102 protein-coding genes and 1 tRNA gene (1 of these 103 running past the window's edge) are annotated in these 115343 nt (G+C 56.9%); 68 read left to right on the top strand and 35 right to left on the bottom strand.

Annotated elements, in window-relative coordinates:
* Window positions 1–635 carry the 3' portion of a UDP-glucose--hexose-1-phosphate uridylyltransferase gene (locus IOB61_RS01105; RefSeq protein WP_290810914.1) on the top strand. Its footprint begins 382 nt before the window's first position, so the window shows 635 of its 1017 coding nt (coding positions 383–1017); its start codon lies beyond the left edge, outside the window; it ends in the stop codon at window positions 633–635.
* On the opposite strand, the gene gltB is transcribed toward IOB61_RS01105, so the two are convergent.
* Window positions 632–5188 (bottom strand): glutamate synthase large subunit, encoded by a 4557-nt coding sequence (gltB, locus tag IOB61_RS01100; RefSeq protein ID WP_290810911.1) that lies wholly within the window; start codon window positions 5186–5188, stop codon window positions 632–634. The two genes, IOB61_RS01105 and gltB, sit on opposite strands and share 4 nt — an antisense overlap.
* Before the next feature lie 56 nt (window positions 5189–5244).
* Window positions 5245–6702, bottom strand: coding sequence for an NAD(P)-dependent oxidoreductase (locus IOB61_RS01095; protein ID WP_290810908.1), 1458 nt, complete (start codon window positions 6700–6702; stop codon window positions 5245–5247).
* A 288-nt stretch (window positions 6703–6990) separates the two neighbouring features.
* On the opposite strand from IOB61_RS01095, the gene IOB61_RS01090 reads away from it, so the two are divergent.
* Window positions 6991–7791 (top strand): undecaprenyl-diphosphate phosphatase, encoded by an 801-nt coding sequence (locus IOB61_RS01090; RefSeq protein WP_290810905.1) that lies wholly within the window; start codon window positions 6991–6993, stop codon window positions 7789–7791.
* On the opposite strand, the gene coaBC is transcribed toward IOB61_RS01090, so the two are convergent.
* Window positions 7788–8999, bottom strand: a complete 1212-nt coding sequence (gene coaBC, locus IOB61_RS01085) for a bifunctional phosphopantothenoylcysteine decarboxylase/phosphopantothenate--cysteine ligase CoaBC (RefSeq protein ID WP_290810902.1) — start codon at window positions 8997–8999, stop codon at window positions 7788–7790. The genes IOB61_RS01090 and coaBC overlap by 4 nt on opposite strands.
* A gap of 36 nt (window positions 9000–9035) precedes the next feature.
* A complete protein-coding gene (locus tag IOB61_RS01080) occupies window positions 9036–9512 on the bottom strand; it encodes an Lrp/AsnC family transcriptional regulator (RefSeq protein ID WP_085340610.1) in 477 nt (158 codons plus the stop codon).
* 103 nt (window positions 9513–9615) lie between these two features.
* Between IOB61_RS01080 and IOB61_RS01075 the strand changes: the two genes are divergently transcribed.
* Both IOB61_RS01075 and IOB61_RS01070 read left to right on the top strand, forming a co-directional pair.
* Window positions 9616–9879: a DUF6356 family protein gene (locus IOB61_RS01075; RefSeq protein WP_290810898.1), complete on the top strand. Its 264-nt coding sequence runs from the start codon at window positions 9616–9618 to the stop codon at window positions 9877–9879.
* Between the two features lie 42 nt (window positions 9880–9921).
* Window positions 9922–10929, top strand: coding sequence for a putative sulfate exporter family transporter (locus IOB61_RS01070; RefSeq protein ID WP_290810895.1), 1008 nt, complete (start codon window positions 9922–9924; stop codon window positions 10927–10929).
* On the opposite strand, the gene IOB61_RS01065 is transcribed toward IOB61_RS01070, so the two are convergent.
* Together IOB61_RS01065 and IOB61_RS01060 are read right to left on the bottom strand one after the other, a co-directional pair.
* Complete coding sequence (locus IOB61_RS01065; protein ID WP_290810892.1) at window positions 10926–11642, bottom strand: GntR family transcriptional regulator; 717 nt, start codon at window positions 11640–11642, stop codon at window positions 10926–10928. The genes IOB61_RS01070 and IOB61_RS01065 overlap by 4 nt on opposite strands.
* Window positions 11639–12898 (bottom strand): acetyl-CoA hydrolase/transferase C-terminal domain-containing protein, encoded by a 1260-nt coding sequence (locus tag IOB61_RS01060; RefSeq protein WP_290810889.1) that lies wholly within the window; start codon window positions 12896–12898, stop codon window positions 11639–11641. The genes IOB61_RS01065 and IOB61_RS01060 overlap by 4 nt, the downstream gene beginning before the upstream one ends.
* Window positions 12899–13009: 111 nt before the next feature.
* Between IOB61_RS01060 and IOB61_RS01055 the strand changes: the two genes are divergently transcribed.
* From IOB61_RS01055 to IOB61_RS01040, 4 genes are all read left to right on the top strand, one after another.
* Window positions 13010–14416, top strand: coding sequence for an MmgE/PrpD family protein (locus tag IOB61_RS01055; RefSeq protein ID WP_290810886.1), 1407 nt, complete (start codon window positions 13010–13012; stop codon window positions 14414–14416).
* Entirely contained in the window at window positions 14413–15795 is a 1383-nt protein-coding gene (locus IOB61_RS01050; protein ID WP_290810882.1) for a hypothetical protein, read from the top strand. The genes IOB61_RS01055 and IOB61_RS01050 overlap by 4 nt, the downstream gene beginning before the upstream one ends.
* Window positions 15795–16991 carry an amidase gene (locus IOB61_RS01045; protein ID WP_290810879.1) on the top strand — a complete coding sequence of 399 codons (1197 nt, stop codon included), beginning with the start codon at window positions 15795–15797 and terminating at the stop codon, window positions 16989–16991. Before IOB61_RS01050 ends, IOB61_RS01045 begins: the two co-directional genes overlap by 1 nt.
* 288 nt (window positions 16992–17279) lie before the next feature.
* Window positions 17280–17705: a hypothetical protein gene (locus IOB61_RS01040; RefSeq protein WP_290810876.1), complete on the top strand. Its 426-nt coding sequence runs from the start codon at window positions 17280–17282 to the stop codon at window positions 17703–17705.
* A gap of 21 nt (window positions 17706–17726) precedes the next feature.
* On the opposite strand, the gene dapB is transcribed toward IOB61_RS01040, so the two are convergent.
* The gene (dapB, locus tag IOB61_RS01035; RefSeq protein ID WP_290810874.1) at window positions 17727–18533 is read right to left on the bottom strand and encodes a 4-hydroxy-tetrahydrodipicolinate reductase; all 807 of its coding nucleotides are present in this window, start codon (window positions 18531–18533) and stop codon (window positions 17727–17729) included.
* Window positions 18534–18617: 84 nt separating this feature from the next.
* The gene (locus IOB61_RS01030) at window positions 18618–19298 is read right to left on the bottom strand and encodes a zinc metallopeptidase (protein ID WP_290810871.1); all 681 of its coding nucleotides are present in this window, start codon (window positions 19296–19298) and stop codon (window positions 18618–18620) included.
* A gap of 148 nt (window positions 19299–19446) precedes the next feature.
* Here IOB61_RS01030 and IOB61_RS01025 point away from each other — a divergent pair, with 148 nt between their 5' ends.
* Window positions 19447–19950: a TspO/MBR family protein gene (locus tag IOB61_RS01025; protein WP_290810869.1), complete on the top strand. Its 504-nt coding sequence runs from the start codon at window positions 19447–19449 to the stop codon at window positions 19948–19950.
* Window positions 19951–19965: 15 nt separating this feature from the next.
* Here the strand turns inward: IOB61_RS01025 and IOB61_RS01020 are convergent, their stop codons facing one another.
* The 6 genes from IOB61_RS01020 to IOB61_RS00995 all read right to left on the bottom strand — a co-directional run bounded on the left by IOB61_RS01020 (window position 19966) and on the right by IOB61_RS00995 (window position 29152).
* Window positions 19966–21219: a DUF1343 domain-containing protein gene (locus IOB61_RS01020; protein ID WP_290810866.1), complete on the bottom strand. Its 1254-nt coding sequence runs from the start codon at window positions 21217–21219 to the stop codon at window positions 19966–19968.
* A 72-nt stretch (window positions 21220–21291) separates the two neighbouring features.
* Window positions 21292–22005: a ribonuclease activity regulator RraA gene (locus tag IOB61_RS01015; RefSeq protein ID WP_290810863.1), complete on the bottom strand. Its 714-nt coding sequence runs from the start codon at window positions 22003–22005 to the stop codon at window positions 21292–21294.
* A 28-nt stretch (window positions 22006–22033) separates the two neighbouring features.
* Entirely contained in the window at window positions 22034–23257 is a 1224-nt protein-coding gene (gene manD, locus IOB61_RS01010; protein ID WP_290810860.1) for a D-mannonate dehydratase ManD, read from the bottom strand.
* The gene (locus tag IOB61_RS01005) at window positions 23254–25080 is read right to left on the bottom strand and encodes a hypothetical protein (RefSeq protein WP_290810858.1); all 1827 of its coding nucleotides are present in this window, start codon (window positions 25078–25080) and stop codon (window positions 23254–23256) included. Before IOB61_RS01005 ends, manD begins: the two co-directional genes overlap by 4 nt.
* Window positions 25080–25877 carry a GntR family transcriptional regulator gene (locus IOB61_RS01000; protein WP_290810855.1) on the bottom strand — a complete coding sequence of 266 codons (798 nt, stop codon included), beginning with the start codon at window positions 25875–25877 and terminating at the stop codon, window positions 25080–25082. The genes IOB61_RS01005 and IOB61_RS01000 overlap by 1 nt, the downstream gene beginning before the upstream one ends.
* A gap of 224 nt (window positions 25878–26101) precedes the next feature.
* Complete coding sequence (locus IOB61_RS00995) at window positions 26102–29152, bottom strand: TonB-dependent receptor (RefSeq protein ID WP_290810852.1); 3051 nt, start codon at window positions 29150–29152, stop codon at window positions 26102–26104.
* Between the two features lie 423 nt (window positions 29153–29575).
* On the opposite strand from IOB61_RS00995, the gene IOB61_RS00990 reads away from it, so the two are divergent.
* The 6 genes from IOB61_RS00990 to IOB61_RS00965 all read left to right on the top strand — a co-directional run bounded on the left by IOB61_RS00990 (window position 29576) and on the right by IOB61_RS00965 (window position 38034).
* Window positions 29576–31771: a polysaccharide lyase 6 family protein gene (locus IOB61_RS00990; RefSeq protein ID WP_290810849.1), complete on the top strand. Its 2196-nt coding sequence runs from the start codon at window positions 29576–29578 to the stop codon at window positions 31769–31771.
* On the top strand, window positions 31768–33912 hold the full coding sequence (locus IOB61_RS00985; protein ID WP_290810847.1) for a heparinase II/III family protein: 2145 nt from the start codon (window positions 31768–31770) through the stop codon (window positions 33910–33912). Before IOB61_RS00990 ends, IOB61_RS00985 begins: the two co-directional genes overlap by 4 nt.
* A 97-nt stretch (window positions 33913–34009) precedes the next feature.
* The gene (locus IOB61_RS00980; protein WP_290810845.1) at window positions 34010–35287 is read left to right on the top strand and encodes an MFS transporter; all 1278 of its coding nucleotides are present in this window, start codon (window positions 34010–34012) and stop codon (window positions 35285–35287) included.
* Window positions 35288–35318: 31 nt separating this feature from the next.
* Complete coding sequence (locus IOB61_RS00975; RefSeq protein WP_290810842.1) at window positions 35319–36074, top strand: SDR family oxidoreductase; 756 nt, start codon at window positions 35319–35321, stop codon at window positions 36072–36074.
* 19 nt (window positions 36075–36093) lie between these two features.
* Entirely contained in the window at window positions 36094–37032 is a 939-nt protein-coding gene (locus IOB61_RS00970) for a sugar kinase (RefSeq protein ID WP_290810839.1), read from the top strand.
* Window positions 37033–37266: 234 nt separating this feature from the next.
* On the top strand, window positions 37267–38034 hold the full coding sequence (locus IOB61_RS00965) for a FadR/GntR family transcriptional regulator (RefSeq protein WP_290810836.1): 768 nt from the start codon (window positions 37267–37269) through the stop codon (window positions 38032–38034).
* Window positions 38035–38238: 204 nt separating this feature from the next.
* Here IOB61_RS00965 and IOB61_RS00960 read toward each other — a convergent pair.
* The 3 genes from IOB61_RS00960 to aroA all read right to left on the bottom strand — a co-directional run bounded on the left by IOB61_RS00960 (window position 38239) and on the right by aroA (window position 40518).
* Window positions 38239–38314 (bottom strand) — tRNA-Ala (locus IOB61_RS00960).
* A 266-nt stretch (window positions 38315–38580) separates the two neighbouring features.
* Window positions 38581–39099 carry a TIGR02300 family protein gene (locus IOB61_RS00955; RefSeq protein ID WP_157893589.1) on the bottom strand — a complete coding sequence of 173 codons (519 nt, stop codon included), beginning with the start codon at window positions 39097–39099 and terminating at the stop codon, window positions 38581–38583.
* 117 nt (window positions 39100–39216) lie between these two features.
* The gene (gene aroA / locus IOB61_RS00950; protein ID WP_290810830.1) at window positions 39217–40518 is read right to left on the bottom strand and encodes a 3-phosphoshikimate 1-carboxyvinyltransferase; all 1302 of its coding nucleotides are present in this window, start codon (window positions 40516–40518) and stop codon (window positions 39217–39219) included.
* A gap of 161 nt (window positions 40519–40679) precedes the next feature.
* Between aroA and cmk the strand changes: the two genes are divergently transcribed.
* The 13 genes from cmk to IOB61_RS00885 all read left to right on the top strand — a co-directional run bounded on the left by cmk (window position 40680) and on the right by IOB61_RS00885 (window position 53859).
* Window positions 40680–41327, top strand: coding sequence for a (d)CMP kinase (gene cmk, locus IOB61_RS00945; protein ID WP_290810827.1), 648 nt, complete (start codon window positions 40680–40682; stop codon window positions 41325–41327).
* A gap of 158 nt (window positions 41328–41485) precedes the next feature.
* Window positions 41486–43183 (top strand): 30S ribosomal protein S1, encoded by a 1698-nt coding sequence (rpsA, locus tag IOB61_RS00940; protein ID WP_085339523.1) that lies wholly within the window; start codon window positions 41486–41488, stop codon window positions 43181–43183.
* Window positions 43184–43361: 178 nt separating this feature from the next.
* Window positions 43362–43658 (top strand): integration host factor subunit beta, encoded by a 297-nt coding sequence (gene ihfB, locus IOB61_RS00935; RefSeq protein WP_085339522.1) that lies wholly within the window; start codon window positions 43362–43364, stop codon window positions 43656–43658.
* A gap of 127 nt (window positions 43659–43785) precedes the next feature.
* Entirely contained in the window at window positions 43786–44190 is a 405-nt protein-coding gene (gene mscL, locus IOB61_RS00930; protein WP_290810821.1) for a large-conductance mechanosensitive channel protein MscL, read from the top strand.
* Window positions 44191–44256: 66 nt separating this feature from the next.
* Window positions 44257–44895, top strand: a complete 639-nt coding sequence (locus tag IOB61_RS00925) for a phosphoribosylanthranilate isomerase (RefSeq protein WP_290810818.1) — start codon at window positions 44257–44259, stop codon at window positions 44893–44895.
* Between the two features lie 19 nt (window positions 44896–44914).
* Window positions 44915–46126, top strand: coding sequence for a tryptophan synthase subunit beta (gene trpB, locus IOB61_RS00920; RefSeq protein ID WP_085339519.1), 1212 nt, complete (start codon window positions 44915–44917; stop codon window positions 46124–46126).
* The gene (trpA, locus tag IOB61_RS00915) at window positions 46126–46941 is read left to right on the top strand and encodes a tryptophan synthase subunit alpha (protein ID WP_290810814.1); all 816 of its coding nucleotides are present in this window, start codon (window positions 46126–46128) and stop codon (window positions 46939–46941) included. Before trpB ends, trpA begins: the two co-directional genes overlap by 1 nt.
* Before the next feature lie 11 nt (window positions 46942–46952).
* Window positions 46953–47795, top strand: a complete 843-nt coding sequence (accD, locus tag IOB61_RS00910; protein ID WP_290810811.1) for an acetyl-CoA carboxylase, carboxyltransferase subunit beta — start codon at window positions 46953–46955, stop codon at window positions 47793–47795.
* A gap of 65 nt (window positions 47796–47860) precedes the next feature.
* Window positions 47861–48517 carry a hypothetical protein gene (locus IOB61_RS00905; protein ID WP_290810808.1) on the top strand — a complete coding sequence of 219 codons (657 nt, stop codon included), beginning with the start codon at window positions 47861–47863 and terminating at the stop codon, window positions 48515–48517.
* Between the two features lie 12 nt (window positions 48518–48529).
* Window positions 48530–50113, top strand: a complete 1584-nt coding sequence (locus IOB61_RS00900) for an FAD-binding oxidoreductase (protein WP_290810805.1) — start codon at window positions 48530–48532, stop codon at window positions 50111–50113.
* A complete protein-coding gene (locus IOB61_RS00895; RefSeq protein ID WP_290810802.1) occupies window positions 50110–51537 on the top strand; it encodes an aldehyde dehydrogenase family protein in 1428 nt (475 codons plus the stop codon). Before IOB61_RS00900 ends, IOB61_RS00895 begins: the two co-directional genes overlap by 4 nt.
* A 24-nt stretch (window positions 51538–51561) precedes the next feature.
* Window positions 51562–52746 carry a thiolase family protein gene (locus tag IOB61_RS00890; protein WP_290810932.1) on the top strand — a complete coding sequence of 395 codons (1185 nt, stop codon included), beginning with the start codon at window positions 51562–51564 and terminating at the stop codon, window positions 52744–52746.
* Between the two features lie 72 nt (window positions 52747–52818).
* On the top strand, window positions 52819–53859 hold the full coding sequence (locus IOB61_RS00885; RefSeq protein WP_290810798.1) for a C13 family peptidase: 1041 nt from the start codon (window positions 52819–52821) through the stop codon (window positions 53857–53859).
* On the opposite strand, the gene IOB61_RS00880 is transcribed toward IOB61_RS00885, so the two are convergent.
* Entirely contained in the window at window positions 53856–54308 is a 453-nt protein-coding gene (locus IOB61_RS00880; RefSeq protein ID WP_290810795.1) for a Rieske 2Fe-2S domain-containing protein, read from the bottom strand. The two genes, IOB61_RS00885 and IOB61_RS00880, sit on opposite strands and share 4 nt — an antisense overlap.
* Between IOB61_RS00880 and IOB61_RS00875 the strand changes: the two genes are divergently transcribed.
* A complete protein-coding gene (locus IOB61_RS00875) occupies window positions 54273–55127 on the top strand; it encodes a sterol desaturase family protein (protein WP_290810793.1) in 855 nt (284 codons plus the stop codon). The genes IOB61_RS00880 and IOB61_RS00875 overlap by 36 nt on opposite strands.
* Here the strand turns inward: IOB61_RS00875 and IOB61_RS00870 are convergent.
* A complete protein-coding gene (locus IOB61_RS00870) occupies window positions 55111–56157 on the bottom strand; it encodes a Glu/Leu/Phe/Val dehydrogenase dimerization domain-containing protein (protein WP_290810790.1) in 1047 nt (348 codons plus the stop codon). The two genes, IOB61_RS00875 and IOB61_RS00870, sit on opposite strands and share 17 nt — an antisense overlap.
* Before the next feature lie 188 nt (window positions 56158–56345).
* Here IOB61_RS00870 and IOB61_RS00865 point away from each other — a divergent pair, with 188 nt between their 5' ends.
* The 5 genes from IOB61_RS00865 to IOB61_RS00845 all read left to right on the top strand — a co-directional run bounded on the left by IOB61_RS00865 (window position 56346) and on the right by IOB61_RS00845 (window position 61781).
* A complete protein-coding gene (locus tag IOB61_RS00865) occupies window positions 56346–57629 on the top strand; it encodes a hydrolase (RefSeq protein WP_290810787.1) in 1284 nt (427 codons plus the stop codon).
* Window positions 57620–58642, top strand: coding sequence for an arginine N-succinyltransferase (locus IOB61_RS00860; protein WP_290810784.1), 1023 nt, complete (start codon window positions 57620–57622; stop codon window positions 58640–58642). Before IOB61_RS00865 ends, IOB61_RS00860 begins: the two co-directional genes overlap by 10 nt.
* A complete protein-coding gene (gene astD / locus IOB61_RS00855) occupies window positions 58635–60101 on the top strand; it encodes a succinylglutamate-semialdehyde dehydrogenase (RefSeq protein WP_290810781.1) in 1467 nt (488 codons plus the stop codon). The genes IOB61_RS00860 and astD overlap by 8 nt, the downstream gene beginning before the upstream one ends.
* An 18-nt stretch (window positions 60102–60119) precedes the next feature.
* The gene (locus IOB61_RS00850; protein ID WP_290810778.1) at window positions 60120–61013 is read left to right on the top strand and encodes a hypothetical protein; all 894 of its coding nucleotides are present in this window, start codon (window positions 60120–60122) and stop codon (window positions 61011–61013) included.
* Window positions 61014–61115: 102 nt separating this feature from the next.
* Window positions 61116–61781, top strand: coding sequence for a class I SAM-dependent methyltransferase (locus IOB61_RS00845; RefSeq protein ID WP_290810776.1), 666 nt, complete (start codon window positions 61116–61118; stop codon window positions 61779–61781).
* Here the strand turns inward: IOB61_RS00845 and IOB61_RS00840 are convergent.
* From IOB61_RS00840 to IOB61_RS00830, 3 genes are read right to left on the bottom strand one after another with little or no spacing between them, the layout of a single operon-like run.
* Entirely contained in the window at window positions 61778–62449 is a 672-nt protein-coding gene (locus tag IOB61_RS00840; RefSeq protein WP_290810773.1) for a class I SAM-dependent methyltransferase, read from the bottom strand. The two genes, IOB61_RS00845 and IOB61_RS00840, sit on opposite strands and share 4 nt — an antisense overlap.
* An 8-nt stretch (window positions 62450–62457) precedes the next feature.
* Window positions 62458–63273 (bottom strand): CPBP family intramembrane glutamic endopeptidase, encoded by an 816-nt coding sequence (locus tag IOB61_RS00835; RefSeq protein ID WP_290810770.1) that lies wholly within the window; start codon window positions 63271–63273, stop codon window positions 62458–62460.
* Window positions 63270–64481 (bottom strand): DNA cytosine methyltransferase, encoded by a 1212-nt coding sequence (locus IOB61_RS00830; protein ID WP_290810767.1) that lies wholly within the window; start codon window positions 64479–64481, stop codon window positions 63270–63272. The genes IOB61_RS00835 and IOB61_RS00830 overlap by 4 nt, the downstream gene beginning before the upstream one ends.
* 133 nt (window positions 64482–64614) lie before the next feature.
* Between IOB61_RS00830 and IOB61_RS00825 the strand changes: the two genes are divergently transcribed.
* From IOB61_RS00825 to IOB61_RS00810, 4 genes are all read left to right on the top strand, one after another.
* Window positions 64615–65817 (top strand): acetyl-CoA C-acyltransferase, encoded by a 1203-nt coding sequence (locus IOB61_RS00825; protein ID WP_290810762.1) that lies wholly within the window; start codon window positions 64615–64617, stop codon window positions 65815–65817.
* Between the two features lie 121 nt (window positions 65818–65938).
* Window positions 65939–66475, top strand: a complete 537-nt coding sequence (locus IOB61_RS00820; RefSeq protein WP_290810755.1) for a TlpA disulfide reductase family protein — start codon at window positions 65939–65941, stop codon at window positions 66473–66475.
* Window positions 66476–66519: 44 nt separating this feature from the next.
* Window positions 66520–67110, top strand: coding sequence for a TlpA disulfide reductase family protein (locus IOB61_RS00815; RefSeq protein ID WP_290810752.1), 591 nt, complete (start codon window positions 66520–66522; stop codon window positions 67108–67110).
* Between the two features lie 148 nt (window positions 67111–67258).
* Window positions 67259–67900 (top strand): exopolysaccharide biosynthesis protein, encoded by a 642-nt coding sequence (locus IOB61_RS00810; RefSeq protein WP_290810749.1) that lies wholly within the window; start codon window positions 67259–67261, stop codon window positions 67898–67900.
* Here the strand turns inward: IOB61_RS00810 and IOB61_RS00805 are convergent.
* Both IOB61_RS00805 and IOB61_RS00800 read right to left on the bottom strand, forming a co-directional pair.
* Window positions 67891–69216 (bottom strand): APC family permease, encoded by a 1326-nt coding sequence (locus IOB61_RS00805; protein ID WP_290810746.1) that lies wholly within the window; start codon window positions 69214–69216, stop codon window positions 67891–67893. The two genes, IOB61_RS00810 and IOB61_RS00805, sit on opposite strands and share 10 nt — an antisense overlap.
* A gap of 99 nt (window positions 69217–69315) precedes the next feature.
* Window positions 69316–70689: a serine hydrolase gene (locus IOB61_RS00800; RefSeq protein WP_290810743.1), complete on the bottom strand. Its 1374-nt coding sequence runs from the start codon at window positions 70687–70689 to the stop codon at window positions 69316–69318.
* A gap of 164 nt (window positions 70690–70853) precedes the next feature.
* On the opposite strand from IOB61_RS00800, the gene IOB61_RS00795 reads away from it, so the two are divergent.
* A complete protein-coding gene (locus IOB61_RS00795; RefSeq protein ID WP_290810740.1) occupies window positions 70854–72107 on the top strand; it encodes a DUF1343 domain-containing protein in 1254 nt (417 codons plus the stop codon).
* A gap of 67 nt (window positions 72108–72174) precedes the next feature.
* Here the strand turns inward: IOB61_RS00795 and IOB61_RS00790 are convergent, their stop codons facing one another.
* Window positions 72175–72663, bottom strand: a complete 489-nt coding sequence (locus tag IOB61_RS00790) for an Hsp20 family protein (protein WP_290810737.1) — start codon at window positions 72661–72663, stop codon at window positions 72175–72177.
* Window positions 72664–73004: 341 nt separating this feature from the next.
* Between IOB61_RS00790 and IOB61_RS00785 the strand changes: the two genes are divergently transcribed.
* The 5 genes from IOB61_RS00785 (at window position 73005) to IOB61_RS00765 (ending at window position 77994) form a co-directional block, all read left to right on the top strand.
* Entirely contained in the window at window positions 73005–74996 is a 1992-nt protein-coding gene (locus IOB61_RS00785; protein WP_290810734.1) for a hypothetical protein, read from the top strand.
* 143 nt (window positions 74997–75139) lie between these two features.
* A complete protein-coding gene (locus IOB61_RS00780) occupies window positions 75140–76024 on the top strand; it encodes a methyltransferase (protein ID WP_290810731.1) in 885 nt (294 codons plus the stop codon).
* A gap of 146 nt (window positions 76025–76170) precedes the next feature.
* Window positions 76171–76836, top strand: a complete 666-nt coding sequence (locus tag IOB61_RS00775) for a hypothetical protein (protein ID WP_290810729.1) — start codon at window positions 76171–76173, stop codon at window positions 76834–76836.
* Between the two features lie 145 nt (window positions 76837–76981).
* Entirely contained in the window at window positions 76982–77518 is a 537-nt protein-coding gene (locus IOB61_RS00770; protein ID WP_290810725.1) for a response regulator, read from the top strand.
* Complete coding sequence (locus IOB61_RS00765; RefSeq protein ID WP_290810722.1) at window positions 77515–77994, top strand: hypothetical protein; 480 nt, start codon at window positions 77515–77517, stop codon at window positions 77992–77994. Before IOB61_RS00770 ends, IOB61_RS00765 begins: the two co-directional genes overlap by 4 nt.
* A gap of 19 nt (window positions 77995–78013) precedes the next feature.
* On the opposite strand, the gene metZ is transcribed toward IOB61_RS00765, so the two are convergent.
* Together metZ and ftsY are read right to left on the bottom strand one after the other, a co-directional pair.
* The gene (gene metZ, locus IOB61_RS00760; protein WP_290810719.1) at window positions 78014–79225 is read right to left on the bottom strand and encodes an O-succinylhomoserine sulfhydrylase; all 1212 of its coding nucleotides are present in this window, start codon (window positions 79223–79225) and stop codon (window positions 78014–78016) included.
* A 1-nt stretch (window position 79226) separates the two neighbouring features.
* Window positions 79227–80573 carry a signal recognition particle-docking protein FtsY gene (gene ftsY / locus IOB61_RS00755; protein WP_367272780.1) on the bottom strand — a complete coding sequence of 449 codons (1347 nt, stop codon included), beginning with the start codon at window positions 80571–80573 and terminating at the stop codon, window positions 79227–79229.
* A gap of 207 nt (window positions 80574–80780) precedes the next feature.
* Here ftsY and IOB61_RS00750 point away from each other — a divergent pair, with 207 nt between their 5' ends.
* The 10 genes from IOB61_RS00750 (at window position 80781) to IOB61_RS00705 (ending at window position 88951) form a co-directional block, all read left to right on the top strand.
* Window positions 80781–82010, top strand: a complete 1230-nt coding sequence (locus IOB61_RS00750; RefSeq protein WP_290810716.1) for an FAD-dependent oxidoreductase — start codon at window positions 80781–80783, stop codon at window positions 82008–82010.
* Between the two features lie 42 nt (window positions 82011–82052).
* The gene (locus IOB61_RS00745) at window positions 82053–82373 is read left to right on the top strand and encodes a 2Fe-2S iron-sulfur cluster-binding protein (RefSeq protein WP_085339487.1); all 321 of its coding nucleotides are present in this window, start codon (window positions 82053–82055) and stop codon (window positions 82371–82373) included.
* Between the two features lie 180 nt (window positions 82374–82553).
* Window positions 82554–82955: a PTS sugar transporter subunit IIA gene (locus tag IOB61_RS00740; RefSeq protein ID WP_085339486.1), complete on the top strand. Its 402-nt coding sequence runs from the start codon at window positions 82554–82556 to the stop codon at window positions 82953–82955.
* 1 nt (window position 82956) lies between these two features.
* Window positions 82957–83238: an HPr family phosphocarrier protein gene (locus IOB61_RS00735; RefSeq protein WP_290802987.1), complete on the top strand. Its 282-nt coding sequence runs from the start codon at window positions 82957–82959 to the stop codon at window positions 83236–83238.
* A gap of 220 nt (window positions 83239–83458) precedes the next feature.
* A complete protein-coding gene (ffh, locus tag IOB61_RS00730; RefSeq protein WP_290810711.1) occupies window positions 83459–84988 on the top strand; it encodes a signal recognition particle protein in 1530 nt (509 codons plus the stop codon).
* A gap of 37 nt (window positions 84989–85025) precedes the next feature.
* Window positions 85026–85490 carry a 30S ribosomal protein S16 gene (gene rpsP, locus IOB61_RS00725; protein ID WP_085339483.1) on the top strand — a complete coding sequence of 155 codons (465 nt, stop codon included), beginning with the start codon at window positions 85026–85028 and terminating at the stop codon, window positions 85488–85490.
* 6 nt (window positions 85491–85496) lie between these two features.
* The gene (locus IOB61_RS00720; RefSeq protein WP_290810706.1) at window positions 85497–86693 is read left to right on the top strand and encodes a serine hydrolase; all 1197 of its coding nucleotides are present in this window, start codon (window positions 85497–85499) and stop codon (window positions 86691–86693) included.
* A 39-nt stretch (window positions 86694–86732) separates the two neighbouring features.
* On the top strand, window positions 86733–87113 hold the full coding sequence (locus IOB61_RS00715) for a VOC family protein (protein ID WP_290810703.1): 381 nt from the start codon (window positions 86733–86735) through the stop codon (window positions 87111–87113).
* Window positions 87114–87171: 58 nt separating this feature from the next.
* A complete protein-coding gene (gene hrcA, locus IOB61_RS00710; RefSeq protein WP_290810700.1) occupies window positions 87172–88260 on the top strand; it encodes a heat-inducible transcriptional repressor HrcA in 1089 nt (362 codons plus the stop codon).
* 10 nt (window positions 88261–88270) lie between these two features.
* Complete coding sequence (locus IOB61_RS00705) at window positions 88271–88951, top strand: nucleotide exchange factor GrpE (protein WP_290810697.1); 681 nt, start codon at window positions 88271–88273, stop codon at window positions 88949–88951.
* 13 nt (window positions 88952–88964) lie between these two features.
* Here the strand turns inward: IOB61_RS00705 and IOB61_RS00700 are convergent, their stop codons facing one another.
* From IOB61_RS00700 to IOB61_RS00690, 3 genes are all read right to left on the bottom strand, one after another.
* On the bottom strand, window positions 88965–89522 hold the full coding sequence (locus IOB61_RS00700) for a DUF2939 domain-containing protein (RefSeq protein ID WP_290810694.1): 558 nt from the start codon (window positions 89520–89522) through the stop codon (window positions 88965–88967).
* Between the two features lie 100 nt (window positions 89523–89622).
* A complete protein-coding gene (locus IOB61_RS00695; protein ID WP_290810690.1) occupies window positions 89623–90921 on the bottom strand; it encodes a DUF3667 domain-containing protein in 1299 nt (432 codons plus the stop codon).
* 2 nt (window positions 90922–90923) lie between these two features.
* On the bottom strand, window positions 90924–91376 hold the full coding sequence (locus IOB61_RS00690) for a DUF6196 family protein (RefSeq protein WP_290810687.1): 453 nt from the start codon (window positions 91374–91376) through the stop codon (window positions 90924–90926).
* 156 nt (window positions 91377–91532) lie between these two features.
* Here IOB61_RS00690 and IOB61_RS00685 point away from each other — a divergent pair, with 156 nt between their 5' ends.
* The 5 genes from IOB61_RS00685 to IOB61_RS00665 all read left to right on the top strand — a co-directional run bounded on the left by IOB61_RS00685 (window position 91533) and on the right by IOB61_RS00665 (window position 96563).
* Window positions 91533–92069, top strand: coding sequence for an NAD(P)H-dependent oxidoreductase (locus tag IOB61_RS00685; RefSeq protein ID WP_290810684.1), 537 nt, complete (start codon window positions 91533–91535; stop codon window positions 92067–92069).
* A complete protein-coding gene (locus IOB61_RS00680; protein ID WP_290810681.1) occupies window positions 92062–93966 on the top strand; it encodes a monovalent cation:proton antiporter-2 (CPA2) family protein in 1905 nt (634 codons plus the stop codon). The genes IOB61_RS00685 and IOB61_RS00680 overlap by 8 nt, the downstream gene beginning before the upstream one ends.
* A 73-nt stretch (window positions 93967–94039) precedes the next feature.
* A complete protein-coding gene (locus IOB61_RS00675; RefSeq protein WP_290810678.1) occupies window positions 94040–95248 on the top strand; it encodes a threonine ammonia-lyase in 1209 nt (402 codons plus the stop codon).
* A gap of 28 nt (window positions 95249–95276) precedes the next feature.
* Complete coding sequence (locus IOB61_RS00670) at window positions 95277–95948, top strand: glutathione S-transferase (RefSeq protein WP_290810675.1); 672 nt, start codon at window positions 95277–95279, stop codon at window positions 95946–95948.
* 9 nt (window positions 95949–95957) lie between these two features.
* Window positions 95958–96563: a hypothetical protein gene (locus tag IOB61_RS00665; RefSeq protein WP_290810672.1), complete on the top strand. Its 606-nt coding sequence runs from the start codon at window positions 95958–95960 to the stop codon at window positions 96561–96563.
* Here the strand turns inward: IOB61_RS00665 and IOB61_RS00660 are convergent.
* Window positions 96550–97434 carry a CoA ester lyase gene (locus IOB61_RS00660; RefSeq protein WP_290810669.1) on the bottom strand — a complete coding sequence of 295 codons (885 nt, stop codon included), beginning with the start codon at window positions 97432–97434 and terminating at the stop codon, window positions 96550–96552. The two genes, IOB61_RS00665 and IOB61_RS00660, sit on opposite strands and share 14 nt — an antisense overlap.
* 68 nt (window positions 97435–97502) lie before the next feature.
* On the opposite strand from IOB61_RS00660, the gene IOB61_RS00655 reads away from it, so the two are divergent.
* Together IOB61_RS00655 and IOB61_RS00650 are read left to right on the top strand one after the other, a co-directional pair.
* The gene (locus IOB61_RS00655) at window positions 97503–98336 is read left to right on the top strand and encodes a bifunctional hydroxymethylpyrimidine kinase/phosphomethylpyrimidine kinase (protein WP_290810666.1); all 834 of its coding nucleotides are present in this window, start codon (window positions 97503–97505) and stop codon (window positions 98334–98336) included.
* Window positions 98337–98353: 17 nt separating this feature from the next.
* On the top strand, window positions 98354–99487 hold the full coding sequence (locus IOB61_RS00650; protein WP_290810663.1) for a serine hydrolase: 1134 nt from the start codon (window positions 98354–98356) through the stop codon (window positions 99485–99487).
* On the opposite strand, the gene IOB61_RS00645 is transcribed toward IOB61_RS00650, so the two are convergent.
* From IOB61_RS00645 to tsaE, 3 genes are read right to left on the bottom strand one after another with little or no spacing between them, the layout of a single operon-like run.
* Window positions 99457–100200, bottom strand: coding sequence for a nucleotidyltransferase family protein (locus tag IOB61_RS00645; protein WP_290810660.1), 744 nt, complete (start codon window positions 100198–100200; stop codon window positions 99457–99459). The two genes, IOB61_RS00650 and IOB61_RS00645, sit on opposite strands and share 31 nt — an antisense overlap.
* On the bottom strand, window positions 100197–101324 hold the full coding sequence (locus IOB61_RS00640) for a phosphotransferase (RefSeq protein ID WP_290810656.1): 1128 nt from the start codon (window positions 101322–101324) through the stop codon (window positions 100197–100199). The genes IOB61_RS00645 and IOB61_RS00640 overlap by 4 nt, the downstream gene beginning before the upstream one ends.
* Complete coding sequence (gene tsaE / locus IOB61_RS00635) at window positions 101314–101793, bottom strand: tRNA (adenosine(37)-N6)-threonylcarbamoyltransferase complex ATPase subunit type 1 TsaE (protein ID WP_290810653.1); 480 nt, start codon at window positions 101791–101793, stop codon at window positions 101314–101316. Before tsaE ends, IOB61_RS00640 begins: the two co-directional genes overlap by 11 nt.
* Window positions 101794–101871: 78 nt before the next feature.
* On the opposite strand from tsaE, the gene IOB61_RS00630 reads away from it, so the two are divergent.
* Complete coding sequence (locus IOB61_RS00630; protein ID WP_290810650.1) at window positions 101872–103968, top strand: TonB-dependent receptor; 2097 nt, start codon at window positions 101872–101874, stop codon at window positions 103966–103968.
* On the opposite strand, the gene IOB61_RS00625 is transcribed toward IOB61_RS00630, so the two are convergent.
* A complete protein-coding gene (locus tag IOB61_RS00625) occupies window positions 103958–104803 on the bottom strand; it encodes a fumarylacetoacetate hydrolase family protein (protein ID WP_290810647.1) in 846 nt (281 codons plus the stop codon). The two genes, IOB61_RS00630 and IOB61_RS00625, sit on opposite strands and share 11 nt — an antisense overlap.
* 229 nt (window positions 104804–105032) lie before the next feature.
* Between IOB61_RS00625 and IOB61_RS00620 the strand changes: the two genes are divergently transcribed.
* The 6 genes from IOB61_RS00620 to aguB all read left to right on the top strand — a co-directional run bounded on the left by IOB61_RS00620 (window position 105033) and on the right by aguB (window position 115276).
* Window positions 105033–107666, top strand: a complete 2634-nt coding sequence (locus tag IOB61_RS00620; RefSeq protein WP_290810644.1) for a TonB-dependent receptor — start codon at window positions 105033–105035, stop codon at window positions 107664–107666.
* Window positions 107667–107783: 117 nt separating this feature from the next.
* Window positions 107784–108434 carry a peptide-methionine (S)-S-oxide reductase MsrA gene (gene msrA, locus IOB61_RS00615; protein WP_290810641.1) on the top strand — a complete coding sequence of 217 codons (651 nt, stop codon included), beginning with the start codon at window positions 107784–107786 and terminating at the stop codon, window positions 108432–108434.
* Between the two features lie 628 nt (window positions 108435–109062).
* The gene (locus IOB61_RS00610) at window positions 109063–111618 is read left to right on the top strand and encodes a TonB-dependent receptor (RefSeq protein ID WP_290810638.1); all 2556 of its coding nucleotides are present in this window, start codon (window positions 109063–109065) and stop codon (window positions 111616–111618) included.
* A 121-nt stretch (window positions 111619–111739) separates the two neighbouring features.
* Entirely contained in the window at window positions 111740–113323 is a 1584-nt protein-coding gene (locus tag IOB61_RS00605; RefSeq protein WP_290810635.1) for an alkaline phosphatase D family protein, read from the top strand.
* 83 nt (window positions 113324–113406) lie between these two features.
* Window positions 113407–114423: an agmatine deiminase family protein gene (locus tag IOB61_RS00600; protein WP_290810632.1), complete on the top strand. Its 1017-nt coding sequence runs from the start codon at window positions 113407–113409 to the stop codon at window positions 114421–114423.
* Window position 114424: 1 nt separating this feature from the next.
* Window positions 114425–115276: an N-carbamoylputrescine amidase gene (gene aguB / locus IOB61_RS00595; protein WP_290810629.1), complete on the top strand. Its 852-nt coding sequence runs from the start codon at window positions 114425–114427 to the stop codon at window positions 115274–115276.
* Window positions 115277–115343: the final 67 nt, after the last annotated feature.

Genomic DNA, 115343 nt, shown 5'->3' with positions numbered 1-115343 from the left:
AAGTCTGGACAGCGCAGTGGCAGGAGCTATCGGCGCGCCCGGACTTAGCCTCTGTGACCATTTTTGAAAATCGCGGCGCAATGATGGGGGCCAGCAACCCTCATCCCCATGGTCAAATATGGGCAACCTCTAGCGTTCCAAACGAGCTTGCGACCGAAACGGAGCGGCAGGCCGCTTGGCTTGAAAAGAATGGCTCGCCCCTTCTGATGGACTATTTGGATCGTGAGCTAAAGGATGGCAGCCGCATCCTGTCTGCCAATGCCCATTTTGTAGCTCTGGTGCCGTTTTGGGCGGCTTGGCCGTTTGAGACCTTAATTCTGCCGCGTCGTCCTATCGCGGCCTTGGATGAATTGAGCGGGGAAGAACAACACGATCTGGCTGATGTTTTGCGCCGCTTGACCGCCAGCTATGACCGCGTTTTCAACGCGCCCTTCCCCTATACGATGGGCCTGCACCAACGCCCGACACAAAGCCCAGCGCCGGGCTTTGTGTTCCACATGCACTTCTACCCGCCGCTGTTGCGCTCTGCCACGGTGCGGAAATTCATGGTGGGCTTTGAGATGCTGGCCATGGCCCAGCGCGACCTCACACCAGAGGCCGCCGCCGAGCGCTTACGGGCGGTTTGGGTCGACTAAGCGCTTGCCAAAGCAGCCTCTGCGTCCAAGGGTTCTGCCAGACGGCTAAGCATTTCCTTGGGCACGACTTGCCAAACATTGCCGAGTTCATTGGCCAGATCATCCAAGATACGCCGCCCCAAGGGTGAGCCAGTGGCTTGAACATGGCGTTCCAGCAGACTGGTGAATTGGCTTTCCCAATAAGGACTACCAATTCGGCGCCAAACGACGCTGTCGGGATTGATCAGTTTGGGCAAGCGGTTCGGTGGGTCCCAGACAAAGGCCATACCGCCTGTCATTCCTGCAGCGAAATTGTCACCAACAGGCCCAAGCGATATCACAAGGCCTCCGGTCATATACTCACAGCCATTGGCCTCCATACCTTCCACGACAGCAGAAGCGCCGGAATTGCGTACGGCAAAACGCTCCCCCGCTTGGCCGGATGCCAGCAAAGTTCCCGAGGTCGCGCCATACAGACACGTATTGCCGATGATGGCGTTTTCCTCTGGCTTCAAGCCAGAGCCTGGAGGGGGCCGCAGCACGATGGTTGCCCCCGATAGGCCCTTGCCGACATAATCATTGGCATCACCTACCACGTCCAAGGTCAGGCCTTGGACGCCAAAGGCACCGAGGGATTGCCCGCACGAGCCTTCCAGCCTTACCGTCAAGCGGCCTTCGGGTAGGGCACCCATGCCAAACTTGCGTACGATGGCGCTGGAAGAACGGGTGCCGATGGCGCGTTGCACGTTGCGAACGCCATAAGCCAACTGCATCTTCTCGCCACGCTCAAAAAAGGGCGCTGCGTCGCGCAGGATTTGCGCGTCCAGTGTATCGGGCACTTCGACGCGGGGCTTATCGGTGCCAAAGCGGGTTGGTTTTGCCCCTTCCACGCGCACCAAAAGTGGGTTCAAGTCTAGGTCGTCAAGGTTAGCAGCCCCGCGGCTGACTTGGCGCAATAGATCGGTGCGGCCTACGACTTCGTTCAGGGTCTTAAAGCCGAGGCTAGCAAGGATTTCGCGCACATCTTCCGCGATGAAGCTCATCAGATTGACGACTTTTTCCGGCGTGCCCGTAAAACGCTGGCGCAGCGCCTCGTCCTGCACACACACACCTACCGGGCAGGTGTTAGAGTGGCACTGGCGTACCATGATGCAACCCATGGCGACGAGAGAGGCAGTGCCGATGCCAAACTCTTCTGCGCCCAGCATCGCCGCCATCACGATATCGCGGCCGGTGCGCAGGCCACCGTCGGTGCGCAGCACCACATGGTCACGCAGATTATTGAGCGTCAACACCTGATGGGCTTCCGCAAGACCTAACTCCCACGGAATGCCGGCGAACTTGATTGAGGTTTGGGGTGAAGCACCTGTGCCGCCAACATTGCCAGCAATCAGAATGATGTCGGCCTTGGCTTTGGCCACACCTGCGGCCACCGCACCGATACCCGATTGAGCGACCAGCTTGACGCACACCTTCGCCTCGGGATTGATTTGCTTCAAATCATAGATCAGCTGGGCCAAATCTTCGATCGAATAAATATCATGATGAGGTGGGGGGCTGATCAGGGTCACACCGGGTGTGGCATGGCGCAGGCGCGCGATCATTTCGGTGACTTTAAAGCCGGGCAATTGCCCACCTTCACCGGGCTTGGCACCTTGTGCGACTTTGATTTCAATCTCGCGGCACTGGTTCAGATACTCCGCCGTCACGCCAAAGCGGCCAGACGCAACCTGCTTAACGGCGCTATTGGGATTATCGCCATTGGGAAGTGGCTTGTAACGCTCGCGGTCCTCTCCGCCTTCGCCGGAAACTGACTTTGCGCCGATCCGGTTCATCGCCACATTCAACGTGCCATGCGCCTCAGGGCTTAAAGCACCGAGGGACATGCCTGGCGTATTAAAGCGCTTGCGGATTTCATTGAGGCTCTCAACTTCCTCCAAGGCAACGGCTTTATTGGTCGATTGGAAGTCTAACAGGTCGCGTAATTGTATGGGCGCGCGCCCACTCAATAGGCTGACATATTTCTGATAGGCGGCATATGAGCCTGTGTTACAAGCTGTTTGTAGTTGGTGGATCTGGGCAGCTTCCAAAGCATGTGGCTCACCCGAGGCGCGGGCCTTGTACAAGCCACCAATCGGCAAACTCACGACTGCTTCTTCCCACGCTTTGGCGTGGATTGCCTGGGCCTTCAGGGCAATCCCCTGGAGACCGATGCCGGAAATGCGCGAACTCATGCCGGGGAAGAAGTCTGCCACTAAAGCGCGCGACAGGCCTAAGGCCTCAAAATTATAGCCGCCGCGATAGGATGAAATGACCGAAATCCCCATTTTGGACAGGATTTTTAGAAGGCCCGCTTCCACCGCTTTCTTATAATTCACCACCGCCTGGTTCAGGGTCAGATTTCCCAAAAGACCGCGTGCATGCCGGTCGGCAATCGCTTCTTGCGCCAGATAGGCATTGACACAGGTCGCACCCACGCCCACCAAAACCGCGAAATAATGCGTATCGACGCATTCAGCGGCGCGCACTGTGATCGAGCAATAAGACCGCAAGCCTTTGGCAACCAAATGGGCATGCACGCCACCCGTTGCCAAGATCATGGGCGCAGCAATTCGGCCGGGGCCTTGATGCTCATCGCTCAATACCAGTTGGCTTTGGCCCGCGCGCACCGCATCTTCAGCTTGCGCCTTGATCCGGTCCAGAGCGTCGCGCAAGGCAGCCCCTGCTAAGTCCGGGTCTTCTGGTAGATCATAGCTACAGTCGATGAAGGCGACGCCTGCGCCCAACATGGCAACCATGCGATCATACATGCCGGTGGTTAGCATCGGGCTATCCAGCACGAATACGTCTTGCTGGGTTTCGTCATGGGCCAAGATATTGCCGAGGTTCTTGAAGCGGGTCTTGAGGCTCATCACCCGCTCTTCACGAAGTGGGTCGATAGGCGGGTTGGTCACTTGGCTGAAATTCTGCTTGAAGAAGTGCGACAACGGCCGATAGCGCGAGGACAGAACCGCCAGCGGGGAATCATCGCCCATCGAGCCCAAGGCTTCTTTACCCTCTTCTGCCATTGGCGCGAGGACTACTTCCAATTCTTCCAAGGTCAGGCCCGCGGCCACTTGCCGGCGCAGTAATTCTTGGCGAGTATAAAGCTTGGGCTCTGGCCCTGGTCCGATGCGAGCTTCCAGATTCACAACATTGGAGTTCCACTTCACATAGGGGTGGGCACTGGCCAATTTGTCGATGATCGCTTCATGGGTGTAGAGCTTGCCCTTCTCCATATCGACGGCCAGCATTTCACCGCGCCCAACGCGGCCCTTTTTGGTGATAACACGCCCGTCGAGCGGGCACATACCCGTTTCGGAGCCGACAGCCAAAATGCCATCTTGTGTCACTGAATAGCGCATGGGGCGGAGGCCATTGCGGTCCATCCCGGCCACTGCCCAACGACCGTCATAAATCGCCAAAGCGGCCGGCCCATCCCATGGCTCCATTACCGCATTACAATAAGCATAAAGCGCCATGTGGCTCGGCTTCATGATGTTTTCTTGCTTGGCCCAAGCCTCTGGCACCAATAGCGCCTTGGCCATGGGGGCAGAGCGGCCCGCGCGAACCAAGACTTCGCACACATTGTCGAGCGCCGCGGAGTCTGATCCGCCAGCCTGCACAATCGGCTTCACGTCTTCCTGATAATCGCCAAAGGCTTCAGACGCCATGGGGATCTCATGGCTTTTCATCCAATTGATATTGCCCTTAACCGTATTGATCTCGCCATTATGCGCCAACATGCGGAAAGGCTGGGCCAAATGCCATTGCGGGAAAGTATTGGTCGAATAGCGCTGGTGATAAATCGCCACCGCCGATACGAACTTCTCATTCTGCAAGTCTGGAAAGAAGGTATCGATGCTTTCAGCTAAGAACATACCTTTGTAGATGACCGACTTTGACGAAAACGAGCAGACATAAAAGCCCGTTACGCTCGACGCCAAGGCGCGCTTTTCAATGCGGCGTCGACAGATGAACAAGGTGCGTTCCAGCTCCTCGGCGCTGCGACCACGTGGGTCGTAGAACAGAATCTGCTCAATCTCAGGCCGGGTTGCATTGGCCTTTTCGCCAATGACCGAGATATCGACCGGCACTTGCCGCCAGCCATAGATATAAAAGCCAAAGTTCAAGATTTCGCGTTCAACAATAGTCCGCGCAGTCTCCTGTGCCCCAAAGTCCGTGCGCGGCAAGAAGATCATGCCGACGCAGATTGGATCGTCCGTTGGGCTATGGCCCGTGCGTGCCACTTGCTCGCGGAAAAAGTCTTGCGGCACATCAACCCGCACGCCCGCCCCATCGCCCGTCTTGCCATCGGCATCAACGGCCCCACGGTGCCAGACATTCTTCAAAGCCTTCAGCGCCATCGCCACAATGTCGCGGCGCGGTTTGCCATCGAGAGCACAGACGAGACCGACCCCACACGAATCCTTTTCATCCTCTGGATTATAGGCATTTCCATCGGTCAGGATCTGCCGGTTCTTGAGATAGAGGTCGATATCGCTAGAGCCGGTGGGTGGGAAAGAAGTGGTCATGGTCTTGTGCCTTTGGCGAGCCGAAGCCCTGTTTTGTCTGCGAAGTGTGGGACGGCTTATTGGGCCGCAAATTTAGCTGCGGTGGCGCGCATCCGGGCCTGTTTGCGCATGGCTGTATGCATATGCTCCGCGGCCTCACGGCCATCCTTGATTGCCCAGACAACTAGCGAGGCCCCGCGAACAATATCGCCTGCGGCAAAGACGTTCGGGATGGAGGTCTCGCCCGTGATTGCATCCGCCCGAATCGTGCCCCAGCGGCTGACTTTCAGGGCAGGCTCATCAAACAAGGTCTGCACATTTTCGGGGTCAAAGCCCAGCGCCTTAATGACCATATCAGCAGGCACCTCAAACTCGCCACCTGCAACTTCTTCAGGGCTTTGTCGTCCCGAGGCATCAGCTTCGCCTAGGCGCATGCGTGCGGCCAGAACGGAGGTAACACCAGCTTCGTTCGAGTGGACCGCCTTTGGCGCAGCCAACCACTCAAATGTCACGCCTTCATCTTCGGCATTGCTGACCTCGCGGGCGCTGCCCGGCATATTGGCGCGGTCGCGACGATAGAGGCAGGTGACTTTTGCCGCCCCTTGCCGGATGGCGGTGCGAACGCAGTCCATTGCCGTATCGCCGCCGCCAATGACCACCACGCGCTTGCCCGCCGCATTAAGTGCGCCTGCCTCAAAGTCTGCGACCTGATCACCCAAACCCACGCGATTAGAAGCGGTCAGATAGTCCAAAGCCTCAACGACACCTGGGCCGCTCGAGCCGGGGCAAGGTAAAGCGCGGGCTTTATAGACGCCGATCGCAATCAAGACGCTGTCGTGAGTGGCGCGAAGATCGGCCAGCGTCCCATCTCGGCCTATTTCATAATTGAGCCTAAATTTCACGCCCGAAGCCTTTAAATGCTCCACTCGGCGGGTCACCACATCCTTTTCCAGCTTGAAGCCGGGAATTCCATACATCAAAAGACCACCTGCGCGGTCATAGCGGTCATAAATCGTGACCTGATAGCCCTTGTTGCGCAGCGCTTCTGCGGCAGCCAGGCCACCAGGGCCCGCACCAATGATACCAACATGCTCTGCCAGTTCCTTGGGCGGCACAATCGGCTCGATCCAGCCATTCTCCCATGCGGTCTCGGTGATATAGCGCTCCACAGCCCCAATCGTGACAGCGCCATGGCCAGATTGCTCAATCACGCAGGCACCTTCACACAGGCGGTCTTGCGGGCAGATGCGGCCACAGATTTCGGGCATTGAGTTTGTCGCAGAAGATAGCGCATAGGCCTCCTCAAGTCGGCCTTCCGCCGTCATTTTCAGCCAGTCAGGAATGTTGTTCTGCAGGGGGCAACCGGATTGGCAGAAGGGCACACCGCATTGTGAACAGCGCGAAGCCTGCTCATTGGCCTTTTGGGTGATGAACTCCCCATAAATCTCGTGGAAATCCGCCGTACGCGCAGAGGCAGGACGCTTCTCGGGCGTTTGGGGGTCAATACTGACGAATTTAAGGAGCCGTTCGGCCATAATTGTCTCGCAATTCCAAAGATCACCAGCGCAATCGCCACGCCAGCCTAGCTTCCGTTACCGTCAAAGCTCGGCTTTGCCAAGTTCAATCTGCATTATTAGGTAAGCTATGGTACCTATATAGGCTGGACGGACGAAGCTGACCACCAAATGGTCGCGATATGGTGAAGACTTAGGCGTGCTTATAGGTAATGAAGTATACCTATTACACAGATGCAAGCTCGGCTGGTTTTGCGCGTGAAGCCATGCCATGAGGCCTTTCACCACGCTTGCAGTTGAATGGATGAGATGAGCGATTACCTCGTAGCCGTTTTGTTGGGCATTATCGAAGGCCTGACAGAATTCTTGCCGATTTCGTCGACAGGCCACTTAATTCTGGCCGAGCAATTGCTGCCCGGTGATGTTCCCGACACGTTCGAGACTATGATTCAGCTCGGGGCGGTCCTTGCCGTCGTGGTACTTTATTTTGAAAAGCTCTGGGGGGCCTTCATCACGCTTCCTTCGAGCCCCGCATCGCGCCAATTTGCGGCAGCTGTCCTTCTTGCCTTTTTTCCGTCGATGATGCTCGGGGCCTTGCTACACGACTTCATCAAAGGCGTTTTGTTCAGTCCAGTCGTGGTATCGGTGACTTTGGTTATTGGGGGCATCTTGATCCTGCTGGCCGAGCGGTTCCGTCCGCAGCCGCAAGTACTCGATGTTGATGACATCTCGGTCGGCCTGGGTTTGAAGATTGGTTTGTGCCAATGTCTGGCGTTGATCCCGGGCATGTCGCGTTCGGGAGCCACCATTATTGGGGCCATGATGCTGGGTGTCGACCGCAAGCCTGCAGCAGAATTCAGCTTCTTCCTCTCTATCCCGACCATGGTGGGGGTGTTTGCCTATGAAGGCTGGAGCAATCGCGAGGCTCTTCTGGCGCAAGGTGGGCAAGACCTAATTTTGGTCGCCATCGGCTTTATCGTCTCGTTTATCACCGCGATTTTTGTGATAAAATTATTCATTGGCATCGTGCAGCGCATGGGTTTTGCGCCCTTTGCCTATTACCGGATTGTGGTCGGCCTCTTGATGTTAGGGATTTTCTGGCCGTTCTAGGCGGGTGAAGTCTTGAAATGCGCTGAAATTGCTTCAGCGAGGCGGACGGCGATTTGGGTTTTTGGCGCTTCGGGCCAACTTTGGTGCCCTTCTGCGGTGACCAGCAGAATTCGATTGCTCTCCCCACCCATCACATCGCCAGATACATCATTGGCCACTACCCAGTCACAACCTTTTTTTGTCCGTTTGGCCGTGGCATAGGCTAAGACTTCGTGCGTTTCGGCCGCAAAGCCAATGACCAGTTTCGGCCTTTTCGGCCCCGGTTGGGCAATGGTGGCCAGAATATCTGGGTTTTCAACCAAAGTCATAGCGGGTGCTTTGACGTCACCCTTCAACTTCAGCTTTACATCTGCCCGGGTCTCGGGCCGCCAATCAGCAACAGCCGCAACGGCAACAAAAATATCGGCGGGCAAAGCACTTTGACAGGCTGCCAACATCTCCCGCGCGCTTTCCACCCGCACCATGCTCACGCCCGGCACATCGTTCAGCGCTGTAGGGCCCGACACTAAGGTCACCACTGCGCCAGCTTCGGCGAGTGCGTGCGCAATGGCATAGCCTTGCTTACCGGAAGACCGGTTGGACAAAAAGCGGATGGGGTCAAACGCCTCTAAAGTTGGCCCGGCAGTCACAACGGCGCGCTTGCCTCGCAAGGGTTTATCGGCAGAGGCTTTGTACCAAAACGCTTCTAGGGCCGTGGCTATGGCTTCAGGCTCTGCCATACGGCCAAGCCCATATTCGCCACAGGCCATCGCCCCTTCATCGGGTCCAATGAAGTGAACACCATCTGCGCGCAACGTCGCCAGATTACGCTGCACCGCAGGATGTTCCCACATGCGGACATTCATAGCCGGGGCCATCAAGACGGGCTTATCAGTCGCCAGCAAAGCCGTTGAGGCCAAGTCATTGGCCAAGCCATTAGCAACTTTGCCAATCAAATCCGCCGTCGCCGGGGCCACCAAAACCAAGTCCGCACTGCGCGACAATTCAATATGGCCCATCTTGGCTTCATGGGTCAGATTGAACAGCTCTTGATGCACGTCATCCTTGGTTAGGCTCGCCAAAGTCAAAGGTGTCACGAATTGGCTGCCCGCTTGGGTCAGGATAACCCGACAGCCAATGCCATGCTTGTCCAGCGCCCGCACCAATTCGGGGGCCTTATAGGCAGAAATTCCGCCACCTACGATCAAAAGGACGCGCTTTAAGCTCATGCCTGCCCTTTAGACCATAAAAACTTGTACCAAAAGCTAAATTCGCAAAGGAACGGCGGTGGTGAATTTGATGGTCTCCATGGCAAAGCTGGAACTCACATCGCTCAGCTTCGCACTCCGGATCAATTTTTTGTAGACGCGGTCATAGTCGGCGATGGAAGCGACCAAGAGTTTGAGCAAATAATCGGTATCCCCGCTCATGCGGTAAAACTCCACCACCTCAGGGATTGCCGAGACCGAGCGCGCAAAGTTTTCCAGCCATTCATCAGAGTGGTCCGACGTTTTGATGGCGACAAAGACCGTCATGCCAAGACCAACCGTTTCGGGATCGATCAAGGCCACCCGCTTGGCGATAATGCCCGCTTCTTCCATCCGCCTAATTCGTCGCCAAGCTGTATTGGCCGACATCGCCGTGCGCGACGATATTTCCTCCAAAGATACAGAGGCATCGGTTTGAAGTATGGACAAAAGCTTAATGTCTGCTTCGTCGATTTTTTGATTTTCTGGCTTCATGATCGAAGAATTATATCAAAGCCTTGCTGATACTCAATAAGAAAGTGAAAATTTACCATAGAATCTGTGAGAACCTTTTCCAGTAAAGAGGGAGAGAGCAGACATGTTCAAAAAATTATTCGTCGAGCATCCAGAGAGCGTTGGCGAAACCTATTTTGAACATTTAGGCGTGGCCTTTAGCTTTGGTTTCCAAATGTTGGGGGCGGCTTTTGCCTGCATCATTCATGGCCTAATCCCTGGCCTTTTCAAATCTACAGGAAGCCAAACCATTTGTTGCCTGCACGACCGGATGGTTTTGCACCGTAACCGCAAACATAACGCCACACCGGCCCCAATTGCACAGTCCGGTGAAACAGCCCTAAGCTAATATAGTCAGCGCGTGGGGTGATGCGCATGAGTGTGGGGCCTAATGATTAAATCGCTTTCAAAGTTTGGCCCCGGTGTAGGCTTGGGCCTGTTTCTGGCCGCCATCGCTTATTTTCCGACCCAAGGCACGCGCGTTCCCACCCTGTTGATCGCTTTGCTTCTTGGCATGTTGGCAGCGATTGTGTTGACCAAGCCCGCCTTTAAGCCCGGCAATGATCTATTGGCGAAGCCTTTGTTGCGGGTTGGCGTTGCCCTGATGGGCTTTCGGATCACAATCTCAGACTTGCAGGCCCTGGGCTGGCAACCCGCCGTAATCGCAGTCTCTGCCGCTTTTGGCACCTTATGCTTAGGCTATCTCGCCGGACGCGCTTTGAAACTTCCGCGCGCCACGGCGTTCTTGACGGCGACCTCGGTTGCGATTTGCGGGGCTTCGGCCGCTTTGGCGATTGCCACAGTTTTGGCGCGCCGTCCCAATTCCAATGTGGAGCGCGACGTGGTCGCCACCGTGGCGAGCATTACCATTATCGGAACGATTGCTGTGGTGGCCTATCCGGCGTTGTGTCACTTCTTCAATATCCCAATGATTCCTTCAGCGGTGTTCCTCGGCGCATCCATCCATGAAGTTGCCCAAGTCGTTGCGGCGTCGGACGTCTATGGCGAAGCGGCAACCCCTGCAGCCACCACCGTTAAAATGATCCGCGTAGCCATGATGCCGGTCGTGATCTTTGGCCTGTTGATGATCTTGTCTTGGCGCGACCGGAAAGAAGGCGAACAGGAAGAAAATGAAGCCACCGTGCCGGTTTTCCTCTTGGGCTTTGTGGCCGCCATCGTGGTCGCCAATACAGGCTGGTTGACGCCTGAAGGCATTGCCGCCCTGACCAAGATTTCCAGCATCTGCTTGATCGTCTCGATGGTCGCTTTAGGGGCCAATACCTCAATCAAGGGCGTGATGCTGTTGGGCCCACGCGCGGTAGGAGCCCTTCTGATCCAGACCGCCATTATTGCCGCTATCTCCGCCACAGGCGTCGGCATTATGATGATGGCAAGTTAGCGACTAACCGACATCGAATAGGTGAAATGCTCGCCCGGATGGATGCTGATGCTGGCTTGATAAATATGGCCCGAAGCATCGCCATAGCGTCTCCGTGTGCGAAGTGCTGGATCGCCCGCATGCTCGTGCAGGCGCTTGGCTAGGTCGCGGCTTAACTTGATCGCGGAAATATCCTGCTCAATCGTGGCCGCCAGAACCCCAGAATGGCGAGCGATATATTCGGCAATGGCATGGGGCCAATCGTCCAAAGCGGCGCGCGGTGGCGCAAGGTCTGCCCGGACACAGATGCGGGTATGGGCGAGAGGTCTGCCGCCGCTTGCGCGCACCCGCAGACCATCAATCCCGATCCAATCCAACGTTGGGTCAAGGCCCATAGCCACCAAATCTGCGGGATCAGCGACGCCATAGCTTTGAATGACAAGGCGCGTATCGCGCGCATATTGAAGAATATCGCCAATCTCGCCCCAGCCTTGCGAGAAGGGGCCAACGGGTTTGGCGGCAATCACAACGGAACCTGCACCCCGCCGCCGCTCAATCAGGCCTTCATCGGTTAGGATACGCAAGGCGTCACGGGCGGTATGGCGTGAGACTTGATGGGTGGCACACAGGTCAGATTCAGTAGGAAGTAGGCTGCCGGTTGGATACTGGCCAGACGCAATCGCTTTGCGCAACTCATCTGCCAAACGGCGATAGAGGGAGTTGGGCGCACTCATAGTTTGCCACCTTTGTGTTGCGCCCAAGCGGCCAACAAGTCCGCACGATGCTGAGGGGCTGCGAGCGAGATGATTGCTTGGGCGCGCGCCTCGCTGTCGAGGGGTTCAAGATCAATTGCACCGTGCTCGGTCACCAAAATCGGCGCGTCAGAGCGGGCGATAGACACACTCGGTGCGCTAAGGCGCGGCACAATTCGGCTTTCTCCTTGCCTGCCGAGACTTTGCACCATCACGATGGGCTTGCCACCGGGGCTGAGACGCGCGCCACGCAAGAAATCGACCGCCCCGCCAACGCCTGCCAAGGTGCGCGATCCAGCGAACTCACAATTGATCTGGCCGAACAAATCTACCTCCAGCGCCGCATTGAGGCTGATAAAGCGCGCAATCGCGCCAAGATGGGCCGCGCCGTGGGTCTCGGCAATCGGGATCAGCTTTAAGCGCGGCTCTTGCGCCATACGGGTCTGCAGTGTGTGACTGCCAAGAATAGCGCCAGCCTTCAAACTTCCCTCGGCTTCTGCCAAGGCCCCAGCCTCCATTAGCGGCAGGACCCAGTCGCCAATCAAGCCCGAATGGATGGACAGCCCGCGGCGGTTGGTCAGCCCCGCCATAATCGCACCGGGCAATTTGCCAATCCCCGCCTGCAATGTCGCCCCATCCTCAATCAAGCCTGTCACGTGCTGAACCAAGGCATGCACATCACCCGAAGGCGCTGGCGTCGATAATTCCGCAGGCGGGGCATCGGCCTCCACCCACGCATCCAAAGCGCCTAAATGCAGCTTTGGCGCCCCCCGCACCACGGGCAAGCTGGGATTGATCAAGCCTAATTTAAAAACAGCGCGATCAAAAAAGGCTGGGCTTGCATCCGCCGATAAGGACAGCGAGCAAAAGCCATCGACATCTGGTGGGGAAAGGTGAAACACCGCCGCCTTGAACGGTGCCGTCTGGAAGAAGCGCCAAGCGGCTGAATAATGACTGGGGATCACGCGGGTCTGCCCCGTGGCGATGGTCGCCGCAAAGTCAGGGCTTGGCAGAAAAACCTCTGCTTGTGCTTCGGGCGATAGTGCAGCCCAATCCAAACGATTAAGCCCCGGAATGAACAGGCCACAAAAGCTCACCCCATCGGCCAGTCCGGGACTTTCCCGAAAAGCTTCTGCCAAGGTTAAAGGCTCCACTGGCCCTGCTGGAATGAAAACACGCCCGCCGCGCGCCCGTTCAGCCAATAGTCTCGCTGCCTCTGCCGGCGAAGGCAGTTTCAAGGATGGGGCATTGGGTGGCCTAGGCGTCATGGTCTGCAGGTTTTTCCAGTCTCGATCGGCAAAATGGGTCAGAGCGATTGCGCTTCCCTCATAGCATGCTATGTCCCCAATATGTCCGGACAAAGCTCAGAGTCTATACAGACGGATGCGCCACACACAGCGGCGCAAAAGCTCGCCCAACATGTGGCCTCAACCACTTTGGCCAATCTACCGCCCGAAGTGGTCCAAGCTGTCCGCAACTTTACCTTGGATTTGATTGGCGTTGGAATTGCGGGCACCCGTTCCCCCTATGCAGCAGGTGTCCGCCAAGCGGCAGCAGCATGGGGCGATGGGACCCATGCGAATGTTTTTGCCACCGGAGAAGCTTTGCCCGCCCCCCATGCCGCCTTCGTCAATGCGTTTCAGGCCCATGCGTTAGAGTTTGATTGTGTGCATGAGGGGGCGGTTTTGCACCCGTTCACCGTGGTAGTCCCGGTCTTACTGGCGGACGCACAACGGGTAGGCCTCAGTGGTGAACGCTATGTTTCTGCGGCGGCGATCGGGGTTGATGTTGCAGCAGGCCTCGGTGTCGCGGCAAAGTCCCAAATCCGCTTCTTTCGACCTGCCACCTGTGGCCTGTTCGGCGCGGTCGCGGCACTTTCTCATGCCAGAGGCTTAAGTGCGGACCAAACGGCCCACGCTTTTGGCTATGCGCTTGCCTTTGCATCCGGCACGATGCAGGCCCATGTTGAAGGCACGCCCGCTTTGGCGGCTAGTGTCGCCGGGGCCGCCCGCTCTGCCTTTGTCGCGGTTGATTTGGTCGAAGCAGGTCTGCCCGGACCCATGGGATCCATCGATGGGCCGTTCGGCTATCTCTCGCTGTTTGAACGCGACATAGCGTTAGAGCCTGTGATGGCAAGCCTTGGCCAAAATTGGCGCGCCGCAGAGGTCAGTTGGAAACCCTTCCCCAGTGGTCGCGCCTCCCACGGGGGGATCGACATGATCCAAGACTTGGCGCGCCAAGGTCTGACGGCCGACAATCTCGACCATCTGACGATTTCAGCCCCGCCCTTGATCCACCATCTGGTCGGTCGCCCCATCGCGCCCCCGCCATTGGAAGTCAATTATGCCCGTTTGTGTCTGCCCTATGTCGGCGCGATTGCTTTGACTAAGGGCGATGTCGGGCTGACAGACTTTACACCAGATCGCCTCAATGATCCGGCGATTCATGCGCTTGCGGCTCGCATCAAAGTTGTTGTCAATGAGGTGACAGAAGCCTCTGCCTTTGTGCCGCAATCGGCGCGCGCCGTTCTGAAGGATGGTCGGGTTCTGGACGTGGCAATCGACAAACTTTTGGGCACACCCCAACGCCCCTTGAGCCGGCAAGCCCATCTGGCAAAGTTCCGAGCCTGTTGCGCCTTTGGCTTTGGCCGGGCCAATCCTGAGCTGGAAGACGCCCTTATCGAGGCCACAGACCAGCTGACCGAACTCACTGATGTCGGCCTGTTGGGCCGCCTTGCCGCAGGGATCCTCTCGTGACGGATTTACACACCAGCTTCGCCCAAAGCCTCGATTATCCAGCCCTCCTCAAAGACCACCCGATTGGCGATGACTTTGTGAAGATGGCAACCAGCATCAGTCGCGACCAGTTACGCGCCCATCAAGAGCGCCTGTTTCAAAAGCTCATGGCGCGGGCGGCCAAGACCCACTTTTATCAACGCCTGTGGGGCAAGCATGGCATTGAAGCAGGCGACATCCGCTCGCTCGACGATTTGCCCAAATTGCCCACTTTCGGCAAGCAAGAAGTTGTCGAAAGTATTGCGCTCCACCCCCCGTTTGGTGACTTTGCGGGCTTGGATTCCTATCCCGATGGTGCCCGCCCGCCGATGATTTTTCACACGACCAGCGGTACAACGGGGCGACCCCAGCCGCTCTTCTTTGGGGCCAAAACCCGGGAGGTGCAGAACCTCTTGCTCGCCCGCCTGTTCCGCTGGCAGGGCATGCGCCCCAGCGATGTCGTCCATTCCGTCTATGGTCACGGCATGATCAATGGCGGGCATTATATCCGCGAGGCCGTCACCCGCTGGACCAGCGCAACCTTCATGTCGGCGGGCACCGGCATCGAAACACGCAGTGCGGCGCAGGTGGGCCTGATGCGCGACTTTGGCGCAACGGTGATTTTGGGCTTCACCGACTATATCAAAAAGCTGGCAGAAGTGGCCCGCGCTGAAGGGCTAGAGCCCGGGGTGGACATCCCCATTCGCATGATCTCGGGCCAATTTGGCCGGGAAGATAAGGATGCGGTCTCTGCCCTTTGGGGTGGGGCGGCCTGCTATGACTGGTATGGCGTCGGCGATACCGGCATGATCGCAGGCGAAGGCCCCGACCGGGATGGTCATTATGTGATGGAAGACGCGCACTGGGTGGAAATCTGCGATCTCGACACCGCACAACCCGTACCGGACGGCCAAACAGGCGATCTAGTCGTGACTTGTCTGTTCAAGGACGATGTCTATCCCATCATCCGCTTCAACACCCATGACGTCAGTGCCTTCCGCACCGACACAAGCGCGATTAGCGTGCAGTTCAAACGCATTGAAGGCTTCCTCGGTCGATCCGACAATATGGTGAAGCTGCGCGGCATCAATGTCTTCCCGCAAGCCGTCGGGCCGATACTGGCAGAGCTTCCAGCCTTTGCGGGCGAGTGGATCTGTAAAGTCGTGCGTGATGGGCAGGGCCGCGACGAGCTGATCGTGGTGTGTGAAGATCGCGGTGGTAATCCCGAAGCCTATCGCGAGACCTTGAAGCGCAAGCTGGGCATTGAAGCCCAGGTCGAATTGGTGCCGCCCGGCGGCACCGCTGCTTTGACCCAGATTGAGTCCAGACAAAAGCCCATTCGCCTGCTAGACCACCGCTGATGGATCACGCAAAACTTCTCGCCGCCAATCAAGCCCTCAAGGCCTTCATCGCCTTTGATGAGACCCCGCCAAACGAACAAGGATCGCTTGCAGGTCTTCGGCTGGGGGTAAAGGGCAATATTGCGGTTCAGGGCCTTGCCAATACGGCTGGCTCGCAAGCCCGCCGCCACGCAATTGCCACCCATGATGCTCCCGTTGTCGCGTTGTTGCGTGAGGCGGGGGCTGAGATTGTCGGCACCCTGAATATGCATGAAGGTGCCCTGGGGGCCACGACCGACAACAAGGCTTATGGCCGCTGTATCAACCCGTGGCGGCCCAATTTCTCACCCGGCGGCTCGTCGGGTGGATCGGGTGCGGCAATCGCTGCAGGTCTTGTCGATGCGGCTTTGGGGACCGACACGATGGGCTCCATCCGTCTGCCGGCTTCTTATTGTGGCGTGTATGGCTGGAAGCCCTCGGGCACTTTGGTGTCCCAGAGCGGTGTCGTGCCCTTGTCGACCACTTTGGATCAAGTTGGACCTTTGGCCAAAGATCCTGAAACACTTTGGGCTGTCGCGAAAGTCTTGGGCGCGCCTGCCCCACTGACCTCGCTGCAGGGCTTACGTTTTGCCGTGGCCCGCGACCGTGTAGCCCCACCAACGCTGATCCAGCCCAGCTTTGCAGCGGCATGCCAACGCTTGCGCGACGCGGGGGCAGAGGTCATCGAGATTGATCTGGCTTTGGGCTTCACCGACATTGACGTCGTGTTGGCTTGTCTGTTGGTGTGCGAAGTGGAAGGCGCGCGTGAATGGGCTGCTGAACTAGCCGACCCAGCATCAGGCTTAACGGCTGAATTTAGGGCCATGCTGCTCTATGGCCAAGGCGCGCCGCAAGCCCGGATTGAACAGGCTTATGAGACGATCGCGCTTACCAAGGAACGGTTGCGTCGCTGTTTTGCGCGCGAAGACTTGGCGGGCGTGATCAGCCCGACCGTTTCGCACCTTGCCTTTGATCACGATGTCGGCCCGCCCGTGGATCAGGCCTATGCCACCATGTATGCCAATGTCGGCGACCTGCCTGCGATCAGCGCGCCCATGGGCCTGATCGACGGCTTGCCCATCGGATTCCATGCCATGACGGCACCCGGCCGTGAAGACATCGCCCTCGGTCTCGCCAGCCTTTTCCCGGCCATGACCCTGCCAGTTTGGCAAGACTAAACGCGCCACCCCCACGATGTCATCCCCGTCGAAGCGTCAGCGAAGAGCGGGGACCTCAGCGAGTTTGCACCACAAGGTCTGGGACGCGGCTGACGCTGTTCGGGATGATAACGGCTCAGATTGTTTTCAACTTCAGCCATTTTGGCCATCTTGGGTCGGGTCGGGTCGCTGCTTCTTCCTGAAGCCAATTTAACCGAGGCGAAGATTGACCTTCTGCTGCGAGCTCCGGCAGATATTGCTCGCTTAAATGCACTATTGGATGGTCATTGAGAGCTTGTGAGGTGGCATATGCGTGCGTGTTCAAAGCGGACTTTGGGTTTGGGTTTAATGGCGGCGGTTGGCTTAGCATCTGTTTCGCCAAGTCAAGCGCACGCAGCCTCGCCTAAGGCCGCATCGTTTGAGTTGACGTTTCTGAAGGCCAGCGAGGGCAATGTTGCGTCACTTTGCCAATTCATCAAAGAAAATTGGTTCGAAATGGACAGGATTGCGGTCGAGCGAGGCTTGATGACAGACTATCGGCTCTTGTCATCGGATGGAACTGACGCGGACTGGGATGTTCTGGTGATGGTTGGCTACCCAAACCCAGATGGTTATGCGGGTATCACGAAAGAATTTGACGCCATAAGGGCTGCTCACACGATCGTGCCGGTGAACGGCAAAACCCTGCGTCAGTTAGGAACGATTGTCGCCAGTCGACGTTTGGTGCCGGGGTAGGCGGCGGCTTGTCAGCCGGCCCTACAACCCCAGCACGTCCGACATGTCATAAAGGCCGGGGCCGTGGCCTGCGGCCCAGCGGGCGGCGGCGAGGGCACCTTTGGCGAAGATGGTGCGATTGAGGGCTGAATGGCTGAAGCGGATGACTTCTTCATCGCTGGCAAACATCACTTCATGCTCGCCAATAATGCCGCCACCCCGGGCGACGGCATAGCCAATCTCTCCCGGCTTTCGGGCGGCTGTCGCGCCATGTCTGTCAAACGTGGCAACATCGGTGTGAGATACCCCGCGGCCCTTGGCTGTTGCCTGACCCAGCATCAAGGCTGTGCCCGACGGCGCATCGAGTTTCCGGCGGTGATGGGCTTCAAAAATCTCAATATCCCACTCGGGGCCCAGACGTTCGGCGGCTTGTTTGACAAGACCGAGTAAGAGATTGATGCCGAGCGAGAAATTGCCGCTGCGCACCAGGCAAAAGTGTTGGGCAGCTTCAGAAATCTGGGCTTCTTGAGCTGGCTCAAACCCCGTTGTGCCCAAAATGATGGCTTTTACGCCTGAAGCCTTCAGGGCAGCCAATGCTGCAAGCGAGGCCGCCGGCGTGGTGAAATCAATCCAGACGTCAGCGCTTTGGGCGGCTGCAAGCGGGCTTTCAACACATGCGACACCCAAGGCATCGCCACCGGCCACGATGCCAAGATCAGCACCTAGGGCGGCGCTGCCAGCGCGCTCACTCCCGCCAACGATGGTAAGGTCAGCTTCGCCGCTTGCCGCGGCAATCAATGCCCGACCCATGCGACCGGCAGCCCCGGCTATGGCTAGTTGAATGCTCATTCCCCTTCGATAGTCTGAGCGGGGTCTGGGATGCAAGGGTTTTGCCCTTTATTCCGTGCCAAGCAGGCCAGATCGGTCGCGGGCTTATCGTATCCAGCGGATCACATCGAGGAGCGTGGCCAAAGCGCTTGCGACATAGGTGCCCGCAGCGGCCTTCAGCACCTGACGGGCCTTGGTCAGATCTTCGCCTTGCAAAAAGCCGCCATGCTCCAACACCGGCAGGGCGCGCTTAAAGCTCGCATCGATTTCCATAGGCAGGGTCAACACATGCATGAGCACGCGCCCGCCCAAAAGTGCGATGATGGCCCCAACTTGCAGCATGGCGATTAGGGGTGATTTGATCAATAAGCCCACAATCGGAATAGAGATCAGCATCCAGAAGGCAATCTTGTCGACGCCTGCAAGCCCCGCCGCCCATTTGGTGCGGGTTACGAGGAAAGGGTCGCCATCGCGGTGTTGGATTGCATGGCCTACTTCATGGGCTGCCACCGCGACCGCCGTCACCGAGCGGCCGCTGAGATTGCCGGGCGAGAGCCGGACAACCCGGGCAATCGGGTCATAATGATCGGTGCCCTCCGGGGTTTGCTCCAAGCCGACATCAGCAAGACCTGCTTCGTCCAACAAATGGCGAGCAAGCTCTCCCCCCGTACCAGGAAAGTCCGGCCGGTCTGTGGCATGGCGCGCCATCACGCTCTTGACCCAGTATTGCGGGCCAAAGATCAAAGCCAAAAGGGCGAGAATTCCAAGGATGATCAGGATTGGCATAGCCCTTAGATAGGGCACCCAAGTCCATTTGGAAATGAGGGATGACGCTAAGCCATATCAGAAGGGGCCTCCAGCCGCCTGCCACCCTATGCCGTACCTCTAGACATTGTGTCTTGCTAGTTTAGGCCAACAGCCGCATAGAGCGCCCATGCCTGAACCACATATCCTTGCTGCGATACTTTGGGCGCTTTTGTTGGCGGGTGCGGGGGGCGCATTGACCACGATTGGGCCGTGGTATCGCAACCTTAAAAAGCCAAGTTGGCAACCGCCCGATTGGCTGTTCGGGCCTGCTTGGACCCTTATTCTATCGGCAGCGGCTTGGGCGGCAGTTCTTGCTTGGGAAGGGGCCGCCAGCCCGCGAGACCAGATGATTGTGATTGGGCTTTATGCGGCCAATTTCGTCTTTCACTTTTTGTGGTCGCCCTTGTTTTTCGCGCTTAAGCGACCCGATTGGGCTTTGGGGGAATCCTTCTTCCTCTGGACCTCAGTGGTGGCGCTTTGTGTGGGCATATTGCCCTATTCAACGCTCGCCAGCGCGCTTCTGGTACCCTATGTGCTCTGGGTCACGTTCGCGACCTATCTCAATTACGTCATCGTCCGTCTCAATGGACCGTTTGGGACCAAATCCCCACCCATGAGCGGCGGGGCGTGAGGGCGGCCTGCGCCTTTAGCGATATAAGAGCCAATCCAATCGTTTGCGCTTGAAAGCCTCAAGTTCAGGCTGCCAGCGTGCGTGGATGCTTTCGAGACTTTCCCCCGCCACAATTGCATCGCGCAGCCAGGACAATCCTGCCAGCCTGTCGAAAAACGGCGGATTGCCGGGCAAGAAGGAAAAATCTTGGCCATACAGGCTTGCGACCTCGAGCAGGAGTGTGAGGCCCACGTCCACGGGTGCCATGCTCGCGCGGTCCAACAGGTGGATTTGTACGCCCGCGCAAAGCTGGCCTTGATGCTTTGAGAAGGTCGGCGTGAAATATGCGGGGCGGAAATGTACCCCGGCCAATTTGCGCTGGTTTAGCCGCTCTGCCAGCGCAGGCGCATCGATGAAGGGCGCGCCAATCAGCTCAAATGGCTTGGCTGTGCCGCGCCCTTCCGACAGATTTGTCCCCTCGATCAGGCAGGTTCCCGGATACAGGAAGGCCGTATCCAAAGTGGGCATATTGGGCGAAGGCGGCACCCATGGCAGGCCTGTCTGACTAAAATCCTTCCCGCGTCGCCAGGTGGTGCACGTCACCACGGTCAAGTCACAGCCTATGGCGAAGTCCTTATTCATCATCAGGGCCAGCTCGCCCATCGTCAGGCCATGGCGCACCGGGATGGGATAGGCCCCAACAAAGCTTGCCAAAGCGGGGTCCAGCACGGGGCCTTCAACCTTGTCCCCACCAATTGGATTGGGCCGGTCGGCCACAATGACGCCAATCCCGGCTTCGCGAGCAGCTTGCATGACCAGGCCCAGCGTCCAAGGATAGGTGTAATAGCGGGCACCAATGTCTTGAATGTCAAAGACCAACACATCGAGACCTGCCAGCATGGCAGGCGTCGGCTTGCGGGTGGCACCATAAAGGCTATAGGCGGCCAAGCCCGTGCGCGCATCGAGGTGATCGGCAACAGCAGCGCCAGCTTGCGCATCGCCGCGCACCCCATGTTCGGGTCCAAACAGCGCGGCAAGCTTAAAGTCGGTCGCTTGCGCCATCAGATCAACCGCGCTTTCAAGCCCGCGCGTCACGCCCGTTGGATTGGTGATGAGACCCACCCGCTTGCCCGCCAACAGCGCCCGCTTTGGCCCTAACAGGACTTCAAGGCCCGGAACGACCCCTGATTCGGCCGTGGCGGCAGCGGTGGGTACTCCAAGACCAAGGGTACCGGCAGCTGCAACGCCCAGAGAGCCGCGTCGAGAGATAGCCATTATGCGGTCGACCACGCAAACCTCCAGCCAGCACATGTTTGATCTTTGCTGATGGCTCAGATGTTATCTGCCTTAGGGCCTGAAGCGCTAGCGTTTGTTTTCAGTTGGGTGTTCGGCCTCGTAACGCGCGCGGGTTTCTTCATTCATCGGGTAGAGGCCGATGATCGATGCGCCAGCCTTGACCTGCTCAACTACCCAAGCCTCATACGCCTCCATGCCTCGGGCTTCTGCGGCGATTTCTTCGGCTAAATGGGCCGGAATGATCACAACCCCGTCGCCATCTCCAACCGCAATATCGCCCGGAAAAACCGCAACCCCACCACAGCCAATGGGCACATTGATGTCGACGGCTTGGTGTTTGGTAAGATTGGTTGGCGCGGAAGGACGCGCACAAAAAGCGGGTATGGTGAGGTCAGAGATTTCATCGGCATCGCGCAGACCGCCATCAGTCACCACCCCGCCACACCCGCGCACCTGTAAGCGCGTGAGGAGGATTGATCCGGCTGAGGCGGCGCTTGCGTCTTGTCGGCAGTCCATGATCAGGATGTGGCCCGTCGGCACCTCCTCGACAGCCCGACGCTGGGGATGATTGGGGTCGCGAAACACCTCGATCGGGTTTAAGTCTTCGCGCGCGGGGATGTAGCGAAGCGTAAAGGCTGGGCCAACCATGCGCGGACGGCGGCCACCCAAGCGTTGCACACCTTGAATGAATTGGTTGCGCAGGCCCCGCTTAAACAGCATGGTCGCAAGGCTGGCGGTGCTGGTGCGTTCAAGGGTTGCTTTGGTTTCAGGGCTCAACATGGCGGCACCTCTCTGTCTTGCGGGCCTATCAATAATTCCACATCGTCCCGTCTGTCAGGCGCACGACGGGGTGATAGCCACGTGAATACGCATATTTCGCGGCCTCCTTTTCATCGAAATCGACACCTAGTCCCGGCGCGTCGCTGACATGGAACTCACCCTCCGCATAATGATGGTCGGAGGGGAATAGTGCGTCGCAAGCTTCCGTCCCCAGCACCAGATATTCCTGTATCCCGAAGTTCGGGGCCCAAGCATTGAGATGTGCTTGCGCCGCCATCGAGATTGGCGAATGGCTGGGCGCGCCGTGAAAGCCAGTTCGGACGTGATGGATCGCAGCCAGATCGACAATGCGTCGCACATGTGTGATGCCACCGCCATAGGTGGCTGCGATACGGATAAAGTCGATCAATTCTTCTTCGATCATCTGGCGGCAATCCCACAGCGAGTTGAACACCTCGCCTATGGCGATGGGAACCGTGCTGTGCTGGCGGATCAGGCGCAGGCTGGTCTGGTCGTCGGCTGGGGTTGGGTCCTCAAGCCAGTAGAGATCAAATGGTTCGACTTCTTTCGCGAAAGCTGCAGCCTCACGAGGCAGGAGGCGGTGATGGACATCATGCAGGATCTTTAGTTCGTCCCCAAACTCAGCACGAAGCCGCTCAAACACCTTGGGCATATAGCGCAGATATTTGCCTGTATCCCAAATCTCCAAGTCGGGCAGGGCGCCATATTTTGTGATATAATGGCGGGCATCTTCGTCCTTGCCAGCGATGCCATAACCAGGCGTTGGCATACCCGGAATGCCGCATTGAACGCGGATCGCCGTATAGCCCTGTTCTCGATAATAGGACATGGAATCAATAAGCTGATCAAGATCGCTGCCGGTAGCATGCGCATAGACAAGCGCGCCATCGCGTGACTTGCCGCCCAGCAAATCATAGACCGGAAGGCCCGCGATCTTTCCCTTAATGTCCCACAGAGCCATGTCGATGGCTCCAATGGCTGACATCGTAATGGGTCCGCGCCGGAAATAGGTACTGCGATAGAAATATTGCCAGATATCTTCGCTGCGCCGCGGGTCCATCCCGATCAGGCACGGGATCAAATAATCCTCTAAATATTTGGCGGGCAAAGTTTCCCGATTGTTGAGGGTAGCATCCCCTAGGCCATAAATGCCTTGGTCGGTGTATATTTTGAGGGTTACGTAGTTTTTGCCGGGGCCCCCGACAAAAACTTTGGCGTCGGTGATTTTCATCGCGCAGAATCCTGTGATGTGGCCGTGGCGGGTGTAGCTAGGTCCTTGTCATCGGCGGCATCAGCCTCTGGCCGATCTTGACCTTCAGGCACTGGCACCGTCGAGAGGACCAAGAGGGCCCCGACCCCAAGCACACCGGCACCGCAGATCAACAGGATCACCCGTCCCCATAGCTGGTTGGGCAGGGCCATCATGGCCATAACTAAGATACCCGCAATCCCGACCGTGCGGCCGATCAGGACGCGCTGGTGGTTGTCAAGGTGCACATGGTCCCCGTCTGCCTTGATCAGGGGTCGGTCCCGATTGGTGAAGAAGCGCGTGACGGCTTCCTCGCGCTCTGGCGGCAGACCTTTGTAGAAAAGGGTGGTTAGGCAGAAAAACCCGCCCGTGATGACGACATGGGCAATCAGGCTGATCGCGACGACCAGATCGGTCCACTCCCGATCTGTAAACGGTGTCGTCAGACCAAAGAGACGCTCAATATGGGCCGGCTCCATCAGGCCACCGACGACCCATGATACGATCGCACCAACCAGAATGGTTGCCCATGCGGCCCAGTCTGGCGTGCGGCGAATGAAGAAGCCGAGGAAGCTTGGGATGATTTGTGGAAAGCCCAGAAGCGCGCTGAGATAGAGCATCGCGTCGAAAAGGCTGAGCTCTTTCAGGGAGTTGATAAAGAGTGCCACCGAAACAATCAGCACCCCAAAAACAATGGATGCGGTTCTCGATACATGCATGAGAGCGGCTTCGCTCATCTTCGGAAAGAGTACGGGCTGGAGGAAGTTTTTGACGAAAATGCCCGCGTTGCGATTTAGCCCAGTGTCAATCGAACTCATGGTCGCTGAAAACATGGCCGCCAGCAAAAGCCCGACCATGCCAATGGGCATATAGAGTTTGACGAAGGCGAGATAGGAGGCTTCGGAATAGTTTGCCCCTTGTTCGGGGAACATCGTCTGCAAATCGACCCCCGCGCCAGCCATATACCAGGGCGGCAAAAACCACAGGAGCGGGCAGATCAACATCAGCACACAGGCAAGTATGGCCCCTTTGCGCGCGTGATTGGAATCCTTCGCCGTCAAATAGCGATAGGAATAGAGCAGATTATTGGTCAACCCAATCTGCTTTAAGAAGATACTGAAGCACCAGATGTAGAAGATGCTCATATAGTTGAGCTCGGTGCCACTGATGAAGTCGGTAGGGAATTTGTCGATGATTTGCTGCGGGCCGCCGCCCAGATAGAGCGCGACTGCCGCGCAAGAAACGGTCACGACCATCACAATCATCATCTGGAAGAAATCGGCCGCGATGGCGGCCCAAGCCCCACCCACAACCGACAAGACAATGATCACAAGCCCGGTTGTAATGATTGTCACTTCCATCCCAAATCCGCCCAAAGACGAAGCGATCACGGCGAGCGCATTGATGGCAATGCCGGCGGAGAGGACGGTGGTGACCATGCTCACCCAAGCGAAAACCTGCTCATTCGTCTTCCCAAAGCGCAAACGTAATGCATCGACCACGGTGACCACCCGCATTTGCCGGAAACGGGGGGCGAAATAGAGATAATTGAAGAAATAGCCGACCGCATTTGCCAAAAAGAGGAATACAATCGCAAAGCCGTCATTATAGGCTTTTGAGGCCGCCCCTGTGAACGTCCAAGCGGAAAACTGGGTCATGAAGGCACAAGCCCCCACCATCCACCACAACACATTGCCGCCGCCGCGGAAATAGTCGCTTGTGTTGCTGGTCATGCTCCGAAACATCCAGCCGATGGCCAGTAGGAACATAAAATAGACGCCAATAATGACGATGTTGAGATCCATCAGCTGGCCTTTCTAGAGGTTTTCCCGCCGCGTAGACGATGTTCGATGGCGACAAGGGCGTTCAGGTCTTCGATGGTGCGCAACAGTCCTGGATGACGTGCAAGCGCCGCAATTTCTTCTTCGACAGCACCAATATTGTCGAGCAACGCCCGTTCGGCGGCGGCAGGATCGCCTGCGATGATGGCTTCAATGAGGGCCTTGTGCTCCTCGATGACAAGTTGACGCTGACGATTGCCGAAGCGCCTTTTCAAATGGCGCACGCGGTCCAGCTCAGCCTTGGCGAGGTTCATCGTCCGCCAGACACCGGGCAAGCCTGCCAGTTCAAACAGGCCGTGGTGCATCGCCTCATCGGCGGCAAAAAATCGTGCATCATCATTGGCGGCAAAGGCAGCTTCTTGCTCAGCAATAAAGGCCCGCATCAACACTTGGTCGGCCGGGGATATCCGCCGCGACGCTAATCTGCGAACGCAGCCCACCTCCAACTGCATCCGCACAAAACAGGCTTCCAAATAGCGCTCAATACTGATGGGCGTCACATAGCTGCCACTCTTTGCCTTAACCTCGACCAGCCCCTCACGCGCTAAGCGGATAATTGCTTCGCGTACTGGCGTCTTGCTGGTCTGCAAGGCGGCAGCAACTTCTTGCTCGACAAGCGGCAGATCGGGCGGCAGCGACAGGTCAATAATGGCCCGGCGCAGGACGGCGTAAATTCGGTCAACAAGCGAACCCTCCGTGCCAAGCGTTTCGGCTTTCAGCACGTCGGACAGGGGTCGTACGGTAAAGGTCAGGGATTCCATGCTTTGCATTCTAATATATTAGATTTGAATTTGATATACTAAATTTTCGCGACGCGCAGTCGGTTGCACGGGTGTCACCCGCCTTGAAGTCTGGTGGGAAGGTGCCCCAGGCTTGATCCTCGTAGTCTGCGCCCTTGGATGTGGTGGGGTTGCGGGACGATGGGCACAAAAAAGCCGGGGGTTGCGGCTTGCTACCCCCGGCCAAAGCCCTGTTTGGTGCTGATCTAGAATTTCACATTGAGACCGGCAGTCAAGCGGCGATCGGTGAGGCCTTGGAAGCAAAGCAAAGCATTATTGTTGACGCAATACTGCCGTTGGTCCGACCGTAAGAGATTGATCCCTTCGATGCCGATATTGATGTTGTCGGTGATGTCGTAATTGATACTGGCATTCAGCTGGCCTCGGTCGCCATTGATGCGTGGAAGCCCGAAGAAGAAGGAATCATCCGTCGCATAGCTGGATCGCCACGTATAGCGGACGCGGGCGTTCAAGCCGTATTTGTCGTAAAACACCGTCGCATTATAGGCATAGTTCGACAGATTGGTGAGCGTGATTCGGTCTTTTGAGTTGGGGAAGCCCAAGAGGGTGAAGACGTTGCGTGGACCATCTGCGGCCCGATATTCCTTCGCTGAACCACCCGTCTTCTGATAGGTGAAATTGCCAATAAAGCCAAAGCCCGACGCAAAACCCAAGGTCTCTTCATAGGCGGAAAGGTCATGCTGGAACGCAATTTCGACCCCGGTCTGGGTGGTAGAGCCACTGACATTGAAGGTCGAAGAGAGGGGAACGCAGATGCCCGTGCCGGGGGTTGGGTTGTTGATGCCGCGTTGGGCAATCGGGTTGTAGATACCCCCGCCTTCGCAAGGAGGCGTGATATCGATATTCAGCTGCGATCCAACCAAGTTCGGTGCGGGATCTTCTTGGCGTTGCGCGAACAGATTGGTCCGGCTTTTGTGGAAGAAACCGACGCTGATCAAGCTGGAAGGCGCAAAATACCATTCTGCTGAGAGGTCATAGGACCAGACAGCTTCTGGAACCAGATCGGGATTGCCAACGGGAACGGGGGTATTGGGCGAGGTGCCAAACGAAACCGATGTCGACATTCTGTCAAAGTCGGGCCGCCGAATATCGCGAGCGATACCTGCGCGAATGAAGAAGCGGTCGGCTGCCTCTGTCACGACATTGAGGCGGGGCAGCCAGAAGCTGTAAGAGCTGTCGGCCACGATTTGGCCGCCAGAGGTATTGTTGGACACATTATTGCCGATCGAGGAAATCTTGGTGTCCAAATAACGAACCCCGGCATTCCCCGTCACCGATTTGCCCGCAATCTCGGTTTCGAAATTGGCCTGAAGATAGGCGGCATTGGTCGTTTCATTGATTGTGAAGAAGCCGGATGCGGACTCTGTCGGCACGGTCAAAGGCGCGATTGCGCCGCCGACGGTGCGCGCGGCATTGGCTGCAGTAATGGCCGTGTTGAGCGCATCCAACACTTGGGTGGGATTACTGAACGAAAGGGCTCCGTCGATGATCAAGAAGTTCGGGAAATAGAGACGGCGTCCGTCGGCATCATTAAAATTGCTGGGCCCTGGAACCAGGATGCTGGCAAAACGATCACCCGACGGACGGTTCCAATGGGTCGTTGGGTTCGTCAATGTGACATTGTTGGTGAAGACGTTGTTGATGGCCGTATTGCGGTTCCAACGATAGCCGAAGTCGACGGATTTGACGTATTTGATCCTGTCGGATGCGTCATAGCTCAGATCAAAGCGCGCTGCCTTTTCCTCATTATCGGTTTTATTGGCCCCTTGGGTGACTTGCTGAAGCCGATAATTGGCTGGATTAAGCATCATGGCCGATGTGGGTGAAATCGGGCTGGCCGCGTTCAGGCCAAATTGCAGGATACCGCCGCGCAAATCAAATTCTGTGGGAACCCCGTTATCAATCGAGCGACCGAAAGAAGGCTGTGGTCCCAGAGGGTTGATGAAATCCAGCGTGGTTGAAAAGTTTGGAAAGTCAGACTTTGACGTCGAAATCGACCCCTCTGCCCGAACTTTGAGCCGGTCTGTTGGCTCCCATTCGCTACCAAAGGCAAACACCCGGCTTTCGGTTAGGCGTGCACCGGTATTGCTTGAGGTGCGCAAGTTGGGGTCGATGGTGCCGTTGGTTTCAACACCAACGCCAATCGTGCCGGTCAACGCGGCTTGAACGGTGCCGAGATTAATCGGTCCATTCGGGCCATCGAGGGAACCCCAATTGACCGTCTCAAAAGATGTGTTGTTCGTGGCATTCACAACCGTACCCGACGCGGTACCAGAAATCTGGACGCGCGTACTTTCTTGGGTTCGCTGCTGGTCGTTGAGGGTGGCGTCAAAATAGAATTTGAGCCGATCATTGGGCTTCCATTCAAAAGCGCCGGTATAATTCTTGGTGTCATATTCGTAATTGATCAATTCCTGATCAAAGAACTGAATGCGAAGAAATGGGAAGGATTGGGCGCTTGGGCCTGATCCCGGCAGCACGATGGCGTCGCGATCCACGCGAGGGCTGAAAGAGGCAACATCTTGGCGAGCATGACTGCCGCTGATGACCAAACCGATTTCGCCAATATTGGTATCCCAGCGCCGGCCCAGGGTTGCAGAAACACGAGGCAGCGTTGATTTCGAAAGGTCGCTGGTTTCTGATTGGACTCGCGCCGAAATCAAAGGCTCTTTGAGCGAGAGTGGGCGAATGGTGCGCAGGTTAATCGTACCCCCGACCGATCCTTCGATGGTTTGAGCGGTTGGGACCTTGGTGACTTCAACCGAGGCAATGAGTGCGGCGGGTAAGTCTTCGAAACTAATGCCAGACCGACTGGCGCCGGACGACACCGTGGAAACACCATTAATCTCGGTCCGGTTTGCATCTGTACCGCGGATTTGGACCGCACTGCCAACACCGGCGGAGCGGGTGATTTGGATGCCCGTGACGTTTTCCAACACTTCGGCAAGGTTTTGGTCGGGCAGCTTTCCGATGTCTTCGGCTTTGATGACTTCGATCAGGCTGTCGGCATTGCGCTTTTCGCCCAAGGCGCTCTGCAACGATCTGCGGATACCAACCACGACGATTTGTTCAACTTCCTTAGCAGGAGCGGCATCTTGTGCCACCGGTGGTGTCGCAGGCCTGGTGGCATTTTGCGCAAACACGGGGCTCGCGATGGCGGCGGTTCCACTTAAAAGTGCGATGCTCAATCGGCTGTTTAAACGACTCCGATTGCCAAATTTGGCTCCGCTGTACATGAAATTGTCCTCCCCGTGAATTTTGCCTTTATCGCTCGTTGCCCACCTTACCGATTATTGTCAACCAATAATTCATGCCAATCTGCATAATTTATCGAGAATTTGGTATATAATTTAGGCCTGCAATTCCCCAATTCCCCACAGAAATGGAGATAATTCACGGCAAAATGGCAGATATCTATGGGTAAAATGACGAAAATCGTCTGTCTTGCTCTTTAAGGGGCGTCCATATGTCGGCCACCTTCAAAAGATTGGTATGAATAACTGGTTGACACATTGGACCGGATGCTTATTACATCTTCGTGAACTGGTGGGGGGCTTTCACATGCGGTCTATGATCATTCGGGGCGAGGTTGCCCGTGATCCATTGGATATGCGGAATGAGGCCTGCCCCAACACCCATTGCGTGAGCCAGGGATAGCCATGCGCCGCTATCCTGCCATTCTTGCTGCCTTTCTTATGGCTTTCGGGTCGCCGGTCCTCGCGCGGGATATCGTGGTGCGAAGTTCTGCAGAGATGCAGGCCGCGATCAAGGCAGCTCAGCCGGGCGATCAGATCATTCTCGCCAATGGGGATTGGCGCGATGTGGACATCCAGTTTGACGCGCAAGGAACGGCCGCCAAGCCAATCATCTTGAAGGCCATGACACCCGGTAAAGTCATCGTCTCTGGCGCGTCGGCACTCCGCCTTGCTGGGCGACATTTGGTTGTAAAGGATTTGGTCTTCCGTTCGGGCCAGCCTTTGGGCGAAGCCGCCATCGTGACCCGGATTGGCAATCGGTGGGCCGAGAATGCGCGCTTAACAGGCATTGTCATCGACGGCTTCAGCAATCCAGACCGTCGCAAAGAAGATCATTGGGTTGCGCTCTATGGTCGCAATATCCGGTTCGACCACTCCCATTTTGAAGGCAAGCAGAATCTGGGTGCGATGTTTGTGGTGATCCGCATGCCCGGCTGGCCGCTCGACAACAATATTCGCCTAGACCACAATTATTTTGGCCCGCGCCCGGTTCTTGGCTCCAATGGCGGCGAGACCCTAAGAATTGGCACGAGCGAGGAATCGCTCAGCCCCTCTGGCACCGTGATTGAAGACAATATCTTTGAGCGCTGTGATGGTGAGGTAGAGGTTATCTCGATCAAGTCAGGCGGCAATACGATCCGGCGCAATCTGTTTTTGCGTTCGCAAGGTGCTGTGGTTTTGCGCCATGGCAATGGCAATCTTGTGGAATCAAACATCTTCCTGGGCATGGGCGAGGCCAACACAGGCGGGATCCGGGTCATTAATCGCGATCAAACCGTGCGAAACAATTATTTGGAGGGATTGGCAGGCGGGAATTTCACCGCCGCGCTCTCCATCATGAATGGCGTGCCCAATTCGGTCATCAATCGCTATCATCAAGTTGTGGGTGGCGAAATTGCCAATAACACTCTCGTCAATCCGGTCTCCATTCTGTTTGGCGCCGGGGCAAGCGCTGAGCGTTCTGCCGCGCCCGAGGGGGTAAAGGTCACCAAAAATCTTGTGGTGACTGATTTGTCGCATGCGCCGTTTCGCGTCGATGCGCCCACAACGGGCATCCAGTTTGCGGGCAATGTTACCAATATAAGTGTGCCGGATGGTGTTGGGTTTGAGCAAAAGCCCGTTGCACTGCGGCGTGGGGCCAATGGGCTCCTTTATCCGCGCAACCAAGCAATGGCAGACCTTGGTGCGTCTCGCCAACTTGTGGCACCTAAGCGCAGCGCTGTTGGTCCTGCTTGGTACCGGCCTGCATCACAATCAGCGGTTCAGCCAAAGCCAAGTCGAACCGTCACGATTCAAACCTCCGGCGCGCTGGTTGCAGCGCTTGCCAACGCGCATGACGGCGATGTTTTGCAGCTTGGCAAAGGCACATTCACCCTTGATGAGCCTCTGCCCGTGCGCCGTGATGTGACGATCTCAGGGGCTGGCGCACACATCTCCTTTCGCGCGGCGACGCTATTTGTGATGGAAGAGGGTGGCAGCTTGACCCTTCGGGGCCTCACCATCTCTGGCAAGGAAGCGCCCTCTGCAGTCGGCAATGCTGTGATCCGATCTTCACCCCGCACCATGCTGACAAACTATGTCGTGGACATTGAAGACTGCCTTTTCCTCGATCTGGCGCATACAACGCAATTTGATTTGATCGCAACAACCCCGGCGACTTTTGCCGGAAAAGTCCGGATCGCCAAGACGCAGGTCACGGACTTAAGTGGGGCGGTTCTTGCGGCCACCTCTGAACGGGGCAATGCCGGGCTCTATCCTGTCGAAGAGATCGAGTTCGAACAGCTGTCACTCACCCGCGTTGGCATGATTGCCGATGTGCTGCGTCAAGGCACGGACGAGAGCACATTTGGCCCACGATTTAGCCTGCTGGACAGCCAGATCACAGAGAGCGGTGGTGTGCGTCTTTCTGGTGTTCAGGTGACGCGCATCTCTCAAAACCGCTTCCTCCGCAGCGCCAAACTAGAGGTGATCCACAGCGTGGGTGAGCCTTCAACACGCATCACAAACAATGAGTTTGCTGCATCGCCACCCCCCGTCGTGTCGGAACTTTATTTCAAAGGGCCATTGCGCGCCGAAATTCGGGACAACCGCCTCCAATGAGCAATCTAATCGCCATGGCATTTCTCGCCTCCGTCACCTTCGCCATACCCGGTGCAAGTGCCGCCCAGCCTGCGCCAGCGGGCCAAGCTGCGCCGGACTTGTTTGCGACAGAAGTGGCCAAATCTCGTGTCTTTCTTGAGGAGATGATGCAGGCGGGGATTTATGTACCCCAGCCAAAGGACCCGGGCGGCGGCGCAAGCCATGAGCAGCACAAGCGCAATTACCGCGCGCTCTATGAAGCAGGCCAGCTTTATAAACTTACAGGTGATCGCCGATATCGCGATTATGCGCGCGATATGTTGCTGGCCTATGCCGCACTTTATCCGACACTAGGGCCCCATCCAGCGCGGTCTAATGATCAGCGCTATGGCAAGCTATTCTGGCAGGTTTTGAACGATGCTGTTTGGCTGGTGAATGGCATTCAGGGCTATGAACTAATCCGCGCGGATCTGTCGGCACAGGACCGCGCGCGCATCGACCCCCTGTTCCGTCAGATGGCAACCTTTCTATCGGTCGAGAGCGTCAAAACCTTTGATATGATCCACAATCATGCAACTTGGGCAACGGCTGGCGTTGGCATGACGGGCTATGTGTTGGGCGATCGCGACCTTGTCGACCGCGCCCTAAAAGGATCGCGAAAAGATGGATCGGCTGGCTTTCTAAAACAGATCGACGATTTGTTGTCGCCCGACGGCTATTATGCCGAAGGGGGCTATTATCAGCGTTATGCGCTGTGGCCCTTCATGGTCTTTGCCAATTCCATCGAACGCTATGATCCCGCAGTTGGCATCTTCAAGCGGCGCGACGGCGTCCTTGTGAAGACGGTCCAAACTGCGGTTGATTTGACCTATCGCGGCCATTTTGTGCCCTTTAATGATGCCTTGAAAGAAAAGAGCCTCAATACAGAAGAGCTCTATCAGAGTGTTGCCATCGCTTATGCGCAATCGCGCGATCCCGCCCTTTTGTCCGTCGCACACTGGCAAGGACGGGTTGCCCTTTCGCCCGAAGGCAAGATGGTGGCAGCCGATCTCGCGGCCGGAAAGGCACGACCATTTCCTTTCGGCTCGCGTCTGTTGCGCGATGGAGCCGATGGCAAGTCAGGTGCAGTCGCCCTCATCCGGTCTGGCGATTCTGAAACGGGACAATTGCTGGTTACCAAAAGCGCGTCCCAAGGGATGGGCCATGGCCATTTTGACCGGCTCAACTGGCTTTATTTCGATGAAGGTCGCGAAATTGTCAGCGATTATGGCGCCGCGCGCTTCCATAATGTCGAGGCCAAATATGGCGGCCGTTACCTTCCTGAAAACGAAAGCTGGGCGAAACAATCGATTGCCCATAATGTGTTGGTGGTCGATGGGCGCAGCCATTTTGATGGCAAACTAGAGCCCGCAGAAGAGCATGCGGGCGAGCAGGTGCTGTTTAGCGCCTCGCAAGACTTCTCGATTTCGGTCGGACGGGAAGCCAATGCCTATCCGGGCGTAACCATGACCCGCGCCGTCGCCTTGGTCGCGGTTCCCGGATTAGACAAGCGGGTGGTGGTAGACCTTCTGCGTGTGCGGTCTACAAGCCAGCATCGCTATGATCTGCCGCTGCATTATCAGGGCCATATCGTGGAGCTTGGCCCCCAGTTTAAGGTCAATACAGAGGTAAGGCCAGTTCTCGGCCAAGGTGCTGGCTATCAGCACATATGGGTCGACGGTGTCGCCAGCACACCGCAGAAGCCCTTCATAACGTGGCAAAATCAAACCCGGTTTCATACGTGGCACTGGGTCCCGCAAACAGGCAGCAGCGTTATCCTGGCCGAAAGCGGTGCAGGCGATCCAAACTTTAATTTGCGCCGCGAGCCTATGATCATCCAACGCCTCGAAGGTGCGGCCGATAGCTTGTTTGCCGGAGTCCTTGAGGGCCATGGCAGCTATGACCCAGATAGCGAGCGGGTCACGGCCAGTCGCAGCCAAATCGCTTCCATCGAGGCTGCAACCATTGGCGAGGCAGATGTCGCCATTCTCACCACGCGGGCAGGGGTGAAAGTCGCGGTCGCTGTGGCGCACGCACCCGATCCGATGAAGCGCCACTCCATCCAATTTGCCGGGCATGAACTGTCTTGGGCCGGCCCAGTCGCAAGGATAGTTCTAAAATGAGCGAAACATACCCCTTTGTCGCGCGCCGCCGGAAACCCGGGCCCGGGAAGCCTCACGGCAGATCTTTGGGATCGGCTATTTCTGTGGCGGTGCAATCATGAAGACTGGCAAGCTACGTTGGTTGATTGTCAGCTTGGTCGCCTTGGCAACGGTCATCAATTACATTGATCGCGGTGCGCTTGGTTTCCTATGGCCCGAGATTTCTAAGGAATTGGGCCTGACCAAAGCCGATTATGCCATCATTCTGAACGTCTTCACCTTTGCCTATGCATTCGGCCAATCCATTTTTGGGCGTATCTTCGACCAGATTGGGACACGGCTTGGCTTTGTTCTCTCGATCGCGGTCTGGTCTTTAGCAACCATGCTCCATGCGGTTGCGAATGGTCTTGCCAGTTTTGCTATTTTCCGCGCGCTACTGGGTGTTTCTGAAGCAGGGAATTGGCCTGGTGCCACCAAGGCAAATGCTGAATGGTTCCCCATTAATGAGCGGGCTTTGGCCCAAGGCATCTTCAATTCTGGCGCTGCGGTCGGCGGTATCATTTCGGCACCCATCATCGCCTTTCTCTTTGTCTTTCTCGGCAGCTGGCAAGCCACCTTTATCGTAATCGGTGCCCTCGGATTTTTGTGGCTGGTGCCTTGGCTGATGATTTATAAGGCAGGCCCGGACGCCCATCCATGGATCAGCGCCGAGGAGCGCCGCTTCATTTTAGAGGGCCAACGCGATACCCAATCAAACACCGAGGCGAGCTATGCCCCGGGTTCGGCTGAAATCCTATCGCGCAAGGAAAGCTGGGGCGTTATCCTCGCATCGGCCTTTATTGATCCAATCTGGTGGCTGTTCATCGGTTGGCTGCCTCTCTATCTGGCGGAGACCTATGGCTTTGGTGTCAAGGACATCGGGCTTTATGCGTGGGTGCCTTATATTGGTGCCATGTTCGGCGCCTGGTTTGGCGGACTTTTGGCGCAAAACCGAATTAAGGCTGGCTGGTCGGTCGATAAGTCGCGCAAGTTTGTGATCGCGCTGGGTGGGGCCATCATGCTGGTCTCGCTATTGGCAACGATCAAAGCGGCAACGCCTACCGTCGCTGTCTTGCTGATGGCAGCCATTTTGTTTGGCTTCCAAACAGCTATCGGCAATATTCAAACCTTGCCCAGCGATTTTTATGCGGGCAGCTCGATTGGCACCTTGGCCGGCTATGCCGGCACGGCAGCAAAGCTTGCTGTTGTCGGTCTCAATTTCCTCATCCCCGTCATCACCATCCACAGCTATGCGCCTGCATTTGCCGTGGGCGCGGCACTCGCCGTGCTGACGGTTCTGGCCGTTTTCGTGCTGTGTCGCGAGATCAAACCCCTTCAGCCGCGCTCGGCGCACTAATCCCTCCGAACATCATGAAGCAGGAAACGACATGACAAATTTGACAGGCAAAACCGCGATTGTAACAGGCGGCAGCCGAGATATTGGCCGGGCGGTTTGCGAGGAATTGGCCTCTGCGGGCGCCAAGGTGGTTGTAAATTACCGGGGTGACCCCGCCGCGGCACAGGCAATTGTCGACGGCATTACGTCTGCCGGAGGCCAAGCACTTGCTGTGCAAGCCGATGTGACCGTGGCCGCCGACTGTACCCGTCTTGTCGAGGAAGCCCGAGCGCGCTTTGGTGAGGAAATTCATATTCTGGTCAATGTCGCTGGCGGCATGGTCGCACGCAAGCAATTGGCCGACATGGACATCGATTTCTTTGAGCATGTGATGCGGCTTAATGCCGGCTCGGCCTTTATGATGACCCAAGCCGTTGTGCCTTTTATGAAAGAAGGGGGCAGCATTGTGAATTTTGCCTCGCAAGCTGGGCGGGATGGCGGTGGGCCGGGCGCAACCGCCTATGCGGCCTCCAAAGGTGCCGTCATGACCTTCACGCGATCAATGGCCAAAGAACTTGGACCGCGGGGCATTCGCGTCAACGCGCTATGCGCTGGCATGATTGCAACCACGTTCCATGATGTCTTTACTAAGGACGAAGTGCGCGCGTCTGTGGCCGCGGCCACCCCGCTTCGCCGCCAAGGCATCGCGGCAGAAGTGGCGCGCACGGTCCGTGCGCTGGCCAGTTCGGATATGAGTTTCGTCACAGGTGCCAATATCGACATCAATGGCGGTACATTCTTCTCGTGATCGACTGGGAGGTCACACGATGAGGGTGGCGATCATTGGGGAAGCCATGCTGGAATATCGCAGCCAGCCCAGAGTTACTGGCGGCCTGACCTATGGCGGCGATACGCTCAATAGTGCGATCCATATGGTACGCGCCGGCTGCGAGACAGCCTTTGTTACGGCTTTAGGCCATGACCCACTCAGCGACGCACTGGTCAAAGACTGGCAGCGCGAAGGCCTCGATACCCGCTATGTTTTCAAGCATCCGACCAAGCAACCTGGCATTTATGCCATCCATGTGGATGCGCGCGGCGAGAGAAGCTTCATCTATTGGCGCGAGGACAGTGCCGCGCGAACCTTGTTTGATTTGCCAGATCTAGATCATGCTCGCGACCATGTGGCCGGGGCTGACCTTTTGTACTTCAGCCTGATCTCGCTCGCGATTTTACCACCCTCCGGGCGCGAAGCCCTGATTGATCTGGCCAGACGGGTGCGCGCCCAAGGTGGACGGGTCGCCTATGATAGCAATTTCCGGCCCCGTCTTTGGGACAAGGTTCAAACGGCTCTGGCTTGGTCCAATCAGGCGATTGCGCTTGCCACCATCGGGCTTCCAACCGCTGAAGATGAGCAAGCCCTGCTTGGCGCTGACATGAGCGGGGAAGCGATTGCTGAGCGCTGGCGCGCGCTGGGCTGTAGCGAGGTCATCGTCAAACGCGGACCTGCCGGACCCGTTATTGCGGCGGAGGGCAAGGCTGCCTTCGTCTATCCCTGTGACCCGCTTCAAATGATCGATTCCAGCGGTGCGGGCGACGCCTTCAATGCGGGCTATCTCGTGGCACGGCTCAAGGGCCATGACGTGAGGATGGCTGCCAAATGCGGGCATGAATTGGCGGCTTGGGTCATCCAGCGGCCCGGTGCCATTCCGCCTTTGTCCGGGGATGCCCCCTATCACCATCTCAGAGATAAGGGCGTGGCATGACTCTCCTGATCTTCGCCCTCGCACGGCTCAAGTTGGGGTCTGACTGGTCCTTAGGCCAAAACCAGGCACCCCTCCAATCTTTCGATGGCTGCGTAAGACCGCGTACTGAACAGAGTGCCAGAAAGTGCGTCAGCGCGCAGCGGACCCGGCCCGCAAGGGGGGTGAACCGATTGCAAAATCAATTGATTCATGCCACAAGTGCATACCAATTTTACTGCGTCAACTGGGGCTAAGATGGCTTATAAGAGAATGGAAAGTCAGCGCGAACGCCTTTACCATCGCGTCGTCGAACAAATTCTACAATCCATTCGTGCGGGCGATTACCGTCCAGGCAGTCGCTTGCCGAGTGAGCGTGAACTGGCAGAGAAATATCAAGTCAGTCGGGTGACCATTCGTGAGGCCACAATCGCCCTTGAAGCCAAAGGGGCCATCGAGATTCGTGCAGGTTCGGGCTCCTTCGTTCTGGAGATGAGTTCGGCAAGCGAGCTTGCCTTACCAGATGTGTCGGCCTTTGACTTAACCACCGCGCGGATGATTTTTGAGGCAGAAGCCGCTGCCCTTGCTGCGACCAGCATCACCGATGCAGAAATCAATAAGCTCGCCAGCCTTGTTGAGGCGATGGCGTCAAACAAGGTGGGTGGCCCCGAAGATGGCGACGATCTGGATCGCCAGTTTCATTTGACCATTGCAGCGGCGGCCAATAATCCGGCGATTGAGCATTGCATTCACGAGCTATGGCGGATGCGCAACCACGTGCCCCAGGTCAAAGCCCTTTATTCCCGGGTGTGCGCGGTCAGCGTCGATGAACGCCAGAATGAACATTCAGAAATCTATTTGGCACTCAAGGCACGCGATGCCAGCAAAGCGCGTGCAGCCATGCGCGAGCATTTCCATCGCTTGTTCGAAACCATGGTTAGCGCGCAGGAGAGCGTGGCGCTTGACGAGCTGCGAAAGTCAATCGGCACGGCGCGGGCGCGTTATCTGCAGGCCACAGCGGCTTAGTGCCGATCCGGTGCGGCGCTAAATCACGATGCGCCTAAGCTTGCCGCCGCACGATTGTCGGTTTCCTCAACCCATCACATTTCCCAAACCGACCTAAACCCAAAGCCCAGGGTATCCCAGAGCGGCCAATACCCCGCCTCACACCAAAGGCCCTGCAGCTGCGATGGGCAAAGGTGGCGCTTTTTCTCTTTTCATTGGAAAAAATGGTGGAGCCAAGGGGAGTCGAACCCCTGACCTCTTGAATGCCATTCAAGCGCTCTACCAACTGAGCTATGGCCCCATCTGATTTGGTCGTGACGGACCAAATGGATCGAGTTGTGGGCTCCACCGAACCCACAAGAGCGCCGCGTATAGACGTCTCAGCCGAGGGGATCAAGACGGGCGTCGCAGCATTGCTGCAGCGCGTCGCTGTGGCAGGGCAGCCAGACATGCATTTCCCGCAAACGCTGGGCCTGAAACGCAAAAGGCCTGCGCTGACCCCAAGAAACGGTCAGCGCAGGCCTCTTATAGTCGCGATGCGCTGATAGGCAGCGCGGGCTTTACACCTTAGCGGGGGTCGACGTCGTCATCGTCTGGACCGGGGATATCGCCCAGATCGTCATCGATGAGGTCTTCATCATCTTCCAAGAAGGGCACTTCATCGTCGCCGGCGGTTGGATCATCATCGTCCAATTCCTGCTCGGAGAAGCCTTCGGGCACATCTGCGCCGCCGGTGCCTTGGTTGATGGGGTCGGATTCTTCGTCATCATCGAGTTCGAGCGGCGCTTGGTCCACAGCGGCTGCATCGAGCTCTGCCGTGACTTCTTCATGCTCCATTTCGTCCTCGTCCATATCGGGGTCGATGACCTTTGCGGGCGCGTCTTCATCATCCTCTTCAGCGGCCGCAGCCAGCTTGGGATCAAAGGCGGTCAGACGTGCTTTAGCGCGACGGGCTTTGACCGCTTCATCATCGGGGTCAAACACATTGCCACATTTGGGGCATTCTGCAGGCCGCTTATGTAGGTCATAGAATTTTGCGCCGCAGGCGGGGCACAATTGTTTTTCGCCAAGGTCAATTTTAGGCACTGTTGGGGCTCCACTGGCCGATCGCCACATTGGGAAGGTAATCTAAGGGCGCAGCGCTTGCCACGTAAGTGTGACGCTGTCAAAACCTATGCTGCAGTCCAATGCAATTAGGTGCAATTAGGCCGCCGATTGGCTGCGCAACTGGCCCAAAACGTTAAAGAAGGTCGGGAAGGTTTTCGATGTGCAGGCAGGGTCCTCGATCGTCACCCCGTCATTGGCTAAGCCTGCGATGGCAAGCGACATCGCCATGCGGTGGTCGTCATAGGTCGCGACTTGAGCGGGTCTCAGTTTAGCCGGGCGGATCAGAAGACCGTCTTGACGTTCATCTAAGTCGGCCCCCATGGCGCGCAATTGGGTGGCCATGGCTTTTACCCGGTCGGTCTCTTTCCAGCGCATATGCTCGACCCCAGTAATGAGGACGGGGCTGGAGGCATTAGAGGCGATGGCGGCGAGGGTGGGGGCGGTATCGGAAATCGCATTCATATTGATTTCAAGACCATGGAGCTGGGCCGGGCCGGTCACGGTGAGGCCTTCGGCACTTTCTTCCACACGGGCACCCATGCCGGCCAAGGCATCCACGAAGAGGGCATCGCCTTGCAAGGCTTTGCGCGAGAGGCCAGGAATAGTCACACGTCCGCCGGTAACTGCAGCGGCGGCAAAGAAATAGGATGCGCTCGAGGCATCCGGCTCAACGTGATAGGGGGCTTTGGCTTGATAATGTTGACCGGCAGCAACGCGCAAAACATGTGGTTCTGGCCGCTCTACCCGAACGCCCCAATCGGCCATCATCTCAATCGTCATGGCGATATAGGGTTCAGAGACAATGGGCCCGGTCAAAAAAAGCTCCGTATCGGCCTTGGCAAAGGGCGCAACCATGAGGGCTGCGCTAACTTGTTGGCTCGAGCGCTGTGGATCCAGCTCTAAGCGGCCACCGGGGAGGCCAGAGCCCGTGAGCACCAGAGGGAAATGGCCCGGCGCGCCCTCGAATCTGACGTGCGCGCCTTGCGCGGCAAGAACCTCTAGAAGATCGCCCATCGGCCTTTTGCGCATGGCAGCGACACCATCAAAGCGCACGGGGGCGAGGCTAAGTGCGCTTAAGGCCAAGAGGAAACGGGCGGCAGTGCCTGCATTGCCGACAAACAAGTCTGCAGTGCCGCCTGTGGGGGCTGGCAATTGGCCACCACACCCGGCCACTTTAAAGACCGAGGCGGCAGGGTCGTGGGAAACCTCAAAGCCCAAAGCGTTTAAGCAACTCGCAAAGATGCGAGTGTCGTCGCTGTCAAGCGCCCCAGTCAAGACAGATTGGCCCTCTGCCAAAGCGGCCAGTAATAAAGCCCGATTATTGATGCTCTTAGAGCCCGGAACCGTCACGGTGCCACGGGCAGGGGCTTTGAAGCGAGGGATGAATAAGGTTTCCATAGGCGCTCCTTAAAGTCGTGGGCACACAAAATAAAGTCGCAATGTGGCATGCGTGCTTTGCTAAAGCGGGCTTTTGGCGAGCTGGTTGTAATTGCTGTTTGGCAGCGGCGGGTAAGCTTGGTAGGACCTCGCCCGAACGCATACGTCGCAAATCCTAGCCAATGGGCACCCAATTCATGATTATCGCTGTCGATGGCCCCCTTGCTGCTGGAAAGGGCACGATTTCGAAGGCCTTGGCTGAATTCTATGGTCTGCCCCATATGGACACGGGCAAGCTCTACCGGGGTGTGGCCTATCGGCTTTTGTCGGCCGGCCTTTCACCCCAAGATGCCGAGACCGCAGCCAAAGTGGCGCGAAGCTTGTCGATGGATGGGATTGAGGATGCCGATTTGCGTACGGCTCAAGTCGGCGCGGCGGCCTCTGTGGTGGCGGCTAACCAAGCCGTGCGGCAAGCCTTGTTCGATCTGCAACGTAACTTTGCCTTGCAAGCGGGCGGCGCGGTTCTCGATGGCCGCGATATTGGCACAGTGGTTTGCCCAGAGGCCGATGTGAAGCTGTATGTGTCAGCCAGTCCAGAAGAGCGGGCCCGTCGCCGCCAGACGGAACTGGAAGCCTTGGGCGAGGTCATTTCTTTTGAGGCAATGCTGGCACAAACCCTAGAGCGGGACGCCCGAGATTCGGGTCGCGCGGATGCCCCTTTACGGCCTGCTGAAGACTCCCACTTGCTCGATACCACTGGGCTGAGTATAGAGGCGGCTGTGGATAAAGCCCGATTGATCGTGGAACAGGTGCGTTTGGCCAAAAGCTGAGCCGGCTTTCTTCGAAATTCCAACAATCGTTTCATTCACTCACATGCAAAAATGATGCGTTGTAAGACGTGAGGCCCGAAGGCCGCAGGACCTTTCGGGCAAGACCGCCGGAGCCAACCGGCAGGCCTGCTTTCATCTATTCGGAGACTGATACACACATGAGCGACACGCTCCTTAACCCGAGCCGGGACGATTTCTCGGCATTGCTAGAAGAATCCTTTGGTGCCCGTGGTGGCTTGACCGAAGGCAAAGTCATTTCCGCGACCGTTGTTTCGATTGAGAACGATTTCGTTCTGGTCGACATTGGTTTGAAGACCGAAGGCCGCATTCCGTTGCGCGAATTTGGTCTTGAAGGTTCGTCCTTGAAGGTCAATGACACTGTAGAAGTTTACCTCGACCGGATTGAGAACGCGCTCGGTGAAGCCGTTGTCAGCCGCGAGAAGGCCCGCCGTGAAGAGGCTTGGGGCCGCCTTGAGAAGCTGTTCGCAACCGGTGAGTCGGTTGATGGTGCGATTGTTGGCCGCGTGAAGGGCGGCTTCACGGTTGACCTCGGCGGCGCAAATGCCTTCTTGCCAGGTTCGCAAGTTGACATCCGCCCCGTGCGCGACGTCGGCCCATTGATGAACATCGTTCAGCCATTCTGCATCCTGAAAATGGATCGCCCACGTGGCAATATCGTGGTTTCGCGTCGCTCGATCCTCGAACTCGACCGCGCAGAAGCCCGTACTGAGATCGTTGCAGGTCTGGCCGAAGGCGAAATCCGCGATGGCGTTGTCAAGAACATCACCGATTATGGTGCGTTCGTCGACTTGGGCGGCGTCGATGGTCTGTTGCATGTCACCGACATGAGCTGGAAGCGTATCAGCCACCCAAGCCAAGTGCTGAACGTCGGCGACACGGTTCAAGTTCAGATCGTCAAGATCAACCCAGACACCCAGCGTATCTCCTTGGGCATGAAGCAATTGCTGTCCGATCCTTGGGATGGGGCAGAAGCCAAATATCCAGTTGGCGCACGTTATTCGGGCGTCATCACCAACATCACCGACTATGGTGCGTTTGTTGAATTGGAATCTGGCGTTGAAGGTCTGGTTCACGTGTCCGAAATGTCCTGGACCAAAAAGACCTTGCATCCTTCCAAGATCGTCAACCCTGGCGATCCAGTCGATGTGATCGTGATCGATGTGGATGGCGACAAGCGCCGCATCTCGCTGGGCATGAAGCAAGCTCAACCCAATCCTTGGGATGCGTTTGTTACCGAATTCCCAGTTGGTTCGACCATCAATGGCGAAATCAAGAACATCACCGAATTCGGTCTGTTCGTTGGCGTCAATGACGAGCTGGACGGCATGGTCCACATGTCAGACATCGATTGGAATCAGCCCGGCGAAGAAGCCATTAAGAATTACAAGCGCGGCGACATGGTCGAAGCCAAGGTTCTTGATGTTGACGTTGAAAAAGAGCGTATTTCGCTCGGCATCAAGCAAGTCTCGTCTGATCCATTCGCAACCGAGACCTTGAAGCGCGGCCAAACCGTGACCTGCACCGTGACCGAAATTGCTTCGGGCGGTATCGAAGTCTCGATCGGTCCAGACAACATCATGAAGGCTTTCGTTCGCAAGTCGGACATCTCGCGCGATCGTGCAGAGCAGCGTCCAGAGCGCTATGCTGTTGGTGACCGTGTGGATGCCGTCGTTACAGCGATCGACAAGGCAACGCGTAAAGTCTCGGTTTCGATCAAGGCGCTTGAAATGGCTGAAGAAAAAGAAGCCATTAGCCAGTTTGGATCGTCCGACTCCGGCGCATCCTTGGGTGACATCCTTGGCGCAGCTCTGCGTCAAAAGGAACAAAACGACTAAGTTTCGTGGAGGTGATCCAAGATCACGCCAAGAAACCAGATCTATGCAGAAAGGCCAGAGCGTTGCTCTGGCCTTTTTATTTTTCGGTCAAAGACAAATTTCCTTGCGAAGGCTTGCGCATAAGTGGTTTTTTGCTGTTATATGTGCGTGATAAAGTTTAACTGGGGGACAGACCCATATGTTGCGATCTGAACTTGTTGCTAAATTAGCTACCGAGAATCCGCATCTATTTCATGGGGATGTCGAACGCGTCGTCGATACCGTATTGGAAGAGATCACCAAGGCATTGGAAAGAGGCGACCGCGTTGAATTGCGCGGGTTCGGAGCATTTTCGGTGCGCTCGCGCGGGGCTCGTCAGGGGCGCAACCCACGCACGGGGGAAGGTGTGGCAGTAGAAGCCAAGCATGCGCCCTTCTTCAAGGCGGGCAAGGAATTGCGCGCCCGCCTCAATGGTGGCGTTGATCCTGGCGAATAAGCCTGTGGCGCACCCGCAGCAGCGCATCACCACTTTTCCCATTCCCATTCCCAGTTTCCCAAGAGCGCGGTGGACCCTGAAAACGGGTGCGCCGCGTTCTGCTAATCGTGCGTAGAAGGATAGCAGCATGAGCCTCGCTGATGAGTTCAAAGCCTTTATCTCGGGCGGCAATGTCGTCGACCTTGCCGTCGGTGTGGTCATCGGCGCCGCATTCGGCAAAATCGTTTCGGCTTTTGTCGACAAGGTGATTATGCCGGTCGTGGGCCTGTTGACCGGCGGCGTCGATTTGGCGGGTATGAAGATCGTGCTGCAAGCCGCAGACGAAGCAACCAAAAAGGCCGAAGTAGCCATAGGTTATGGCGATGTTTTGGCGGCGGGCTTGAATTTTGTCATCGTAGGCTTTGTGCTGTTCTTGGTGGTTAAGTCCTATAACCGCGTGCGCGCGCCAGCGCCTGCCCCCGCAGCCCCGGCAGGTCCAACCCAAGAAGAGCTTTTGGCCGAAATTCGCGACCTGCTTAAAAAACAAAGCTGAGGTCGAACGCCTTTTTGCCGCAGTGCGCGCTTTTGCTTTGTGGCTGAACGCTCTACATGAGCAGGCATGCGCCTTGCCGAAGCCAAGATTTGTGGATTGTCTGACCGCCAAACGGTGGCCGATGCCTTGGCTTATGGCGCGGCTTTCATCGGCTTTGTGACTTTTCCTAAAAGCCCGCGCCATATCCTGCCAGCTGACGCTAAGCCTCTGGCGAAAATGGCGGCGGGCATGGCGCGTACGGTATCGGTTGTGGTGGACCCTGACGATGCCTTGCTGGATCAAGTGATGTCAGAGCTTGGCCCAGACTTTCTGCAAGTGCAGGGCAAAGAGAGCCCAGAGCGTTGTGCGGCCATTAGGGCGCGCGGCGTCGGCATCATCCGGGCGTTTGGCATTTCCGAGCGCGAGGACCTAGAGCAGATTAAGCCCTATCTTGGCGTCGTTGATTATGTCCTGTTTGACGCCAAGGCCCCCAAAGGTGCCGATCGCCCTGGGGGCCTAGGACATGTGTTTGACTGGACGATTTTACAGGGCTTCCAATGCCCTGTGCCTTGGTTTTTGTCGGGCGGCTTGAATCCAGAGAATGTCGCAGCGGCGGTGCGGCGAACCGGTGCACCTTTGGTGGATGTCTCCTCTGGTGTTGAGGCCGCGCCCGGCCTAAAGGATAGAGGGCGGATCGCTAGCTTTATGCAAGCTTTGAACGACTGAGAATGGATCACTAAACAAGATGGACGCACGTAATTCCTGGGGTTCTTATCCCGATGCGCAAGGCCGCTTTGGCCAATTTGGCGGTCGCTTTGTCGCTGAAACCCTGATGCCCAACATCTTGGCGCTGCAGCAGGCCTATGAGGAGGCCAAAGCCGATCCAAGCTTTCAGGAAACCCTAGACATTTTCTTGCGCGACTATGTCGGCCGCCCAAGCCCGCTTTATTTCGCAGAGCGTTTGACGGAGCATTTCGGCGGCGCAAAAATCTATTTCAAGCGCGATGAGCTCAACCATACTGGTGCCCATAAGATCAATAATTGTATGGGCCAGATATTCTTGGCCATGCGCATGGGTAAGACGCGTATCATTGCCGAGACGGGGGCCGGCCAACATGGCGTGGCCACGGCAACGGTCTGCGCCCGCTTTGGTCTGCCCTGTATCGTTTATATGGGCGCGACGGACGTTGAGCGGCAAAGCCCCAATGTGTTCCGTATGAAGCTGTTGGGGGCAGAAGTTCGCCCCGTGGATGCAGGAACGGCAACGCTTAAGGACGCCATGAATGAAGCCCTGCGCGATTGGGTCACCAATGTGAAGGACACCTTCTACATCATCGGCACGGTCGCAGGCCCACATCCCTATCCGCAATTGGTGCGTGACTTCCAATCGGTGATTGGCCGGGAAACCAAGCAGCAAATGCTGGAACGCGAAGGTCGTCTGCCCGATGCATTGGTGGCTTGTATCGGTGGGGGCTCGAATGCGATTGGTCTATTCCACCCTTTCCTCGAAGACGAAAGCGTGAAGATTTATGGTGTGGAAGCGGCAGGTCATGGCATTGAAACTGGCCTCCATGCGGCAGCTTTGACGGGCGGCCGCCCCGGCGTTTTGCACGGCAATCGCACCTATCTGCTACAAAATGACGATGGCCAAATCATCGATGCGCACTCCATCTCGGCAGGCCTCGACTATCCAGGTGTTGGGCCCGAGCATGCGTTTTTGAAAGATACGGGCCGGGCGACCTATTTGTCGGCCACCGACGATGAGGCGCTAGAAGCCTTCCAACTCTGCGCACGCTTAGAGGGTATTCTGCCTGCCCTAGAGCCATCGCATGCTCTGGCCCGCGTGGGTGAGATCGCCAAGGATGTTGGGAAAGGCGGGATTGTCGTGATGAACCTCTGTGGCCGTGGCGACAAAGACATTTTCACCATCGCCAATGCTTTAGGGGCGAAAATCTAATGCCAGTCGGACGTCTTTCGAACGCTTTCGCCCGCGCCAAAGCCGAAAATCGGGCCGCTTTGGTTGCCTATGTCATGGCCGGTGATCCTTCGCTGGAAGTATGTGCAGCGATTCTCGACGCTTTGCCCAAGGCGGGCGTGGATGTAATTGAGCTGGGCTTTCCCTTTACCGACCCTATGGCCGATGGCCCGTCGATCCAGCGCGCTGGGATTCGCGCTTTGAAAAATGGCACCACTTTGCGCAAGACCATGGCCTTGGTTGCCCAGTTTCGCCAGAAGCATCCTGAAACGCCCCTGATCGTCATGGGCTATCTCAATCCCGTTGAGACCATGGGCTATGATGCCTTTGCCCGCCATGCCGCCGAAGTGGGCATTGATGGGGCGATCATCGTGGATGCGCCGCCCGAAGAGGATGCGGATTTACGCGCCGCCATGCAGGCCAGCGATCTTGCTTTGATCCGTCTGGCAACGCCTACAACCGACGCCAAGCGCTTGCCTGCGGTCGTCGCGGGCGTCAGCGGCTTTGTCTATTATGTCTCCGTTGCGGGCATAACTGGTGACAAGGCGATTGAGACGGCTGATATTGCTGAGGCAGTCGCGGACGTGCGCAAGGCTTCAGGCCTGCCGGTTGCAGTCGGCTTTGGGATTAAGACGCCTGAGGCGGCCGCGCGCACGGCCAAAATCGCAGATGGCGTGGTGGTTGGCTCTGCGCTGGTTGACGTGATCGCCAGTGCACATGAAACTGGTGGCGATGCTGCAATGGCTGCAGCTTTGTTTTGTCAGTCCTTGTCGCAAGCCATTGCGCAAGCCCGCTAGGAGCCACAGGCATGAATAGCTGGATCGACCGTATCCGTCCGGGCATCAATAAGCTTTTGCAAAAGCGGGAAACGCCCGACAATTTGTGGGTCAAGGACCCTGATAGTGGCGAAATGCTCTATCGGGTTGATCTGGAAAACAGCCAATGGGTGACGCCTTCGGGCCGTCACATGCGCATTGGGCCCGAGCTTCGCTTCCGCTATTTGTTTGACGGCGAAAGCTGGCTGGCGATCGATACGCCGAAAGTGGTTGAAGACCCGCTGAAATTCAAAGACGACAAGCGCTATGTCGACCGATTGAAAGATGCGCGCGCCAAGACAGGTCGCGATGATGCGATGGCCATTGGCTATGGCAAGGTTGGTGGCAATTACACCGTTGCCTTGGTGCAAGACTTTAACTTCATGGGTGGATCGCTCGGCATGGCTGCGGGCGAAGCCTTTATCAAAGCTGCCCAAGAAGCGTTGGAACGCAAATGCCCGCTGATCTGCTTTACCGCAGCAGGGGGTGCCCGCATGCAAGAGGGCATTTTGTCCCTGATGCAAATGCCACGGACGACTTTGGCGATTGATGCGCTGCGCCGTGCTGGGCTGCCCTATATTGTTGTATTGACCGACCCGACCACAGGCGGCGTCACGGCCAGCTATGCGATGTTGGGCGATATTCACATCGCAGAGCCCGGTGCCTTGATCGGCTTTGCTGGACAACGCGTTATCGAACAAACCATCCGCCAGAAATTGCCACCGGGCTTCCAGCGCTCTGAATATCTGCTTGAGCATGGCATGGTCGATATCGTCGTCGATCGGCGTGAGCTGAAGTCGACATTGGCGCGCATCTTGGGCCTCTTGCGGGCTTAATTGGCTTGCGAACGGATCCAATTAATTGATATAGAAATATATCATTTGAACGGATCGGCACTGAAGTGGACTTAGCCCTTTTCACGCTCTTGCATCTTCTCGTCTTCGTCTATTGGCTCGGCGGCGATTTGGGCGTGTTTTATAGCTCCACCATTCTAACCAATCCCAAGCAGCCGGCAGCAGCACGCATCGCAGCGGCGCAAGTTTTGGCGCAGGTCGACATGGCCCCGCGCACGGCGATGATCTTGACCCTGCCGACGGGGCTGACCTTGGCCGCGCTTAAGGGTTGGCTGATCTTGGGGCCTTTCAGCCTTGCCTTGATTTGGACCTTCGGCCTGATCTGGCTCGTCCTCGCTTGGGTGCTGCACCTGCGACACGTGGGGCCAACGTCCCTCGCACGTCGAGCCGACCTCGCCATTCGTTGGGCCATGATCGCCGTCTTGGCCATTCTCGCTTTGAACCTCTGGCCCCAAGCACCAGCCTTGCCGCTTTTTTTAAAGGCCAAATGCGCCATCCTTGCCGCCACCATCCTGTGCGGCTTGTTGATCCGTCGTGCGCTGGTTCGCTTTGGCCCGGCCTTTGGACGTCTTGTGCAAGAAGGCGCTAGTCCTGAGGTCGATCAAGAGATTGCGCGCGCTTTAGATGAAAGCCGCCCGCTGGTCGTCACCATTTGGCTTCTATTGCTCGCTGCGGCTTTTTTGGGCTTAGCTAAACCGCTTTAAAGGATCTTGATCATGGCTGAACCAGCTCCAACACTTATGGCTCTGGCCGACCGTCTGGCTCAGCTGATTGGGGCAGAATATGTCTCACGCGACGAGGATACCCGCCGCGCGATGAGTGAGGATGTTTTCAGCCAAGGCGGTGTCGCAGGCCTGGTTGTCGCGCCAGCCACCACCCAAGAATTGTCGCACGTTTTGGAGGCGGCCCATCAAGCCGGGGCCATCATCGTGCCGCGTGGCGGCGGTATGAGCTATACCTCAGGCTTTGTCACCGATCAGGCCGGAGCCGTCCTTATCGATACGCGGCGCATGGATCAGGTCATCTCAGTCAGTCCTGAAGATATGTTGGTGACGGTACAGGCTGGTGCAACGTGGGCATCCTTGCAAGCCGCCCTAACCCCACATGGGCTGCGCACCCCGTTTTGGGGGCCACTTTCGGGCATTAGCTCGACGATTGGCGGTGGCCTGTCGCAATTAAACGCCTTTTTTGGTGCGGGCATTTGGGGCACAACTTCAGAAAGCGTTACCTGTCTGACTGTGGTCTTGGCCGATGGCAGCATCGTGCGAACTGGCAGTGCGGGGACGATTGGCGGCAGCCCCTTCTTCAAACATTATGGACCGGACTTAACAGGCCTATTCTGTGGCGATTGTGGTGCGCTGGGCATCAAGGCTGAAGTCACCTTACGGCTGATCCCGGCCCCTGCCCATGAAGCGCACTTAAGCTTTGCCTTGCCTGATTTAGCCGCCACGGCACGCGCCACAGCTGCAGTCGCGCGCACCAATTTAGCCAGCGAAGTCTGCGCCTTTGACCCCAATCTCGCAAAAATTCGCATGCGACGCGCCAGTCTATTGCAGGACGTAAAAACCCTTGCCGCAGTCATTGGCGCGCAGAAAAACATGTTTGAAGGGGTCAAGCAGGGCGCGAAAATGGCTCTGGCAGGCCGTGGCTTCATGGATGATGCGGGCTATACTTTGCATCTGATCACCGAAGGCGCTTCGGCTGCCCAAGTCGAGGATGCTGCCCGAACCTTGCGCGAGCTTGTGAAGAGCCATGGCGGGCGGGAAATTGAGAATACCATTCCCAAAGCGATGCGCGCCGCACCCTTTACCCCGCTCAATAATATTCTGGGTCCAGACGGCGAACGGTGGGTGCCGATCCATGGCATTGTGCCGCTGTCACAGGGTGAGCCTTGCTGGCAGGCTTTGGATGATTTGTTTGCTTCTTACGGCAAGGATTTTGAAGCACGCGGCATGACAAGTGGTTATTTGGTGACCACCATCAGCACCAATGGCTTTTTGATTGAGCCCGTCTTCTTCTGGCCAGACGCGCGCTATGGCATTCATGAAACCACGCTCGAACCGTCCTACTTGGCCAAAGTGCCAAAGCTGCCCGCCAATGCCGATAATGCAGCCTTGGTGGATGAAGTGCGCGGCAAAATACTCGACATCTTCGAGCGCTTCGGGGCAACCCATTTCCAAATTGGCCGCACCTATCGTTATGCCCAAACCCGTGAGCCGGTCACCTGGGCGCTTCTTAAGGCGATCAAGGCCCATCTTGATCCACATCATCGCATGAATCCCGGGGTATTAGGCCTATGAGCAGACGCGACCTAGACGTCAAAAATCCACGCACGGGCCAAGTCGACTTCAGGATTGAGGCGGCAGATGTTGAGGCGGTTCAAGCGCTCGCGTCCCGCGCGCGTGCCGCCCAGACGGCTTGGCAGGCTTTAGGTCTTGAGGGGCGCGCGCAAGCACTTTTGGAGTTTCAAGCAGCCGTTTCCCGCCATTTTGACTCCATCCATGCGGCGCTTGCCGAGGATACGGGGCGGGGCAAGATTGCGCGGCGCGAGATTGAAGGGGCTTTGGCAAGTCTGGGCGGGTGGGCTGCCCAAGCGCCACATCTTTTGCCAACAGCTTGGACCGATGGACGCTTTGATCCACGCATGGCCCATGCCCCGCAATGGGTGCCCTACGCGCTGGTGGGCGTGATCAGCCCGTGGAATTTCCCGCTGACCCTATCCATGATCGACACAATCCCGGCGCTTTTGGCTGGGTGCAGCGTCATCATCAAACCATCGGAAGTCACGCCGCGCTTTGTCTCGCCCTTACGCGCGGCGATTGCCGAAGTCCCAGCTTTAGAAGGCGTGCTGCAACTGGTGTTGGGGGATGGGGGAACAGGTATTGCTTTGATCGATGTGGTGGATGCGATTTGCTTTACGGGCTCAGTGGCCACGGGCAAAAAAGTGGCTGTCCAAGCCGCAGGAAGGTTGATCCCCGCCTTCTTAGAACTGGGCGGCAAGGACCCATTGATCATCACAGAAACCGCAGATCTCGACCGAGCCGTGACGGCGGCATTACGCGGCTCGGTTCTGTCGACTGGCCAAGCCTGCCAGTCGATTGAGCGCATTTATGTTGCCCGCCCGCTTTATGAGGATTTTGTCGCGCGCTTAGTTGTGGCAGCCAAGGCGGCACGCCTCAATCAGCCTGACCGAAATATGGGCGAGATTGGACCGATGATTTTTGGCAAGCAGGCCGCCATCATCGCGACCCAACTGGCCGATGCGGTCGCCAAGGGCGCGAACGTGCTGACTGGTGGCGTTGTGGAGCATCATTTGGGCGGGGACTGGATTGCGCCCACGGTGGTGGTCAATGTCGATCACAGCATGGCCCTGATGCGGGAGGAAACCTTTGGCCCCGTGATGCCCGTCATGGCATTTGATACGATTGAAGAGGCGATCCAACTGGCCAATGACACCGAGTATGGCCTATCGGCCGCCGTGATTGCCGGCACTTTGGACGAGGCTGAAGCCATTGGTCGCCAGATTGAAGCCGGGGCCATCAGCTTGAATGATGCAGCTTTGACCAGCCAATTTTATGAAGCCGAAAAGCAGAGCTTTAAGGCAAGCGGTTTAGGCGGTTCTCGAATGGGGCCTGCGGGCTTCCAGCGCTTCTGCCGTCGGAAAGCTTTGATCGCCAATAGGGGTGACGTGACGCCCTTGAGCGCTTATTCTGAAGAGACGTGATTTCGCTCTCGCTTAACTAAGGAAATCTTCATGCAAGACCCCGTCGTCATCGTTGGTTTGGCCCGTACGCCCATGGGTGGGTTGTTGGGGGAATTGAGCAGCTTTAGCGCTAATGAATTGGGGGCCATCGCCGTTAAGGCCGCCATGGCCGAAGCAGGCGTTGCAGGCGAAGATGTGGATTGGATCTTGATGGGCAATGTTCTGCCTGCCGGCCAAGGCCAAGCCCCCGCGCGGCAGGCGGCCCTAAAAGCGGGTCTGCCGATCAGTGTTGAAGCCACCACGCTCAACAAGATGTGCGGCTCTGGCATGCAGGCCACGATCATGGCCGCCAATGCTATCAAGGCAGGCGAAGCCAAAATTGTGATCGCTGGCGGGATGGAGAGCATGTCGAACGCGCCCCATCTGATGAAGACCCACCGCGGCGGCATGAAATATGGCCATGACCGGATTTTTGACCATATGGCACTCGATGGTCTGGAAGATGCCTATGAAGGCAAGCCGATGGGCTTTTATGCCGACCAAGTGGCCGGTGAGTATCAATTCACCCGTGAGGCGCAAGATGCCTATGCGCTGGAGACGTTGAAGCGGGCGCAAGCTGCCACTGCCTCTGGGGCATTTGCTCGCGAAATTGCCCCCGTCACCATCAGCGGCCGAGGCGGTGAAAGTGTGGTGGATCGCGATGAACTGCCCGCCAAGGCCCGCCCAGAGAAAATCCCCAGCTTGAAGCCTGCCTTCACCAAGGAGGGCACGGTGACCGCGGCCAATGCCTCTGCCATTTCCGATGGTGCCTCCGCCCTTGTTCTGATGTCAAAATCTGAGGCCGAAGCGCGCGGCCTGAAAATCCTAGCCGAAATCGTCTCAAGTGCCGCCCATGCGCACGAGCCTGCCTATTTCACCACCGCCCCCGTCAAAGCCATGCAAAAGGCGCTGAGCAAGGCGGGTTGGTCGGTTGAGGATGTTGATCTGGTTGAGATCAATGAGGCTTTCGCCATTGTGCCGATGATTGCCATGAAAGATTTGGGCATCCCGCATGAGAAGGTGAATGTGAATGGTGGGGCTTGTGCCTTGGGCCACCCAATCGGCTCGTCGGGCTCCCGCATCATCGCGACCTTGATCGCTGCAATGGAAGCGCGAGGCGCAAAGCGCGGGCTGGCCAGCCTGTGCATTGGTGGGGGGGAAGCCACTGCCATCTGCCTAGAGCGCACCTAATTCATCGAAAAATCGCCGCATCGGCTAGACAGAGCAGCATTTGCGGGCTGATATTTGCCTATGACTTCACCAATGCGTTTTGGACTTTGTTTGGGGCTGGGCTTACTTGCGTTCTTTGCGCCGCCATTGGCGCTGCCTGAAGCAGCCTATGCCCAAAGCTATGGCTTTCAGCCTGCCAATCCGCGTGCCGCGCAAGAAAGGCGAGACCGAGAGGCAGCTCAAAAGGGAAGTGTTGTCGTTGCTGAGCCCTATGGGCCCATTGAAACTTTGAGGCAGGCACGGGCCATGACCGCCGCCCTCGCGCGTCTCAAGCCAGAGCGAAAAGGCGTGGTTGATGTCTATGTGGTTGCCATTGGCATGGACAGCGACGGCGTTTTTGGACGCGAAACCGCCGAAGCCGCCCGGGTCCTTGCTAGCCGCTATGATGCCGAAGGGCGGGTCATTGTTATGGCTAATGGTAAAGGCGCAGCGGGATCTGCAACCGACCCAATCGTGCCTGACGGTCGCCCAGATCATTTGGCACAGGCATTGGGCCACGTGGCTGAAGTGATGAATAAACAAGAGGATGTGCTGGCACTTTTCATCACGACGCATGGGCATTGGAATACGGGCCTAAACTACCGTGATGGGGACCGCGCCGGGGGCAATATCGCACCATCGCGCTTGGCGGCTTTGCTGAACGAGGCGGGTATTCAGAACCGGCTTGTCATTCTATCTGCTTGCTTTTCAGGCGTTTTTGTTCCGGTTTTGCAGAATGAATACACCATCACTTTGACCGCTGCGTCGGCCAATAAGCCATCCTTTGGCTGTCGAGCTGAAAATGACTGGACCTTTTTTGGCGATGCCTTGATGAACAACGCACTTCGCCAGCCTGTCCCTTTGCCAGACGCCTTTGCCCAAGCGCGTTCCTTGATAACAAAATGGGAAGTGGCCTCGCGGCTCGATCCTTCTAACCCGCAGATTGACCTCGGCCCGCAAGCGATTGCTTGGATGGACAAGATTGATGCCAAAGTGCCTAAAGTTGCAGGGCAGCCAAAAGGCATGCCCGCCTTTGGGGCACCACCGCCAGCACCAGAACGGCCAAAGCCCGCACCGCTTCTGACCAAGCCTTAAGGGTGCGCTAATGGGCCAATCACCCAGCTGTCGCCCTCGGACTCTATCGGCACAGGTGTAAGCCCGCGTCCCTGACCGGGCCCGCCCAAGCAAGCGCCCGTCTGTGTGTCAAAGACCGCCATATGGGCCGCGCAGATCAGGCCGCCGGTTTGGGTGGTCAAAAACCTGCCGTCAAACGTGTCCAGCGGCCAACCGGCATGGGGGCAGCGATTCTCAAAGGCGGTGACGGTATCACCCCGCCGGACAACAAGGATCCGCCTCTGCGCCCGCCCGTCTGTGACGTCTAGGCCCAAGATTTGCCCCTCGGAAAGGTCGGATTGTCGCAAGCGCGCTAACGGCAGATTAAGTGTCTCTGCGCTATGGATTTGGCTTGTCGGCGCAGGATCTAAGGGACCTGTGCAAGAGGAAGCGTTATGTTGAACGACATTATGAACTTGCCCTTCGTCCACTCGGCCGTTTGGCTGTTGATCTGCGCCTGTTTGTTCGGCTTCCTGCAAAGTCTCTTCCCTCTCGATCCAACCCCGCGCCCGGTCCGTCGCGATATTTGGATGGATATTGGCTATTGGATGATCGGCCCTGTCGTTTACGGGGCGATCGGCACGTCTCTGATTGCGGGCGGCTATTACGTCTTGTTTGCCGGCAATATGGACGCCGCAGTTGAATGGAGCAAGACGGGTGCTTCTTGGTTGGCGGACTGGCCTTTGTGGCTGCAGGCTTTGGGCGTGCTGATTGTTACCGATATCTCGCTCTATTGGACCCATCGCCTCTTTCACAGCAATGCGCTGTGGCGCTTTCACGCCATTCATCATGCGCCAGAGACGCTGGACTGGCTGCACTCGGTTCGCTTCCATCCGATCAATTTGATTTTCCACAGTCTCCTCGCCAATGCGATAGCCCTGTGGATTGGCTTCCCGCCCTTAGCTGTAGCGGTTCTGGCCCCCTTCAACATTCTTTACTCAACCATGGTGCACGCCAATTTGAACTGGACGTTCGGACCCCTGCGCCATGTGTTTGCAAGCCCCGTCTTCCACCGCTGGCATCATACGGGTGCCGATGAAGGTGGGTCGAAAAACTTCGCCGCGACCTTCTCTTTCTTGGATCATCTGTTTGGCACCTTCTATATGCCAAAGGATGAGAAGCCGATGAATTTGGGCCTGACAGACCGGGATATGCCGCCCAACCTGCTGGGGCAGTGGCTTTATCCCTTCATGCCGTCTGAACCGCAGCAGGCCGAAGCCGCGCCTGCAAAGCCTAAGACCGTCCAATAAGGCGTTGCGCCATCCGGTCGGCGACCACATCGGGCGTCAGACCTTCATCAGCGGCTTCTTCGAAGATTTGTTCCAAGGTCTTTGGAATACGCTGAATATGGTCAACCACTTTGGCGGCATCATAATCGCCTGATACCTCATAGGACACATTGATGATGCCACCCGCATTGACGACATAGTCAGGCCCATAGAGGATTCCGCGCTCGGCCAAAGCCTGGCCATGGCGGGGCTCTGCCAATTGATTATTGGCCGCCCCGCACACGATCTTGCAGCGCAATTTCGGGATGGTCACGTCGTTTAGAATGGCCCCCAGCGCGCAGGGTGCCAAAACGTCCACATCGGCAAATAGGATGTCGTCAACGCTGAGAACTTGTCCACCTGCCGCGTCGGCTGCCGCTTGGGCGCGGGCGGAGTCCATATCCGCGATTAAGACTTCAGCGCCTTCCTGACCCAATTGCCGGGCAAGGTCCGCCCCCACCGCACCAGCCCCTTGGACGGCGACACGTACGCCCCGCAGATCATCGCGCCCCATAAAGCGCCGCACGCAGGTTTTGATGGACAGAAGCACGCCAAGCGCCGTCATGGGCGAGGGCTCGCCACCAAAGCCAGCCTTGGGATCGCGGCCAAACACATGGCTGGTTTCTAACGCGATTTCTTCCATGTCGGCCAAAGTCATGCCGACATCTTCTGCCGCCAGATAGCGCCCCGACAGGCCTTGGATGGCCCGACCCAGAGCCTGCATCAATTGCGGCGTCTTATCGGCTTTCGGATTGCCAATCAAAACCGCCTTGCCGCCGCCTAGTGGGATACCAGCGAGCGCATTCTTATAACTCATCCCGCGAGACAGCCGCAGCACATCGGTCAGCGCATCATCCATATTGGCATAATTGGCCATGCGCACTCCACCGGCTGCCGGGCCCAAAAAAGTGTTGTGAATACCGATAATCGCCCGCAGCCCCGTTTGATGATCATGGGCAAAGACAACCTGCTCATGATGGTCGAACTCAACATGGTCAAATACTGCGGACATCACTTCTCGCCTTTTCAAGATGCGCTTACTTTTCGTGTCGCGCCCCCGAACCTGATTGCCGCCTCAGCGCGCGACACAGATAGAGCAGGGCGGGGGCGTGGCGCTGCGCGCGGCTTTCGACTACATCTGAATCTTGGAAGCAACCTTAGTCTGCACTTCCGGCGGTATTTTTGTGAAGGAAGATCAAGATGATCGCAAATCTGATTTTTGATCGCGATACGCAAATGGCGCTGGATTCGGTTGAGACAGATCACGCCGTCTGGAAAGCTAGACTGGAAGATTGGTGCCAAATCAACACGGGCTCTCGCAATCTTGAGGGGCTGCAAGCCTTTCTTTTGAAATTGGAAGACGCCTTCAGAATTTTGCCCGGCACCTGTGTTCGCCGACCCTTACAGCCCGAAGCAAGTGTCGATATCCAAGGCCAAGCGGTCGAACTGGCCTTAAGCGATTCTCTGCATATCTCCGTTCGGCCAGAAGCCCCGATCAAGCTGGTGCTTACCGGTCATTATGACACTGTCTTCCCCGCCCATTCGAGCTTTCAGAAAGTGCGCGAGATTGAGCCTGGTGTGGTCAATGGGCCGGGTGTAGCGGATATGAAGGGCGGCCTTTGGGTGATGTTGGAGGCGCTAAAGGTGTTTGAAACCCTGCCCTGTGCGTCCCAAATTGGCTATGAGGTTCTGCTCAGCCCGGATGAAGAAATCGGCTCTCCGGGCTCAGCCGCGCTCTTACAGGAGATAGGAGCGCGCAGCGATGTAGGCCTGACTTACGAGCCAGCACTCGCCGATGGCTCCATGTCTGGGGCACGCAAGGGCTCTGGCAATTTCTCGCTGACCATCCATGGCAAAGCAGCCCACGTCGGGCGCGCCCATCATGAGGGACGCTCGGCCATTGCTGCGGCGGCGCGCTTTGTCGCGGGCCTAGAGGCGCTCAATGGCAAAGCGCCGGGTGTTACCTTCAATACGGGCCGGATCGACGGGGGCGGGCCAAACAATGTGGTGCCTGATCTTGCCGTGGTTCGGTTTAACGTTCGCGTCCCTGATGCCGAAGCGGCAGCTTGGGCGCAAGGCGAAGTGGAAGCCTTGATCGGCCAGTATGTGTCGGGCGCAGGCATCCACGCCCATCTCCATGGCGGATTCAGCAGGCCACCAAAGCCGCGAACCCCCGCCCAAGAATTGGTGTTCGCCCAAGTCGCCGCAGCTGGAAAATCGGTCGGTCTAGAGATTGTCTATAAGGATACCGGCGGAGTGTGCGAGGGCAATAATCTTGCCGCCTCCGGTTGCGCCAATGTCGATACCTTGGGCCCACGCGGTGGTTTGATCCATTCGGATCAGGAATTTGCCATTCTTGACAGTTTTCCAGAGCGTATCAGGCTGTCTTTGGCGATATTGGTAGGCTATGCCACGGGGCAATTGGATGCCAAAGCCCCTCGTCGCTTGCTGGCACAGGAATTGGGAACAAATCCATGCTCGTAGTACGCCCCGCGCGGCTTGATGATTTTGACGCCTTTATGGGCTTTGCCCGCCGATCTGGACCGGGCTTTACCAGCCTGCCCGAAGACGAGGCCCTTTTGGCCAAGCGACTGGAGAAAAGCCTCACCACCTTCTCCACAGAAGCCCCTAAAGCAGATAGCGACGGCGGCATCTATCTGTTGATGATCGAAAGCGCCAAGGGTGGAAAGCCGTTTGGCTGCGCCGCGGTTAAGACCAATATTGGCCGCGATGTTCCTTTCTTCAATTATCGCATCGTCACGTATGGGCAGGCTTCAAAAGCTGCCAATCGCCGCTTTGAGATGCGCGCTTTGACCATGGTCAATGACTATACAGGTTGCACCGAAGTCGGGACCTTGTTCCTAGAGCCTGAGCGGCGCGGCGATGGTGCCGGGAAGCTCTTGAGCCTGTCGCGCTTTATGTTGATGGCCAGTTCCCCCACCCGCTTTCATGGCACGGTGGTGAGTGAGTTGCGCGGAGTTGTGCATTTGGATGGCCGTTCGCCTTTCTGGGAAGTTGTAGGCCGGCCCTTCTACCGGATGGACTTTGATGAGGCGGATAAATTGTCGGCAACCAGCGACAATCAATTCATCATCGATCTCTCGCCTAAGCATGCGATTTATGTCGACCTTTTGCCCGATAGCGCGCGCGGGGCTATTGGCGAAACCCATCCCGACGGCGCACCCGCGCGGCGCCTGTTGGAGCGTGAGGGCCTGCGCTTTGAAGGGGTGATTGATATTTTTGACGGCGGCCCACTTTTGGCCACACGGATCGAAGATACACGCACCGTGCGCGATTCCCGGGTTCTACCGTTTGTTGCGGGAGATTCCCATGGCGAGGATCGCGCCATGGTCTCGAACGACCGCGTTGAAGGGTTTCGCTGTAGCTTAGTGCCAGCCCGTATTACGCCTGATGCGGTCATTGTGGCCCCGCAGGTTTTACAAGCTTTAGAAATGGAAGACGGCCAAATGGGCCGCGTGCGGAGTTTTGATGTCTAACCAGTCTCACGGTGGTCTGTATCTCAACGGATCTTGGCAGGCCGGGCTTGGCCCTCATTTTACCTCGATTGATCCTGCCAGCGAAGAAGTGGTCTTTGCTGCCCATGCCGCAACGGGTGCGCAGGTGGAACAGGCTGTCGCCGCTGCCCGCGCGGCTTTCCCAGCGTGGTCGAAAACACCACGTGCGGCACGTATCGCCATTTTGGAAGCTTATAGCCGCGCGCTTCAAGCAAAAGGCCCTGCGATTGCCGCAGCCATTTCGCGCGACATGGGAAAAGCCTTGTGGGAATCGACGGCCGAAGTTGGGGCCATGGTTGGGAAGATCGCCATTTCGGTGCGTGCCTATGACGAGCGGACAGGCGTCAAGAGCGAAGCCGCCGCCTTTGGTCGTACGGCTTTGGACCATCGCCCATGGGGCGTGATGGCCGTGCTTGGCCCCTTTAACTTCCCCGGCCATTTGCCAAATGGACACATTGTTCCTGCCCTTCTGGCGGGCAATACGGTTGTTTTCAAACCTTCAGAACTAGCACCCTCGGTTGCGGTCTTAATGGTGGAGGCTTTTGAAGAAGCGGGTCTTCCCCCCGGCGTTCTCAATGTCGTCATGGGTGCGCGCGATACAGGGGCCGCGCTTCTAGGCGCTTCGGGCATTGATGGGGTGTTGTTTACCGGGTCTGCCACAACCGGCACAGCCATTCACCGCATGTTTGGTGGCCGCCCTGAAGTCATTCTTGCCCTTGAGATGGGTGGCAATAATCCTTTGATCATTTGGGACCCTGCCGATATTGAAGCCGCTGCAGACCTGATCGTGCATTCTGCCTTTATCACGAGCGGTCAGCGCTGTTCGTGTGCGCGGCGTTTAATCCTGCCGGAAGGCCGCTTTGGCGATCAGGTATTGGAAGCCACGCAGGCTAGGATCGAGCGTATGGTACTGGCACCCTGGAATGCTGAGACGGCACCCTTTATGGGGCCAGTTGTCCATGCAGGCCAAGCCGCGCGGGTTGGCCATTTTGAAGCTGAACTCATCGCCTTAGGCGGTAAGTCGCTGGTTAGAGCAAAGATTGGCGTTGAAGGTCCTGCCTTTGTGCGCCCGGGCATGATCGACATGACCCAAGCCCAAGAGGCTGAGGATGAGGAATTGTTCGCCCCCTTCGCCCAAGTGTTTCGGGTGAAGACGTTTGAGCAAGCTATCGAGCGCGCCAATGCTACCCGCTTTGGCCTTTCTTCCGGTCTTGTCAGCGACGATGCGGCTTTGTGGGAGCAGGCGACGCTGAACCTGCGGGCGGGTCTGATCAATTGGAACCGACCAACGACGGGTGCCTCTTCGGCTCTGCCCTTTGGTGGGCCGGGCCTTTCAGGCGATGGGCGCCCTAGCGCCTATTATGCAGCAGATTATTGCGCCTTCCCTGTGGCGAAGCAGGAAGCCGACCGGGCAGAGCGTCTCAGTGCGCCGGGCCTTTAAGTGAAACGGAATTCAAAGATGACTGCATTAAGATTACTCGCTGCTTGCGCTGTTTCAGTTTGCGCGCTCGCGGGTTCAGCAAACGCGCAATCAACGGAGGCCGCCCCATCCGGGGCAGTCGTATCTGTCGTTGAGCGCTATAGTATGGAAGAGGTTTCGCAAGAACTCGCCCGCCGTCTATCGGCTTTGCCCGGCGTGCGAGGGGTAGAGCGTATTGACGGCATGGCCAATAATTTGCGCGTAGTGACCCATTCTGATGTCACCGTCAGGCTTGATACCTTGCATGCCCGCGTCAATCTGGCCGACGCCGATCCAGATGCTGAATATAGCCGGTTTGAAACCAATGTCCGAAAGCTGTTGGAGCAGCAAGACCCATTTAAACTGGAGCAATTGCGCGTTGTGATCCGCACCACACAGGCCATAGACGCCTTTGAGGAGCAGACAGCAGCCCTCGGAGAACGCAATCTCGTCGTTCGCCGTCCTTTCTTGGAGGGGCTTGAGGAAGTTGTTGTGGGGGATACCCCGACGACCATTGCGCTGATGCCGGTTGGGCGTCTAGTGGACTTACAATTGGGTGCCACACAGGCCTTTGATCGGGCACGAGCGAACACGCTCAAGGAGTTATCTGGTGTCAAATGGACGGTGAATGAAGGGCTTTTAGAAGTCGATCAAACCCAACCCTATGCGACCAGCCTCTTAGCGCTCGATAGTGTGTGGACGACGATCCAGAAGCAATTGGGTGGTCCACTTGCTGTTGCGGCCCCGACGCGGGACACCTTGGTTGTTGGCCGGGCTGATCGTGCACGCGACATGACCCGCCTGTCAGCCATTGCCGCGAGCGGTGTCGGCAGTAATGGTCGTTTGTCAGACAAAGTGCTGGTTCGCCAAGGTGCTGCTTGGATTGCACGCTAGCGCTTTTCGCGCCATTGGTGTGAAATTTGCTTGTTTCCCCAGAGTATGAAACACCTTCCCACTTTGGGACGGCTTGTACTTCTGTGTGGGGCGTATACAGGCATGGACCAGTCCAAAGCTCAAGCGAGTGAGCGGTTGCAATGGGAAGCCGGCAATCTGGCTCTAACTTGGCTGCAATTGAACCTGCGTCCCGGCATGCACACCCTAGAGACTGGGTGTGGTCAGTCTACTTTGGCTTGCTTACAAGCTGGCTGCATTCACGAGGCCATCACGCCATCAGCCGATGAAATCGCCTCGATTCAAAGCGTAGCGGAGCAGCGTGGTTTGGACTTGAGTTTGGTGCGGTTTCACCATGGCTTCAGCCAAGACATTCTCCCCCATTTGAAGGGGCATGAGGATTTGGACGTGGCGATCATCGATGGCGGTCATGGCTTTCCCCTGCCCGGTATTGACTGGCTTTATATGGCCCCGCGCCTGAAAGTCGGCGGCAAGATGTTGATTGACGACATCGACCTGTGGACCGGCAAAATTCTGCTAGATGTTTTGAAGCGTGAGCCCGGTTGGCGCGTGAACAAAATTCTGCATGGACGGACGGCGATTGTCACCAAGCTCGCTCCCTTTGTGGCGCGGGATTGGAGGCAGCAACCGACTGTCGTGGCGCGCAGCTGGTTGCCCCAAGCGTGGCGTAAATTCACCGCAAGCGTCCAAATGCTGGTTGATCCGATGGAAGTGACCGCCGCCAATGACCAAGGTTGGTCGAAGCGCTAGACCTTTGTTACCAGCATAAGCCCATCGCCAATCGCCACCATGGCAGCGCGCACGCGCGGGTCAGTTTTGGCGAAAGCAGCGAGATCTCGCAAAGCGACGGTATCGGGGCTTTGGTCATGGGGGTCGGCAACCGCACCACTCCACAACATATTATCAAACAGCATAAGCCCGCCGGTGCGAAGAAGCACGAGGCCCTTTTCGTAATAGTCGCGGTATCCGGGCTTATCGGCGTCGACAAACATGAAATCAATTTTGCCGGCATAGCCTTCGTTGGCCAAGGCGGTGAGGCTGTCGCCAGCAGGCGCAATGCGCAAGTCAATCGTGCTCTCAACACCGGCCTGCCGCCAATAGGTTTGGGCCAGATTGGTGAATTCCTCGGAAATGTCGAAGGCAAATAGTTTACCGCCGGGGCCCGCATTCTGGCGCAAGGCAAGTGCGGTCACCAAAGCCGAATAGCCAGTGAAAACGCCAACTTCGACGGCCAAGCGCGCGTCTATTTGGCGGATTAGAAAACTCATGAAGGCACCTTGTTCGGCGCTGATCTGCATCATGGCTTTGGGGTGACTGGCCGTTTCGATGCGACAGGCTGTTAGGGCGGTGTGTTCGGCTGGATTGACCTCGGCAAGATAGTCGATGATCGGGGCGCTTAGGGTGAAAGAAGATGACATAATTGCCCTTATTGCTTTTCTTTGGTGGCTTGCAAAGCCCGGCGAACGCCCATTAAGGCCAAAATGACGATGAGGACCGCGGTGAAGACGGGCGAGCCATAGGAATCAGGGCCGGCTCCAGCCAAAAAGCTTCCATCCTTCTGAAAGGTCACGGCATCGCCAATCCAGCTGGTTTCCAGCCAGGTCCAACCTGCATGGCCCGCGACAGCCGCCCAAATACCGCCACGGCCAAGGGCAAGAAACCCTAAGGCTGCGCCAAAAAGGGCAGAATTGGCAATGTGCCACATCGATTGATAGCCTTGTAGCGTTTGCAAGACACAGAAAGCGAGCGCGGCTACACCAATACCTAGCAACGGGCCAAATGCTGCGGTTCCAGCCCGCTGGGCAATGCCACGAATGATAGCTTCTTCTGACAGCGCGTGGATCAGAATGAAGGGTACGGGAATTATCAGAGCAGCAACCGAGAAATCGCGTGCTTCAAATCGACCGGCTTGGCCAAACACAAGGCCCAACAAGGCGAAACCGGGTAACGCGCACCCAACTACCCATCCCCAACCCAACCCAATGGCGGGCGAACCCCAGAGTGGCGGGGATTTTGATGTTTGGCTTAGGCTCTGCCAGATCAGAAAGCCAAGGAGGGCCAACGCCAAATTGATTGGCTCCCGAAAGAAATCAGGGGCACCCGCTTCGCTCAATGAAAAGGACAAAAGATGCGAAAGCTCTCCAGCCCCATAAGCAAGCGTCACGGTGGCAAAGACTGCCAAAACGAGGGCCATTGCCCGCCTTGATCGGGTTTGTTGGTGACTTGGTGAGGGGTCGGTCATGCCAACTCTCTAGGATGTGCCTTCACCTTGAGGCAAGCCGGAGCTGTGTCGCGCGCACAGGTCACCAAGGGTCCCAATAGCTGTTCACTCAACCACGCGACAACTGGGACGGCTACACCATCGCCCGCTATCTTTATTCCAGCCAAGTTGGACTTAGGCAAGACATAGGTGTCTGGCACGCCCATCAGGCGCATCGCTTCGCGCGGATTGATTGGCCGTATCTTAAGGTCCCCATGCTCCACCACCAGCCAGAATTGGCGGGAAGAGCCGCCTGCTGGCGTGCGCAAGCAGCCAACTTTCCCATCAAACCGGATTTCGGCGCGTTGCCGTTTCACCCCATTCTCAAGGCGAATGCGGCGATACATCGTGCCAATATGTCGAGCCGGGCTGGCTAAGAGCGCCTCGAGGCGCGCACGATGGCTGTCGCTCAATTGGTTTTGAAAGTTGGACAGCTTGGTGGCATTCCACCAACCTCCATCTGTGGGGTCGAGAATTTCGTCTAGGTTTCGTGGCGAAGCAGACGGTGGTGACAAATACCAGTCAATGACGGGGGTGTTCAGGGCCGCCTGAGCCTTTTGAATGGCCGGGGTCTGGAAGACACAAGGCCGATCCCGATGGGACAAAAGCGCGATTGGGATCTGAATGCTCTGCCGCACGGCAATGATGAAGATACGCGGTCGCGATTGGGGCACGAACCAAGCGGCGTCCATTTCGAGGCAACCCGCGCTATAGCCAAGTTCATTCAAGGCGCGGAAAATCGCCGCTAAATCTTGCCCCCCGCGCGAACTCAATAGGCCTTTGACATTTTCGAGGACAACAACTTCTGGCGGGTCGCCACGATCACACAAGGCGGCTAGTCGCGCTAGAAAGGCAAAGAGGGTGCCGGACCGTCCACCCGTCAAACCTGCACGATCTCCGGCAAGTGACAGGTCCTGACAGGGAAAGCTGGCCCAAGCTAATGCGGGGTTAGTCGGTAAGTCTTCGATTTGAACGGCTGCGATGTCGCCTTCCACCAATCCCGTAGCGCCGAAATTATCGCGCCAAGCCCGGCACTTCATCGCGTCAATATCATTCGCCCAAGCCACATCGAATTGGGCACTGAGGCCGAGCCGTGCGAGGCCCCCTCCGGCAAAGAATTCAAGTGCGATGGGCTTGGCTTGAAGGGACAAAATGGCGCTTTCGATGAGGACTTTGGTTGATCTCAGCATGATTTGATCGTGATTTCTGCTTCCTGCCCCAGCGTCACTGCGAAATTAGGGCTTTCCATCCCTGAGACAGGCGTTAAGAGACCTTAGAAAGCCGGATGAACCGGTGTGACAGGAAGTTAAGGGAGCCGCCACCATGCGTGAAGCCGTAATCGTATCCACCGCCCGTACGGGCCTTGCCAAGTCTTTGCGTGGCGGGTTCAACATGACCCATGGTGCTGCCATGACCGGTCACGCCATTAAGCACGCGATTGCGCGCGCGGGCATTGAGCCTGGTTTGGTGGAAGACGTCTATATTGGTGCGGGCCAACCTGAAGGCGCGACCGGTGCCAACGTCGCCCGCAACGCTGCAATCTGGGCGGGTTGCCCTGTGACTACTTCTGGCACCACAGTAAACCGCTTCTGTTCCTCTGGCCTGCAGACCATTGCGATGGCGGCCAATTACATCACCCAAAGTGGCGCAGATTGCGCCATTGGCGGCGGCGTGGAGTCGATCTCGCTTGTTCAAATGGGTGGCTCGATGAATCTGTCGCATTATCAGGAAGAGCACCTGCTCAACATCAAGCCAGCCTTGTGGATGCCGATGATTGAGACCGCCGACATCGTGGCAGAGCGCTATAATGTCAGCCGCGAATATCAAGACGAATATGCGCTTCGCAGCCAGCAGCGCATCGCAGCGGCGCAAGCGGCAGGCCTGTTCAAAGACGAAATCGTCCCCATGACCACCAAGATGAAAGTCGTGGACAAGGCAACGGGCGAAACCACGATCAAAGAAGTCACGGTCGACCGGGACGAGTGCAACCGCGCCGACACGACTTTGGAAGGCCTGGCTTCGTTGAAGCCTGTTCGCGGTCCAGACAAATACATCACCGCAGGCAATGCTTCGCAATTGTCGGACGGGGCTGCGGCAGTCGTTCTGATGGAAGCAAAAGCGGCTCAAGCGCGCGGCGTGGAAGCCCTTGGCCGCTTTGCAGGCTTTGCGGTTGCTGGCTGTGAGCCAGACGAAATGGGCATTGGCCCTGTCTTCGCCGTGCCTCGCTTGTTGGAGCGTCACGGCCTGAAAATCGACGACATTGACCTGTGGGAACTGAACGAGGCTTTCGCCAGCCAATGTCTCTATTCGCGTGATCGTTTGGGCATCGACCCTGAAAAGTACAATGTAAATGGCGGCTCCATCGCCATTGGTCACCCATTCGGTATGACGGGCACGCGCTGCACCGGCCACATTTTGTTGGAAGGCCGTCGCCGCAAGGCCGCGGGTCAAAATGTAAAGTGGGGTGTTGTTACCATGTGTATCGGTGGCGGCATGGGCGCTGCTGGCCTGTTTGAAATCTACTAAGCTTAGCCCCATTTAGCCGGGCAAGGTCGGGCGGCGGCATGGTTTGGACCATGCCGCCGTTTTCATGTTTATTTAAACATAGGCCGCTAGACCTGCGCCGATGAAAAAGGTGTTTTTGCAGATGGATCGGCGCACATTTGTTCTTTCAACGGTCGGCACCCTAACCTTGGCGGGCTGCCGAGAAGATCCTGCAAGCGCCCTCCATGGGCAGCATTTGGCATCCGTCCCTGCCAGCTTGCTTGATGGGACCGGGATCAATCTTGCTAGTCTGGGTCGTCCGTCCGTCCTTCGATTCTGGGGCCTTTGGTGTGGGCCGTGCCGAATTGATGAACCGCATTGGGATGAAGCGGTTCGGGCTTTGAGACCTCTGCAAGGACAACAGCCCCGTTTCGATCTCATGAGCGTCCATACTGGCTTGCCACCTCGCGATGGTCCCAGCCTTGCCGAGTGGGCGGCGCAACGTCCGGCGGATGTGGCTATTCCGATTGTTGATGACCGCACCCAGCGCTTAACCCAATCCATTGGTGTGCCTGGTACCCCACTTACCCTTTTGGTCGACGCAACCGGCCAAATCGTCGATCACGCATGGGCCTTCAAATCTGCGCGCGGCGCTGCAAGATTTGTAGGCAAAGTGCGCAAACTTGTCGGAAGCGCCTAGATAAGAGCCTTGGCAAAGAGGTTTGGATCGACCAAATGAGGGGCATGACCCATATGACACGCAGAGACACCCTAACAGGCCTAGCCGCTGGCACCCTTGCCACCACCGTCGCGCTGGAGGCTGAAGCCCAAACAGCCCCCGCCGCCCCGATTGATCGTCGGCCTCGTACCTATGACCTTATCGGCCAAGCAGCCCCCGCGACCGACCTAGCCCGTTTTGGCGGTGGCCGTCTGACCCAAGCAGATTTTTTGGGTAAGACCACCATTGTTCAATTCTGGGGGATCTGGTGCCCGGATTGTTTAGCCGATGTGGATGATGTGGCAGAGCTTAATCGCCTCATCGCCCGGGACCGTAACCTTCAATTCATTGGCATTCATACGCGCGGGCGTTATGGCCGGTGGGGTGGTTTAGCGCCCTTCTTTGCCGAAAAGGGCTATCGCTTCCCCGTGGCGATTGATGATGACAGTGCGGCCTATAAGGCTTGGGCCATTAAGTGGGTGCCTAGTTTTGTGATTGTTGGTAAAGACGGGATCATTCGCGACTTTACCACGGATTTGAAAGCTGGTTCTGGGATCGGTGTTCAGGGTCTGCTTGCCAAAGCTAAGGCCGTGTCAAAAATGAAAGTACGATCTTAACCACGATTGCTAACGCAAACGTGAAGCCTTAACTTTATAATCTGGGCGTATGTCCGAGAGTTTGTACAGGCCTAGCCCTTGTTCTGCCCAAATTGCGCCCGACATAGCGGGTCAACCGGCACGCGGGCTGCCTATTGGATTGAAGAACGTGCGAGCTGCGCTGCCGCCCAAGACCTCTGAACTTCTCAAGGAATTGCATGATGCGTTTCCGGGTGAAGAACAAATCGCGGTGCGCGATGTTTTGGCCCGTTTAGATGGGCGCGCGTTTGGCTTGCTTCTCTTGATTTTGGCTTTGCCAAATTGCATTCCCAATGTACCTGGTATTTCGACGGTTTTTGGAATCCTGCTCGTCGCGCCAGCCCTCCAAATGATTTTTGGTGCTGGCACACCTTGGATTCCAAAGCGGATTGGCGACTTAAAGATTGAACCGGCAACCTTCCGCAAATGCATCGACGTATCGATGCCGACCCTGTTGAAGATTGAGAAACTGGTGCAGCCCCGCTTCCAGTTTTTAACTCAAAAGCCCGTCACCATTTGGTTTGGCATTCAGACATTGATTTTGGCGGGTATCCTGACCTTGCCGATTCCGTTTGGCAATTGGCCGCCGGGCATGAGTATCGCGGCCCTTGCGATTGCCCTATTGCAACGCGATGGCTTGATGGCGCTTATCTCGTTTGGCTTCTTCTTGTTGAGCTTGGCCGTCGCCCCGTTGGGCATCGGCATGGCGATCGCGGGTTTAGATTGGTTGGTTGGCGTTGTGTCCAATACGATTCATGGGATTCACTTCTGAGGCTTGGTAATCACGGCCAACACGATCCCAACGCCAACAACTGCTAATCCAAACAGCGCGCCAATCTTCACATAGTTCAAAGAAGACCACAGCATCAATGCACTGCTGGCCGCAAACGCGAGTGGTAAGAGCGGATAGAGCGGCACCTTAAAGGGCCGTGGCTGGTTGGGCATCTTCTGCCGCAGCACAATGACGGCCAACCCACTGGCTGTCAGGAACGCCCAATAGACGGGGGCGGTATAATCCACCAAAGTCGAAAACCCTTCATACAGAGCGCCTAAAACCACCAGTCCAACCGAGACGATCCCTTGGGCGATGATGGCGTTAGAGGGAATCCCGCGCCTTCCATCCCACGAGCCGATCCAGCCAAGGCCGGTGCGGTCGCGCGCGGCGGCATAAGTCGTGCGCGCACCCACGATGACGGTTCCATTGATCGAGGTAATGGCGGCCGCGGCGACAGCTATTGCAAGAACGATCCCTGCTTGTGGGCCGAAGGCGCGCGCCATCAAGTCTGCAGCTGGGGCCTTGGATTGCGCCAAACCCTCAATCCCTAGTCCGCGCAGCATGGCCCAATTGGCCATAAGGTATAAAAGGGTGATGATGAGGACCGATCCCAAAAGCGCTTGGACCATGCCGCGCTCGGGATTCTTAATCTCAGCCGATAGAGTCGACATCTCGCTCCAGCCGCCAAATGCCAGCAGCACAAAGACAAGTGCATAGCCGAGGCCCGCTGGATTAGGTGTGTGGCCTGCTTCGCTCGTCGCCGGCGGGATGGCTTGGATCACCAACCAAGCTGCAGCCGCTGCCAGCGCCAGAAGGCCGATCACTTCAAGGCTGGTGATGGCATAGTCTGCACCCTTGCCCCCATTTGTGCCGCGTAAGTTGAAGAGGGTCATGATCACCACACTGGCCAACGCAAACAGGGCGGGGCCATGTGGGCCTAAATTCCATACCAGATTGAGGTAGTCGCCGATCACAAAGCCGAGCAATGCGATCGAGCCGGTATTGATGATGGAGAAGCGGGCCCATGCAAAGGAAAATCCGAAACTCGGCCCATAGGCTTTGGTCAGGAAGTGATAATCGCCACCGGGGCTCGGATAGGCGGTGGAAAGCTCGCCATAGCATAGGGCACCCATTAGCGAGATCAGGCCGCCAATCACCCACACGCCATAGACTGCCCACACAGTGCCGGCATTCTCGGCCACCAAAGCAGGGGACTTAAAGATCCCTGCACCGACAACCATGCCGACCGCGATGAAAATCACATAAGGGACAGAAAGATGACGGGTAGGGGTCGCGGCATGGGGATCGTGCATGACGCGAGTGTGTCGCTGGTCAGGGCGGGGGTCAATGACTTTAGCGGCATGGGCCGCAAGTTCCGCTGCCCTGCAGGCAGGGCAGCGGAAATCGCGTCATTATTGCACAGGATTCCCAAGGGCTGCGCGTGCCGCATTCACCTGATAAGTGCGCAGATAATCGCCTAAGACTTGGGTCATCAAGACGCCGGCCTCATTGGTTTGCGGATTGGCCCAGAATTGGGTGCCCGCAGCACCACCCCAGAACATAGTGCCGACAGGCGCACCGCTGGGATAAAGATTGGAATCGACCACCGTGCCAAAGCCCAAGCCATAGCTATAGCCCTGCTTGATTAAATTGGCATTTGCTTTCGGTCCAAGTTGGTCCTTACCCATTTCGGCAATTGAGGAAGCCTTTAAGAGGCGCACCCCATCCAGCTCACCTTGGCCAGCGATCATGCGAGCAAAGCGCACATAATCACTCAAAGTGCCAACCAGACCTGCACCCCCAAATTCAATCCGGGCAGGTTCTAAGAAAGGGCTTTTGGCGGGGGGATCGCCAGGGCGCAATGCTTCGTGCATGGGGACGTCTTTGAGGCTTTTCACATAGCTATCAATGCCGCCCGAAGGTGGCTTGATCTTCGACACTGCGAAATAAACATTGGCGAGGTTTTCTTTGTCGCCGGGCTGAACTTGGAAGGCGGTCCGGTTCATGCCTAGGGGCGTGAAAATGCGCTCTTTGAAGAAGGTGCCGAGGGTTTGGCCAGACGCGACTTCAACCACACGGCCTAGGACGTCAATGGCAATGCCATAAGTCCAAGTCTCGCCCGGCTGATTGGTGAAGGGGGTGGCAGCAACCCGGTCCGCCAAGTCCTGCAGGTTTGCGACCCGCGGACCCTTAAAGCCCGGCACGGGCTCAGAAGGTGCGCGCTCAATCCCATTCATGGCATATAGGCGCTCAACAGGTTTTGTCGCGCCCCACCACGGAATGCCGGCCGATTGCCGCATCAGATCGCGCACCGTCAATTGCCGGACCGCGGGCTCAGTTTTCAAAGTTTCCAACGTGTCGCCGCTGACATAAACAACGGTCTTGGCAAACGACGGGATATAGGTCGACACCGGCGCATCGAGGTCCACCTTGCCTTCTTCTACCAGCATCATAATGGCCACAGCCGTCACCGGCTTGGTCATGGAATAGAGGCGGAACACCGTATCTGGCGTAATGGGCTTGCCCGTTTCAATGTCGGCTAAGCCAACATAGGTGGATTCAATCCGGCCGTAGGAATCCACCAAAGCCGCGGAAAAACCACTGGCAACCTTTTTATCGACCCCATCTTGCAGCACGGTGCGCATCGTCGCGATCCGTTCTGGCAACACCGAAGGGGGCAGGCTGGTAATTGCAGAACTGGGTGCTTGGCTTGTTGCGCACCCACTCAATGCCAATAGGCCTGTGGTGATAGCCAACGCGGCGAAAATCGGTTTGAACTTGTACATAAGCGCTTGGCTCCCAGAAACGTGTTGTCTTGTGAACTTGTTTTGCTACGCCAATCATCGGTTTAATTGTGCGCCTTGGTCAAGGGCAAGCGGATCACTTGCGGGGATATTCAGCATACGATTCGAGGTCAGGAAAAGTGCCCATTTTGCATAGGAAGTTTCACATGAATCGTCGCAAGGTTCTGCAATCTGTCACGGCAGGTGCCGCATCTCTCTTACTTCCTGGCTGCGCGGGAAGTGTGGCATTGCGCCAACGCTATCCCAGCCGTCCTCGTGTTCGTCTTGGCATTGATCAATTGGTGGCATCCGATTTTGGGGTTCTCGCAAATAAGCGCGTGGGCTTTATCACCAACCAAACCAGTGTCGACCAATCTGGGGCGATGTCGCGTGTGGTTTTGCAGCGTGGCTTAGGCGACCGGCTCACGGCCTTGTTCGGGCCTGAGCATGGATTGGATACGCGCGCGAAGGCCGGAGACCATGTCGCCAATGCCGTGGACCCAATAACGGGCCTAAAGGCCTATTCCCTTTATGGCGAACATCGTAAGCCGACGTCTGCGATGTTAGAGAATGTGGATGTGATGGTGTTTGACATTCAAGACATCGGCATCCGCAGCTATACCTATATTTCAACCATGATCTTGGCCATGGAGGCCTGTGGCGAAGCTGGGAAAGCCTTTGTTGTGCTCGACCGACCAAACCCATTGGGTGGCTTACGTATGCAGGGTCCGCCGCTATTGCCGGGCTTTGAATCCTTTGTGAGCCAAGTGCCTGTGCCCTATCTCCATGGTCTGACGATAGGCGAATTGGCAAGAATGGCCGTTGCCAAAGGCTGGGTTGCTAAAGCCCCAGAATTGACGGTCGTTCAAATGGCGGGCTGGGAGCGGGGGATGAATTGGGCGGACACAGGCCTGAACTGGGTTGCCACCAGCCCCAACATCCCAAACTGGGAGTCGCCCTTCTATTGCGCTGCCACCGGCATTTTGGGAGAGCTGAAGCAAGTGGACATTGGTATTGGCACGGCCAAACCGTTTCACTATGCCGCAGGTCCCGGCATTGACGGGGTGGTCTTGGCCAAGAGTTTGAGCGAGCAAGGTTTCCGCGACATCGCGTTCAAGCCCTATCAAAGCCAAGTGAAGCCGGGTTTTGGCGGTGTTGAGCTCATTATTAATCCAAAGGGACAGACAGATCTGATGGCTGTCGCCATGGCCCTGTGCGCAGAGGTCGTGGCCCGTTCGGCTAAAGCGCCTTTGAGCGGCAGCAATGCTGCGACCCGTAGCTTGTTTAACAAGGTCTATGGCAGTGAGGCGTTGTGGACGGCGTTGGAGACGGGCAGCCCTTGGCAGGCTCTGGTTGCCGATTGGCAAGAGCCCCTAAAGCAATTCAAGTCCGATCGGACGGCGCATCTGCTTTATCGGTGAGGTCATCTGGCAGCGCGAAAGTCCTGATGGGTCCCAAGAAGACCCATCAGGCTGGTAGGTGGGAAAGTTAGGCGGCCTTGCCAGACTTGGCTTCGCCTTCAATCAGCGGGGCATCGTTCGCGCTTGCGCTGGCAGAGCCCACATTGATCGCAATCTTGCGCGGCTTTAAAGCCTCAGGCACTTCACGCACCAAAGAGAGGCTCAACATGCCATGCTCAAGATTGGCCCCGGTCACACGCACATGGTCGGCTAGCTGGTAACGGCGCTCAAAACCACGTTCGGCGATACCGCGATGTAAGAAGTTGCGCCCTTCTTCGGTCGCAGCCTTTTTGCCGGTTACGGTCAAAAGGCCCTCTTTCAACTCAATCGACAAATCCTCAGGGCCAAAGCCTGCAACCGCCAATTCAATGCGATAGGCATCTTCGCCCGTCTGCTCGATATTGTAAGGGGGCCAGCCAGTTGCCGTATCCAAACGGGCACCGGTTTCGATTAAATGCGCCATGCGGTCAAAGCCAACAATGGTGCGGTAGAGGGGGGTTAAGTCAATCGTACGCATTTTGTCCTCCTAGAAGCGACAGGTTCAACACACGGAAAAAGGGCCGCGCACCCTGCAAATTTCCACTGTCTCACGTGAACCTCCTTTGCCCGGAAAGGCGCATCTGGAGGGCCACGTCTGAAAGCCCAGTGGCGATTTATGCGACCCGTTTTTCGGCGCCGCACCGACTAGTTGGGAACGCCTTTTTCGCTGTGCAAGAGGTGGCTGTCCAATTTCTGACAGGATTTTCATGTCCTTGAGGCTTGAGCCTGCAACAGAAACTGGGATAGGCTAAACACTCTGAGCTTCGCTTTGGCTCACTTCAAAGCTTGCTGCCGGTAGTCAAAGGGAGAAAGAGGCGCATGACATTTCGCGCTTGGGCACTCGCCGGAACCGCCAGCATGATGGCTCTCAGCGGTATTGTTTCGGCTCACGCACAAGTTGCCGATCCGCAGATGTCCGAAAGCCAGCCAACGACAGCCCCCACGTCTGTTTTTATGCCGCCCGTGCCTGCCGTCCCGCCCTTGGACGAGCGCGCGCGCGAAGCGTTAAGTCGGGCGGTAAAGGGGGAGCAACGTATTGATGCCCAACGCGATCGTTGGCGCAATCCAGAGGCGACCCTGCAGTTTTTTGGTGTCCGTCCCAGCGACACAGTTGTTGAGATTTGGCCTGGGCAGGGCTGGTACACGTCCATACTGGGCCCCTATTTGAAGCAGGGCGATGGGAAGCTGATTGTTGGTCACTTTGATGCGGCGTCCTCCAACTCACAAGTGGTCCGTCAAATCGTAGACGCTTATCGCGCCCGCTTTGCGACAGATACTGCCGTTTATGGCAATGTGAATGTGGTGGCGTTTGGTCCACGTTCTATGCCGATGGCACCGCCCAATAGCGTCGACAAGGTTTTGACCTTCCGCAATATCCACAATTGGATGGCACAGGGCTGGGCAGAAAAGGCCTTCGCAGATTTTTACACGGTCCTGAAGCCCGGCGGCATTTTGGGCATTGAAGAGCATCGTGGGCGCACCGATGAGCCACAAGATCCTTTGGCGCGCGATGGTTATGTGCGCGAAGATTATGTGATCCAAATGGCGCGCGAAGCTGGATTTGAGTTTATTGGCGGGGCAGAGATCAATGCCAATCCAGCGGATACCAAAGACCACCCATTTGGCGTATGGACCCTGCCGCCTGTTTCGCGAACGTCCCCCATTGGCCAGATGGACGATCCCGGTTTCGACCGAAGCCGGTATGACGAGATTGGCGAGAGCGATCGTATGACGCTGCGCTTCCGCAAGCCGTTGGATGCAACAGGGGTGGGCTTGGCCTCGTCGCGGCCGACGGCGGATCAAATTCCCGTCACCATCATTCCTGGCCCGCCGCCACCGCCGCCAGCGCCGCGTCGTGGCCGTCGTGGCGCACCGCCACCTCCCCCGCCAGCACCCGCCCCCGCACCCGTGGTAGTAGGCACAGAGTCACGACCCGCTGTTGCGGGCGCTGCGCCCGTTGTGGACGCAAAAGAAGGTGGTACGACGGCACCGGCCTCTGGACTGCGTCCCGCTACAGATGAGCCGCAAGCCAAGGCACCCCCTGCACCGCCACCACCTGCACCCGCAGCTACAAGTCGCCGAGGGGGGGCTACCAAAGCTCGCGCCCCAGCCCCCGCTACCGCGCCTGCGGCCGCGCCTGCGGCGGGTGAGCCAGCGAGGCCAGTTGCGGAGGGGACGACGCAACCCTCAACCGCGCCCGACGCCAAACCAAAAGCAGAGCCTCCCGCCGCGGGGACGGCGACAACACCCCTTCGTCCCCGTCAGCGCGGAACAAATGCTGCGACTCCAAAGGCTGGGGAGCCCACAGAGGCTGCGCCAAAGGCCAAAGCACCTGCGGCTTCTGCACGCTCGGGTCCACGCGAGACTGAACCCACTTCAGCAGCTGGCGCGGCAACCAAGTCACGGTCTCGCCCGACAAGTGCTTCTGCCGCTGGCGAGGAGTCAAAGACCAAGTCTGGAGCAGCAGCGTCACGAAGCCGGACGCCAGAGGAGCCCGCCGCCCCATCACGCCGTAACGCGCGCCGTCCCGCCGCTGAAACCGACGCCCCTGCCAGCAAGTCGAAGTCAAAGGCCAAGGCTGCAGAGACAGAGACCACACGTCCAGCTTCAAGCCGTAATCGAAATCGCCAAGAGCCCAAAGCCGAGCCAAAGAAAAAGACGGAAAGCAAAAATGCTACTTCCAGCAGTAAGGCAAAGGCGAGCCCCAAGGCAGCACCAAAGGCCAATTCTAGCAAGAAATCGCCACCCCCAGCCAAGGCCAATCCAAATAAGCCTGATTGGGTTGTGCCGCCGAAGAAGAAAAAGGAGTAGGCGCTGCCTCTCACAAGGATGTGAATCCTTTCATGTGGCCTCGACATTTCGCGCTGCTTAGGCGACATGGCTGCCTTACGATAAGCCCGACTCATGATGGGGCGCAGGTCCCTGCGTCAGTAGTCGGTCGAAGGAGATAGATTATGCGTAATGCACGAAATTCCTTGCTTGCGGTCGGCGCGATCGTCCTCGGCGCCCTAGGTGCCACAACCGGTTTCGTAGGTCCTGCACTGGCCAAGGCAAAGGCTGAGGCCCCAGCTAAAGGTCTAACGCCTCAAGCGGTTGTTGATGGGGCTTGGCGCTCGCCAGAGGATCGGGCCCGCGACAGCGTTCGTCATCCCGTCGCCTCTTTCGAGTTCTGGGGTATCAAACCAAACATGACGGTGGCCGAGGTTCGTCCAGGTGCTGGTTATTGGACCGATTTGTTAGCGCCCTATTTGGCTGCAGGCGGTGGTAAGCTTATCGTCACCTCTGGCGACCCAGACAAAATGACGGACGCTCAAAAGGCTAACCGTGATCGCTTCTTGAAGCGTTATCAAGACAATCCAGCGCTCTATGGCACCCTGGAAGTAGGTGTATTTGCTGCCAATTCCGATAAGCCATTGGCGGCACCAGGAACCGTCGATTTGATCATCAGTTCACGGAACTTCCATGGCTTTGTCCTCCAGAACATCAAGGATTACGCATTAAAGTCGATGTATGATGCCTTGAAGCCAGGTGGTTTGGTGGCAATCGAGCAACATCGCGGTGACGCCCGTCGCCCCCAAAACGCAGCAACGGGATATATACGTCAGGATTGGGTGATTGCGCAGATGCGTCAGGCCGGTTTTGAGTTTGTTGCAGCCTCTGAGCTGAATGCGAATCCAAAGGACACAAAGGATCACCCCTTTGGTGTATGGACCTTGCCACCGACCTTGCAGACTGCACCGAGCGGCCAGCCTGCCAATCCGAATTTCGATAACTCGAAATATAAGGCCATTGGTGAAAGCGATCGGATGACGCTCTTATTCCGCAAACCAGCGAAATAAGCAGCAAGTCAGTCAGTAGAAGGGCCCCAATCTTAGGATGGGGCCCTTTTTCTTTGCGTGCTTCTTTTTCGTGCCACTCTGCAAGAAGATGAGGTCTTACCGAAATTTAAGGTGACAGAAAGCTTGAGGCTGCGCAGGCTCGTGTGATGATGAGATCACGTGCAACGGCCCTCCTTGCTGCAGCTTTCGCCGCACTTTGCTTTGTTCCTACCGCAAACGCCCAAACAGCGTCGAATGGCGGCGTGCGCCAAGTTCCGGTCAAAAAACTCTTTCCCTATTACGACCTTTACCTCAGTCTGCCAGCTCAAGATCGTGATGGCTTCTCTCTGGAGTATTTGCTTAAGTCAGAAGGGACTAATGTTCGCCCACGCTTGGTCTATGCCTTGGGGTCTGTTCGCACCCCAATACAGCTCGATTCCAGAGGCAAGATCCTGACGATGCCAGACATGACCATGCTACGTCAGGGCAAGGTGGAAGTGCCCATTGCATCCCCACCGGGCGGCGTTGTTCTGAATTTGGAACCCGTTGTTCCCCTCGCGCGCACGATTCCCGCGAGCGCGGTAGCAAACCCCGTAATCGATTATTCGAAAGCCATTGGACGGGCCGGGCCATTGTCGCTCGCAATCCCAAAGCTAACAGGCATTGCCTTTAAGGGTGTTTCTTCAGGGCAGGCTGTCTTTGCTGATGGCCGCAAGATCGCTTTGCCCGTGGAAGGCGGGACCCCGGTGTTTCGCCCCAACCAAACGGCCATGCGCGGCGCGATTAGCCTAGAGTTTCCAGCGGTTCCAAGTCAGGCCGAATTTGCACGCTGATTGGCGTGGCGCAGCAATGTAAAGTGAACTACGGCAGAATTTGCAAAAAACAGGTATTTTTCAGGTATTGGTAACATCGATTTAACTATCTTGGGCCAGAACTCGGTCAGTTTTTACCGTGGGTGGATATCCGGAACCCGATTGAATGCCAGGCCTAAACTCTCTCCACGTGCTGGTAGTCGATGACAATCCCCATATGAGGTCGATTGTTGTTGCCATTCTGCGTGGTGTCGGCATCGGTACGGTGAAAGAGGCCAGCGATGGTGCCGACGCCATGGAAGTGATGCGGGCCGGGGTGCCGGACATCGTGATTGTCGATCTCAACATGTTCCCAATCGACGGTCTGGAATTCACCCAGATGATCCGGACAGCTGTCGACAGCCCGTTTCCCTTTGTGCCCATCATTATGATGACGGGCCATACAGAGCGCACGAAGGTGACTGCGGCTCGCGACTCAGGGGTGAACGAACTGGTTGCAAAGCCGATTTCTGCCAAGACGCTTCTTGATCGGATTGTCGCGGTGATCGACCGGCCCCGCGCCTTTGTGAAGACAGCTACCTATACAGGCCCATGTCGCCGCCGAGGCGGCAACGCCAAAGACTATGTCGGCAAATTGCGTCGCAAGTCTGATAATCAAGCCAAAAACGACCAACCTAACGAACCGAAAGAAGAAACGGCATGAGCGCTGAGAACCCCGTCGAGCTGATCGCGCCTAGTTTCCGCTTGCAGCGAAAAATGGGTGGTCCAGCCTCGCGCATGCTGACGCCAGAGGCCTATCGCAAGGCTAATGCGGCCCTTGAAGAAGTCATCCCGCCAATCGATGATGAAGTGCGCCGCTTGCTGCAGGAATTGCAAGATGCCCTGCAGGGCGAAATGCCCGGTGGGCGCGACATCATGTGGAATAATGCCCATGAAATTCGTGGCTTAGCTGGAACAGTACGCAAGATAACCTTGGGCCAAGCCGCCAATCTGATCTGTCACTACTTGAACGATACGGCTTCGGACTTTGTGCCAGATCAGGGCGTCATGCAAACCATCGTGGTTGTTGCGCACCAAGCTTTACGCGATGAAGCAGACACCGATCCGATGATCAAAGTGCTGGTGCAAGATGGCGCGCGCGCTGTCCTTGCGCAACGCCACCGCGAAGGTCGCGATTAAGGTCTCGTGCTTTGAGTGATTAGCTCAAAGCTGCGTTAAGGGCCGCCTCTACATCCTTTACCAAATCGCCACTATCCTCGATGCCGACCGAAAGGCGGATAAGGCCTGCCGTCACGCCCAATTCGGCCTGAACCTCTGGCGCAAACGAATAGTGCGTCGTTGTTGCTGGATGGGTCGCGAGGCTCTTTGAGTCGCCCAGATTATTGGAAATATCCACGATCTGGAGGGCATCGAGAAATGCAAAAGCTGCTTGTTTGCCACCTTTGAGGTCAAACGCCAGCAGCGTGCCCCCCGTCTTCATTTGTCGGCTTGCAAGCGCATATTGGGGGTGATCGGCCCGATGCGGATAGCGCACATAATTGGTTGCCGGATGGGCCGCGATAACATCGGCGAGGCGCGCTGCACTGGCACTCGCCCGCTCGACCCGCATGGATAATGTTTCAAGGCCTTTGAGCACGTTCCAGGCCACAAAAGGCGACATGGCGGGGCCCGTATGGCGCAGATAGGGGTCGATATGCTCCTCCATAAAGGCGACCGATCCCAAGATCGCGCCGCCTAAGGTCCGACCAGAACCGTCCATGTGCTTCGTCGTGGAATAGACCACCACATCGGCACCCAATTCAAATGGGCGCTGCAAGATGGGCGAGGCGAAGATATTGTCGACAATCAGCCTTGCCCCGCAGCCTTTGGCCAACTTGGCGACGGCGGCAATGTCGCTGACATCCAAAGTCGGGTTACTAGGGCTTTCCAAGAAAAAGGTTTTCGTAGTGGGGCGAATGGCTGCTCGCCACGCGTCAACATCGGTTGAATCAACCAAGGTAAACTCAATGCCATAGCGGGGCATAAAGGTTTCAATCACCCAGCGACACGATGAAAACAGGGCTTTGCCGGCAACGACATGGTCGCCCGCTCGCAAGGGTGCCAGCAGGGCGGCGGTCACGGCCGCCATGCCGCTGGCGGCTAGTCTACACGTCTCAGCACCATCAATGGCGGCCAAGCGCTCTTCCAACATGCGGTTCGTTGGGTTGGCATAGCGACCATAAAGATAGCCCGGGGCTTCACCCTTAAAGCGGGCCTCTGCTTCACTTGCTGAGTCATAGACAAAGCCCGAAGTCAAAAAGATGGCTTCGCTGGTCTCTTTATGTTGCGAGCGGGTCAGTCCACCTCGAACCAGGATTGTGTCCGGACTAAGCGGCAGCGCAGCGGAGGGGTCATGTGTGTCGTCAGTCATCTTACAAAGTCCTCAGCCCAACCAGGGCATGGGCAAACGCATCAGCGGAAAAGGGTTGCAGATCGTCGGCCTGTTCGCCCACGCCCACAAATCGGATCGGCAATTTGTGTTTTTCTGTTACGGCAACCAAGACGCCGCCTTTGGCCGTGCCGTCTAACTTGGTCATGACAAGGCCTGTGATGCCGGCAGCATGGCGGAAAGCTTCGGTTTGGGAGATGGCGTTTTGTCCGACTGTCGCATCCAGCACCAGCCAAGTTTCATGCGGCGCATCGGGGTCGACTTTGCCAATTACCCGCACAACTTTGGCGAGCTCATTCATCAACTCAGTTTTGTTTTGCAAGCGGCCAGCCGTGTCGATCAAAAGAACATCAATCCCCTCGGCCTTGGCGCGTGTGAGTGCGTCGAACGCGAGGCCCGCGGCATCTGCGCCGGTTTCACGGGCGACCACGGGCACATTGGCGCGCTCACCCCAGACTTTGAGTTGCTCAACTGCGGCGGCCCGGAACGTATCGCCAGCGGCCAACATGACCTTATGGCCGGCTTGGGTGAGATTATGGGCAATTTTGCCGATCGTCGTGGTTTTGCCTGAGCCATTAACGCCGACAAACAAGATTACACGCGGTCCTGAAGCCCCTGCCGGTTGCACGAAGGGCGAGCTATCGGTTTCAAAGGGGCGCAGAATCTCAGCGATCTCATGGGCGAGGGCTTGCTTGATTTCTTCGGGGCTAATGTCCCTGCCAAATCGGTCTTTTGAGATGCCAGCGCGAATACGGGCGGATGCGCTGGCCCCAAGATCTGCCGTGATTAGCAGTTCTTCCAGTTCATCCAGCGTATCTTGATCCAGCTTGGCTTTGGTAAAGACCGCGGAGACCCCTTCGGCCAATCGCGAGGAGGAGCGTTGTAGCCCATCCACCAATTTGTCGATGACGTCAGCCGGCATAGGCTCGGGTTCAGGTGCCGGAACTGCAATGGCATAAGTCTGGCGGGCAAGGCCATCTGCGCCCACTTCTTCAATTGCTAGGCTTGCTAAACCATCGAGCTTCGCCGCCAGCGGCAAACCGCCCGCGCGCGCGGTAATGAACACCAATTCCCGGTCGGCTTTGGGCTCAGCCAGCAGCGTAACGCGCACCGCTGTCGCATCATAATCGGCGGTAATGCTGACCACGCCTGTGATACGGGCGGCGGCTTCTTCGACAATGGGGCCGATTTCGCATTGGAGTTTGTCTGGGTCCAGCGCCGTGGCCACAAAGCGCGCTGCCGGGATGCCCGCAATGCCAGCTTGAGGTTCAAGCTTAGGAGCCGTATCGGCCTCAAGCGCCTGATTTTTCTTCTTACCCCAGCCAAACATGGCGCTTAATCCCTCTGTGGCCAAGCAGAAAAACCCAGACTGCAGGCGTGGCTTAGACTTAGCGGAGCTAAGGAGCAGACGGAAGACGTGAAGTGCTTTTGATCGGCTTCACAGCACGCATCAGACATTCTATGACATCGACGCGCGTGGCCCACTTTCAACTAGGTCTCGCGCGAAAGCTGCAAGCCAAGAGTTGGATTTTCAAACATGCCAAGCCGGATTGTCATTGTAGGTGCAGGTCAAGCCGCAACGCAGGCCGCCACAAGCCTGCGGGCAGGGGGCTATGACGGCCACTTGGTTTTGCTGGGCAATGAAGGCCTGCTGCCGTATCAGCGCCCCCCGTTGTCAAAGGCCTATTTGTCGGGGGCAATGGGCTTAGACCGGGTCGTCCTTAAGCCGATGGAGGCTTGGGACGAGGACAAGGTTGAGGTGCATCTCGATGCCGAAGTGACGGCGCTGGACAGGCAGGCCAAGTCGGTCACGACGAGAGACGGGCAGACCTTTGTCTATGATGCGCTGATTTTGGCGACGGGCTCGCGCGTGCGTGCGCTACCTTGCCCGGGCGCGGACCTTCAGGGTGTCCATTATCTGCGCAGCATTGCCGATGCGGATGGCCTCGGCCAAGACATGCAATCTGGCAAACGCTTGGTTGTGATTGGCGGCGGCTATATTGGTCTTGAGGTGGCCGCAGTGGCTCGAAAAGCGGGCCTTGAAGTCACGATTTTAGAGGCTGCGCCCCGCGTCCTGGCCCGTGTCGCCCCACCGGTCATTTCAGATTTCTTCCAAACCCTGCATCGCGACGCTGGGGTCACCATCCTGACCGATGTGAAAGTGACTGCGATTGAGGGCACTGACTGTGTGGCGGGCGTCGCACTCGCTGATGGCCGCACAATCCCGGCCGACCTTGTTCTGGTAGGCATTGGCATCATCCCGAACGCTGAAGTAGCGCGGGAAGCGGGTCTGAAGGCTGAAGATGGGATCGAGACCGATGTGGATGCGCGAACCAGCGATCCAGCTATTTTCGCGATTGGTGACTGTGCCAGTCGGCCCTTGGTGCATTACGGCCAGCGACGCGGTCGACTGGAAAGCGTTCATAACGCCTTGGAGCAAGCCAAATTAGCGGCAGCCGCGATCTTGGGTCTGCCCCGACCTGTCGAAGAAGCGCCTTGGTTCTGGTCGGATCAATATGACATCAAGCTGCAGATCGCTGGCCTGTCGACCGGTGCGACTTACTCAGTCGTGCGCGGCGATCCGTCGCAGAAGCGTTTTGCCGTTTTTCATTTAGATGCGGATAATCGTCTGCTCGCAGTCGATGCGATTAACGCACCGCCTGAGTTTATCGTCGGCAAGCAGGTGATTGCACGGCATGGACAGCTTGCACCAGCGCGTTTGGCTGATATGTCTGTGTCGATGAAAGAGATTGGGGCCGGTGCCTAAGCGCCAACCCTGACCAGAAGCTCAAAGGGAACACAAAGCGTCATGGCGAAAGTCACATATATCGAACATTCGGGCACCGAGCATGTAATTGAAGTGCCAGTTGGCACCACCATCATGGAAGGTGCTGTCAAGAATCGTGTGCCAGGGATTGATGCCGATTGCGGCGGTGCCTGTGCCTGCGCGACCTGCCATGTCTTTGTCGATGCCGCTTGGATTGAGAAGACGGGCAAGCCCGGCAGCATGGAAGAAAGCATGCTGGATTTTGCAGAAGGCGTGACCCCATTGTCGCGTTTGTCCTGCCAGATCTCCATGACGGCAGAGTTGGACGGTATTGTAGTTCGCTTGCCTGCCGCCCAGCACTAAGGGGGTGGGCCTGCGCAACGCGCAGCCGCCTATGAAATTGCGCATGCCAAATATGCGCAGACACATGTTGGGCAGGAGGGGAATGGCCTCGCCAAACCCCACTGCGCCTCTATAGTTTCCACCATCGGCGCGCGGCCGCGATTTCGTGGTGCCTCGCCCAGCTAGCAGGATAGGGTCTGTATGATCGGTGTTGTTGTGGTCAGTCACGGGTTTTTGGCGCGAGAGCTTATTCTTGCGGCAGAGCATGTGGTTGGGCCTCAGACCAATATGCAGGCCATTTGCATCGGCCCTGACGACGACATGCAGACGCGACGAGACGATATTCTCGATGCCTGCCGCAAAGTCGACGATGGAGCGGGCGTTATCATTCTCACGGACATGTTTGGGGGCACGCCCTCAAACCTTGCGATTTCGATTATGAATCGCGGCGAATATGAAGTGATTGCCGGGGCTAACCTCCCGATGCTGATTAAGCTTGCTGAAGTTCGCGGACGTGAAAGCTTGCCGAGAGCCGTTTTTGCTGCACAAGATGCTGCCCGGAAATATATCGCTGTGGCGTCATCCTTGTTGGCGAGTGGCTAAAATGACTGAGCGCGTGTCGCGTACCATCGAAATCGTCAACAAACGCGGACTGCATGCGCGCGCTTCTTCCAAATTCGCACTGCTGGCGGGCGAATATGCTGACAGCCGGGTGATGGTTGGGCGCGAGGACCAAGAAGTCGATGGTGAGAGCATCATGGATTTAATGATGCTAGCCGCGGGTATCGGGTCTGAGATCACAGTTTCCGCCGAAGGCCCCCGCGCCGAAGCGGCTCTAGATGCATTATGTGAGCTGGTCGCCAATCGATTTGGCGAGGGCGAGTAGGTCTTTTCGACCTCTGTCATTAGCCTAGCCCTTGCTCTTTGCCCCCGCCTCGGCTATAGGCCCCGCTCTTCCGCGCAATCAAAACGCGCGCTCTGATCCACACGGTCCTGCACGAACTGAGCAATCGGGGGTAAAGCAGATGGGGTGGACAGGGTTTCCCCGTCCGACGTGATCGTCCGGCGGGGCGTTTTGCGTTGCGTGTTTGCTTTTGGAACCACGCATGTTTGACGCGCTAACAGAACGATTGACGGGTGTCTTTGATACGCTCACCGGACGGGGTGCGTTGTCGGACAAGGACGTGGATTCCGCGTTGCGCGAAGTGCGCGTTGCTTTGCTCGAAGCCGATGTCGCGCTGCCGGTCGTCAAAGCTTTTATCGCCAAAGTCAAAGAAGAAGCGGTGGGTGAGCGCGTTATTCGCGCCGTAAAGCCCGGCCAGCAGGTCGTCAAAATTGTCTATGACGCGCTGGTGGAAACTTTGGGCGGCACAGGCGGCCCAGTCGATCTGATGCTGAACCAAGGCCCGCCCGCCGTCATCATGATGGCAGGTCTACAAGGTTCGGGTAAAACCACCACGACGGCAAAGCTCGCTTTGCGTTTGCGCACCCGTTTGCGCAAGAAAGTCCTCGTCGCCTCGCTCGACGTGCGTCGCCCTGCAGCGATGGAACAATTGGCGGTTCTGGCTCAACAAGCCGAAGTTGACAGCCTGCCTATTATTGCGGGCCAAGTGCCTGCCGAAATCGCGCGCCGGGCGATCACCGCGGGCCGTCTTGGTGGCTATGATGTCGTCTTCCTCGATACCGCTGGCCGGACTTCGATCGACGAAGACATGATGAGCGAAGCCGCCGAAATTGCGCGCATCGCCAGCCCTATTGAAACCTTGCTGGTTGCCGACAGTTTGACCGGCCAAGACGCGGTTGAAACGGCCCGTCGCTTCCATGAACGCTTACCGCTGACGGGGATTGTTCTAACCCGTGCGGATGGTGACGGTCGCGGTGGTGCGGCGCTGTCTATGCGTGCGGTTACTGGCCTGCCGATCAAGTTTTTAGGCATTGGCGAAAAGATCGACGGCCTTGATGCTTTCGACGCCCAGCGTATCGCCGGCCGTATTCTGGGCCAGGGTGACGTTGTTAGCCTGGTTGAGCGCGCTGTTGAGAACGTCAAGCAGGATGAAGCTGAAAAGCTGGCCGCCAAAATGGCCAAGGGCAAGTTCGACTTGGATGACCTGGCCATGCAATTGCGCCAAATTCAGGCGATGGGTGGCCTTGGCGGCGTGATGGGGATGTTGCCCGGCGCGCAAGCAGCCAAAAAAGCGATGGAATCGGGCGCGGTTTCTGACAAAAGCGTCAAGCGCCAAATCGCTGTCATTCAATCCATGACCAAGCAAGAGCGGGCCAAGCCCGACCTGTTAAACGCCAGCCGCCGCAAACGCATTGCTGCGGGCGCAGGCGTGGATGTCTCGGAAGTCAACAAAGTTATCAAGATGCATCGCTCGATGTCAGACATGGTCAAGGCCATGGGCAAGGGTGGCATGAAGGGCCTGATGGGCAAGATGGGTGGTATGTTTGGGGGCAAAATGCCGCCGATGGACCCTGCCGCTCTGCAACGTCTCGGCCAACAAGCGGCTTCATCAGGCGGGGGGTTGCCCGGTCTGCCTGGACAGTCGCCTCCACAAGGTTTGCCCGGTCTGGGCAATACGCAAAATCCCGGTGGCTTTACGGGCCTACCAGGTCTCCCATTCGGGAAAAAGTAACGCAAAAACGACCCATACACTCTGAAAGGTAAGTCTCATGTCCTTGAAAATTCGCTTGGCCCGCGGTGGCTCTAAGAAGAAGCCAGTTTACCGCATCGTGGTGGCAGAAGCCCGTTCGCCACGCGATGGCCGCTTCCTCGAAAAGATCGGTAGCTACAACCCAACTTTGCCAGACGACAATGCTGGCCGTTTGGTCATCGATGCTGCGAAGGCAGCTGAATGGATGAAGAAGGGCGCCCAACCAACCGACCGCGTCGCTCGTTTCTTGGCCGCTCAAGGCGTTGGCACCTATGTCAATGGCAATAACCCAAACAAGGGCAAGCCAGGTCAAAAGGCAACTGAACGCGCCGCGGAGAAGGCTCAAGCCCTGATCGACGCACAAGAAGCTGCAGAGCGCGCGAAGGCCGAAGCCGCTGAAGCCGCTGCTCAAGCTAAAGCAGACGCTGCTGCCGCCGCTGCTGCACCAGCTGAAGAAGTTGCTGCCGAGCCTGCAGCCGAATAAGTCGACATGAAGCGCCTTGCTGAAACGCTTGGTGCTGTGGTCGCCCGCCGGGATGCCCCCGGCGGTGCGGCCATTTTGTTTTCTGGCCAAGAGATTCTGTGGTCCGGGGTAGAAGGCGTCCGCGATGCGTCTTCGGCAAGCCCGCTTCTGCTCAGCAGCAAAGCGCGTGTTGCTTCCATCTCAAAAGTGGCCACAGCACTCACCGTCCTCAAACTGGTTGAAGCGGGTCAGATCGATCTGGATCGCGATATTTCCGATGTTCTCGGCTTTAAGCTTCGTCATCCAAAATTCCCCGACTCTCCCATCACGCCGCGTATGATTTTGTGCCATACGGCGGGAATCCGCGACGGTGAAAGTTATCGGGGGGTCGTGGGCGAGACGCTTGAGGGCTTCTTTGTTCCCGCCGGCAAAAACTGGAACAATGGTAAACATTGGGCAGACCTGCCCCAACCCTTTGGTTATTTTACCTATTCCAATCTGGCAATGGGATTGTTAGCGCAAGCATGTGAGAATGCAGGTGGCGACCGCTTTGACCGCCTTGCGCAGAAGCTGGTTTTTTCCCCGCTTGGGATCGAGTGTGGGTTTAATTGGTCCGGCATTTCCGATCAGGCAGCCGCTGAGGCTGCGACCTTGTACCGCCGAAAAACCGAGGGCGATTGGGAGGTTCAAGTTGATGGCAGCCCCGCCACCTTGCCCAGACCCAATATCGCAACCGACCCCGGCCTTAGCCTGTCTGACTATGTTTTGGGCCGTAATGGCCTATTATTCTCGCCGCAAGGTGGGTTGCGCGCCAGCGTGACAGACCTTGCCCGTTTCGGGATGGCGTTGAGTGGGGTTGAACCTTTGCTTGATCCTGCAACTCGGGCCTTGGTCTTGACTCCACAATGGACCTATCGGGCCAGCCCGCCCAATGGGGACACTTCGGGCGGTGCATTTCAAGGCTTTGGATTGGGTGTGCACCGACTTATCCCCGGTGACCAATGCCCAGTAGCCGGCTTGAGAGCCGAGATGGTGGGCCATTATGGAGAAGCCTATGGCCTGTTGGCGGGTCTCTGGGTTGACCCGCTTTCAACGCGCGGGTTTGCTTGGTTCATCACTGGAAGCCTATATGGGCCGCCTGCCGGCTTGCGCTCTGGCGTGTACCGGGTCGAGGAAGAGATGATGCAGGCAGCGGCGGAAGACTTGGGCCTTGTCGATCTGTAGTTCTGCGATAGTCTCTCCCCGTTAAATGGGGCAATAGCTATGGCATTAGGCGCAGACTTTAAGGTCATCAATTTCATCCAGACCCGCGACAGACCCACCGCACTTGCCTTTTACCGGGACGCGCTGGGTCTAACATTTGTTATGGATGACCCGTTTGCCAGCGTCCTCGATCAAAATGGTACCGGCTTGCGCCTAACGCAGATCGAGGGCTTTACCCCCAGTCCCCACCCAGCGCTGGGCTGGCAGGTTAGCGATATTCAAGCCAGCATCCGCGACCTGACCGCGCGCGGGGTTACGATGAAGATTTACGAAGGCTTTGGCCAAGATGAGTTAGGCATTTGGCATGCGCCCGGTGGAACAGCTCAAATTGCTTGGTTTGAAGATCCCGACGGCAATTTATTGAGCCTCACACAGGTTTGAGGCCTGCATCTCAGGCTTACCTTTGCGTCTACGTACGCTTCACGCTAAATACGCCAATATGAATTCAAGTCCGCCCCGCCCGACGACGCTTGCTGACCTTGATGCCCGCGCCCGCGAAATCTTTCGCGATATCGTGGAGACTTATCTCGAGACTGGTGAGCCAGTTGGGTCCCGCACCCTTTCTAAGCGCGGTATTGGCCTTTCCCCTGCCTCGATCCGCAACACGATGGCCGATTTGGCCAGCCTAGGTCTGCTGGACGCCCCGCATTTAAGCGCTGGGCGTACGCCAACCCATGTAGGCCTGCGCCTCTTTGTGGATGGGCTTTTAGAGATTGGCGATTTAGGCCGTGAAGAAAAGGCAGAGATTGACGCGCGTCTGGCTGCTGCGGGTTCTGATCTTTCGAGCGCTTTGTCAGAGGCCTCGCTACTCCTGTCTGGTCTCGCGGGCGGTGCGGGTCTTGTCACAACACCCACGCGGGAAAGCCCCGTCAAGCATGTCGAGTTTGTGCTGATCGGACCCGGTCAGATTCTGGTGGTTCTGGTGTTTGATGACGGACAGGTTGAAAACCGTCTGGTTCAAATGCCGGTCGGGCTTACGCCTTCGCAACTTCAAGAAAGCACGAATTTCTTGAACTTCCGCCTGAAAGGGAAAACCCTGTCAGAAGCCGTAGCGCAAGCGGTGGAAGATGCCCGTCATGCCGAGGCGACCTTAGACAAGGTCGCTGCCAGCTTGATCGAAGCGGGGTTTGCCGAATGGTCGGGCGATGATCCCATGGCAGGGCGGAAGCTAATTGTGCGTGGGCGCGCCAATCTTTTGGCGAACAGCCAAGCCGCGGGCGATCTTGAGCGGGTCCGTATTCTGTTCGATGACCTTGAGCGTAAGCGCGACCTTATCCATGTGTTAGACGCAGCGCGTGAAGCTTCTGCGGTAAAATTGTTCATTGGTGCAGAAAACCCCTTGTTCTCCATGTCAGGTTCGGCTCTTGTCGCGGCCCCTTATATGGACAGCCAACGCCGGGTGCTTGGCGCACTGGGCGTAATCGGGCCAACCCGCTTGAATTATGCCCGTGTCATCCCAATGGTAGACTACACAGCGAAAGTCGTCGGCCGCCTGATTGAGCGCCGCGGTTTAAATTTAACGGAATGAGACAGACGAAATGACCACAGAAACGGGTACCACACAGAATGGCGATGAGTTGGAGACCAACGCTGCCAATGCCGTTGACGCGCCTACTGAAGGGGCGGACACTCAAGCTTCTGCACCGGACCCATTGGACTTGGCTCGCTCGCTTTTGGGCGAAGATGCAGCACCCGAAGATATGGGTGCGCTCTTGGTGGCAAAGCTTCAAGCTGCCTTGGCAGAGATTGAGACCCTGAAGGACGCAAGTTTGCGTGCTTTGGCCGAGTCAGAAAACATTCGTCGTCGCGCCGAGCGGGAAAAGACCGAAGCCCGCATCTATGCGATCGATAAGTTTGCCCGCGACCTCTTGCCCGTCGCTGATAATTTGGGGCGCGCCATCAGCACAGCCCCTGAAGCCTTGAAGGGCGATCCCGCCTTTGATGGCTTCGTGACCGGGGTCGACATGACCCAGCGCGAACTCTTGAATGCCTTCGAACGTCATGGCCTCACGCGGGTTGGTGCAAAGGGCGATAAGTTTGACCCCTCAATCCACCAAGCCGTCGCGCAGATTCCGTCTGACATGGCTGCCGGTGATGTCGCAGAAGTGTTTCAGCCGGGCTATGTGCTGGCCGGACGCACGCTGCGGGCTGCGATGGTGGCAGTATCGGCGGGGCAACCTGCCGCAGAAGCGGCACCAAGCGATCCCGCCGCCTCGTAACCTAAAGCTCGGATTAGCGTCGAACGCGTGGGGTGGCGGGCACTGTCAGTCGCCCCCGTAAGGCGGCTTCATCTAGCGCATTGAGTTTCCATCCCGACGGATAGCGCCCAAAATAGAGGATACAGGCCTTTGTCTGCGGGTCTGGCGCGCAAACGCGACCATCGGCCAAGCGCTTAAGGCCCATGCTGGTTGCGGTCCGGCTTGGCAAAACCGTTTGTGGCGTCAGCCCAGCACGCCGGGCGAGATCCGCGAGGATTGCGGGTTCTAAAGCTTGTTTCGACAGGCGCTCCAACACAGGATTGGCCAAGTCCGCACCCAAAACACCCAGAATCTGCCCGCCTTCACCGCCGCCGGTCCGTTTGGCGATCTCATTGGCGGCAATCGCCCGCGCAATGCCTGTGACTTGCGCTTGTAAGGCAGGTCGATCAATTCGCGCCTCAATGCCCGCTAAGTCGCGGTCCCGCAGCGCCATTACGAAGGCGCGCACATCCGACGAGGCATCAAGCGGTCCAGGTGCCGTCGCACAGCCGCTGAGCGCCAAGAGCAAGCTGAACCAGACAAATTTGCGCATGTTCATCTCCGCAGAAATTCAAAACCTATGAATATCATCCTAGTCGCGGACGCATGAATGACGACTAAACAATATGGCAGAACATGCTTTGGGAGTTGGCCTAGATCGCCGTGAGAAACACCACACTGGAAAAGAACAACAAGATGGCAAAGGGTGCAAAAATCAGTCCAAAGGCCGCCGTGAGGCCGAAAGCCGTCGCATATCTCAACGCATAGGCATGTTTGAGGTGGAAGAAGAGGTGAATCACGCAAACAAAGAACAAATAGTCGAGGAGGTCCGCCCATGCGATCCAATGGGCGAGAATCGTGAAGCCGATAAAGACCAAGACCAGAAAGGCCGATGCATAGAGCGTGAAAACAACATGATCATAAAGTTTGGTATCGCGCCGCCAAGCTAGCAGCAGGCAGATGAAAGGCAGGCTTGCCGGCACAATCAAAATCGCAAAGCTATGTGCCGACGCGGCAAACTTTTTCACAAAAGCCTTGGGGTCTTTCAAGTTCGGATTGACGCGCTCATTCAGGGCTGGCCATGGCGTTTCCACGTGAAAGCCTGAAGGTGCGAAGAGCGAAATCAATTGCGCGCTTTTGTCCCAAAATGTCGCTGGATGGTTATCTTGAAAGAGAATTTCGACTGTATGGCGCGCTAATCGTACCGGCTCGGGTTCTGTTGCATTGCCAGTTTCTGCTGTAATGCTAGCAGCTATGGCATCGATTTCAAATAGAATGTCTTGTGTTCCATTTCCGAGAAGGTCTTGGCCTTTATAGATATAGCTAATACCAAGCGGGTCCCCCGTGGCGGTAATTTTACTATCGGGCAAGGCTTGAATCCGCGCCAATCTCTGTTGTGCTTGCGAAACTCGGATTTCATCTGTCGCCACCTCTGACGTCGCTCTTAAGACTTCCCGGGTTGCTGAGGGCTTTTGTCCATCTTTTGTCGCTTGGCTTAGTTTTTGGAGCCTCTGTCGGCTCAGTGACAATGTTTCCTGAGCTTGCATCACATCGTAGTGCGCTTCGGTTAGGAGTTCCTGTTTTGTGTAGTGCTTGGCTGCAAAATATGTGGGGCCAACCAAGAGGCTATAATAGGTGAACAGGAAGAAGACGGACGCCACAAACAGAGTAAATGGTGGGAGGAACCCAACACGTTTGCCGTAAACAAAATCTCGCGTCAGCTTGCCGGGGCGGAAAAACAGATTGAGAACTGTCCGAAAAGTCCTCGAATCTAGGTTCACAATGTTCCGGAAAATATCAGTAAGTTCTTTGAGAAATGAGCGATGGACGGCAGAAGTTTGTCCGCACCCGTGACAGAATTCACCGACTAGCATGCGTCCGCAATTCTGGCAGGTCACCACCTCGCGCGTGGGTGGACTGATTTGTGTTGGAGGTGCCGCAGTTTCAGCCAAGCTTAACGTCCTGTTCGTGCCGTGGCTTGCAAGTCCATGATCAGCGCTTTGACTGCCTGTGCGCAACTTAGGGGCAGGCCCCAATAGTCATAAATGCCACCCTTTAAGTCATTTCTCCCACAAATGACCACGACGCCCGTGCCGACCTTTTCTTTGATCAGACTCGCAAGCCAACCCACAAAACCACTGTTGTCGAGACCGGGTTCGAAATGGAAACTAATAATCTTGAACGCCTCCGGATCCGTGGGGTCTTGGGTCGGCACAAGTTGTGACCAGACCTCGCCGTCGCGCACCAAGGCCAGCGCCGTGAGGTCGGCAGATCGCTCGAAATCTGCCGCCGCAAAAGTTTCAAATCGATAGAGTGCCGGTTCTACCTGCCAATCGGCGCGGGCAATTACCTGCAATAATCGATGATGCGTTTCGTCGGGGGTCTCCTGACTAACATGGACAAGCATGGGAACTACACAGGGCTCAAATCTTACTCCAAGGTAGTGATAAGCTGACTTAATGCGCGACACAACCTGATTTTTTTGGGCGCTATTTGGACAGCAAGAAGCCGAAGGCTGGACCTTTCAGACAATGCCCCTTAGACCTGAAGCATCGGGGGATACGTGCCGAAATCAGTTTTGATCCTGTTTGCGCATCCATCTTATGCGCGTTCGAGAGCGAACCGCGCCTTGCGTTCCGTCGCGCAAGACCGCGAGCATGTGACGGTGCATGATTTGTACGAGACCTACCCGAATTTTCTGATTGATGTGGAGGTAGAGCAGCGTTTGCTGCTGGACCACGACCATATCATCTTGATGCACCCCTTCTTTTGGTACTCTGCGCCCTCTTTGGTGAAGGAGTGGCTCGATGTCGTTTTGGACTATGGATGGGCCTATGGTGAGGGCGGAACGGCCTTAGCAGGTAAGACTTGGACCCAAGCGATTACGACCGGCGGCCCGGCCAAATCCTATTGCTCCGATGGCTTGAACCGCTTTTCCATTGAAGAGCTCCTCCGCCCATTTCAGGCGACTGCCAATCTCTGCCAATGTGTGTGGCAGCCACCGTTTGTCCTCCATGCCAGCCGTCAAGCGACACCGGAAATTCTCGCCGAAGCCGCGGCCAAATTTAGCGCCATGCTAGAGGGGCTTATCGATGGCTGAAGCCAATCTTCTCGAATCCGCCTTTGTCTATCTGACAGCGACAGTTGTTTCGGTGCCCATCGCAAAACGCCTCGGTTTGGGCTCGGTTTTGGGCTATCTGATCGCAGGTGCGGTCATTGGACCCTATGTCCTCAATCTCGTCGGCGACCCTGAAAATGTGATGCACACGGCTGAGTTTGGCGTGGTCATCATGCTGTTCCTCATCGGACTTGAGCTTCAGCCGAGCCTCCTCTGGCGGCTGCGGACAGCAATCCTCGGCATGGGTGGATTGCAAGTGGTTGGAACGGGTGCAATCGCCACGGGCCTTGGCATGGCGCTCGGCCTCACATGGCAAGTTGCGCTTGCGGTTGGTCTGACCTTGTCGCTTTCCTCCACAGCGATTGTGCTTCAGTCACTGCGCGAAAAGGGGATAGCGGGAACCGAAGCAGGTCGCGCAACATTTTCAGTGCTTTTGTTCCAAGACATCGCCATCATCCCGATGTTGGCACTGTTTCCATTTCTAGCAACCATCAGCGTTGCTGGGGGCGGCGACGCTGCAAAGGGTGCATTGGCGGCTTATCCAGGCTGGGCGCAAGGCCTTGCGGTGGTTGTTGCGGTCGGTGTCATCGTCTTGGCAGGCCGTGTGCTGTTGCGCCCGATGTTCCGCTGGGTGGCGGCCTCTGGCCTACATGAGATATTGACCGCCTTTGCGCTTCTCCTCGTTGTAGGCGTGGCCCTCTTGATGCAATTTGTTGGCATCTCACCCGCTTTAGGGGCTTTCGTGGCAGGCGTGGTACTGGCCGACAGCGAATTCCGCCATCAGATCGAAAGCGATATTGACCCCTTTAGGGGCCTGTTGCTCGGCTTATTCTTCATCTCGGTCGGGGCAGGGATAAATTTTGCGCTTTTGATTGCTCAGCCTTGGCTGATTCTTGGGCTGGTAGTCGCCTTAGTGCTCGTGAAGGCGATTGTGATGTTTACCATCGCGCGCGCCTTTGGCCGCAAGACGGGCGAGGCGGCATTGATTGGCCTCGGCCTTGCGCAAGGGGGAGAATTTGCCTTTGTGCTCTTTGCTTTCGCGGAAGGCGCAGGGGTCATTCCGGCCGAGGTAACAGCCCCCTTAATCGTGGCCGTTGCCCTGTCGATGGCGATCACGCCCCTATTGCTCATGGCAGGTGATTGGGCGATGCGGCGCTTGGAATCGGGGTCTGGCGAGGCGCGTGCGCCCGAGGTGGAAGAAGGCCATCATGACGTGATCGTCGCGGGCTATGGTCGGTTTGGGCAGATCGTCGGTCGGATGCTCTCCACCTATGGCTATAAGATCAGCGTTCTCGATCATGATGCAGACCAGGTGGACGTTCTGCGAGGCTTTGGTCGCAAAGTGAATTATGGCGACGCAACGCGGGTCGATCTCTTGCGTTTGGCAGGCGCGGCCGAGGCTAAACTTCTCATTGTCGCCATTGATAATGATGAGAAGGCGCTTGAGCTGGTGGAAACCGCGCGCGAGGCCTTCCCCAATCTGAAGATTCTAGCCCGCGCGATTGACCGAAGGCACGCCTATCAATTGATGGCGGCCAAAGTGGATGGATTGGAGCGCGAGACTTTTGCGGCGGCCGTCCGCCTCGGGGTGAAGTCGCTGCAGGTGATGGGCAAGCCCGCCTTTGCGGCGGAGCGTGCCGGTATGATCTTCACCCGTTATGATGAACGCGCTTTGACCGCGATGTTTGAAGATTGGCAGCGGGTTGAGTTTGCCGATTATCAGCGCATCGTGCGGGATCGTACCGCGCTGGAAGAAGAGCTGTTGAAGCGCGATATGATTGCCTTGGTCGGCAAAAGCGATGGCGATGAATGGGGCGAGGAGACGCTGGAACGCGAAGCGTTTGAACGCAACCTAGCCAGTAAAGCAAAGTCTGATTGATCCAAGCCCTTGTCCGGCCTAAAGACGCGGTGCCGTCAGCGATCTGACGGCTTACATAGGGACCGCTTTACTCATGAACGTTACATTAGACTCCATCCGTGCGGCTGCCGCGCGAATTGAAGGCCGCATCATTCGCACACCTTTACTGATGTCGAAGACGCTGTCGGATATTACTGGCGCAGAAGTCTGGGTGAAGTTTGAAAACTTTCAATTCACGGCGGCCTTCAAGGAGCGCGGTGCCCTCAACAAGCTCTTGTTGCTTACCGAAGCTGAACGTCGCAATGGCGTTATCGCCATGTCGGCGGGCAATCATGCCCAAGGCGTCGCCTATCATGCCTCGCGTCTCAATATTCCCGCGACCATCGTCATGCCGCTGGGCACACCGTTCACGAAAGTAGAGCATACACGCAAGCATGGCGCGCGTGTGGTGCTGCATGGCGAAAATCTGTCGGAAGCCACCACCTTTGCCTATCAGCTCAAGGATCGCGAAGGCCTGACCTTTGTCCATCCCTATGACGATGCAGATGTGATTTCAGGCCAAGGCACGATCGGCATCGAAATGCTGGAAGATGCGCCACAGCTTGAAACCCTGATTGTGCCTATCGGTGGAGGCGGCTTGATCGGCGGGATTGCTGTTGCCGCCCGCGCCATGAAGAATGACATTGAGGTGGTGGGCGTGCAAACCCGCATGTTCCCTTCCATGCATGCCGAATTGGCCGGTAAAGAGCCCGGCCCGCTCTGTGGGGGTCAAACCATCGCTGAGGGCATCGCGGTGAAGCAGGCCGGGCGTTTGGGCTTTGAAATCGCCAAGGAATTGGTTCGCGACGTTTTGATTGTCGATGAGGATGATCTGGAACAGGCCATCACCTTGTTCTGCAATGTTGAAAAAACGGTCGCCGAAGGGGCGGGGGCTGCAGGTCTTGCCGCCTTGCTGGCCCATCCCCAACGCTTTAGCGGCAAAAAGGTCGGGATCGTCCTGTGCGGCGGTAACATCGATTCACGGCTGTTGGCTTCTGTTCTCACGCGGGCTTTGGTCCGCGAAAAGCGGATCGTCAGCTTGCGGATTATTGGCGATGACCGTCCAGGCCTGTTGGCCGTGGTCTCCAAAGTCATTGGCGATTTGGGTGGTAACATTCTCGAAGTAGCCCACAATCGTCTGGCTTTGGATGTGCCCGCCAAGGGCGCAGAATTCGATATTCTGATGGAAACGCGGGACTCCCGCCATACTCAAGAGATTATCGATGCGCTGGTGGCTGCGGGTTATCCACCTCGCACCATTTAACACCGAACGCCCATATAGGACTGGTCCCATGGCTACTCTGCCGATCCTCACCATTGGCAACAAAAACTATTCCAGCTGGTCAATGCGGCCTTGGCTCGCGCTGAAATGGGCCGGGATTGGCTTTCAGGAGCGGATCATTCCGTTAGGGCCACGCGGCATGGGCCCCAATCCAGACATCGTTGCGGTCAGCCCTTCGGGCACGGTGCCGGTTTTGGAATTGCCCGATGGCGAGAAGATTTGGGACACACTGTCGATTTGTGAATGGGCCCATGAGCAAGCCCCAGACGCAGGCCTCTGGCCTAAGGATACGATTGCCCGTGCGCTTGCCCGGTCGGCTGTTTGCGAGATGCACTCTGGCTTTGCCGCTGTGCGCCAAACTTTTCCGATGAACTTGCGGCGGGTAAAGGTCGGCCATGAATGGTCCGACACCGTTCAATATCAAGTTCAGCGTATTGATGACTTGTTGTGTGGCCTTAAGGCGCGCTTTGGGACTGCAGACAGTCCCTTCATCATGGGCCATCGTTCGATCGTGGATGCCTTTTACGCCCCGGTGGCAACCCGTTTTCGCACCTACCAGGTGCCTGTCTCGGCAGCGCTTCAAGCCTGGTGCGAGGCGATTTTCCAAGATCCGGATTTTGCTGCTTGGGATCAGGCGGCCAAGCTTGAAACTTGGACAATTCCAGAAACCGATGCGGCTTAGGGGAATTGGGTGCAACCGATTGGCACACAACAGCGTATCACAAACATGATCCAGCGCCGCACCCTCTTACTCTCCGCCCCATTTGCCCTTTTGTCAGCTTGCTCCAAAGCGGAGGCTGTCGCGCCGAAGAGTGATTTGGGCACCGCCCCATCGCCCGCGATAGTCGCCTTGACCCCGCGACCCAATGAGCTTGTCTGGCTGCAGTTCAAAGGGACGGTCCGCACCAGCGAGTCCGTAGCCGATGTTCGTGCCGCTACGCTGCATCGCGCCGTTGTGAGGCGCACTGTCGGCTCTGATGTCGGTGAGACCAAATTCTTTGACCTATGGCAAAGTGCGGGACAGCCAGCTGTGGCAGGGCCTTCTGCCACCCGCACCTTGCGGTCGCTGCAAGATGGCTCAAGCGGCTTCTGGCTTGAGCGCGAGTTCACCCATCCCGCTCTCGTTAGAGGCGTAGAATCTTCCCGCTTGGCCCGCACAGGTGCCAATGTGTTGGCGCTGAGCGGCAAGCAAGTCTGGCTTTTGGCTGGCGGAGTGGGTGCTGCGCCAGCCCTAACCGCCGATCAAACTACGCAGTTGAATGCGTGGCTCGTGAGCCTCGGCCTTAAGCCGACATAGCGGCAATCGCGTCGGCGATGGCGACCGTTTGTTCGGCCATATCGCGATGCAAAAGCTCGGTCATCTTCCCGTCGACTTTCAGCACGCCCTTACCCGCATTGGCGGGGTCCAAAAAGGCTGCAATCACCGCGCGGGCGTGGGCGACTTCGGCGTCTGCGGGTGCGAAGACGCGGTTACAAATCTCAATCTGGCTGGGGTGGATCAAGGTCTTGCCGTCAAAGCCGAACTCTAGCCCCTGCCAGCAAATGGCTTCAAAGCCTTCGCTATTGGCTATGTCATTGTAAACGCCATCAATGACCGCAAGGCCATAAAGGCGGGCGGCCGTAACGCTGGCGGCGAGGGCAAAGTGGAAAGGGGCCCGATCGGCGGTTTGCCGCGCGCGGGTTTCTTTGGCCAAATCATTGGTGCCCATCACAAAAGCGGCGAGGCGCGTCGTGGTGCTCGAGGCAGCAATTGAAGCAATCTCTAGAATCGCCCGCGGGGTTTCAATCATCGCCCACAGGCTCATCGCGGGGGCGGCACCTAGGGCATCCATGGCCTCGCTGGCGGCGCGTACTTCTTCGGCAGAGGAGATTTTGGGGAATAAAATCCCATCGGGTCCGGCCGCGACAGCCGCTTCCAAATCTTGTGCACCCCAAGGCGAAGTCAGCCCATTGACGCGGATAATCACTTCCCGCTTGCCATACCCACCTGCTTTCACGATCGCTGCTACCGAGGCGCGCGCTTCATCCTTGGCATCGGGGGCCACCGCATCTTCCAAATCCAAGATCACGGCATCAGCAGGAAGGCTTTTGGCCTTTTCCAAAGCTTTGGCATTGGCACCGGGCATATACAGTACACTACGACGGGGGCGGGCTTGGGGAGCGGTCATGGGAAGCCTTTCACGTGAGGTTTGGCTTCTTCTAGCCACAAGCAGGGCGGTGGCGTAAAGAGCAGGCCATGCCTTTGGTGCTGATTCTTGGTTCACATGTCGCGGGAAGCCGGGTGGGTGGCACCTTGGCCAACCTCGCTTTGGCCCAATCGCCGATGAAGATTGATCCCGTACATGTGCCGACCACGCTTCTAGGTCGTCACCCTGGCTGGGGACCGCCGGGTGGGGGGCCGGTTAGCCCAGACTTGTTTGCAGGCATGTTGGAGGGCATCGCCGCCAATGGCTTGTTCGCCGCGGTCGATGGCGTCCTGACCGATTATTTTGCGAGCGCCGAGCAAGTCCAGATTGCCGCCCGGGCCATTGATGCCGTCAAAACAGCCAACCCTCGCGCCATCATTATGGTTGACCCCGTTTTGGGCGACTTGCCTGGCGGGCTCTATGTCGGGCAGGGAGTGGCTGATGCGCTAGCCGAACATCTGATCCCGCGCGCGGATTATCTGACGCCCAATCTGTGGGAGTTGGGCTATCTGCCCAAAACAACGCCACAAGACCTAAAGCACATTCATAGTGCCGCTACCGCTTTGGGTCGTCCGTCCTTGATTTCCTCTGTCGAGCAGGATGGCGAGATTGGCGGAATGTTGGTTGATGGAACACGCGCTTGGCTTGCCAGCCATTCTAAATCGGCCAACCCACCCAAAGGCACGGGCGACTTGATGGCGACGATGTTTCTTGCCCATTTGATTGACGGTCAAACTGCGCCGCAGGCCATGGCCTTGGCTTTGGCCGGCGTGTCATACACGGTTGCGCGTGCCCAAGAGTGGGGCGCAGAGGAATTGCCGATTGTCGCTGCTGGCTTTGAGGCCTGGCGGGCTGAGCCCTTGGCCTTGACCCAGCTGAGCTGAAGGGTCCAAATGCGACCATGACTGATCTGGTTTCGCCTTATGTTGCGCCGGGCTTCGAGCCTGTTTTAGATGCCTTCAACTTGAACTTTGAAGAAGGCCTCGAGTTGGGGGCGGGTTTCTGCGCCATTTTGGAAGGCGAGGTCGTCGTCGATTTGGTCGGTGGCCATATGGACCGCGCCAAAACACAAAGCTGGACGCGCGAAACCCTGGTGCCAGTCTATTCCACCACCAAGCCAATCGCCGCGATGGTTATTGCCCGCTTGCAGGACCAAGGTCTGTTGAACTTTGATGATCCGATTGGTTGGCTGTGGCCGGAATTTACCGAGCATGGCAAAGAAGTGACTTTGGCGCAGGCTTTATCACACCAAGCTGGCGTTCCGGGCTTCCCCGACCCAATTGATCCCGATCTTTGGCTTAATCCGCCCGCTTTGGCAGAAGCCTTGGCCCATGTCGCGCCCATGTGGCAGCCGACGACGGCAAGTGGCTATCACCCTCTGACCTATGGCTATATCGTAGGCGAACTCGCCCAGCGTGCGCATGGCACCAGCCTTGGAACCCAATTGCGTGTTGATGTCTGCGAGCCGCTGGGTATTGATTTCTGGATCGGCCTGCCTGAACTTCATCACAGCCGCTGCGCGGAAATGAGCCGTCCGAAGGCGATGGCGGAATTGGGACCTGTTTCGGAGGCCCGTCGCGTTGCTTTTTTGACGCCTTGGGCCTCCCCTAATCGGGGTGGTGCGGCTTGGCGTCTTGCTGAGATTCCCTCCGCCAATGGGCATGGCACGGCGCGTTCGGTTGCCACGCTCTATGGCGTCTTTGCCAATGACGGCAAGATTGGCAGCCACCAGATCATTTCCCCCGAGACGATGGCAGATTTCACCAAGCCGCGTATTCGCGGGCTGGATTTGGTCTTGCCGTACGAGATCGAATGGGCGGCGGGCGTGATGCGTAATTCTAATCTGCGCTATGGCAGCAATCCCGAAACCCTTGGCCATTCTGGCTGGGGTGGCTCTGGCGGTTTTGGCGATCCGGCTAAACGCTTGTCAGCGGCTTATGTCATGAACAAGCAAACCCCAGCGCTTTTGGGTGATGAACGCGCCGGACGCCTCATCCAAGCGCTCTATGCTTGTGTGGATGCGCGCAAAGCCTGAAGCTTGGCTTCGGCATCTAGCCGCGCTTGCGGATCGCCAACATGTAGCCAAGGCCCGTCGAGCACGAGGCCATAAAGGCGACCTTGCGGACCCCAGTCGTCAAACCATGTGCGGGCGAGCGAGCGTTTGGTAGCGGTTTTGCCTTCAAACTTTGCCCTGGTCGTGAGTTGAACTCCGGCATAGGCATAGGGCGCACTCGCAGCCTCGCCGCGACGGGTAAGCCTACCGGCTTCGTCCATGAAAAAATCGCCCGGTCCATCAAACCCAAGGGCTTCATCTAAGCGAGCCAGCAGCAGCAAGCCATCCATGCGGTCTGGGTCAAAGGCCTCTGCCATCCGCTTGATGGCTGTCTCATCCAGCCAGATCGCATCGGCATTGCAGGTGAAAAGTGGCCCATCTGGAAAATGCTGTAAGGCATAGACAAGGCCACCTTCGGTTTCCAAAGGCTCAGGCAAAGCGTCTTCGCGCGAAAAGATCAGGTTTGGCTTGGCTTTGCTACGGGGGGTTAAATGCGCCACCAACTTCTCGGCAAAGTGAAAGCTATTGACCACTGCTGTGCCGACACCGGCTTCTGCGAGGCGGTCTAACATATGGTCAACCAAGCATCGGCCATCGACCTCAACCAAAGCTTTTGGCCGGTCGTCGGTTAAGGGTCGCATGCGTGTGCCGAGGCCCGCCGCAAACACCATGGCATGGCTTGGCATCGCACTCATGCAGTTTGTGCCTGCCGAAATGCCTCGAGTGGCACATAACGCGCGACCCAGTTTTGCATGGCTTTAAGGCGGGGGTGGGTCAGGACTTGGGCCAGATGCCCTGCCTCACGCGGCATGAACTGGCGATAGCGCTGCTTGCCATCTCGGCCAACAAGACGGGAGAAGATACCCAAGATGCGTAACGCATTGATCGCGCCTTGGATGGCCAACTCTTCGTCAAATGGCGCGCGTTCAGACCCCGTCGCATCCAGATAGGCACGAATGGTCGCTTCATAGGCTTCAGGACTGACATCGCGTCGCGCATCATGCAGCAACATGGCAAAGTCCCAAGCGCGATAGCCATGTACCGCGTCTTGGAAATCGAGCAGGCCAACGCGTGCAATGCCCTGCCGTTCTGGCAGCCACAAAATGTTCTCGGCATGATAGTCGCGCAGGGTGAAGGCGCGTGGATGGGTCAGGATTTCACCGATGAGGGTGTCGCGAATTTCGGCCCATTCGGCGCGCGCATCGGCACTAAATCCATCAAGACCTAAGAAGCGCGGCGTCCAGTCCACGAATAGATTGGCATTTTCGCGCAAGGCAATCGCATCAAAATCAAGGATTGGCCAAGGGCCCATGGGCGAGGGAAGGCTTGGTGGGATTGGCGTCTGATGCAGGGCAGCCAAGGCTTCACCGGCAACATGATAGAGCTCAACTTCATCGGCGCGGCCTTCGGCGATGACCCGCGCATAGAGATCATCTCCCAAATCCTCGACAACAGCGACGCCAACAGGTGCATTCACTGCCAATGTATCGGGGGCAGAAAAGCCGTGGCCGCGTAAATGTGTGCCAACGGCGACAAAGGCTTCCACACGCGATGCCGCAAGTCGCGACAACGCGTTCCAGCCCAAAGCCTTGCGCGTCTCCTCATCCGCGCCGGGCGGACAGGGCCCATCCTCGTTGCCGGGCGGGGCCTTCATAAGGATGGCGGTGCGGCCCTCGTGGCTCAAGCGCTCATAGGAACGGGTAGAGGCATCTTGGTCGAATTTTTGCCGATCTGCCTGGCCGAAACCTGCGGCATGTAAAGCCGAAGCGATCGCCGCCTCAAAACGGGTGGCCTCAAGCGTGGAAGTGTTAGAAGTCATTCAGGCGAGATTTCCAAGTCGTAGTCGGCGAGGCCGACAGATGGGCGCGGCGGTGATCGCCCGAAATGAGGATATGGATGTCGAGGCTTCTTGGTGAGAGATTAGGCCCCGCTTTATCTGGCCATTCCACCAAGCTGATCACCTCGTCAAGCTCCTCCCAGCCCAATTCCCAGACATCATCGGGACTTTCGAGGCGATAAAGGTCGAAATGAAGCAGTTCTGGCGCGTCTGGCCGTTCGTCCGGGTCGGGCTGATAGCGCTGCACTAAGGTAAAGGTGGGACTAGGGACTTCGGTATCGCTGTTGAGAAAAGCCCTGATCAGCCCGCGCGCGAGGGAGGTTTTCCCAGCCCCTAAATCGCCCCGCAGCGCCAGGCAATCGCCTGCTCGCACCACTTTGGCCAAGCGCGCCCCAAGTTCGCGCGTGTCGCGATCGGTCGCAAGGTCGAAGGAAAGCAACAAGTCCATCATCAATTTGTCGTTAGAAGAGGTTGGCCGCGCGGTCAAAACCACTCGCTGTTGAAAGCAAGCTAGACTAGGTTTGTTTGCATGTTTTCTTGGCCTAGCCTTCTCCTTCTCACAAGCCCCGCCGCAGTATTACCCTCTGAGACAGTCGCCAGTGCGCGGATGGCCGAGTCTGGGCCCGATTCTGAGGTGATCGTCGTACGAGCAGAGCGTCTCCCGACTGATCGGTCTATGCCAGCGCAGATCAGTTTGACTAAGACCACTTTGGACGCATCTCCTGGGGTGCGTTTAGACGAGGCGTTGCGGGTTGCACCCGGTGTGGGTCTTTTCAGGCGCACGGCGAGTGGGCCCGCAAACGCCACCATTCAAGGCCTGTCCTTAAGGCCGATTGCGCCGAATGGGGCCGGGCGCGCTTTGGTGAGCCTTGATGGTGTTCCCCAAAATGATCCCTTTGGCAGTTGGGTTTTTTGGGTACGGCATGATCCTTTGTTCTTGGAGCGGGTTGATGTGCGTCGCGGGGCAGCTGGAGCGGGCTTTGGCCCGCTTGCCCTAACCGGCACGTTGGATCTGGTTGAGGCGCGTGGGGGACCATCCCGCATCCGCCTGTCAGCTGGTGGGCAGGGGGCGCTCCAAGCAGCAGCGCGCGGCTCTCTGGTGGCAGGCGATGGGACCATCACCGCTTTAGCCTCTTATGAGACGAATGATGGTCTCATCCCAGTTAGTCGCAACCAGCGCGGTGCCGTGGATCTGCCCGCTGACTTTACTGCTTCTACCTTGACCTTGATAAGCGAAATTCCGACCCGCAACGGTCAATGGTCGTTTCGGGCTTCTGGATTTGAGGAAGAAAAGGGGGCGGGAACCCTTGGCGGCCGCAGCGCAGCGCGAGGGGCGGATATCAGTGGGGCTCGTAAGTGGGCGGGGGATTGGGGGCAATCGCGGCTTATCCTATTTGCGCAGACACGCGATTTCTCCAACCAGACAGTCTCTGTATCGGCCGATCGCGCCAGCGTCACACCCGCGCTGGATCAGTTTGAAACGCCGGCTTCAGCCCTCGGTGGGTCCCTGATTTATGCCCCTGCCTTGGTGCGGTGGAGTCCAAGATGGAGCTTGGATTGGCGCCAAAGCGAAGGCGAAACGCGTGAGCTATTCCGATTTATCGGCACCAGTTTTACCCGCACGCGGGTCGCAGGCGGCCAGCAAAGGCTGGTGGGGCTTGGCTTAGATCTACCGCGTGCCTTGTTGTCCGCAGACGAACAATTAGGCTTAGACGCAACCCTGCGCGTGGATCATTGGGCCCATGATCGCGCCAAGCGCTTGGAGGCGGACCGGGTATCGGGGGCGGTGACGCTTTCAGAAGCGCCTTCTGACAAAGATGGCTATGTTGCGACGGGCCGTATGTCCCTATTTGCCATGGGCGGGCAGGCGCGCATCAGCCTGTTTCGAACCTTCCGCCCGCCCAGTCTCAACGAGCTGCACCGTCCTTTTCGGGTCGGCAATGACGTGACCGAAGCTAATGCCAATCTCGCGCCGGAAGTGCTTGAAGGTTTGGATGTTGACCTGCAAGCAAATTGGCAGGGGCTTGGCGGGGATTGGACGGGCAGTCTGACCCTTTATGCGAACAAGCTTAAGGACCCGATCACCAATGTAACCATTGGGATTGGTCCCGGTGTGTTGCCCCGCGTCGGTTTCTTGCCGGCGGGCGGCACCCTACGTCAGCGACTGAATGCTGGGGAAGTTCAGGCCAGAGGCATAGAAGCTGGATTGACTTGGGAAGCGGCTGGAAGCGGCATGCAGCCGGAAGTCGAGATACGCCTGTCTTTGGTCGATGCCGAAGTCGACGGAGGGCGATTGCTTCCCGCTCTGACTGGTTTGCGTCCGGCCCAATCAGCGCCATGGGCAAGCCATCTTGGGCTCACTCTGCCGCTTCAGGCCGGGCCAAAGTTGAAGGTCGCGCTGCGTGGTGAAGGCGCGCGCTTTGAGGACGACCTCAATAGCCGCAAACTCAAGGCCTATCAGGCTTTGGATTTGCGCGCCTCTTGGTCGCCAAAACCGGATCTGGACTTCTTTGTCGCGGGCGAAAACGTCACGGGCGCGGGGATTGCGACGGCCATATCGGGGGCAGGAATCCTGTCAGAAACTGCTACCCCCATCTGGCGCGTAGGCATTACGATTACGCGATGATAGTGGCCTTCACTTCATCAATGATTTTGTTCTCGATCACGCCAAGGCCGTCGATCTCGCAGCGTACTGTGTCGCCTGCAAACAGATAGACCGGCGGCGTGCGGGCAATGCCGACCCCTGCTGGTGTGCCGGTGAAAATGATGTCGCCGGGCAGCAGGGTGAAGGCCGTGCTCAAATGCGCAATCATCTGCGGGACCTTGAAGATGAGGTCGGCCACACAGCCATCCTGCATGAGCTGACCATTGACGTAGCACCGCAAGCGCAGTTGATCCAAATCTGCGACTTCGTCGGCAGTCACCAAGACTGGGCCGAACGGGGCATGGGTATTAAAGCCTTTGCCCATAATCATCGTAGGCGTGGCCTTTTGCCAATCGCGAACCGAGTAATCACACCCCACACAATAGCCCGCGATCACTTCATGGGCGCGTTCGACCGGTACATGGCGAGCCTCTGCCCCGATGATGACCACAAGCTCGACCTCGAAATCGAGCATATTGGATACACAGGGCTTTTCTACCTCACCATAGGGCGCATTCACGGCCGTGATCTGCTTCATGAACCAGGTTTGGATTGCAGGCGGTTCTCGACCTGTTTCGGCTGCATGATCGGCATAGTTCAGGCCAATTCCAAAGATGCGCGGGGGGTTAGGCACAGGGGCGAGGAACTCAATCGTATCCAGCGGTACTTCTTCCACAATCGCGCGACCGCTTGCGGGGCCGCGAAGTGCCGATATCACGCCTAGCCCATCACCGGGGGCTGCCAAAATCTGCGCCACCTTGCCTTCAATTTGCGCGATCCGCCGTGCGCCATTGTGCATAATTGTAGCAAGTTTCATGCGCTTAACATCCTCAGGGTTCGGTGAAGCGCCAAGTTGTGACGATTTGGCAACAGCACACAATTGTGACTTGAGATTGCAGTATTTCACCCTCGACCCCTACGTCAACCATGCGTATAGCCGAAGTAAGCTCTGCGGACTTTGCGCAACGTCATGCGTTGTTGCGGGTTGGCAGAAACAAAGGGCCTGAAACATCAGGCTGAAAACAACCATTCTCTGGGAGAGAAAAATGAATTTTGAACGATTGGGCCGCCGTGGTCTTCTGTTGGCTGCATGCGCAACGTCTGTTTTTGCCGCACCTGCATTCGCGCAGCAACAAGCACCAACTGCACAAGATGATCGGCCCGTTGAGGAAGTTATCGTTACGGCGACCCGCCGTGAAACAGCGCTGCAAAACGTCGCTGTCGCCGTGACCGCGATCGGCACCCAAGCCATCGAGTCGGCTGGCGTTAAAGACATCCGCGACCTGACCCAATTGGCTCCATCGCTGCAGGTGCCTGTTTCCGAGAACTCGGGTTCGGTTACCGCCCGCATCCGCGGCGTCGGTACGCAGGGTTCTAACCCCGGTCTTGAATCTTCGGTTGGTGTCGTGATCGACGGCGTGTTCCGCGCCCGCAACAGCGTTGCCTTTGGTGACTTGGGCGAAATTCGCGCCATCGAAGTTCTGCGCGGTCCACAAGGTACTCTGTTTGGTCGCAACACGTCGGCTGGTCTGATCAATGTCACCACCAAGAAGCCAAGCTTTGAGTTTGGCACTTCGGGCGATGCGACGTTCGGCAATTACGGCTTGGGCGGTCTTGGTCTGGGTATCACGGGTCCTCTGATCGAAGATAAGTTGGCTGGCCGTTTGTATGTCACCGCGCGCGCTCGCGACGGTTATATGAATGTGAACAACGGTACCGCCCGTACGGAGTCGAATGATTCCAATTATTATGCGATCCGCGGCCAATTGCTCTACACGCCAAGTGAAACCTTTGATGCTCGCTTGATCGTTGACCAAGCTTCACGCGCCGAAGCCTGCTGCGCTGCTGCAGTTTGGACCAAGGACGTGCGTGTTCCTTCGACCACCGACATCTTGAACAAGATTTCGCCTAATGCGCTTCAAACCACCCGCAATCTCAACAGCTATCTGGCCAGTGCAAACCGTACCTATGACCAAGATATCGAAGATAAGGGCATCAGCCTTGAGATGAACTGGGATGTTGGCTTTGGTAAGCTGACGTCGATCACGGCCCAACGCAACTGGAAGCGGACCGCGGGTGCTGACTCTGATTATAGCGGCGCAGACGTTGTCTACAGCTTGAAGTCGGAAGGCGCAGGCGCTTCGTTTGACAACTTCACGCAAGAATTCCGTTATGCCGGCTCGCTGGGCAAATTGGATTGGTTGGTCGGTACCATCTATTCCAAGGAAACCATCAACTCCCATGTACGGTTCCGCACCGGCAATGATTACCAAGCCTATATTGGCGGTCTCTTGGGACCTGCCTTGGCTTTGGCAAACCCAGCTTTGGCCGTGAACCCCTTGAGCCCAACCGTAACCAACACGCAATTGGCAGGTGTGGTTTCGACGTGGCAGACCATCTTGGGTGTGACCCCAGCCAATATCGGCACCTTGGCCCCCGGTGGTGGTCAGTTTGACGATTATGAGCAAAACGCCGAATCGATCGCGTTGTTCACTCACAACATCTATCAATTCAACGACGACTTCAGCGTAACTTTGGGTCTGCGTTACACCTCGGAAGAAAAGAAGTTCCAAGCTAGCTATCGCACCCAAGGCAATACGGCCTGTACCGCGCTTGAGAACCGCTTGGGTCTAGATGCGGCCCGCAATGCGGGTGCCTTGTCGGCGGTTGTCGGTGCCATCTGCGCACCTTGGATGCGTTCTGCCCTCGATGGCATGGATCACCGTCAAGAGAAGTCGGAAAAAGAATGGTCTGGCATCGTCTCAGCTGCCTATCGGATTGCCCCAAACATCAATTCTTATGCCTCCTACTCGCGGGGCTATAAGGCTGGTGGCTTCAACCTTGACCGTGCTTTCTCTGACCTGCAGAACAATTTGGTCACCTCCATCATCTCGCCAGGCGTTGGTAACCGTACCGTGCGTCAGCCAAACACCTCGTTTGCGCCTGAGACAGTGGATGCGTATGAAATCGGTTTGAAGACTCAGTGGTTTGACCGCGCCTTGACCGCTAACTTTGCGGCCTTCCATCAGACCTTTGAGAACTTCCAGCTGAATACCTTCACCGGTATTTCGTTCGTCGTGACCTCGGTTCCTGAAGTGGTCTCGCAAGGGGTTGAATTCGACTACGTGCTGCGCACGCCAATCGAGGGCCTGTCGATCACCGGTGGTGCTGCTTACTCATTGACCGAGTACACCAAGAATTTGGGTTCGGCTTCACAGCCAAATACCTTCTTGGGTCAAAACCCCAACCTCTACTGGTTGCCCGGCGCGCAGCTGACCAGCTCGCCTGTTTGGACCTACGGTTCGGCGTTCAATTATGAGCGTTCGGTCTTCTCCGACAAAGCGACGTTTAAAGCCTATACGGACTTCCGGACGATCACCGACACGATCACGGGTTCAAACTTGGATCCACGCAAGACCCAACCCGGCTATACCCTGATCAACGCCCGTTTGGCATTGAGCACGGCAGATGATCGTTGGACCGTCGAATTGTGGGGCCGCAACATCACCGATGAGCGTTACGCCCAGATCACCTTCGACTCGCCGCTGCAAGGCGACGCACCTGCTCTGACCAACCAACCCGCTTTGGGTGGCTTCGCCCCACGTCCGGTGACAAGCCAAATCAATGCCTTTGTTGGTGAGCCACGCACCTATGGTGTGACCTTGCGCTGGAACTACTAAGTTCTAACGCTTTGCCAAATTAAGCTGAGGGGCGCGGCATAGGCTGCGCCCCTTTTGCTTTGTGAGACTGTGAAAGAGGTATGCAACCAATCTCGCAAACGATGCGTATAGGCTACCATGACCCATCTGAAGCCCTTTGCCGCCCTCGTTGCTTTTTCCGCCCTTGCACTCGCCGCCTGCGGGACACAATCTCCGATCCAACCTGAAACAGTCGCACCAACTGCCAAGCTTGCGTCCGCCCCCGTACCCAGCAATTTGGCGACGGCAATTTTTGCTGGTGGCTGCTTTTGGTGCATGGAAAAGCCATTTGACGAGATCCCGGGCGTGGTTGCAACCACCTCAGGCTATACGGGCGGCACTTTGGCGAACCCAACCTATGAGCAAGTCGGTCGCGGTGGGACAGGCCATTTCGAGGCGGTGAAAGTCACTTATGACCCGTCGAAGGTTAGCTATCAAAAGCTCCTGGATACCTATTGGCTACAAATCGATCCTTTCGATGCTTTCGGCCAGTTCTGCGACAAAGGCGAGACCTATTTGCCGGCAATCTTCTATGGCAATGACGATGAGAAGAAGGCTGCCGAAGCGGCGCGTGAAATACTGTTTGCGCGCTTTAAAAAGCCGATAGTTGTGCAGATTTTGCCAGCTAAGACGTTTTATGACGCAGAAGGCTATCATCAAGATTATTATCAGAAAAACCCGCTTCGCTACGCCTATTATCGCAATGGCTGCGGCCGAGATGCCCGTTTGCGCGCCGTTTGGGGTCAATAAAGATATAAAAAGCGGCAATGTGTCACAATTGCTGCCTAACCCATTTACAAAACGGCCCACCACAGGCTAACGTAAGGGCAAGTCGGGTCTTTGGCTCGGCTTTGGTGTCCGGAATGGTTCATTGCGCTTTTCGTAAGCGCTGGATTGGACCGGCGCTCCCTGAGCATCGCCTTGCGGTGGAGCCTTTGGCTCCACCGCTTTTTTCATTATTGGACTTTGGGGAGCCTTTGGCTCGACCGCTTTTTTCATTATTGGACTTTGGGGAGCCTTTGGCTTCACCGCTTTTTTCATTGTTGGACTTGGGGGAGCCTTTGGCTCCACCGCTTTTTTCATTTTGGAATCGGCGAACCTTAAGCCAGCGCTCAATATAGCTCAGTCTTCGATTCAGCTTCTCTAAAGTCGACCTCGATCACCAGTCGCTGCCTAAAGTCTAAACAAAGTGTAACATTGTTGCCACTGTGTGAACAGCTTGGCACATATATCCCCAGTGTTCCCGCCTCAGAGCCGCCGCTGTCATAGAAGTGTCACATAAACGTCGCAGAGGCGTATCTCAAGCGGGCTAGGTGGCCCACTCTACGCGCAGCCTCCCACTACGATGCGCAACAATGACTTTCACAAGGGGTACCCTATGTCTCACGTAACACGCTTGTCTTCGGGCGTAGCGCTCGCCGCAATCTCCTTAGGCATGTTTGGCTGGAGCGGTCCTGCTTTGGCGCAATCCACCGGTTCGCAGCAAACCGAAGCCGAGCTGATCATCGTTACCGCAGCGCGCAGCCGCACAACGGCCGGTCTTATTGAAGCTGAAAAGACCCCAAAGACCCGCTCGACCATTACGGCTGAATACATTGCAACCCAGCCAACCGGCCAAACTGTTTTCCAAAGCTTGAACTTGGTACCTGGCTTGAACTTCACCAACAGCGACCCTTATGGTTCGTCGGGTGGTAACGTTCGCCTGCGCGGCTTTGACGGCAACCGCATCTCCTTGACCGTTGACGGTATTCCGCTGAACGATACCGGTAACTACGCGATCTTCACCAACCAGCAGTTGGACCCTGAATATATCACGCGTACGACCGTCAACACCGGCACCACCGATGTCGACAGCCCTTCGGCTTCGGCAACCGGCGGTACCATCAACCTGCGCATGCGCCGTCCAGATGAGAAGATGGGTTTCCGCGCAACTGCCTCGGCTGGTTCGTATGGCTATGGCCGCGGCTTGTTGAGCTTTGATACCGGCGCGTTCGGTCCATGGGGCACCACCGCATTTGTTGGTGGTTCGTACCAGAGCTACAATAAGTTCAAAGGCCCCGGCGAACTCGAGAAGAAGCAATTCAACGCCCGTGTCTTTCAAAAGCTGAACGATACTGATTTCGTCAGCTTGTCTTTCCACTACAATGAAAACCGCAACGCCTTCTACCGTAACGGTACTTTGGCGCAGTGGGCATTCTATGGTCCAAACTTCGACAATTTGGCGACCTGCGCCCGCGTCGCTCCTGTTGCCGGCACGGCTCAGAACGACGGCGCTACTTTGGTAGCAAGCAATGCCAATTTCTTGGCAAGCGCCGACAATCCAGACAATCCATCGAGCTGCACCAACTTCTTCGGTCTGCGCATCAACCCATCCAACACGGGTAACATTCGCGGTAGCTCGAACTTCCAATTGGCACCAAACCTTCGCCTGACAGTTGACCCAACCTATCAGTACGTGTTGGCAAACGGTGGCGGTACAACCGTTGTCGCCGAAAATGACCGCCGCTTGCGTGGTGCTGGTCTGGTCTTGACCGGTGCTGGCGCAATCCCAGCCGGTGTTGACTTGAACGGTGATGGCGACGTGCTCGACAGCGTTCGTCTTTATACGCCAAACAACACCAACACGAACCGCGTTGGCGTCAATGCTTCCTTGATTTGGGACATTAATGAGACCAACCGCCTGCGCTTTGCTTACACGTTCGACTATGGTCGTCACCGTCAAACGGGCGAGTTCACCCGCTTGGACGCCCAAGGCAACCCGCTGGACGTTTTTGGCGGCCGTGAAGGTCCAAAGGTCAATGGTGTTGACGGCAGCTTCCTACGCGGTCGTGACCGCTTCTCGATTGCGCAACTGAACCAGTTCGCAATCGACTATAACGGCCTGTTCTTCGAAGACAAATTGCGCCTCAACATTGGTGTTCGCGCACCATTCTTTGAGCGTCAGTTGGATCAACGTTGCTTCAGCCAAAACGGGAGTTCCAACGTGCTTTGCACCACCGAAACCCCAAGTGCGACTTTGGCCAACGGCAATGTGACCTTCGTGTCGCAGGGCACAAACCAATTTATCGCGCCTTACAAAGCAACGCGTAAGTATGATGCTGTATTGCCAAACATCAGCGCCAGCTATGAGTTCATCGAGAACAACTCGATTTACGCCAGCTATGCTGAAGGTTTCTCTGCACCTCGTACCGACAACCTCTACACCCCATTGCGCGCCGCAACCGGCGGCATCCTTCTGAACAACGCTGTTCCAGAAACCACCCAGAGCTTCGACTTGGGCTATCGCTACCAAGCTTCCAATGTGACGGCGTCGATCGCACTGTGGAATACCAAGTATGAAAACCGGATCGTGTCCGCGTTCGATGAGAACTTGGGCATTAGCGTGGATCGTAACGTCGGTGCCGTTGATCTGAGCGGTCTCGACTTGGAATTGGGCTATCGCTTGGGCCAGCGCTTCACCGCCTACGCCTCGGCATCGTTCAACGACAGCGAAGTGAAGAACAACGTACCTCTGTCCGCAACCACCTCACTGCCAACCGGCGGCAAGAAGCTGGTTGAGACGCCAGACACCACCTATGGCCTGCGTTTGCAATATGTTGTCGATGGCCTGACCCTTGGTGTTCAGGGCAAATATGTCAGCGAACGCTTCTCGACCGACGTCAATGACGAAAAGTCGCCTGCTTATAGCGTTGTCGACTTGGATGCGAGCTATGACTTTGACAAATTGGGTGTGAAGAACACGGTTCTTCAGTTCAACATCATCAATCTGTTCGACGAAGGCTATTACGGCAACATCAGCTCCACCAACAATGCGTTGACGATTGCCAACGTGTCGACCGTGGCTGGCGTAACTGTCGCCCGTACCGGTGCAGCACCAACCTATTCGCTGGGTGCACCTCGTACGCTGCAAGTCACTTTGAAGACAAAGTTCTAAGCTCAAAGTGCTGTAACGTTTGGTTCATGGGGCGGCCTTTACGGGGCCGCCCCATTTGCGTTTGCGCCCCCATGGACTAGGGTAAGGGTACACTGTTTTCTCAAGTACAAGGTCTGGTCTGATGAGCTTCGATCCAAAGCGGCGGTTGTTTTTGAACGCATGGGCCATGGGAGCGGCAGCGGCTTCGATCAGCAGTCCATGGCGCGGCTCGGCTATGGCGCAGACCCCTAAATTCATTTCGGACCCCTTCACCATGGGGGTGGCTTCCGGTGACCCGACCCAAGATGGCTTTGTGCTTTGGACGCGCTTGGCTCCAGAACCTTTGGACCCTGATTACGCCATTGATGGCTTGGTTGATGTTCAATGCGAAATCGCCGAGGATGAGGCCTTCACCAAAGTCGTGCGGCGTGAGTTTGCGGTGGCGCGGCCCGATAATGCGCATTGTGTGCATGTGGAAGTGGGCGGCTTGAAGCCGAACCGCCCTTATTTCTATCGATTCCGCGTTGGTTTGGCCGTTTCACCTGTTGGCCGCACGCGCACCACCCCGGAATTTGGTTCACCCTTGGCAAAGCTGCGCTTTGCTTGGCATTCCTGTGCCCATTATGAGCATGGTTTGTTTACGGCCTATGGCGACCTTGCCAAGCAGAATCCCGATGTGATCCTTTCGTTAGGGGATTATATTTATGAGGTTTCTTATGGTGCAGCTGTTCGACGTATGCCAGTCGAAGATGCCTTTAGCTTGAATGACTATCGATTGATTCATGCTGTCCATAAAATGGACCCGGACCTTCAGGCGGCCCATGCTGCGGCCCCTTGGCTATACATCTGGGACGACCATGAGGTCGCCAATGATTATCAGGCAGACTTTGGCAAAGTCCTGCCTGGTCAAGATCCCGCCAAGGATTTTCCGATCCGCAAATACAACGCCTATAAAGCCTTTTTCGAGAGCCAGCCGCTGCGCGCGCGTTCTCGATTTGATGCAGTAAGCCGTATGCGGATTTATGGTCAAAGTGGCTGGGGTGATCTGCTCGACTTCACGTTGTTAGATACACGGCAATACCGGTCCAAAGGGGCTTGCTTGTCGCCGGGTCGGCAAGAGGCAGAGACCGTGAGCCGTACGACGTGTGCAGAGCTTCAGGACCCATCGCGGACGATCCTAGGGGCCCGGCAAGAGCGTTTCATGTCTGAGAATTTCATGCGCGCGCCGTTTAAATGGTCGGTCTTGGTTCAACCCACGCTGTTCTCCACCTTGTTCCAGAAGAATAGCCAGGGGGATCCGACTGCCTTCACCGATGGTTGGAGTGGTTTTGAGCCTGCCCGTCAAAAGATTATCGACATGATGGCACGCCGCCGCCGGGATGTGTCTTCCGTCGTTATTGGCGGCGATATGCATGGTTTCTGGGCCAGTGACGTCAAGCAAGATTATGCGAAGCCGGAAAGCGACACGGTGGCAGTTGAATTTGTAGGCGGGTCTATCACGTCGATGTCGTTCAATTATGACCGTTGGAACCGTCTGTTCCCGGATAATCCGCACTTGAAATGGCAAGATGATCGTGTGCGCGGCTATGGCCTGGTTGATGTGACGCCGCAGACGATGGATGTCCGTCTAATGAGTACGCCAACCACATGGCGACGCGATCAAGCCTTTAAACCCTTGAAACGTTATATCGTGGAGCGCGGCAAGGCAGCGCTCAACGAAGCCTAGGTTTCACACACAGCCATCTTGCGGCATTGGCGCGGCAGGGCCATGTGACCCGCCTCGGAAATGCTGCCTAGAGGAGCCGTATTTTGACCCAGTTGAACATCCCCGCCGAATGGGCCCCCCACAAGGCGATTTGGACATGTTGGCCCTCGGCAGCAGATCTTTGGCAAGAAGATTTGGTCCCCGCTCGGGCAGAAGTGGCTGCGATGATCCGTGCGCTAGCGGCAAGCACGCCAAGCGGCAACCCGGGTGATGTGGTTCATGTACTTGCCCATGGCGACGAAGCCATTGCCAGCGCGCGCGCAAGCTTGCCATCCCCTGTGCACATTCATGCCTGTGGATTTGGCGATATTTGGTTGCGCGACACGGGGCCTATTTTTGCCAAGCGGGATGGGAAGGCAGTAGCCCTGCGGTTTGCCTTCAATGGTTGGGGTGGCAAATATGATTTGCCCTTTGACGACAGCGTTGGCGATCGTGTCGCGGAAGCGGCTGCAACCACCATTGAGCGTGCAGACTTCATCTTAGAGGGTGGGGCCGTGGATCATGATGGGGAGGGCACCATTTTGACCACAAGACAGTGTTTGCTCAATCCAAATCGAAATGCCGGATGGACCGAAGCGGTGGCAGAGGCTCACTTGCGAGCAGCCTTAGGGGCGAAAAAGGTGTTATGGCTGGGTGATGGCCTCGCCAATGATCACACAGATGGGCATGTCGACAATATTGCCCGCTTTGTTGGCCCTGGACGCGTGATGTGCATGTCCCCTTTTGGCGACGATGACCCCAATCGGGAAGTCCTCAATCAGATTGCCGCGGATTTGCGCAGCATGAAGGATGCAGCGGGTCGGTCGCTGGAGGTAATCCAAATCCCGTCGCCGGGGCTGGTTACGGATGACGAGCGCGAGGCTATCCCAGCCTCGCACATGAATTTTATTATCGGCAATGCCAGCGTGGTGATGCCACATTATGGAACGCCTTCAGCCGATGCGGCCCTTCGCGGTCTCGCCGCAGCTTTTCCGCACCACCGCGTTGTCGGCATTCAAAGTACCGCCATCCTGACAGGTGGCGGCAGTTTCCATTGTATCACCCAGCAGGAGCCAGTCTGAGATGTCGCGCCTTGTGAACCTAGCCGCCCTTCAGACCCATTATGGTTCTGATTTGCAAGATAATATTGATAGAACCATCGCGCTGATCCGTCAGGCGGCGGCAGAGGGTGCGCAAATCATCCTGCCATCAGAATTGTTCCAAGGACCGTATTTCTGCACCACCCAGGACGAGCGCTGGTTTGCGACTGCCTATCCCGCCCTCGAACATCCCTGTGTAACGCAATTACAGCCCGTTGCAGCAGAGTTGGGCGTTGTGCTTCCTGTCTCAATCTTTGAGCGCGAAGGGCCGCGTTACTATAATAGCGTGGTCATTCTCGACGCCGATGGCACAGCGCTGGGCACGTATCGCAAGAGTCATATCCCTGACGGTCCGGGCTATCAGGAAAAATACTATTTTCGCCCCGGTGATACGGGCTTTAAGGTTTGGAACACGCGCTACGCCAAGATCGGCGTCGGCATTTGTTGGGACCAATGGTATCCCGAAGCAGCCCGCGCCATGACGCTTTTGGGGGCTGAAGTTTTGTTTTATCCCACTGCCATCGGGTCAGAACCCCATGATGGCACGCTCGATACACGCGATCCTTGGCGGCGCGCCATGCAGGGCCATGCGGTTAGCAATGTCATTCCAGTTGTGGCGGCCAACCGGATTGGTGTGGAAAAAGGCCTGGGAGACGATCAGCATTTCTATGGCTCGTCCTTTATTGCCGACCATCGCGGAGATTTGATCGCAGATCTCTCGCGCACAGAGGAAGGCATCGCCTTGGGCACCGTTGACCTGACATTTTTGGATCGACACCGCGCAGCTTGGGGCTTTTTCAGGGAGAGGCGGCCCGATCTGTATGCACAGAACTGAGTCAAATTTGCCTTTCACGGTTATAAAACCGTAACAAAACCTGACTCAATTCTTAACAACAGCATCT

Origin of the sequence: Aquidulcibacter sp. (genome assembly GCF_020253525.1) — a bacterium.
GTDB lineage: Bacteria > Pseudomonadota > Alphaproteobacteria > Caulobacterales > Aquidulcibacteraceae > Aquidulcibacter.
This window is presented reverse-complemented; position numbering and strand designations above follow the sequence as displayed.

Excerpts from the sequence above, each read along its gene's own strand:
- IOB61_RS00655 (WP_290810666.1), top strand. The coding sequence starts at position 97,503 with ATGCCTTTGGTGCTGATTCTTGGTTCACATGTCGCGGGAAGCCGGGTG.
- trpB (WP_085339519.1), top strand. The coding sequence starts at position 44,915 with ATGGACGCACGTAATTCCTGGGGTTCTTATCCCGATGCGCAAGGCCGC.
- IOB61_RS01070 (WP_290810895.1), top strand. The coding sequence starts at position 9,922 with ATGATTAAATCGCTTTCAAAGTTTGGCCCCGGTGTAGGCTTGGGCCTG.
- IOB61_RS01040 (WP_290810876.1), top strand. The coding sequence starts at position 17,280 with ATGCGTGCGTGTTCAAAGCGGACTTTGGGTTTGGGTTTAATGGCGGCG.
- IOB61_RS00925 (WP_290810818.1), top strand. The coding sequence starts at position 44,257 with ATGCGCCTTGCCGAAGCCAAGATTTGTGGATTGTCTGACCGCCAAACG.
- IOB61_RS00780 (WP_290810731.1), top strand. The coding sequence starts at position 75,140 with ATGCGTAATGCACGAAATTCCTTGCTTGCGGTCGGCGCGATCGTCCTC.
- ftsY (WP_367272780.1), bottom strand. The coding sequence starts at position 80,573 with ATGTTTGGCTGGGGTAAGAAGAAAAATCAGGCGCTTGAGGCCGATACG.
- IOB61_RS00775 (WP_290810729.1), top strand. The coding sequence starts at position 76,171 with ATGATGAGATCACGTGCAACGGCCCTCCTTGCTGCAGCTTTCGCCGCA.
- IOB61_RS00975 (WP_290810842.1), top strand. The coding sequence starts at position 35,319 with ATGACAAATTTGACAGGCAAAACCGCGATTGTAACAGGCGGCAGCCGA.
- IOB61_RS00765 (WP_290810722.1), top strand. The coding sequence starts at position 77,515 with ATGAGCGCTGAGAACCCCGTCGAGCTGATCGCGCCTAGTTTCCGCTTG.
- trpA (WP_290810814.1), top strand. The coding sequence starts at position 46,126 with ATGCCAGTCGGACGTCTTTCGAACGCTTTCGCCCGCGCCAAAGCCGAA.
- IOB61_RS00750 (WP_290810716.1), top strand. The coding sequence starts at position 80,781 with ATGCCAAGCCGGATTGTCATTGTAGGTGCAGGTCAAGCCGCAACGCAG.
- IOB61_RS00800 (WP_290810743.1), bottom strand. The coding sequence starts at position 70,689 with ATGTACAAGTTCAAACCGATTTTCGCCGCGTTGGCTATCACCACAGGC.
- hrcA (WP_290810700.1), top strand. The coding sequence starts at position 87,172 with ATGAATTCAAGTCCGCCCCGCCCGACGACGCTTGCTGACCTTGATGCC.
- IOB61_RS01045 (WP_290810879.1), top strand. The coding sequence starts at position 15,795 with ATGGATCACGCAAAACTTCTCGCCGCCAATCAAGCCCTCAAGGCCTTC.
- cmk (WP_290810827.1), top strand. The coding sequence starts at position 40,680 with ATGGGCACCCAATTCATGATTATCGCTGTCGATGGCCCCCTTGCTGCT.
- IOB61_RS00700 (WP_290810694.1), bottom strand. The coding sequence starts at position 89,522 with ATGCGCAAATTTGTCTGGTTCAGCTTGCTCTTGGCGCTCAGCGGCTGT.
- IOB61_RS00995 (WP_290810852.1), bottom strand. The coding sequence starts at position 29,152 with ATGTACAGCGGAGCCAAATTTGGCAATCGGAGTCGTTTAAACAGCCGA.
- IOB61_RS01065 (WP_290810892.1), bottom strand. The coding sequence starts at position 11,642 with ATGAGTGCGCCCAACTCCCTCTATCGCCGTTTGGCAGATGAGTTGCGC.
- IOB61_RS00690 (WP_290810687.1), bottom strand. The coding sequence starts at position 91,376 with ATGCTTGTCCATGTTAGTCAGGAGACCCCCGACGAAACGCATCATCGA.
- IOB61_RS01000 (WP_290810855.1), bottom strand. The coding sequence starts at position 25,877 with ATGGAATCCCTGACCTTTACCGTACGACCCCTGTCCGACGTGCTGAAA.
- IOB61_RS00770 (WP_290810725.1), top strand. The coding sequence starts at position 76,982 with ATGCCAGGCCTAAACTCTCTCCACGTGCTGGTAGTCGATGACAATCCC.
- IOB61_RS00865 (WP_290810787.1), top strand. The coding sequence starts at position 56,346 with ATGATCGCAAATCTGATTTTTGATCGCGATACGCAAATGGCGCTGGAT.
- IOB61_RS00965 (WP_290810836.1), top strand. The coding sequence starts at position 37,267 with ATGGCTTATAAGAGAATGGAAAGTCAGCGCGAACGCCTTTACCATCGC.
- IOB61_RS00660 (WP_290810669.1), bottom strand. The coding sequence starts at position 97,434 with ATGACCGCTCCCCAAGCCCGCCCCCGTCGTAGTGTACTGTATATGCCC.
- accD (WP_290810811.1), top strand. The coding sequence starts at position 46,953 with ATGAATAGCTGGATCGACCGTATCCGTCCGGGCATCAATAAGCTTTTG.
- mscL (WP_290810821.1), top strand. The coding sequence starts at position 43,786 with ATGAGCCTCGCTGATGAGTTCAAAGCCTTTATCTCGGGCGGCAATGTC.
- tsaE (WP_290810653.1), bottom strand. The coding sequence starts at position 101,793 with ATGATGGACTTGTTGCTTTCCTTCGACCTTGCGACCGATCGCGACACG.
- IOB61_RS00620 (WP_290810644.1), top strand. The coding sequence starts at position 105,033 with ATGAATTTTGAACGATTGGGCCGCCGTGGTCTTCTGTTGGCTGCATGC.
- IOB61_RS00675 (WP_290810678.1), top strand. The coding sequence starts at position 94,040 with ATGAACGTTACATTAGACTCCATCCGTGCGGCTGCCGCGCGAATTGAA.
- IOB61_RS01005 (WP_290810858.1), bottom strand. The coding sequence starts at position 25,080 with ATGGATCTCAACATCGTCATTATTGGCGTCTATTTTATGTTCCTACTG.
- aroA (WP_290810830.1), bottom strand. The coding sequence starts at position 40,518 with ATGGAAACCTTATTCATCCCTCGCTTCAAAGCCCCTGCCCGTGGCACC.
- IOB61_RS00680 (WP_290810681.1), top strand. The coding sequence starts at position 92,062 with ATGGCTGAAGCCAATCTTCTCGAATCCGCCTTTGTCTATCTGACAGCG.
- IOB61_RS00830 (WP_290810767.1), bottom strand. The coding sequence starts at position 64,481 with ATGCTGAGATCAACCAAAGTCCTCATCGAAAGCGCCATTTTGTCCCTT.
- IOB61_RS01025 (WP_290810869.1), top strand. The coding sequence starts at position 19,447 with ATGCCTGAACCACATATCCTTGCTGCGATACTTTGGGCGCTTTTGTTG.
- gltB (WP_290810911.1), bottom strand. The coding sequence starts at position 5,188 with ATGACCACTTCTTTCCCACCCACCGGCTCTAGCGATATCGACCTCTAT.
- IOB61_RS00970 (WP_290810839.1), top strand. The coding sequence starts at position 36,094 with ATGAGGGTGGCGATCATTGGGGAAGCCATGCTGGAATATCGCAGCCAG.
- coaBC (WP_290810902.1), bottom strand. The coding sequence starts at position 8,999 with ATGAGCTTAAAGCGCGTCCTTTTGATCGTAGGTGGCGGAATTTCTGCC.
- IOB61_RS00815 (WP_290810752.1), top strand. The coding sequence starts at position 66,520 with ATGACCCATATGACACGCAGAGACACCCTAACAGGCCTAGCCGCTGGC.
- msrA (WP_290810641.1), top strand. The coding sequence starts at position 107,784 with ATGACCCATCTGAAGCCCTTTGCCGCCCTCGTTGCTTTTTCCGCCCTT.
- IOB61_RS00840 (WP_290810773.1), bottom strand. The coding sequence starts at position 62,449 with ATGTCATCTTCTTTCACCCTAAGCGCCCCGATCATCGACTATCTTGCC.
- IOB61_RS00630 (WP_290810650.1), top strand. The coding sequence starts at position 101,872 with ATGTTTTCTTGGCCTAGCCTTCTCCTTCTCACAAGCCCCGCCGCAGTA.
- IOB61_RS00650 (WP_290810663.1), top strand. The coding sequence starts at position 98,354 with ATGACTGATCTGGTTTCGCCTTATGTTGCGCCGGGCTTCGAGCCTGTT.
- IOB61_RS01075 (WP_290810898.1), top strand. The coding sequence starts at position 9,616 with ATGTTCAAAAAATTATTCGTCGAGCATCCAGAGAGCGTTGGCGAAACC.
- IOB61_RS00645 (WP_290810660.1), bottom strand. The coding sequence starts at position 100,200 with ATGAGTGCGATGCCAAGCCATGCCATGGTGTTTGCGGCGGGCCTCGGC.
- IOB61_RS00715 (WP_290810703.1), top strand. The coding sequence starts at position 86,733 with ATGGCATTAGGCGCAGACTTTAAGGTCATCAATTTCATCCAGACCCGC.
- ihfB (WP_085339522.1), top strand. The coding sequence starts at position 43,362 with ATGTTGCGATCTGAACTTGTTGCTAAATTAGCTACCGAGAATCCGCAT.
- IOB61_RS00825 (WP_290810762.1), top strand. The coding sequence starts at position 64,615 with ATGCGTGAAGCCGTAATCGTATCCACCGCCCGTACGGGCCTTGCCAAG.
- metZ (WP_290810719.1), bottom strand. The coding sequence starts at position 79,225 with ATGACTGACGACACACATGACCCCTCCGCTGCGCTGCCGCTTAGTCCG.
- IOB61_RS00985 (WP_290810847.1), top strand. The coding sequence starts at position 31,768 with ATGAGCAATCTAATCGCCATGGCATTTCTCGCCTCCGTCACCTTCGCC.
- IOB61_RS00850 (WP_290810778.1), top strand. The coding sequence starts at position 60,120 with ATGACTGCATTAAGATTACTCGCTGCTTGCGCTGTTTCAGTTTGCGCG.
- IOB61_RS01015 (WP_290810863.1), bottom strand. The coding sequence starts at position 22,005 with ATGTTGAGCCCTGAAACCAAAGCAACCCTTGAACGCACCAGCACCGCC.
- IOB61_RS00640 (WP_290810656.1), bottom strand. The coding sequence starts at position 101,324 with ATGACTTCTAACACTTCCACGCTTGAGGCCACCCGTTTTGAGGCGGCG.
- aguB (WP_290810629.1), top strand. The coding sequence starts at position 114,425 with ATGTCGCGCCTTGTGAACCTAGCCGCCCTTCAGACCCATTATGGTTCT.
- ffh (WP_290810711.1), top strand. The coding sequence starts at position 83,459 with ATGTTTGACGCGCTAACAGAACGATTGACGGGTGTCTTTGATACGCTC.
- dapB (WP_290810874.1), bottom strand. The coding sequence starts at position 18,533 with ATGAGCATTCAACTAGCCATAGCCGGGGCTGCCGGTCGCATGGGTCGG.
- IOB61_RS00795 (WP_290810740.1), top strand. The coding sequence starts at position 70,854 with ATGAATCGTCGCAAGGTTCTGCAATCTGTCACGGCAGGTGCCGCATCT.
- rpsP (WP_085339483.1), top strand. The coding sequence starts at position 85,026 with ATGTCCTTGAAAATTCGCTTGGCCCGCGGTGGCTCTAAGAAGAAGCCA.
- IOB61_RS00670 (WP_290810675.1), top strand. The coding sequence starts at position 95,277 with ATGGCTACTCTGCCGATCCTCACCATTGGCAACAAAAACTATTCCAGC.
- IOB61_RS00990 (WP_290810849.1), top strand. The coding sequence starts at position 29,576 with ATGCGCCGCTATCCTGCCATTCTTGCTGCCTTTCTTATGGCTTTCGGG.
- IOB61_RS00860 (WP_290810784.1), top strand. The coding sequence starts at position 57,620 with ATGCTCGTAGTACGCCCCGCGCGGCTTGATGATTTTGACGCCTTTATG.
- IOB61_RS01090 (WP_290810905.1), top strand. The coding sequence starts at position 6,991 with ATGAGCGATTACCTCGTAGCCGTTTTGTTGGGCATTATCGAAGGCCTG.
- IOB61_RS00735 (WP_290802987.1), top strand. The coding sequence starts at position 82,957 with ATGACTGAGCGCGTGTCGCGTACCATCGAAATCGTCAACAAACGCGGA.
- IOB61_RS00720 (WP_290810706.1), top strand. The coding sequence starts at position 85,497 with ATGAAGCGCCTTGCTGAAACGCTTGGTGCTGTGGTCGCCCGCCGGGAT.
- IOB61_RS00875 (WP_290810793.1), top strand. The coding sequence starts at position 54,273 with ATGTTGAACGACATTATGAACTTGCCCTTCGTCCACTCGGCCGTTTGG.
- astD (WP_290810781.1), top strand. The coding sequence starts at position 58,635 with ATGTCTAACCAGTCTCACGGTGGTCTGTATCTCAACGGATCTTGGCAG.
- IOB61_RS00745 (WP_085339487.1), top strand. The coding sequence starts at position 82,053 with ATGGCGAAAGTCACATATATCGAACATTCGGGCACCGAGCATGTAATT.
- IOB61_RS00845 (WP_290810776.1), top strand. The coding sequence starts at position 61,116 with ATGGACCAGTCCAAAGCTCAAGCGAGTGAGCGGTTGCAATGGGAAGCC.
- IOB61_RS00870 (WP_290810790.1), bottom strand. The coding sequence starts at position 56,157 with ATGTCCGCAGTATTTGACCATGTTGAGTTCGACCATCATGAGCAGGTT.
- IOB61_RS00900 (WP_290810805.1), top strand. The coding sequence starts at position 48,530 with ATGGCTGAACCAGCTCCAACACTTATGGCTCTGGCCGACCGTCTGGCT.
- IOB61_RS00705 (WP_290810697.1), top strand. The coding sequence starts at position 88,271 with ATGACCACAGAAACGGGTACCACACAGAATGGCGATGAGTTGGAGACC.
- IOB61_RS01095 (WP_290810908.1), bottom strand. The coding sequence starts at position 6,702 with ATGGCCGAACGGCTCCTTAAATTCGTCAGTATTGACCCCCAAACGCCC.
- IOB61_RS00785 (WP_290810734.1), top strand. The coding sequence starts at position 73,005 with ATGACATTTCGCGCTTGGGCACTCGCCGGAACCGCCAGCATGATGGCT.
- IOB61_RS01080 (WP_085340610.1), bottom strand. The coding sequence starts at position 9,512 with ATGAAGCCAGAAAATCAAAAAATCGACGAAGCAGACATTAAGCTTTTG.
- IOB61_RS00625 (WP_290810647.1), bottom strand. The coding sequence starts at position 104,803 with ATGAAACTTGCTACAATTATGCACAATGGCGCACGGCGGATCGCGCAA.
- IOB61_RS01055 (WP_290810886.1), top strand. The coding sequence starts at position 13,010 with ATGTCCGGACAAAGCTCAGAGTCTATACAGACGGATGCGCCACACACA.
- IOB61_RS01030 (WP_290810871.1), bottom strand. The coding sequence starts at position 19,298 with ATGCCAATCCTGATCATCCTTGGAATTCTCGCCCTTTTGGCTTTGATC.
- IOB61_RS00820 (WP_290810755.1), top strand. The coding sequence starts at position 65,939 with ATGGATCGGCGCACATTTGTTCTTTCAACGGTCGGCACCCTAACCTTG.
- IOB61_RS00885 (WP_290810798.1), top strand. The coding sequence starts at position 52,819 with ATGCGTTTTGGACTTTGTTTGGGGCTGGGCTTACTTGCGTTCTTTGCG.
- IOB61_RS00610 (WP_290810638.1), top strand. The coding sequence starts at position 109,063 with ATGTCTCACGTAACACGCTTGTCTTCGGGCGTAGCGCTCGCCGCAATC.
- IOB61_RS00835 (WP_290810770.1), bottom strand. The coding sequence starts at position 63,273 with ATGACCGACCCCTCACCAAGTCACCAACAAACCCGATCAAGGCGGGCA.
- IOB61_RS00895 (WP_290810802.1), top strand. The coding sequence starts at position 50,110 with ATGAGCAGACGCGACCTAGACGTCAAAAATCCACGCACGGGCCAAGTC.
- IOB61_RS00805 (WP_290810746.1), bottom strand. The coding sequence starts at position 69,216 with ATGCACGATCCCCATGCCGCGACCCCTACCCGTCATCTTTCTGTCCCT.
- manD (WP_290810860.1), bottom strand. The coding sequence starts at position 23,257 with ATGAAAATCACCGACGCCAAAGTTTTTGTCGGGGGCCCCGGCAAAAAC.
- IOB61_RS00980 (WP_290810845.1), top strand. The coding sequence starts at position 34,010 with ATGAAGACTGGCAAGCTACGTTGGTTGATTGTCAGCTTGGTCGCCTTG.
- IOB61_RS00790 (WP_290810737.1), bottom strand. The coding sequence starts at position 72,663 with ATGCGTACGATTGACTTAACCCCCCTCTACCGCACCATTGTTGGCTTT.
- IOB61_RS00740 (WP_085339486.1), top strand. The coding sequence starts at position 82,554 with ATGATCGGTGTTGTTGTGGTCAGTCACGGGTTTTTGGCGCGAGAGCTT.
- IOB61_RS00605 (WP_290810635.1), top strand. The coding sequence starts at position 111,740 with ATGAGCTTCGATCCAAAGCGGCGGTTGTTTTTGAACGCATGGGCCATG.
- rpsA (WP_085339523.1), top strand. The coding sequence starts at position 41,486 with ATGAGCGACACGCTCCTTAACCCGAGCCGGGACGATTTCTCGGCATTG.